This window comes from Myxococcaceae bacterium, from assembly GCA_016000045.1.
Lineage (GTDB): Bacteria > Myxococcota > UBA727 > UBA727 > JABDBI01 > AER2-1.
Genome location: JAECQY010000007.1, coordinates 1 through 88553 on the forward strand (window position 1 = coordinate 1; position 88553 = coordinate 88553).

Annotated in this window: 82 protein-coding genes; 27 read left to right on the top strand and 55 right to left on the bottom strand. The window is 46.1% G+C overall.

The window, feature by feature from the left end; genetic code table 11:
• Positions 1-63 precede the first annotated feature (63 nt).
• From I8H75_04660 to I8H75_04675, 4 genes are all read left to right on the top strand, one after another.
• Positions 64-357, top strand: coding sequence for a transposase (locus I8H75_04660; protein ID MBH2006615.1), 294 nt, complete (start codon positions 64-66; stop codon positions 355-357).
• Positions 358-410: 53 nt separating this feature from the next.
• A complete protein-coding gene (locus I8H75_04665) occupies positions 411-647 on the top strand; it encodes a hypothetical protein (GenBank protein ID MBH2006616.1) in 237 nt (78 codons plus the stop codon).
• A 130-nt stretch (positions 648-777) separates the two neighbouring features.
• Complete coding sequence (gene glyQ / locus I8H75_04670; protein ID MBH2006617.1) at positions 778-1683, top strand: glycine--tRNA ligase subunit alpha; 906 nt, start codon at positions 778-780, stop codon at positions 1681-1683.
• Positions 1680-3602, top strand: a complete 1923-nt coding sequence (locus tag I8H75_04675) for a glycine--tRNA ligase subunit beta (GenBank protein ID MBH2006618.1) — start codon at positions 1680-1682, stop codon at positions 3600-3602. Before glyQ ends, I8H75_04675 begins: the two co-directional genes overlap by 4 nt.
• Here the strand turns inward: I8H75_04675 and I8H75_04680 are convergent.
• Positions 3586-4209 carry a hypothetical protein gene (locus I8H75_04680; GenBank protein ID MBH2006619.1) on the bottom strand — a complete coding sequence of 208 codons (624 nt, stop codon included), beginning with the start codon at positions 4207-4209 and terminating at the stop codon, positions 3586-3588. The genes I8H75_04675 and I8H75_04680 overlap by 17 nt on opposite strands.
• A 213-nt stretch (positions 4210-4422) precedes the next feature.
• Here I8H75_04680 and I8H75_04685 point away from each other — a divergent pair, with 213 nt between their 5' ends.
• Positions 4423-4620 (top strand): hypothetical protein, encoded by a 198-nt coding sequence (locus I8H75_04685; protein ID MBH2006620.1) that lies wholly within the window; start codon positions 4423-4425, stop codon positions 4618-4620.
• Positions 4621-4680: 60 nt separating this feature from the next.
• On the opposite strand, the gene I8H75_04690 is transcribed toward I8H75_04685, so the two are convergent.
• The 10 genes from I8H75_04690 to I8H75_04735 all read right to left on the bottom strand — a co-directional run bounded on the left by I8H75_04690 (position 4681) and on the right by I8H75_04735 (position 11733).
• Positions 4681-5169 (bottom strand): hypothetical protein, encoded by a 489-nt coding sequence (locus I8H75_04690; GenBank protein ID MBH2006621.1) that lies wholly within the window; start codon positions 5167-5169, stop codon positions 4681-4683.
• Complete coding sequence (locus I8H75_04695; protein ID MBH2006622.1) at positions 5144-5740, bottom strand: hypothetical protein; 597 nt, start codon at positions 5738-5740, stop codon at positions 5144-5146. Before I8H75_04695 ends, I8H75_04690 begins: the two co-directional genes overlap by 26 nt.
• Positions 5716-6720: a CDP-alcohol phosphatidyltransferase family protein gene (locus tag I8H75_04700; GenBank protein MBH2006623.1), complete on the bottom strand. Its 1005-nt coding sequence runs from the start codon at positions 6718-6720 to the stop codon at positions 5716-5718. The genes I8H75_04695 and I8H75_04700 overlap by 25 nt, the downstream gene beginning before the upstream one ends.
• Positions 6717-7457: an rRNA pseudouridine synthase gene (locus tag I8H75_04705; protein ID MBH2006624.1), complete on the bottom strand. Its 741-nt coding sequence runs from the start codon at positions 7455-7457 to the stop codon at positions 6717-6719. The genes I8H75_04700 and I8H75_04705 overlap by 4 nt, the downstream gene beginning before the upstream one ends.
• A 43-nt stretch (positions 7458-7500) precedes the next feature.
• Entirely contained in the window at positions 7501-8196 is a 696-nt protein-coding gene (gene scpB, locus I8H75_04710; protein ID MBH2006625.1) for an SMC-Scp complex subunit ScpB, read from the bottom strand.
• A complete protein-coding gene (locus I8H75_04715) occupies positions 8189-9049 on the bottom strand; it encodes a segregation/condensation protein A (GenBank protein ID MBH2006626.1) in 861 nt (286 codons plus the stop codon). Before I8H75_04715 ends, scpB begins: the two co-directional genes overlap by 8 nt.
• Positions 9034-9660 carry a site-2 protease family protein gene (locus tag I8H75_04720; protein ID MBH2006627.1) on the bottom strand — a complete coding sequence of 209 codons (627 nt, stop codon included), beginning with the start codon at positions 9658-9660 and terminating at the stop codon, positions 9034-9036. Before I8H75_04720 ends, I8H75_04715 begins: the two co-directional genes overlap by 16 nt.
• 31 nt (positions 9661-9691) lie before the next feature.
• A complete protein-coding gene (locus I8H75_04725) occupies positions 9692-10534 on the bottom strand; it encodes a tyrosine recombinase (protein MBH2006628.1) in 843 nt (280 codons plus the stop codon).
• 285 nt (positions 10535-10819) lie between these two features.
• Positions 10820-11095 carry a rhodanese-like domain-containing protein gene (locus I8H75_04730; protein MBH2006629.1) on the bottom strand — a complete coding sequence of 92 codons (276 nt, stop codon included), beginning with the start codon at positions 11093-11095 and terminating at the stop codon, positions 10820-10822.
• A 35-nt stretch (positions 11096-11130) separates the two neighbouring features.
• Positions 11131-11733 carry a sigma-70 family RNA polymerase sigma factor gene (locus I8H75_04735; protein ID MBH2006630.1) on the bottom strand — a complete coding sequence of 201 codons (603 nt, stop codon included), beginning with the start codon at positions 11731-11733 and terminating at the stop codon, positions 11131-11133.
• A 13-nt stretch (positions 11734-11746) separates the two neighbouring features.
• Here I8H75_04735 and hemW point away from each other — a divergent pair, with 13 nt between their 5' ends.
• The 4 genes from hemW (at position 11747) to I8H75_04755 (ending at position 17761) form a co-directional block, all read left to right on the top strand.
• On the top strand, positions 11747-12886 hold the full coding sequence (gene hemW / locus I8H75_04740) for a radical SAM family heme chaperone HemW (GenBank protein ID MBH2006631.1): 1140 nt from the start codon (positions 11747-11749) through the stop codon (positions 12884-12886).
• A 68-nt stretch (positions 12887-12954) separates the two neighbouring features.
• Positions 12955-15339: a DNA topoisomerase (ATP-hydrolyzing) subunit B gene (gyrB, locus tag I8H75_04745; GenBank protein ID MBH2006632.1), complete on the top strand. Its 2385-nt coding sequence runs from the start codon at positions 12955-12957 to the stop codon at positions 15337-15339.
• Between the two features lie 92 nt (positions 15340-15431).
• Positions 15432-15827, top strand: a complete 396-nt coding sequence (locus I8H75_04750; protein ID MBH2006633.1) for a hypothetical protein — start codon at positions 15432-15434, stop codon at positions 15825-15827.
• Positions 15824-17761: a UvrD-helicase domain-containing protein gene (locus tag I8H75_04755; protein MBH2006634.1), complete on the top strand. Its 1938-nt coding sequence runs from the start codon at positions 15824-15826 to the stop codon at positions 17759-17761. Before I8H75_04750 ends, I8H75_04755 begins: the two co-directional genes overlap by 4 nt.
• 44 nt (positions 17762-17805) lie before the next feature.
• On the opposite strand, the gene I8H75_04760 is transcribed toward I8H75_04755, so the two are convergent.
• Entirely contained in the window at positions 17806-18327 is a 522-nt protein-coding gene (locus I8H75_04760) for a hypothetical protein (GenBank protein MBH2006635.1), read from the bottom strand.
• Positions 18328-18460: 133 nt separating this feature from the next.
• Between I8H75_04760 and I8H75_04765 the strand changes: the two genes are divergently transcribed.
• Complete coding sequence (locus I8H75_04765; GenBank protein ID MBH2006636.1) at positions 18461-18736, top strand: hypothetical protein; 276 nt, start codon at positions 18461-18463, stop codon at positions 18734-18736.
• On the opposite strand, the gene alaS is transcribed toward I8H75_04765, so the two are convergent.
• Positions 18730-21294 (bottom strand): alanine--tRNA ligase, encoded by a 2565-nt coding sequence (alaS, locus tag I8H75_04770; GenBank protein MBH2006637.1) that lies wholly within the window; start codon positions 21292-21294, stop codon positions 18730-18732. The two genes, I8H75_04765 and alaS, sit on opposite strands and share 7 nt — an antisense overlap.
• A gap of 192 nt (positions 21295-21486) precedes the next feature.
• On the opposite strand from alaS, the gene I8H75_04775 reads away from it, so the two are divergent.
• The 4 genes from I8H75_04775 to I8H75_04790 are packed head-to-tail and all read left to right on the top strand — an operon-like array spanning position 21487 to position 24974.
• Positions 21487-22626, top strand: a complete 1140-nt coding sequence (locus I8H75_04775; GenBank protein MBH2006638.1) for an ATP-binding protein — start codon at positions 21487-21489, stop codon at positions 22624-22626.
• A gap of 58 nt (positions 22627-22684) precedes the next feature.
• A complete protein-coding gene (locus I8H75_04780) occupies positions 22685-23254 on the top strand; it encodes a hypothetical protein (GenBank protein MBH2006639.1) in 570 nt (189 codons plus the stop codon).
• Complete coding sequence (locus I8H75_04785) at positions 23229-24650, top strand: hypothetical protein (GenBank protein ID MBH2006640.1); 1422 nt, start codon at positions 23229-23231, stop codon at positions 24648-24650. Before I8H75_04780 ends, I8H75_04785 begins: the two co-directional genes overlap by 26 nt.
• 15 nt (positions 24651-24665) lie before the next feature.
• Complete coding sequence (locus tag I8H75_04790; protein ID MBH2006641.1) at positions 24666-24974, top strand: 4Fe-4S binding protein; 309 nt, start codon at positions 24666-24668, stop codon at positions 24972-24974.
• 95 nt (positions 24975-25069) lie between these two features.
• On the opposite strand, the gene I8H75_04795 is transcribed toward I8H75_04790, so the two are convergent.
• From I8H75_04795 to I8H75_04825, 7 genes are all read right to left on the bottom strand, one after another.
• Positions 25070-26257 (bottom strand): DUF1566 domain-containing protein, encoded by a 1188-nt coding sequence (locus tag I8H75_04795; GenBank protein ID MBH2006642.1) that lies wholly within the window; start codon positions 26255-26257, stop codon positions 25070-25072.
• Between the two features lie 209 nt (positions 26258-26466).
• Entirely contained in the window at positions 26467-26865 is a 399-nt protein-coding gene (locus I8H75_04800) for a hypothetical protein (GenBank protein ID MBH2006643.1), read from the bottom strand.
• Positions 26866-27152: 287 nt separating this feature from the next.
• Entirely contained in the window at positions 27153-27935 is a 783-nt protein-coding gene (locus I8H75_04805; GenBank protein MBH2006644.1) for a DUF721 domain-containing protein, read from the bottom strand.
• Entirely contained in the window at positions 27925-29148 is a 1224-nt protein-coding gene (locus I8H75_04810; GenBank protein ID MBH2006645.1) for a TolC family protein, read from the bottom strand. The genes I8H75_04805 and I8H75_04810 overlap by 11 nt, the downstream gene beginning before the upstream one ends.
• Positions 29093-29629: a 4'-phosphopantetheinyl transferase superfamily protein gene (locus I8H75_04815; protein MBH2006646.1), complete on the bottom strand. Its 537-nt coding sequence runs from the start codon at positions 29627-29629 to the stop codon at positions 29093-29095. Before I8H75_04815 ends, I8H75_04810 begins: the two co-directional genes overlap by 56 nt.
• A 66-nt stretch (positions 29630-29695) precedes the next feature.
• Positions 29696-30025 (bottom strand): type II toxin-antitoxin system PemK/MazF family toxin, encoded by a 330-nt coding sequence (locus I8H75_04820; GenBank protein ID MBH2006647.1) that lies wholly within the window; start codon positions 30023-30025, stop codon positions 29696-29698.
• Positions 30022-30261 carry a hypothetical protein gene (locus tag I8H75_04825; GenBank protein MBH2006648.1) on the bottom strand — a complete coding sequence of 80 codons (240 nt, stop codon included), beginning with the start codon at positions 30259-30261 and terminating at the stop codon, positions 30022-30024. The genes I8H75_04820 and I8H75_04825 overlap by 4 nt, the downstream gene beginning before the upstream one ends.
• Positions 30262-30447: 186 nt before the next feature.
• Between I8H75_04825 and I8H75_04830 the strand changes: the two genes are divergently transcribed.
• Both I8H75_04830 and I8H75_04835 read left to right on the top strand, forming a co-directional pair.
• The gene (locus I8H75_04830; protein MBH2006649.1) at positions 30448-31788 is read left to right on the top strand and encodes an HD domain-containing protein; all 1341 of its coding nucleotides are present in this window, start codon (positions 30448-30450) and stop codon (positions 31786-31788) included.
• Positions 31752-32552: an inositol monophosphatase gene (locus I8H75_04835; GenBank protein ID MBH2006650.1), complete on the top strand. Its 801-nt coding sequence runs from the start codon at positions 31752-31754 to the stop codon at positions 32550-32552. Before I8H75_04830 ends, I8H75_04835 begins: the two co-directional genes overlap by 37 nt.
• Positions 32553-32591: 39 nt before the next feature.
• Here I8H75_04835 and I8H75_04840 read toward each other — a convergent pair whose 3' ends face one another.
• The 8 genes from I8H75_04840 to I8H75_04875 form a co-directional block, all read right to left on the bottom strand.
• Positions 32592-33035, bottom strand: a complete 444-nt coding sequence (locus tag I8H75_04840) for a DUF1566 domain-containing protein (protein MBH2006651.1) — start codon at positions 33033-33035, stop codon at positions 32592-32594.
• Positions 33036-33407: 372 nt separating this feature from the next.
• Entirely contained in the window at positions 33408-34013 is a 606-nt protein-coding gene (locus tag I8H75_04845; GenBank protein MBH2006652.1) for a DUF1566 domain-containing protein, read from the bottom strand.
• 104 nt (positions 34014-34117) lie between these two features.
• Positions 34118-34726, bottom strand: coding sequence for a DUF1566 domain-containing protein (locus I8H75_04850; protein ID MBH2006653.1), 609 nt, complete (start codon positions 34724-34726; stop codon positions 34118-34120).
• A 104-nt stretch (positions 34727-34830) separates the two neighbouring features.
• Positions 34831-35373: a DUF1566 domain-containing protein gene (locus I8H75_04855; GenBank protein ID MBH2006654.1), complete on the bottom strand. Its 543-nt coding sequence runs from the start codon at positions 35371-35373 to the stop codon at positions 34831-34833.
• Between the two features lie 203 nt (positions 35374-35576).
• On the bottom strand, positions 35577-36587 hold the full coding sequence (locus I8H75_04860) for a PQQ-like beta-propeller repeat protein (protein ID MBH2006655.1): 1011 nt from the start codon (positions 36585-36587) through the stop codon (positions 35577-35579).
• A 258-nt stretch (positions 36588-36845) separates the two neighbouring features.
• The gene (locus tag I8H75_04865; protein ID MBH2006656.1) at positions 36846-37118 is read right to left on the bottom strand and encodes a hypothetical protein; all 273 of its coding nucleotides are present in this window, start codon (positions 37116-37118) and stop codon (positions 36846-36848) included.
• Between the two features lie 397 nt (positions 37119-37515).
• A complete protein-coding gene (locus I8H75_04870) occupies positions 37516-37908 on the bottom strand; it encodes a hypothetical protein (GenBank protein MBH2006657.1) in 393 nt (130 codons plus the stop codon).
• A 267-nt stretch (positions 37909-38175) separates the two neighbouring features.
• Positions 38176-38724, bottom strand: a complete 549-nt coding sequence (locus tag I8H75_04875; protein MBH2006658.1) for a DUF1566 domain-containing protein — start codon at positions 38722-38724, stop codon at positions 38176-38178.
• 468 nt (positions 38725-39192) lie between these two features.
• Between I8H75_04875 and I8H75_04880 the strand changes: the two genes are divergently transcribed.
• A complete protein-coding gene (locus I8H75_04880; GenBank protein MBH2006659.1) occupies positions 39193-43365 on the top strand; it encodes a hypothetical protein in 4173 nt (1390 codons plus the stop codon).
• A gap of 414 nt (positions 43366-43779) precedes the next feature.
• On the opposite strand, the gene I8H75_04885 is transcribed toward I8H75_04880, so the two are convergent.
• From I8H75_04885 to I8H75_04925, 9 genes are all read right to left on the bottom strand, one after another.
• Positions 43780-44001 carry a hypothetical protein gene (locus I8H75_04885; GenBank protein ID MBH2006660.1) on the bottom strand — a complete coding sequence of 74 codons (222 nt, stop codon included), beginning with the start codon at positions 43999-44001 and terminating at the stop codon, positions 43780-43782.
• A gap of 703 nt (positions 44002-44704) precedes the next feature.
• A complete protein-coding gene (locus tag I8H75_04890; protein ID MBH2006661.1) occupies positions 44705-45256 on the bottom strand; it encodes a hypothetical protein in 552 nt (183 codons plus the stop codon).
• Positions 45257-45635: 379 nt separating this feature from the next.
• Complete coding sequence (locus I8H75_04895) at positions 45636-46790, bottom strand: DUF1566 domain-containing protein (GenBank protein ID MBH2006662.1); 1155 nt, start codon at positions 46788-46790, stop codon at positions 45636-45638.
• Positions 46791-46818: 28 nt separating this feature from the next.
• The gene (locus tag I8H75_04900; GenBank protein MBH2006663.1) at positions 46819-47661 is read right to left on the bottom strand and encodes a DUF1566 domain-containing protein; all 843 of its coding nucleotides are present in this window, start codon (positions 47659-47661) and stop codon (positions 46819-46821) included.
• Between the two features lie 283 nt (positions 47662-47944).
• A complete protein-coding gene (locus tag I8H75_04905; protein MBH2006664.1) occupies positions 47945-55570 on the bottom strand; it encodes a DUF1566 domain-containing protein in 7626 nt (2541 codons plus the stop codon).
• Between the two features lie 15 nt (positions 55571-55585).
• On the bottom strand, positions 55586-56488 hold the full coding sequence (locus I8H75_04910; GenBank protein MBH2006665.1) for a DUF1566 domain-containing protein: 903 nt from the start codon (positions 56486-56488) through the stop codon (positions 55586-55588).
• A 273-nt stretch (positions 56489-56761) separates the two neighbouring features.
• Positions 56762-57634 (bottom strand): serine/threonine protein kinase, encoded by an 873-nt coding sequence (locus I8H75_04915; protein ID MBH2006666.1) that lies wholly within the window; start codon positions 57632-57634, stop codon positions 56762-56764.
• Between the two features lie 19 nt (positions 57635-57653).
• Complete coding sequence (locus tag I8H75_04920) at positions 57654-58505, bottom strand: tyrosine recombinase XerC (protein MBH2006667.1); 852 nt, start codon at positions 58503-58505, stop codon at positions 57654-57656.
• Complete coding sequence (locus I8H75_04925) at positions 58502-59554, bottom strand: class I SAM-dependent RNA methyltransferase (protein ID MBH2006668.1); 1053 nt, start codon at positions 59552-59554, stop codon at positions 58502-58504. The genes I8H75_04920 and I8H75_04925 overlap by 4 nt, the downstream gene beginning before the upstream one ends.
• 108 nt (positions 59555-59662) lie before the next feature.
• Here I8H75_04925 and I8H75_04930 point away from each other — a divergent pair, with 108 nt between their 5' ends.
• From I8H75_04930 to I8H75_04955, 6 genes are read left to right on the top strand one after another with little or no spacing between them, the layout of a single operon-like run.
• Positions 59663-60775: an N-acetylmuramoyl-L-alanine amidase gene (locus I8H75_04930; protein ID MBH2006669.1), complete on the top strand. Its 1113-nt coding sequence runs from the start codon at positions 59663-59665 to the stop codon at positions 60773-60775.
• The gene (gene murI / locus I8H75_04935) at positions 60756-61541 is read left to right on the top strand and encodes a glutamate racemase (protein ID MBH2006670.1); all 786 of its coding nucleotides are present in this window, start codon (positions 60756-60758) and stop codon (positions 61539-61541) included. Before I8H75_04930 ends, murI begins: the two co-directional genes overlap by 20 nt.
• A gap of 12 nt (positions 61542-61553) precedes the next feature.
• Positions 61554-61832: a hypothetical protein gene (locus I8H75_04940; GenBank protein MBH2006671.1), complete on the top strand. Its 279-nt coding sequence runs from the start codon at positions 61554-61556 to the stop codon at positions 61830-61832.
• 43 nt (positions 61833-61875) lie between these two features.
• Entirely contained in the window at positions 61876-63144 is a 1269-nt protein-coding gene (locus tag I8H75_04945; GenBank protein ID MBH2006672.1) for a hypothetical protein, read from the top strand.
• Positions 63135-63953, top strand: coding sequence for a hypothetical protein (locus tag I8H75_04950; GenBank protein MBH2006673.1), 819 nt, complete (start codon positions 63135-63137; stop codon positions 63951-63953). Before I8H75_04945 ends, I8H75_04950 begins: the two co-directional genes overlap by 10 nt.
• A gap of 54 nt (positions 63954-64007) precedes the next feature.
• On the top strand, positions 64008-65066 hold the full coding sequence (locus tag I8H75_04955; protein ID MBH2006674.1) for an AI-2E family transporter: 1059 nt from the start codon (positions 64008-64010) through the stop codon (positions 65064-65066).
• Positions 65067-65083: 17 nt separating this feature from the next.
• Here the strand turns inward: I8H75_04955 and I8H75_04960 are convergent, their stop codons facing one another.
• Positions 65084-65878 carry a Fic family protein gene (locus tag I8H75_04960; GenBank protein MBH2006675.1) on the bottom strand — a complete coding sequence of 265 codons (795 nt, stop codon included), beginning with the start codon at positions 65876-65878 and terminating at the stop codon, positions 65084-65086.
• Between the two features lie 354 nt (positions 65879-66232).
• Between I8H75_04960 and I8H75_04965 the strand changes: the two genes are divergently transcribed.
• Complete coding sequence (locus I8H75_04965; protein ID MBH2006676.1) at positions 66233-66412, top strand: hypothetical protein; 180 nt, start codon at positions 66233-66235, stop codon at positions 66410-66412.
• A 9-nt stretch (positions 66413-66421) separates the two neighbouring features.
• On the opposite strand, the gene I8H75_04970 is transcribed toward I8H75_04965, so the two are convergent.
• The 7 genes from I8H75_04970 to I8H75_05000 form a co-directional block, all read right to left on the bottom strand.
• The gene (locus tag I8H75_04970; GenBank protein ID MBH2006677.1) at positions 66422-66661 is read right to left on the bottom strand and encodes a hypothetical protein; all 240 of its coding nucleotides are present in this window, start codon (positions 66659-66661) and stop codon (positions 66422-66424) included.
• Positions 66662-66886: 225 nt separating this feature from the next.
• A complete protein-coding gene (locus I8H75_04975) occupies positions 66887-67279 on the bottom strand; it encodes a hypothetical protein (protein ID MBH2006678.1) in 393 nt (130 codons plus the stop codon).
• Between the two features lie 87 nt (positions 67280-67366).
• Positions 67367-70114, bottom strand: a complete 2748-nt coding sequence (locus tag I8H75_04980; protein MBH2006679.1) for a hypothetical protein — start codon at positions 70112-70114, stop codon at positions 67367-67369.
• 247 nt (positions 70115-70361) lie between these two features.
• A complete protein-coding gene (locus tag I8H75_04985; GenBank protein MBH2006680.1) occupies positions 70362-70559 on the bottom strand; it encodes a transposase in 198 nt (65 codons plus the stop codon).
• Positions 70560-70575: 16 nt separating this feature from the next.
• On the bottom strand, positions 70576-71205 hold the full coding sequence (locus tag I8H75_04990; GenBank protein MBH2006681.1) for a DDE-type integrase/transposase/recombinase: 630 nt from the start codon (positions 71203-71205) through the stop codon (positions 70576-70578).
• 445 nt (positions 71206-71650) lie between these two features.
• The gene (locus tag I8H75_04995; protein MBH2006682.1) at positions 71651-74821 is read right to left on the bottom strand and encodes an ankyrin repeat domain-containing protein; all 3171 of its coding nucleotides are present in this window, start codon (positions 74819-74821) and stop codon (positions 71651-71653) included.
• Positions 74822-75320: 499 nt separating this feature from the next.
• A complete protein-coding gene (locus I8H75_05000) occupies positions 75321-76358 on the bottom strand; it encodes a hypothetical protein (GenBank protein ID MBH2006683.1) in 1038 nt (345 codons plus the stop codon).
• Positions 76359-76699: 341 nt separating this feature from the next.
• Here I8H75_05000 and I8H75_05005 point away from each other — a divergent pair, with 341 nt between their 5' ends.
• Positions 76700-77137: an interferon alpha-inducible IFI6/IFI27 family protein gene (locus tag I8H75_05005; GenBank protein ID MBH2006684.1), complete on the top strand. Its 438-nt coding sequence runs from the start codon at positions 76700-76702 to the stop codon at positions 77135-77137.
• Between the two features lie 40 nt (positions 77138-77177).
• On the opposite strand, the gene I8H75_05010 is transcribed toward I8H75_05005, so the two are convergent.
• The gene (locus I8H75_05010) at positions 77178-77489 is read right to left on the bottom strand and encodes a transposase (GenBank protein MBH2006685.1); all 312 of its coding nucleotides are present in this window, start codon (positions 77487-77489) and stop codon (positions 77178-77180) included.
• A 708-nt stretch (positions 77490-78197) separates the two neighbouring features.
• On the opposite strand from I8H75_05010, the gene I8H75_05015 reads away from it, so the two are divergent.
• Positions 78198-79376 (top strand): hypothetical protein, encoded by a 1179-nt coding sequence (locus I8H75_05015; protein ID MBH2006686.1) that lies wholly within the window; start codon positions 78198-78200, stop codon positions 79374-79376.
• Positions 79377-79527: 151 nt separating this feature from the next.
• Here the strand turns inward: I8H75_05015 and I8H75_05020 are convergent, their stop codons facing one another.
• Entirely contained in the window at positions 79528-79821 is a 294-nt protein-coding gene (locus I8H75_05020) for a transposase (GenBank protein MBH2006687.1), read from the bottom strand.
• Between the two features lie 172 nt (positions 79822-79993).
• Entirely contained in the window at positions 79994-80263 is a 270-nt protein-coding gene (locus tag I8H75_05025; protein ID MBH2006688.1) for a helix-turn-helix domain-containing protein, read from the bottom strand.
• A gap of 249 nt (positions 80264-80512) precedes the next feature.
• Between I8H75_05025 and I8H75_05030 the strand changes: the two genes are divergently transcribed.
• Entirely contained in the window at positions 80513-82300 is a 1788-nt protein-coding gene (locus tag I8H75_05030) for a hypothetical protein (protein MBH2006689.1), read from the top strand.
• Positions 82301-82352: 52 nt separating this feature from the next.
• On the opposite strand, the gene I8H75_05035 is transcribed toward I8H75_05030, so the two are convergent.
• The 7 genes from I8H75_05035 to I8H75_05065 all read right to left on the bottom strand — a co-directional run.
• A complete protein-coding gene (locus I8H75_05035; GenBank protein ID MBH2006690.1) occupies positions 82353-84242 on the bottom strand; it encodes a hypothetical protein in 1890 nt (629 codons plus the stop codon).
• Between the two features lie 241 nt (positions 84243-84483).
• The gene (gene acpP, locus I8H75_05040; GenBank protein MBH2006691.1) at positions 84484-84717 is read right to left on the bottom strand and encodes an acyl carrier protein; all 234 of its coding nucleotides are present in this window, start codon (positions 84715-84717) and stop codon (positions 84484-84486) included.
• A 201-nt stretch (positions 84718-84918) separates the two neighbouring features.
• Entirely contained in the window at positions 84919-85203 is a 285-nt protein-coding gene (locus I8H75_05045) for a four helix bundle protein (protein MBH2006692.1), read from the bottom strand.
• 53 nt (positions 85204-85256) lie between these two features.
• Positions 85257-86642 (bottom strand): DUF1566 domain-containing protein, encoded by a 1386-nt coding sequence (locus I8H75_05050; protein ID MBH2006693.1) that lies wholly within the window; start codon positions 86640-86642, stop codon positions 85257-85259.
• Positions 86643-86747: 105 nt separating this feature from the next.
• Complete coding sequence (locus I8H75_05055; GenBank protein ID MBH2006694.1) at positions 86748-86900, bottom strand: hypothetical protein; 153 nt, start codon at positions 86898-86900, stop codon at positions 86748-86750.
• A 26-nt stretch (positions 86901-86926) separates the two neighbouring features.
• Complete coding sequence (locus I8H75_05060; protein ID MBH2006695.1) at positions 86927-88288, bottom strand: DUF1566 domain-containing protein; 1362 nt, start codon at positions 88286-88288, stop codon at positions 86927-86929.
• On the bottom strand, positions 88289-88553 hold a 265-nt coding region (locus I8H75_05065; protein ID MBH2006696.1), incomplete at its 5' end, for a hypothetical protein.

Here is an 88553-nt window from a genome sequence, read left to right on the forward strand (position 1 = left end):
AAGTTGATCGAGGAGAGTCCTTTTCCCATCCGGCAGATCCAGGTGGATGGTGGAAGTGAGTTCATGTCAGAGTTTGAAGAAGAATGCGAGAAGAGAGGGATTCTTCTGGCAGTACTGGCTCCCAAGTCTCCGAAGCTAAACGGTTATTTTGAACGGCTTAATGGCACCTGGCATTCGGATTTCTGTGACCTGTTTGATTTGCCGACTTCCCTTCAGGAACTGCGACCGATGTTGAATGATTTTACGGATAGCTATAACTGGGACCGACCTCATGATGGGATTGGTTTACAAACACCCCAGCATTTTCTAGAAGGCTTAGGTATCCAAGTGAGCCCTTTCCAGTCTCAAATGTCTTGAACCCGGACAATCGATTGACTGTAAAATAAAGTCATTAAAATGGAGTCATGCATGTGCTCACTGTTCGCCAAATCTCTGGCTCGCTTTATGATTCTTTAAGCCAACTGGCCAAGAAAAACCGCCGTAGTCTTCAGCAACAGGCTATTTTGCTACTGGAACGTGCTTGCTGGCTACAGCCAGACATGAACTTCACCGATCGAGCTCAGCTGATCCGAGAGCGACCAAAGGGTAGGATTTTGGGCGATACCACCGAGGACATCCACCAAGAGCGCAATGTGATAAACAGCTAGAAAAGCAAACTCGCCAATCGTCTCGCTAAGGCTGCTTAATCACTAATTGATATAAGGCCACAACCTTATCACTCAGCCCTAAAACTCCCGGCCCCTAGAAACAAGCCCTAATTCATGCTAGCGAAAGCCAATGTCAAAAGCTCAGACTTTCCAAGAAGTTATCCTGAGGCTCCAGCAGTTCTGGTCCGAACAAGGTTGCATGATTGCTCAGCCCACCGGGGTAGAAGTCGGAGCCGGAACTCTCAATAAACACACGTTTTTACGCGTACTGGGACCGGAGCCTTGGAACGTGGCTTATGTCGAACCCTCAAGACGGCCCACCGATGGGCGCTATGGTGAAAACCCCAATCGGTTTCAGCATTACTACCAGTTTCAAGTCATCCTCAAACCAGCTCCTCGTAATCCTCAAGAACTCTACCTGAATTCTCTGCGGGCCATTGGGCTCGATCCGATTGAAAACGACATTCGTTTTGTTGAGGACGATTGGGAACATCCGGGCCTTGGAGCCGCCGGGCTTGGCTGGGAAGTTTGGGCACAGGGAATGGAAGTGACCCAGTTTACTTACTTTCAACAATGCGGCGGACTCGAATTGGACGAAGTATCCTGTGAGCTTACCTATGGCCTTGAGCGGCTGGCCATGTGTGTTTTAGAAGTCGATAATGCCTACGACTTGACCTGGGCCACCTTAGCGAATGGGCAAAAAGTGACCTATGCCGATGTGCACCAGCAAGATGAACGCGAATGGTCTCATCATCATTTTCACGAAGTCGATATTGAAATGTGTCAACGACACTTAAACGACTATGAAAAGCAAGCCCAGAGCCTTCTCGATGCCAAGTTAGCCTTGCCCGCTTATGACTACGCTCTCAAGTGCAGTCATTTATTCAACCTCTTAGACGCTCGAGGCGCCATCAAAGCCATCGATCGACCGACATTTATTGGAAGAGTGCGAAATTTGACAAAACGATGCGCGGAGCTTTATCTCGAATCACGACGTGAACAAGGCTTTCCGATGCTGAAAGAGGTTGCTCAATGAAATTGATTTATGAAATTGGATGCGAAGAACTTCCGGCTGCAGCTGTAGATGTTGCGCTCCATTTTTTGCCACAACAGCTCGAAAAAGAGTTGGGTGCTGCTCGTTTAAGTTTTAGCCATCTCCTCGTCCATGCTACTCCTCGCCGACTGGTCGTTGAAATCTCTGATTTAAGTCCAACTCAAAGCGACCTGACACTGGAAATCCTTGGCCCTCGAGTCGAACAAACTTTTCAAGCAACCGGCGAATTAAGCCCGGCCGTTTTAGGCTTCTTAAAAGCCAAAAACCTCGACTCAGCCCAAACCTACTCAAAACAAACAGACAGAGGCTGGGTGCTGGCAGCTCAGTGGGCAGAAAAAGGAAAGCCGGCGATCTCTGTCCTACCCGAGCTTCTTTTGCGGGTGACGCTGCAAATCCCTTTTGCCAAAACCATGCGTTGGGAAAGCAGTAGGACCCGATTTGCTCGACCCATCCGATGGTTGTTATGCCTTTTGGACGACCAGGTCGTTCCTTTCGAAATCGCAGGCGTACACACAAGCAATCGAACTTGCGGACACCGATTCTTAGCGCCCTCGTTCCAGGAAGTGACAACGGATACTTATTCTCAACATCTGGAGCAATCTGGGATCGTATTGAGTAAAGAAGAACGTGAAGCCAGAATCTGGGAACAAGCACAAGCCTTGGCCAAAAGCATCGGTGGCCGCGTTAAACCAGATCCTGAGCTGCTCAGCATCGTAGCGAATCTCGTCGAATCTCCTTGGCCTGTTCTCGGTCAGTTCGAACAGAAATACTTGGATATCCCTCAAGAAATTTTGATTTCTGAGATGCGAGAGCATCAAAAGTACTTTGCTGTTTTAGACGCAAATGAGAAGTTGCTTCCATTCTTTGTGTTGGTGTCCGCTTGTCAACCGAGCCATCCAACAAGACTCGCTGCCGGCAATGCGCGGGTGCTGAAAGCTCGTTTTGAAGATGGGGGTTTTTACTACTTCGAAGACCAAAAGAAAGCCCTTTCGGACTTTTTGCCCACTCCCAGCCTGGAGCTGATGAACTGCTCGCGAAGGCTGGGTGAGCTTTTAGCCTATCCGGACCCCATCGAACTAGAACGTGCGACCCAATTATGCAAAGCAGACCTTCAAACCGGAGTCGTAGGCGAATTTCCTGAACTTCAGGGTGTCATGGGATCGATTTACGCCGCCCAACAAGGTGAATCACCCGCTGTTTGCCAGGGTATTCGAGAGCACTATTGGCCCAAATTCTCAGGCGATGCATTGCCTCAAACTCAATTGGGAGCCATTTTAAGTGTGGCGGATCGGCTGCATACTCTGACCAGTCGCAAAATCCCCAAAGGAAGTGCAGACCCCTACGGACTGCGAAGAGCCGCGATTGGGTTGACTCGGCTCATCGTATTCAATCGATTTGAGCTCGATCTCCAATCCTTGCTGCCTCCAGACGTACTGGAATTTGTCATGAACCGAGCCCGCAGTGTCTTCTTAGAAAATCACTCCACTTTGATAGTCGATGCAACCCAATCGGCTTCGAAATTCAATCTACTCGCCTGGAGTGATCGTATCGACGCATTGAAGCAATTTAATTTTGCTGCGGTTGCAGCTGTGTTTAAACGCGTCAGCAATCTGGTTTCCAAATCAGACGATGCGCGGCATGAAGCCTCTTTAGAGTCTCTGGAATCCGAAGCCGACTTTGCGTTACGCGATGCGATTCTAAGCGTTTCGCTGGACTCAAACTTCCGAACTCTTTTAGAAGAACTGGAAGCCATTAAACCCATTTTGGATCGCTTCTTCGAAGAAACACTGGTCATGTGTGAAGATCGAGCGCTTCGAAATGCACGGCTTAAGCTTTTAATGGAGGTCCAAACACGAGCCAGTTTTGTAGCCGATTTCAGCAGACTTAGCGCATCTTCTTGAAATGCCACAACAGACACCCTAATACCATCAGCCAAGAGATAGCAGCTGGATTTGTTTGCTCACAGCTGCTCAGTTCAGGATGATTCGGGCGAGCGAGGCTTTGTTCTTGGGTATTGGTTGCTGGGCATTTCGTCCATGCAGACGAAACATCGGTATTGCAAAATCCCATGGCGAGACCCGGTGATGCATAAAACCCTGACTTCAGCTCACACGTCTCAATGGCCCAGCGATCTGAGATAAGATTTCGCGAAAATCCCTTTTCGACCGACTTCGAATCCGAAATAGGCGCGCAGACTTTTTCTAAGCAGATCTCTTGAACTCCTTGCGAATGAAACTTCAAATCTTTGAGAATCACGACCGGATAGCCCGAACAAAGATTTTGCCCCAAGTCTGCGCGTTGCGCAATAATCCCATATTCACCAGGCTGGAGCCAGCAGTCCTCTTCAGGGAGACTCCTCTGCCATACCAGCTCGCGCTTTTTACCATCGCGTTTTTGAACCAACAAGCCTCGAAGATTCATGGCTTCGTCGCTATCGTTCCACACTTCAAACCACTGTTGTCCACTGTGGCGTTCTATCCCTCGGATAAATACTTCGGTGATCCTCATCGCAAAGCGCAAGCCCGGTTCCATTTTAATTGCGATTCTTTTAAAGTCCCTATTGCGGACCAATTACTCATCAAGATTTTAAACCCTGCTTGCACAAGAGAATTTTTACAATTTATTCGAAATTTTTCTTGTTTTACGGACTGTGAACTGCTAAAGGGGGGAACGTAGTTGGGATCCATCTCATCTATAACCTTTTTTCAATTGGGGATATTCATGAAACGTAGCTATTTGTTGTTGACCGTTCTTTCCTTGGCTCTTTTTGGTATTTCTGCTTGCAGCAAGTGCAGCAAAAGCGAAGAAGCTGTTCCTGCTGAAGTAGCTCCTGAAGCTGCTCCCGCTGAAGTAGCTCCTGCTGAAGCTGCACCAGCACCTGCTGAGGCTGAAGCCGCTCCTGCTGAACAAGCAAACTAAACGAGAAGCTTTGGTTCCAAGCCTCTTGAAAAGCGTTTGACGCTGACCAAGAGGTTTTTTTTATGGCAATTTTGCGCGCAAGCCTTCCGAAACACTCTCGCGAATGGTTTTCACCGATTCGGATTGGAATTTCTGACCCAGACGCGCTTCTAGAAACTGTTCAAATACGCGCTTGATCGCATCTTCGATCTCATCCAGATTGGACATCCGAATCAAGACATCGGCTTCCAGAGAGTCTTCTTGATTCTTCTCGAGTCCGTTGGTTTTTACGCCCGACAAAGAACCGTCTAAAGCATTTAAAGCCAAGCTATGGACTCGCTCTCCAAGCGTTAAGTCCAGAGAGATCGATTCCACATACGCGCCAGCCCGAACGGCTTGAAGAAATTCCCCGCTTTCTTCCAATTTTGGACTTGCAATCATGACTTTTTGCTCGTCGGAATCAAGCGGCTTTAATACGACTCGACGACCTAGAGTGAGCTGAACCGGTAGGTGATCCAAGTGGAAATACAACCAGGTTAAAAACTCAGGTCCCAAAAATGACAGTTTCACTGAGATTCTCCAATATACCCTTTGAACGAAGCGAGACCTGAGAAGCTTGCGCAATTTCCGGATAAGTCAGCTGTTTGAGTTGAAGGTGAAATGTTTGCTCGAACAACCTTTCAAATCGCTCCAGCACTCCTTGACCCCTTCCAAACAGCCTAAGCTCCGAACGGCTCAGATCCCACAGCACATCGATCACGCGACTCTTGGGAAGAATGCGTTGCCGCAATTCGCTCACCACGATTTCTTCCAGCATCTGGCGATTTTTATCGGGGAACTCCCTGAGTCGCTTTTCCACCAAATCCTTCAGCAACGGTTTGGGGATCGAAAGCTTATCCTCTCGATAACCCAAGACCACCCTCTCTCCAAAGAGAAACTGCTCGCTCAATAAAGGCGCATCGTCCAAGTAAGGGGTGTTCAAGGGGACCCAACCAGATGTTTCCGTATCTCGACCTTCTGGATGCAAGGGAATAAATCGCCGCACCGATAGAACTTTTTCAAAATGTCCCACAATCTGATTGGGCAACGAGCCCAATACCGAAAAGCGAAGATAGGTCATCGACCCGGAAAAAATCGCCATAAAACTCCTCGATAAGCCGTTAAACACATTCCGAGACTCAGCACTGCCAAAACATAAGCCAGCGGTTCCTGAGGGTAGAGCGCCAACGCTAAAGCCACGATGCTGCTTGGCCAAAAAATACGATTTGATAAAACGGTTCCATCGGAAATCGCAATATTGTCAATACCACCCGTAGCCAGTTCGAAGGATACCGCGATCAGCACAGGAATCGTTAAATAGAAATCCACGCTGCCTACCCATACTGCTAAGATGGAATGCGAAAGAACCCAAAACAAGCGAATCCAATCGAATCGGAACATGCCGGTCGAACGAATCAGAGCAAAACTGGTTTTCAGATAATCGATCGCGCTCACCCAAGTAATTGCCACAATCACATAACATAAACCAGCGCAAACTTGATCAGTTAGAAGAAACTGAAGCAACCCGTACCAATACACAAAGCAAAAGCCTACTGGAGCAGCCCAATGAGGAGCATTTCGCTTTAAAAACACGCGATAAACAACCCAAATCGCAAAAAAGAATAGAGCCCAGAACAAGGCAACCACCTGAGCGTAGGCAGTCGGCAAAAAGACAGTCAGAAAGACGTTTCCAAATCCTCCCATCTGAATGATGGTTTTCAGCTTGGCTAAAATAGTCGTTTTTACTTCTGCTTTGCGCAAAGATACACTGCTACGCAGAACCGTTACTAAGAATTCTCGGGATAAAATTGCGACCGGAATCCAAACTGGGACCCAACCTTTGACCGCCAGAGCAAAGGTAACCGCAGCAATCATAATCTTGTCAGCGACCGGATCGAGCAAACTCCCAAGCTTGGTAGGACCCTCGCGCCTGGCCATCATGCCATCGATAAAATCGGTCATCCCAAGAAAAACAAACAAAAAAAAGGCGACCCAATACCAACACGCATCCCCAAACAGCAGCATTGCACACGGAATGGGCAAGGCAGCGATGCGAGCGAGTGTCACTTGGTTGGCAATCATCGCTTGGCTGAAGACCTTAAGGTAGCCAGTTCTTTTTTGGTCAGAGGCCTGAATTCACCGGGAGCGAGACCTGCAATGGAGATGCCTGCAAAGTGCGTTCGGATGAGTTTCTGAGCAGGATGCTCAATTCGCCAAAACATATTCTTGATTTGGTTATTTTTGCCTTGTGTCAGCACCACGCGAAGCCAAGTGTTGACTTTGGCTTTTCTTAACACTTCGATTTCACTGGAGCCCGTCGGGCCGTCGGGTAAATAGATCCCACGTCGGAGTTTATTTAACTGTTCCTCCGAAGGAGTTCCCTTGACCTTCACTTCGTATACTTTCGGCACATGGTATTTGGGGTGAATCAACTGATTGGTCAACTCACCGTCGTTGGTCATCAAAAGTGCACCTTCTGCATCGTAGTCAAGACGCCCGACCGGATAAATCCGACCGGCAGCAGCCCCCAAGACCAAATCAATGACCGTCTTGCGACCCGCCGTATCGCGTGCAGTCGACACAGTTCCAACCGGTTTATACAACAGGAAATAGACTCGTTCGGTAATCTGCTCGGACGCGGTATGGATTCGCTTTCCATCGACGTAAACGCAATCAGCGTCCGGATCGATGATAAACCCTTGTGTTCTAACTTGGGAGTCGTTAACACGAACTTTTCCCTCGTCAATCATTTTCTCGACTTGGCGTCTTGAAGCAACTCCCGCTCGGGCCAGTGCTTTGTGAAGTCTCTCTTTTGACATATTGGGCAAATCTTGCGCTTTTACACGTTCTGAGCAATAGGGTTTAACTACTTTGGATAGACTTTGAGGTCTCCACCAGTACCCCCAAAGCTCGATCCAGCTCTTTTAAGGCTTTCTGGTTCTGCTGTTCGCTTTCTTTTGAAAAAAATTCTTTTTCTAAAAACAGATCTGCCAGAGTTTCCGGTTCAAGTTGTTCTTTCTCTTCATCTCCCACTTTTTCTTGATTAAGATCTTGATACTCTTTGAGCGAAGGAAGTTCATGCAGCGAGTTAAACGCAAAAAACTCTAGAAATTCTTTGGAAGTTCCGTACAGCAGAGGCCTTCCAAGGCCTTGGGATTTGCCCATGATTTTAACCAGTTTGAGCGTCAGTAAGCGCTTCAGCGAGCCGGAACAATCGACGCCTCGAATATCTTCGATCTCTTGTCGAGTGACCGGTTGGCGATACGCCACAATAGAGAGTACCTCCAACTGAGAGGCAGAGAGGCGCTGCGGCTTTTCTTGAAGCAAGGCTCGCACCAAGTCCCCATAAGCTGGAACGGTTCGAAATACATATCCCCCCCCCACTTCCTGCAGCGAAATCCCGGTTTCGCGATGACGCAAGCTCTCAAAAGTTTCTTGGATTTGCTCTTTGGCGAATTCATAGCCTTGGTTTTCAAAAATCGTTACTATCTGAGCCAAAGATAAGGGTTCGGGAGAAGCAAATAAGATAGCTTCTAAAGCATGTTCTAAGTTAAACATTCCATTCACCCAAATCCGACTCGAACTCGACATCCAAAACTTTGAGATGAATGGCTTCTGCTCCTGGCTCTTGCTTGATTTCTACCAGCTTCAATCGAGCCATCTCCAAAATCGCCAGAAAAGTGACAATCACATCCAAGCGCGTTTTGATCTGAAAATAGCGAAGCGCATCTTGAAAAAGAAACTGCAACTTGATTCGACTAAAATCGATCATCTCGCTTAAGCGAGCTCGAAGGCTGATCGATTCAAATGAAACCGTGTGGCCCGTTTTCGGCTGCAATGCCTCTAATATTTTCGCAAAATTCTCAATCAATTCGTATGAGTTCACCGGTGCCAACAATCGCTCTTCCTGCGCCTCTAAACTGGGTTCTTCATACACACGCCCAAATACGCTGTATCCCAAGGTATCGCGTTTCCCCAGTTGCTCCGCGATTCCTTTAAAACGCTGATATTCGAGCAACCTTCGCACCAAGTCTGCCCTTGGATCTACCAACGCTTCTTCCTCTTCCGTTGAGGTCTCCTCATCCGGCAAGAGCATCCTGCTTTTGATTTGCAGCAACGTCGCCGCCATCAATAAGAATTCGCCTGCCAAATCAAGCTCAAGGTTTTCTATTTCCTCCAAATATTTTTGGGTAATCACAGAAATAGAGATATCGAAGATATCCATCGAGTGCTTCTTGATTAAATGCAGCAACAGATCCAGAGGGCCTTCAAAATTCGGCACCGAAACTCGCAATTCATCGGACTCAGGATTGGGAGAATAGTCTTTCGCATCCAAGTTTTTAAAGGGACCACGAGCTTCGATTCGACAACGATCATCTCCCAGTTGAATCGAGGCTAGATTAAGAGCCATGATATTCCCCATAGCACCATTCTCACACCATACCCTACGACAGTTCCCCCGCCAAAAATTAAAGCAATCAATAAAAACCACGATAATTGAGGAGCCAACAGTTCGTATTTGCGAGCGGCTTCGTGAGGCAGAAACGCCAAAAGTACTTTTGCTCCATCGAGCGGAGGGACAGGAATCAAGTTAAAAACAAAAAGCGAAATGTTCAACAAAATGAAGGGCTGAAAGAGACCTGCCCATTCATATCCCCCGTATTTCACCCCCAACAAACAAAGAGAGGCAAAAAGCAGATTCGATAGCGGGCCTGCAAGGGCAACCCAGCATTCCGCAGTCCGTGTCGCCAGCTCTTTGCCAAAAAATCGACGCTTCAAATAATTTGGATTATAGGGTGAGGGCTTGCCAGCTGCGAAAATTGGAACCCCTGCTCCCGTAGAAGCGGAAGCAACAATCAAGATAGCCGGCAAAGCAACCGTCCAAATGGGGTCAATGTGTTTAAAAGGATCCAGCGTAAGCCGCCCGAGTTGCTCTCCTGTTTTGTCACCTAAGAATCGAGCCATGGCTACATGGGAAAATTCGTGAACGGTAATTGCTAAAATTAACGCTCCTAAAGTCATGACTAGATGCAAAATCACATTATCCATATTTTCAAGCCCTTGGGTGATGTTTATCGTATAGCTGATGCAAACGCCTTTGGTCAACATGCATATAAATTTCGGTTGTGGAAAGATCCGCGTGTCCTAATAATGCCTGAACCCCTCTTAAATCGGCACCACGTTCCACGAGATGGGTGGCGAAACTATGACGAAGCTGATGCGGAGAAACCGATTTTTGAATACCGGCTATTCGGGCGTATTTTTTAAGCTTTTTCCAAAATCCTTGTCGAGTTATTCGAAACAAAGGCCCTTGCCTCTCCTGAAAAATGGAAAGCGACTCCAACGCGCGTTCTCCCAAAGGCACCAAGCGTTCTTTGCTTCCTTTTCCTCGGACTTTAAGAAACCCGCGTAACAAATCAATATCTTGCCAATCCAGCCCGATGAGCTCAGAAACACGCAAACCCGTCGCGTAAAGAACGCATACCATCGCGTAATCCCTGGGTTCTTGAATCGCTGCCATCAGCCCATCCACCTCTTCAAGGCTTAAGAATTGGGGGAGTTTTTTGGCCATCTTCGGCAACTCCAAGTCAACCGCTGGGTTTTTGAGAATCACTCCTTCACGCACCCAAAAGCGGAAAAATTGCCGAATCGTCGATAGGTGCCTGCTCTGACTGCGAACCCCAATCAAAGAAAGTAGAAAGGATTCTTGATAATGCAGCAAATCTTTAGGCATGACTTCGCCAGGCCCTAAAGCGTTTTGTTTTTGAAAGAACTCAGCCAAGCGCTTTAAATCTCGTTCGTAGGCTTCCAGAGTATTCAAAGACAAGGCCTTCTCAACCTGTGCAAAATTTAAAAAACCAGTAATCGCTTGCGACCAAGAGAGCAGTTCGGTCATTGATCGGACTCCAAAGTGGGTCAAAATAGTCCATAAGTGCATACCATGCAACCGATCGAAACGGGTGACGAAGCACCCAACCCAGTGCCTGCGGAGATCGTCCACCAGTATTTGTTTGGGTTTCAATGCTTGCGCAGGTCTGGAACAGGTCGAAGAGAAAGCGTATTATCAAGACCTGCAAACAGCGGGTTGTTCCAAGATTCAAGCTTACTTCATTGCTTTTAATAGCAAGCACGTCAGTAGCTAGCATCGCCTTGCTCGCATGTGACGGAGTTTTCGACGAGCTTACTCAGCCGAATCGATTGAGTTACGCCACGGCCCTACATCCAGAACATTGTCAAATCCGTTTTGCATCAAAAGCTTACGTGCCGCTGCGCTGCGCCCTCCGGAAGCGCAACAAACAATGACCGGCTGCGCTTTATCGAGCCTCGACAAGCTTGAGCCCAATTCACTCACGGGAATATTAATCGCCACAGGATTGGCCCCTTGAGCAACTTCTTCTCGTGTTCGGACATCCAAAACCACGCCGCCCTCGGCCAAATATTCTTTGAGAGAATCCATACTTATCGAGCTTTCACATTCTTCCGCTCTCATTGTCAACACCGATGAGCAAGCTGTTCTTTGGCAAGCTTCAGCATCTTTCTCTCCAGCAGTCGACAGGTTTCTCGAGAAATCTTCAGATTCTTGGCGACTTTTTCGAGTGATTTCGGTTCATCGGCCAGCAATCTATGCTCAACAATGGCATTCGCGTAAGGGCTTTGTACTTCTTGAATCACGCGTTCCAAAGCCTCGCGAACCAAGCTCTTTCTTTGCTCTGCCTCTAGATTCACCTCCGGAATCGACATTGCTCGTTCATCTGGATCGTTTAAACCGCGGGCTTGATTGTCACGTTCATCAATCGCCATGAAAGCTTGCATCTTCGCTCGAATCCAAAAGACCGCGTAAGTCGCAAATCGAACTTGTCGATGGGTTTCGAAAGTTTCCGTTGCCCGCATGAGACCCAGTATTCCCTCTTGCAACAAATCATCGTATCGAAAACGTGAACGCAACATTTGCCCAACCATAAAGTGAACAAGCCCCAGGTTCGCCATCACCAGCGCATTGCGAGCTTTGAGATTGCCTCCTCGCTGAAATTGATCGACTAAAATGGATTCTTGCGCTGAGCTAAGCCGATCGGTCTTGATTTTTTTACTGATCATGAAATAATGCCTTGTGAATTTAATATATAACAAAAACGATTATTTCGGTATTTATATACATATTCCATTTTGCAGAAGGCGCTGCATTTATTGCGATTTTTATTTCACGATTCAGCGTCCAAATCCCGAATTTGCTCAAGCCATTCTTCAAGAATACGAGTCGCGCCAAAATGAGCGATCCGAAAGCGCTCAAACGCTGTATTTTGGGGGCGGAACTCCAAGTCTTTTACCTGTTCCGGAACTCAGAACCATGATCGCAGCGCTCGGAAAAGATGCGTCTGAAATCACCCTGGAAGCGAATCCTGAAGACTTGAACGAAGCCTACCTGAACGAGCTCCGTGCAGCTGGCTGTAACCGACTCAGCTTGGGAATTCAAAGTTTTGAAGACCCCATTCTCAAATTTTTGGGCCGCAAACATCGATCGAAACAAGCTTACGAAACGGTTCTGTTGGCCAAGAAAGCAGGTTTTGAGCAAATATCGGTCGATCTCATCGTGGGCATCGAAGGAGAGAATCTGGAATCCGCCCGCTGGCTGCGAGATCAAGAGATTGGGCATCTCAGTGTTTACTTGCTAACCGTTGAGCCTTTTACCCCTCTTGCCCGTTTTATCGACCAAGGGCGTCTCAAAAAAATCGACGAAGATGTTCAGGCCGATGCTTATATTCGGATGCAAGAAAGCCTCTCGATGCTAGGATATCAACAGTACGAGATCTCGAACTACGCGCTGCCAGGACAAGAAAGCCTGCACAATCGAATTTACTGGTCTCAGGGTACCTATCTAGGGCTCGGACCTGGTGCTCATTCCATGCGTCTGCATGCCGATGGTTCCGTAACCCGTCGACGCAATCTTCCTCTGCTCAACCAGTGGCTTCAAAATCCAAGCTCTGCTCCTCATGAAGCAGAACTGCTCACTCCCGTCGAAGCGCTTCAGGAAGCGCTTGCATTTGGTATTCGAGACCTGCGCGGAATCGTTCCAGAAGCGCTTGCACGCCGACACAAAACTCCACTGGCAGCGAATTTCAAAACCTGTGTTCAAGAGCTCATGGACCGACATTGGCTCGCTCAAGAGCACGGCCGAATTTATTTGACTCAGACCGGTGCTCGATTTGCAGATGCAGTGAGTCGTGCATTTTTAACTCAAGCTAGCGAATAACCCAGCTTATTGAAAAGCCCGTAGCAGCTCTTGGCCTTTCTCTGGTTTCATGCTAGGGTTTGCGACTTATGAATACCAGCTATGATGCGTCTTCTATTAAAATCTTAGAAGGTTTGGAAGCGGTTCGAAAAAGACCTGGAATGTACATCGGGGATACGGACGACGGTTCCGGTTTACATCACATGGTTTTCGAAGTGGTGGATAACTCAGTGGATGAATCGCTTGCAGGCCACTGCGATACCGTCACCGTCACGATTCATGAAGATGAGAGCATCAGCGTAGAAGATAACGGCCGAGGTATTCCGGTCGACATGCACGAATCGGGAAAACCGGCTTGCGAAGTCATTATGTGTGTATTGCACGCGGGGGGCAAGTTTGATCAAAATTCATACAAGGTCTCTGGAGGTCTGCACGGAGTCGGCATTAGCGTGGTAAACGCGCTGAGCGAAGAATTGACTCTGCAAATTAAACGCAACGGCAAGCTTCACCAGCAACGCTTCAGCCGAGGAGATCCTGTTTCAGAGCTTGAGATCATTGGCGATGCGGATACAACCGGAACAAAAATCCGTTTTAAACCGGATGGTCAGATTTTTAACAATATTAATTTTCACTTTGATATTTTGGCCGGTCGTCTCAGAGAACAGGCTTTCTTAAATCGAGGGCTCTCTGTCAAAATCATCGATGAACGAAGCGGAAAAGACAAAGATTTTCTATTTAAAGAGGGCATCAAAGAGTTTGTTCAGTATTTAAATAAAAACAACTCAGCCCTTCACAAAGAGCCTGTTTGCATTTCCGGTTCAAAACCAATGGGTGAAGATGTTCGCGGGCCAGAATGCACCGTCGATATTGCCATCCAATGGAACGACTCGTACCAAGAACATGTATTTTGCTTCACCAACAACATCAAGAACGGGGATGGCGGAGCCCATTTGGCCGGATTCCGAGGCGCGCTGACCCGAACTTTGAATAATTACGTCAACCGCGTATTTCAAAAACAAGTGGGAAAAGCGGTCTTATCTGGGGAAGATATGCGTGAGGGTCTAACGGCTGTAGTCGCCGTTAAACTTCCTGATCCGAAGTTTAGCTCTCAGACGAAAGACAAACTGGTATCCTCAGAAGTCAAAAGTGTTGTCGAAAGCTTGGTTTCCGAACAACTCATGGGTTGGTTGGACGAACATCCAACGGAAGCTAAACTCATTTGTCAAAAAGTGATCGAAGCGGCGCGGGCTCGAGAAGCCGCTCGAAAAGCCCGAGAAATCACGCGTCGAAAAGGCGTCTTAGACGGTTTGGGTTTGCCCGGTAAACTCGCGGACTGCCAAGAGAAAGATCCCGCTTTGTGCGAACTGTTTGTTGTGGAAGGGGATTCTGCAGGCGGTTCCGCTAAAAGTGGACGTGATCGCCGTTCACAAGCCATTTTGCCATTGAGAGGCAAAATTTTGAACGTTGAAAAAGCACGCTTTGACAAAATGCTCTCCAGTCAGGAAATCATCACCCTGATCACAGCACTGGGAACCGGCATTGGGCCCGACGAATTCGATGCTTCGAAAGTTCGCTATCATAAAATTGTCTTGATGACCGATGCAGATGTGGACGGAAGCCACATCCGAACTCTGCTTTTGACTTTTTTCTATCGCCAAATGCGTGAATTGGTCGAGCGTGGCTATCTGTATATCGCTCAGCCTCCGCTTTATAAAGTTCAAAAAGGCAAAAAAGAACACTATTTGAAAGACAACGATGCTCTCGAGCGATTTTTAGTCCATCATATGCTGGAGTCCTTAGAGGTACATTCTCAAGAAGGCCTCATCGCTCAAACCGAACTTCAGAAAGGGATTACCGCTCTTTATGCCTATCAGCGCATGCTTGAGCGAATTCGCAAACGACAAGAACCTCGTATCGTCGATGCCCTCGTCCGTGCAGTTAAAATTGAAAGCCTAGAAATCAATCTGGAAGCTCTGTCTCATCACGTTATGCATCACTCACCCGAAATTATGCCCGTACAGACTCATCTGTCCGAGCAAGGGCTCGCGATCACCAGCTTGCACAATGGAGCTCCGATTGAGACGCTCATCAACGATGCCTGGCTCAAAAGCATCGAACTGCGAGAACTGAAACGGCTTGCCATGCAAATTGAGATTTTGGGAAGCGGGCCCTATCGCGTTGTTCGAAACCAAGGTGATTTTGAAGCAAAGTCGATTTTTGAACTGGCCGATTACCTTGACCAAATCGCTCGCAAAGGCCAAACCATCCAGCGCTACAAAGGTCTCGGAGAGATGAACCCGGCACAGCTTTGGGAAACAACCATGGAGCCAACGCATCGAACGCTGCTCCAAGTTAAAATCGAAGATGCCGTGGAAGCAGATGAAGCCTTTTCTGCCTTGATGGGCGATGAGGTAGAACCACGTCGCATTTTCATTGAAAATGCCGCGTTGGATGTGGTCAATCTTGATATTTAGACGAGTCTTTGAGCTAAGCTTCAAACAGCTTCGTTTGATCGTGCCTCAGTCATTGACGAAAGGCTTAATTCCAAGCATACTGCTACTTCCTCATGAAAACACTTCTCAATGTAGGTGGAACCCGAAATGCTCATGGAACACGCATCGCTCGGCGCATCACTTGCGATAAGTGCGGGCAGCAAGATCACATCACAGCCCGACCTTCTCGAACTCACGGCACTTTTTGCCGCGCTTGTGCTCTTGAAGTTTTAAATGCGCTTGAAGTGGGTAAAAAAGCTCCTCGCGACTTAAAAGAGCTCTGCTGCAGCAACTGCCAGCGAAGCTTTACGCTTCCGGTGCATGTAGAAATCAAAAAAGGCACCCTCTGCCCAAGCTGTCTTCGGGGTTTTGAAACCTGGCGGGGCTCTGTGAACATGTCTGCATCGGATCGAGCATCCTTGCATTGTGAAGTTCGAAAATCTGGCGTAATGCTCCGAAAAAGCGCATGAATTTTGAAAAACTTTTAAGCCCAAGCCAATATTTAGCGGCCACGACTCTTGATGCCCCCATTTGCATTCTTGCAGGGGCAGGCACCGGAAAGACTCGAGTGATTACACACCGGATCGCCTATCTGGTCTCTCAAGGAGTTGAGCCCGAATCGATTTTGGGACTCACTTTTACCAACAAAGCCGCGGGTGAAATGCGCGAGCGAGTCGATCATCTTTTGCCCGGCATGGGGCGGCGCGTAGAACTTGGAACTTTTCACAGCTTAGGTGCCAAATGGCTTCGGCAATATGGGCACTTTGTCGAAGTATCTCCAAGTTTTGTGATTTACGATTCCAACGACAGCGAAAAAATTTTGAAAGAGCTGGCCCTGAACGCCATGAATCTCTCAAAGGACTATTTGTCGTTTTACGAAGCACAAATCGACTCTTGGCAAAACGAAGGTCTGCACCCAGAGCAAGTGGATTCCCGCAATGACCAACGCTTGATGCGCGCTCGCGAACTCTACCGCCTTTACAACAAGCGTTTGCAAGCAGCGGGAGCTCTTGATTTTAACTCGATCTTAATCAAAGTCCGCGATCTGACGCAAAAACCGGAAGCCATCGCTGCTCTGCAAAAGCGGTTTCGCCATATTCTAGTCGATGAGTACCAAGATACGAACGCCGTTCAATCTGAAATCGTCTACGCCCTTGGCAAAAGTGCTGATAGCGTGGCAATCGTTGGAGACGACGATCAATCCATCTATGGTTGGCGAGGAGCCAAGCCTTATAACTTGGAAGAGTTTCTGACGCGCATGCCAGGAACTCAGTTGATAAAACTGGAAGAAAACTACCGTTCAACCAGTGCGATTTTGAATGCAGCCAACGCCATTATCTCCAACAATGATCGGCGACTCGGCAAGACCCTGATCTCGAAAGCAGGGGCTGGCCAGCTTGTTCGAGTCATACGAACCACAAGCGACCGCTACGAAGCCGACTTAGTCATTCATCAGATCGAACACAGAGTACGCCAAGGAAGAAACTTGAACGACATTGCCATCTTAATGCGGGCCAATGCACAATCGAGACCCTTCGAAGAAGCCCTTCGCTTTGCACAGCTGCCTTATCGGCTAGTCGGTGGCGTCAAGTTCTACGACCGAAAAGAGATCAAAGACATTTTATCGATTTTAAGAACAGCCGTGAATCCTAAAAGCGACTTAGACCTTGTGCGGGCCTTGCTTGGAACGAAGCAAGGAGTCGGAGCAACGAGCGTTAGCAAAGCACAAAGCCATGCTGCCGTCCTCGAGATTTCGCTTTTTGAAGTATTTCGGTCTTCTGAAAAATTAGCCCACGCAGGCCTGTCTAAAAAAACAGCTGAAAAAATCGTCGCCTTTTCCAAAGCCCTTGAAGAGCTGGGCCAAGCTTCGCTCAATGCAGCGCAAGCCATCCAAAGAGCACTCGATATCAGCGGTCGTGAAGAAAAAATTGAGGAAGAACGCTTAGAAAACTTAGAACAACTTATTTCAGCGGCTCAACAATACGTTGAAGATTGCGAAGTTTACGATCAGGATCCATCGATTTTAGGCTTTTTAGAAAACGCCGCTCTGCTGTCCAGCGTTGACGAGATGAACAATCGAGAACATACGTACGGAGCGGTCACGCTTATGACCCTGCACGCCGCGAAAGGTCTTGAGTTTCATACAGTCTACATGGTTGGCATGGAAGAATACGGGTTTCCCCATGCACGAGCCCTAGAGGATACTGCCAAACCCGATGATTTGGAAGAAGAACGCCGATTGGCCTACGTTGGAATGACTCGAGCCCGAGAAGAACTCATTTTAACCTATGCCACTCGTAGACTGATTCGAGGCCAGATCAAAGGACGTGCTCCGAGTCGATTCCTGCGTGAGCTTCCCAAGGATTGGGTTACTGGAGATTTGCCTTACCAGACCTTTTCCTAAGATTTCATCATTCGACTTATACACGTAACTTACTTAAACGGAGTTCAGAGCTCTTCCAAATGACCGTATGGCTCAGAAATGTGGGCCTTTCGCTCACGATTTACCAAAAGGCTCTCAGGCTCACTGGACTCATCGGATTTTTGTTCGAAGCGACTTAGAATGCATTTTGTTAAAACTGCTGTTTTTTCTCCTAGCTTTTGACAAATTTTTGATTGTTGATTTTGATCACGTCGATCTTGCATGCATTGTTCCACAAGCTGGTTGAGTTCATTCACATTCTCTTGCATGATAGATCGATTAAGAAACAAACAACGCATCAAAATTGCGTGAATGCTATCCAAATAACTTTCTGAATACGTGGATATTTCATTCCCGAGCATGCTTGCATACGATCGTTCAACAAATACACGTAATCCATCACATTGGGCCTTTAGGTCCGCTGGGCGGCGCTTTGAATCCGAAATATAGCAGGCTTGAACTTCAGCATTCGTGAAAGGGCTTTTGAGTTCACGAGACGCGTAAGAAGATAAAACAAGGATAAAAATAAGGAATGCATACTTCTTCATGCTCACTGGATCTCAAAAATATTTTTCAATGTCAACAAGCGACTGTGTCTGTTGAAAACGAACAAAAGAAGGGATTGGGAAATAAAAACAAGGCCACATTGCTTTTTCTTTCAGTCAATTGATCCGAGGTGCCATGTATTTTGTTCTTGAAAATAGCCAACTCAAACAAAGCGAAGAAGAACTCAAAGGGCGCTTTTACCTCAAAGGCCATTACGAGGGACTTCAATTCGTGGCAGAAAGCTCTGTACTCGGCGACATTCCTTTAGCCAGCGAAGGGAAGCCCGGCTGGTTCGAGCTATCTTCCCAACACTTCTATTCCCAACAAACGGCACAACTTCCCGTATCGCCCTACATTATTGGATACATGACCCCAGAAGGCTTTAAACCTTCCAAGAAAAACATCTACTGACCCAAGATGAGCGCTTGAGCGTTTTCTAAGGCCTCAGACAAATTTTCTGGTTGCGTGCCGCCTGCCTGGGCGAAATCCGGTCGTCCTCCACCTTTTCCCCCAATCTTCTCTGCAAGCTTGCCAACCAAGTGGCCCGCGTGATAGCGACCTACCAAATCAGGCGTTATCGCTACCAACAAGCTGCATTTCTGAGCACTGCTTTGAAGTCCTAAAACAACAATCCCGGACTTCATTTGGTTTCGGAGCTCATCTGCAAAATGCTGGAGCTGCTTGACTTCGATATTTTCAAGTTTCTCAGCAATCAACGAGATTCCATGGCAATCTCGTATCTTCGAAACAAGCTGAGCAGCACGTTGAGATGAGTCTCGATCTTGCGCTTGCTCTAGCTTTTTTTTCAACTCTTTGAGTTCTGCTTGCAGAGCAGATAATTTTTCGACCGTTTGCGTCACAGAGCTTCCAAGCATCTTAGCGATTTGGCTCAATGATTCATGCTCGCTCTGCCCCATCGAAACCGCAGCTTGCCCTACAACCGCCTCAATGCGCCGAACACCGGCCGCTAAAGGCCCCTCTGAAATGATTCGGAAAGATCCCATATCTCCGGTTCGAGCCACATGCGTGCCACCACACAACTCAATCGAATGCGAACCCAGCTCCACAACTCGAACCTTTTGAGCATACTTCTCGCCAAAAAGCGCCATCGCCCCTTTTTGTTTTGCCTCCTCCAGAGGCATGATCTCGGATCGAGCCATTTTGTTTTCCAAAATCCAAGCGTTGACCTGTCGCTCAACTTCCAGCAAGTCGGCGGGTGCAATGGCTTCAAAATGCGAAAAATCAAAACGAAGCTTTTCAAAACTCACCCAAGATCCTTTTTGGGTTAAATGGTCTCCGAATTTTTGACGTAGAGCTGCGTGCAATAGATGCGTTGCTGAATGATGGCGTCTGATTTGATCCCGTCGCTCTGTATCCACTCGTGCTTTCAAGAAATCACCCTCAGAGACAGAGCCAGAAAGAACTTGAACACGGTGAATCGACAACCCTGCAATTTTTTTCGTATCGAGGACTCGAATATAAGCGTCTTTGTTTTCGAGCGTGCCGGTATCTCCAATCTGGCCTCCAGACTCCGCGTAGAAGGGTGTTTTTTCCAGCAAAATCTCGTTTCCATGCACCGCCAATACTTGAACGCCGAGTTCAGGCACATCGTCAAATTCACTCATCCCAAATTGATCCGCCCATTGTTTGTAGCGATCATCGATCCCTTTGAGACCCAAATCCCCGGCAGAAGCCGCTTCATGGGCCTTTTTAGCCTTTTCAAACGAGACCCAATCCAGATTAAGCTTTTTTTCTTCGGCTAAAATTTCGGTCAAATCAGCCGGAAATCCATAGGTTTCGTAAAGCTTAAAAACGACCGCTCCATCCAAACTATCTCCCGGCTTCAAGGACTTGATGGCTTGATGAAACAATTCGAGCCCACGCCCTAAGGTTCGACGGAAACTCTCTTCTTCTTGCAAAACAACTTTTTGAATTAAAGCCTTTGCTTGGTTGAGCTCCGGGTAAATGCTTTGATATTGAGCGACCACTTGCGCGCATACTTCCTGAAAGAACGCTTGTTTAAAACCCAATCGGGCTCCGTGCCGAATCGCGCGCCGCATAATTCGCCTCAACACATAGCCTCGCCCATCGTTACTTGGCAAAACTCCATCTGCAATCAAAAAAGTCGTCGCTCGGCTGTGATCCGCAATGACCCGCATGGAAACATCGTCTTCCAAATCGCTCGCTTGGTAGTTTTTTCCCGATTGACGAGCACAAAAATCGACCAAACTTTTGAGAAGATCCGTATCGTAGTTGCTTTGAAGGCCATTCAAAATCGTGGTCACCCGCTCCAGACCCATTCCAGTATCGACGCTAGGCGCAGGCAAAGGCACGAGAGTCCCATCGGCTTTTCGCTCGTATTGCATGAACACAAGATTCCAAAACTCCATCCGCCGATCCCCTTCATCTTCCCCTTCTCCGCGATCGTAATGAATCTCTGTACAAGGGCCGCAAGGACCCGTATCGCCCATGGACCAAAAATTATCCGCAGCACCTTTGCGACTGATCTGGTGGCTTGGAACCCCGATTTGCTTCCAAATTTCTTCGGCTTCTGTATCGGGCGGCAAAGTGCCTTCTCCTCCAAAAACCGTTATAAAGAGCTTTTTCGGATCCATGTGAAGCTCTTGCGTCAAGAACTCCCAAGCGTAAGCACACGCCTCTTTCTTAAAGTAATCACCAAACGAAAAATTGCCCAACATTTCAAAGAACGTATGATGTCGAGCCGTCCGACCGACGTTTTCCAGGTCATTGTGTTTTCCACCGGCTCGAACACACTTTTGGCTGCTGGTAGCGCGGGTATAAAAGCGCTTTTCTTGACCGGTAAACACATCTTTGAATGGTACCATACCGGCGTTGACGAACAATAGGGTCGGGTCGTCCTGCGGCAGCAAGGGACTGCTCGCAATCACCTCATGGCCTTTACGATGGAAAAATTCCAAGAACTTTTGACGAATCAAAGTGCTATGCATGCAGCCTACTTTAACAGGTATCGTTGAGAATGAGTAGAGAGCCTCAGCACGAAAGAAAAGCGACTTCGCTTGACAACCCTGTAATTTCAAAGTTAAACTTTGAAAATGCAGGGTTTAAAAAGAAATGCATTAGAATCAATCTCTTATCTACTTAAAAATTTCCCCTGAGTCGCTTTGTTAGGTCCGCGCCAGGTGGGTAAGACGACCCTCATGGGGCAGTTGCAGCCAGATCAGCCACTTTTTGATTTGGAGCGGCAAAGCGATTTCTCTCGAATTTCCTATGATCCTGAGTTTTTTCTGTACAGCGAAAAAAGCCCGATTAAAATTGACGAGGCTCAGCTCCTCCCGACCCTATTCCCAGCTCTACGAGTCGCCATAGACAAAAATCGAAAGCAAAATGGCCAATACTTGATCTCAGGTTCCAGCTCTCCTGAGCTTCTTTCGAAAATTACGGAGACACTCGCAGGTCGAGTAGCTCTCTTTGAGGTGTGCGGGTTTTCACTGGCAGAGTCATACTCAAAGCCTGTCTCTGAATTTTACCAAGCGATCATTCAGAACAGGCCTGATGACTTACTGGCCCTAAAGCCTCGCTACACCTTTGAAGAACTTTCCGCTCATTGCCTCTCGGGCGGCTATCCGGAAGCCGTGACAAGCTCGGATCTCCGCTTTAAGACTTTGTGGTTCGAAAACTACCTTGAAACCTACGTTAAACGAGATGTTCGAACCCTATTCCCAGGCATTTCTTCGGAAACATTTCAGCGATTTGTTCGAATGTTGGCAACTGCATCGGGGCAACAAATTAATTTTTCTACTTTCGCCCGATCCCTGGAGGTTTCCCAACCGACAGCAAAAAACTACTTTAGAATTGCCGAAGGAACCTTTCTCTGGCGCTACCTTGAAAGTTACCATAGCAGTTCTATGAAACGAGCCCTCAAGACTCCAAAGGGATACTTGCGTGACACCGGACTTCTCTGCCACATGCTTGGAATCTCAAACATCAGCAATTTAAGGGCGCATCCGCATTTTGGTTACGTTTGGGAAATATTTGTCATCGAGCAAATCGTCAAAGAATTCCAAAATCAACTCATCAAAGTAACTCCCAGTTACTATCGCACTCAAGATCAAGCAGAAGTCGATTTGCTACTGGAAGGACCGTTTGGCTTAGTTCCGATTGAAATTAAAGCAGGCATGAAAACCGAGCTCCGCCATCTGCGTTCGCTTCAAAGTTTCGTAGAACAAAATGCTTGTCCATTTGGGCTTGTCGTCAACAATTCCCTGAACCCATCCTATCTATCTCGAAATATCATTCAGATCCCGGCAGGTTGCCTCTAGTGCAAGGAAGCAAGATCCTCCCCGGATGAAAGGAAAGTGCTGACGCGTTACAGCGCATATGGCAACAGCGCGCGACACTCTTTTCGAAGACCTCCAAATACTCTTCCAAACACCTCGTTCCCAAAACGCTGAAAGCTCTATTCTGAATTTACTGAAACGCTTTCGAGTCCAATTTAAGCCAGGTTCTGAACCTTCAACGCACACCGCTCGAAAAAGTCTCCTGGATCAGCTCAAAGCATTGTGGGAGGCAAAGCAAGCAGGCGACCGGCATAGGGCCCTCTCGAAAACATTGGACAGCTTTCGCATGCAGGTCAAAGCTTCCTCGGGGAAAAAAAGCGCTGCCAAATCTTTTGAAGAAATGATATCGAAGAAAAGCAGCAGCAACTTTCGCGTTGGCCAGCCTCTGGCCGGGGGACCTCAGAGGCGTGATCGCATTCGAGGGGAATGCCCAAAGTGTCGAGGCATGGGAGTTGTGTTGGCTCGATCTTATCATGGTGATGAATATCTTTCGTGCATCTACTGCGGGTATCAGACGTATCGAACGGCCATGGGGCCTGAGTTCGATTTGCCTTTGGCAGCGGAACTTCTTAACCGTCGCTTTGATGATCGCCAAGAGCAGCTTGCTTAGCTTCATGCTGATGGCTTCTGCCTGCACTTGTCAGAGCCCTCCCCTGCAACCCACTCTTGTATTCACCACCAACTTCAACGGGTGGGTTGAGCCCTGTGGCTGCACCGCGGACCCTTTGGGAGGCATCGCACGGCTGGCGACTTTGCTCAAACAGTATCCCAAAGCCTGGTGGATTGATGCAGGGAACACACTGAACGATCCAACAGCCCAAGAAGCTTGCCCGGATGCCGAGAAATCCGACCTCCTGCTTAAAACGCTCAAAACACTGGGCTGCCGAGGCACGGTTTTAAAAGTGGGCGAGGCCAAATCCATGTTTGCATCGGCTGGAATACCCATCCTCAGTTCGTCGGGGTTTGCGGTTATAGAACCTCGACCGGGACTCAAAGTAGGCATTGCCAATATCAGCAGAAAGGAACTGGAAGCCAAAAACTCCGAGTGGGCAAAGCTTTCTTTGGTGATTTGGGGACAAGCACCGGGCAGCGAGCTGTACCCTCCCTTTCGCCTTGGCCCAAAAGGTCCTTTTGTTTTTTCGGCAGGCTCTCAGGGACAACACCTAGGGGTTCTTGAAATCGTCAACTGGAAAACCGGGGTGGCTGCTCCACTCGATCTGGATGATTCAAAAAGCCAGCGCGATCAAGAGGTGATGCTACTCAAAAATCGAATCGATTCACTTCAAAAAATGCCACACTCTGAGTTCATCAAAAACCGGATCCAGCTTGCCAAAAGTGAGTTGTCCACCATTCAAAAAAAACCTTTAAAAAGGCCCGAAGGCCCCTTTATACGATTTCAAGCCATCCCAATCCGAAAAGAAATCAAGCCGGATCCCCAAATTGCCAAGAGCTTAAAGGCTTACGAAGACAATCTTCCCAAACGACTAGCAGCTTGCGAATCTGGGATTCAATGCCCAACGCTCAAAACCGGAGAAGCTTCTTACGTCGGAGCCGAAAGCTGCAAAACTTGTCATTCAGCGGCTTATGAATTCTGGAAAAAAGCGGTTGTCGAAGTCACTGGCAAAGATGAACAGGGCCGGATCATCAAAACACTGTCAGGACATTCCGTTGCTTGGAAGACGCTTCAAGATAAGAATAAAGCCCTCGATCGCAACTGCATCGGATGCCACAGCGTGGGTTTCATGAAGCCCGGCGGCTATTGCAAAGCAGAAGAAGTAGACTTTCGAGGAGACGTTCAATGTGAATCTTGCCATGGGCCTGGAAGCTTACACGCTCAAGACGGCGATAAATCGAAAATCCAAAAGTCGGTTCCTGAAAGCCATTGCCGATCTTGTCACCATGTTCCCCATATTCCAAGCGAACAATCGTTTGTGTATCGAGATAAACTCAAGGTGATTTTAGGGCCTGGGCATGGGGAATCGCTCTTGTTGAAGCTTAATAAGTAGGTTACACGCTGCTTTATGACGTTTGTAGTGACCGATAATTGTCAGCGTTGCCGTTTTACCGACTGCGTGTCGGTGTGCCCTGTGGACTGTTTTTATGGAGACGCCGAACAGCTCTACATCAATCCAGACGAATGCATTGACTGCGGAGCCTGTGAGCCTGAATGTCCAGTAAGCGCTATTTACGACGAATCCAATCTTCCGCCCGAAAAACAGTTCTGGTTAGCCATCAACGCTGAGCGGGCTGGGCAATGCGAAAATATCACCCAAAAGCAAGATCCGCTCCCGACAGCTGAGCAACGCAAAAAAGAACTTGGGTTTGAATAGAACAGCGAACTAACCCAGGACAATCCAGAAAATGAATCTTCCCTCTCCTGTTGGGAGAGGGCGTCTAGTTTTTTGCGATCGCCCTGCGAACTGACTCAGCGAACACAACGGACATAGTAAACATTGCTCATATGGTCGCTCTCGACCTGCCCACTATAAAAGTAAAGCAACCATGCGTAGCCGCCAACCAGCGTATTGGACCAATACCACGATTGGTCATCTTCTTCTAAGGCACTACGTTGTTGATACAGCGCTTCTAATTCCCAAATCGTTGGCAACCTCCACCCTTCTGATGAGTGGCTCGCGGCGTAAGCTTCAGCCTCTTCAAAAGTCATTAGTTGCGAACTCCGAGCGCTCCATTCCAGGGCAGGTACGTCCTGAGATGCGCGTGGCCCTGGATAGCTATCTTCTGCTCGACTCAGCGGATCCACTCGCATCGACTGAGTGCGAACGCTATTGAAGGAAAATACATGGAGGGTAAGAGCTTCACGCACCGACCCATCGATCTCGCCTTGCAGATTGAATAGCTGAGCCAGCTGCTGATGCATCTCTAATTGATCCTTTTCCAAATCATCATCATGCGTTTGCTCTAAGAGCCGTTCAAGATGACGGCTCAACACATTGCGAAGTTCCTGATCCGAACCCACTTCAGGGCTCTGCAAAACTTGCCTCAGCACCAAGATCAGATCTTTCGAACTAGGTTTTTTCCTCTTGAAAAAGGGCTCATTCGTCTCCCCAGGAGCCCAAGGATCGGATAAGTCCTGGCCCACATCGCCAGCAAAAGGCTCCGATTGAGGCGATGGGTCGCCCGCACCGGGAATGAAACATATTCCCGGTACCGAATGTTTTTCCCCAGACACAGGCAAAGATAATTCGCCCGGTGCTGCATCTGTCAGGTCTAAGCCCATCTCCAAAGCTCTTTCTTGACGTTTCTCAGGCAAAGTACCGAGCTCAATCAGTCGCAAGAGCTCTTCTTCTGCTGCCTCACAAGCCTTGCCGATTTGGCGCAGTCGGTGAATCTCTCGTCGAAGTTCTTTGATACGGTTATTGCGCTGGCTCATTTGCGCGATGTAGTCGTCGCCGATGCGAGTCAGCGGCACCCAAGCCGAACCCAGCGAGAAGAGCTTTAGCTCTCGAACGCTATCTCGGATCTGCTGACCCATTCGAGCCATCTCGGACCTAGCATCTTGCAACCAAGCAGGACGATGCCCGAACAAATTCCAAGCTAACAAATTGGGAGACAGGGCAAAAACAAAAAAAATAGAAACGAAGATTGGATTCATATTAAACAAGACTTTCCTCTCATTGATGAAGTTATTCGAAAACCTACTCTTCTGGTCGTACACTCTGTTTGGTAGAATTGTGAATATTTGCTTAACAAGCAAGCATGAACCTGTGCTGGGATTCTCCATTCCCCAGCAACAAGGCGGAGCTGTTTCACACCAAAAGCATCCGCGAAGCGGATGAAAAGAGTGAACAGCATCCTGGATTTCTACTGTTGCTCTTTTTGAACAACAATCTGATTTTTTTCAAATTTAACGGAAATAAGCTCGCCTTTTTCAATCTTCAGAGAGTTCAAGGGAAGACGCAAAAATGGCCCCGAGTTATGAACACGCTGAGCTCGATAGATTCTTCGAGAACCCTCTTTCGGAGTGGCTCTTCCGCGATGAGTGGGTAGATTTTGAACCACCCAGCGCTCAAAAGAATCAAGATTGATCTGTTTGTTAACAGCCAAAGCTCTAAGAGCTTTCTTGATTGCAATCGAGCTAGCAGTACCTCCTGCGTAGAGCTTTGAGATTGCAGAGACCCCTTCGCTTAAGTAAACAATCTGTAAATCTTTATATGAGGACTTTTGTCGTCTGGATTTTTGTATTTCTTTGTGTAGATGCATTATGCGTTCCAATAAAGCATACTGACGCTAATCAGACAACTAGAAATACTTTACCGACGTCGTATAAATCGAAATGAGCCCTTTTTCCTGTGTCAGCACAACCTTTGTCGCGATTTTCATTGATATCTTTCGGTGTTTTAACTATTCATTGGGGGTGCTGGATAATAAAGACACCCGATAGAAGCAACGCTTGAACCATTTTTTGAGAGCTGACGCAAAAGCTTCGAGAGATCTGTAAAGTGGATGGATCTGTTTACGATATCGATTTCATTCCCACTGGAAACTTCTTAAGTAATCGAAAAGCGCAGATCGTTGACGTGCTCAAACTCGCGAATTTTCCTTAATCGGGCTAAAATCTCAGGTTTTCGAAACGCCAAATCATGCGCTACGGAAGACGATGATACTTCTGCCAAAATCACCCGATTTCCTCGGTCGAAAAAACCGACTAATTTCATCTTTTGGCTTAATTCCGAGCCCAAAACCGGCCGCCAAAGCTCAGGAACAAAACAGCTTGCTTTGAGCAGAAGTTCCGACAAAGAGCTTTTTAGGATTAAACCGCGAAGATCTTGTTTAGGAAGCCGGGCTCCTGCTTGTTTGGGCAAAGATAGGAGGTCCAGCAATCGATTCTCCGGTTGAGGAGGGATGTAAGTGGTCTCCTGTTCTTTCTGCTTTTGATGCTTCCAGTAGCGCGTTGCCGCGCGCACAGCCCCCACTTCCGAAGGACCACTTTTTAGGCTCTCCGACTTGACGTAGTCTATCAAACGCTGCTTTTCTCGCTGCTTCGTGGGTTTTTTCGGTGCCAGCCGAGCCATGCTGGCCATAGCCAGTTGCGAAAATTTCAAGAGAGACTCGGCATCGCTCGCATACGAAAGATCCTGCGCTACCCGTTCCAGCTCAAACCGAACCCAGGCTCTTTGGTCACGGGTCAATTCCTCTCCAGGCCAACCCGCCCGAGAAAGCTCCGTCACCGCCAATCGAGCGGCTTCCTTCCAGGCTTCTAACAACGTTTCACTTTGTTCAAAATGCCGTTTCAAAATTTTATAGACGGTTCGCGTTGCGTCATCCATCATTCAAGAGTCCCTTCCTCGGATCTCCCAAAACATAGCGGAGAATCAGTTGCGATTGCAACAGCTTGGTCTGTGCTTCTTGCTCATCTTTCTGAGCCTGAAACAAACGCGTTTGCTCATCCAGCAAGTCTAGGCTGGTAGCTTGACCCAATTGATAGCGATTCTGAGCGCTATTTAAGGCCGCTTCATTGATTTCAACCAAGTTTTTTTGCAAAGACAACACCTCTTTCGCGCGCTCGAGCTCTACTTTGGCTCCGGCTATCTGAAGAGCCATCCCTCGCTCCAGAAGCTGCTTTTTTTGCTTTTCTTGGCGCCATTTCGCTCGAGCCGTTTGCGCCAGGCCATACCGAGCATAGCCGTCGAAAAGGGGGAGTGATACATTCAGACTCCACTGCCACTGCATGTCTTGTTTCAAGGGAGCGAGAAAGCCGGTTTGAAACTGTAGGGTCGGCATGAATTGCCAAAGGCTACTCTGACTATTCAGCCATGCTGCCTGGACTGAAATACCAACCGATTTCCAATCCGATCGATGGATTCGGGCCTCTTCTAATAAGTCATCCGTCTTCATGGAGCTAGGTAGCTCCCAGCCTCTCACTGGGCTCAACTCCACTTGCATATTGCAACCCAACAGATCCGCCAAAGCCCCTCTGGAAGTTCGGACCGATGCTTGGTGATTTGCGTAATCCAGCTGCGTCTTGGTAACCAAGAGCTCAGCGCGTTTCAAGTCCAATTTCGAAATCTCTTGAAGGTCGGCTTTTCTTTGTGCTGCGGCATAGTGCTTTTGAGAGATTTCGTGCTGCCGAGCAGACAATTCCAGTCGTTTTTGGTGCATAAAAGCCTGAAGATAGGCTTCGGCAACCGCTAACAACATCGTCTCTTGTTGCCGTTCGTAAGAAGCTTCAGCGACCTTGACAGACTGAAATGCACGAACCGCCGAGAGGCCAGCAGAGACATCGATCAAGGGAATCTGGAGATTTCCTGTCCATTGAATGGTCTCTCCGATCACACTGCCTCCGACCAGATTCGGCAAGAGGCGCTGCAGAGACTGTTTCGCCAACCCTTTTGAGACATGGATCTCCTCGCGGGCGCTTAGGATACGCTCACTCCGAGTGACAGCAAAATCGAAGGCCTGGGAAAGGGTCAAACTCTGAGGTGGTGCTTCAGCTTCGATCGCAAGATTCAAACTCAGCAAGCTCGATAGAAAAATCGAAAACATGATTTGGTTCTAACGATCTCGTTTGAGTTTGGAAAGCCAGATGAGCCACATAACCCTTTGCGCAATGGATCGGAACCACTCGACTCCAAGAGACAGGCTGTTTCAAAGAACCCAGAATCGGCTCCCCGTTCACTTTGCACAATGCTTCTTTAGCGGTCCAGATACGAAAGAATTCGGCTTCATCGCAGCAAATCTTTTCAGGCCCCCAAAAAAATCGCTGAGCAAGCTTCTGAAAGTTTGGCATCGGCCGAAGCCATTCCAAATCGATCCCAACGGGTTGAGAATCATCCACAGCAAACAGGGCCATTCGATAACTATGGCTTAAGGAGAAATGGATCCCTTCGTGCAAAGGTTTGCCCCAGCACCCGTAACGAATATCGAGCGATGACAATGGAATCTTGAGCTCTAGGGCTAAAATCTTTCGCATGGCACGCTGCGCGTCGCTCTTTTCCCGGATTGGAATACGATAAATTCGAACCATCCAAAACTTTGTATCATCTGCCTTGCATTTTTAGAAATAGGCTTTGGAACACTGACAAAGACTTTGCTAGAGGGCAAGCCAGTTTTTTAAAGTTCGCTGAACTAAGTCCAACTCCTTCATTGAGATTTTTCCGACTACCTCTTTAATTTTTGTTCGTGGAATGCTTACAATTTTATCAACCATGACCTGAGATTTATTGTGCAATCCATTGCTTGGATGATGTCCAATCGATACCCTGATCAACGATGCATCATGCACCTCCGAGGTGATAGGACAGAGTGTGATGCTGGGGTGGGTTTCATTGAACAAGTCAGACTGCACAACAACGGCTGGTCTTGGTTTACCATAATCACCTTGAGTCACGCAAATAACAACATCGCCTCTGGAAATTTTCATACCCAACCCTGAGTATCAGCGTTCTCTTCCCAGAAGGTATCCGTTTTGTCCTGGCTTGAAACCAGCAGGCTCTGTCTTTTTGCCTCAGATTCAAGCGATGGATTCTTGAGGCTTTTCATGTAGATACGCAAAGCTTCAACAATAACCCAATTTTTCCCTCGCTGAAGCTGTCGAGACGCGGCTTCAAGCTCTAATCTTAGATCTTCCGACAGGCGTACGCTCGTTGTGGCACTCATAACACACAGTATTGCATCTTTAACCTCAGCAATCAAGTCAGAGTCAATTTCGCATGGGGCGAATCTAAGTCCAATGAAGTTTCTCTAAGGCCCACAGTGAATATCGACGCTCAATTCGGACCATCCAAAACTTTGTATCATCTCTGCCTTGCATTTTTAGAAATAGGCTTTCAAACTATCGATCCTATGATCTCCATCGAATCCATCAGCCAAGCTTTGATCCAAGCAGGAGGAAAACCCGTTTTGGTCGGAGGCTCCGTCCGAGACCGTCTCTTAGGAACACTCAGCAAAGATTTCGACCTAGAAGTTTATCAGCTGTCTATCGATGCTGTTGAACAAGCCTTGAAGCCGCTCGGTGCTCTTCATGCTGTTGGAAAAAGCTTCGGGGTTTTGAAGCTCAGAAACTTTGATATCAGCTTGCCAAGAACCGAGAACAAAACAGGACAGGGTCATAAAGGGTTTATCGTTCAAACCGACTCAGAGCTTTCGTTTGAACAAGCGGCATCGCGTAGAGACTTTAGCATCAATGCGATGGGAATCGATTTAATAACGGGCGAGCTTTTAGATCCATTCGGCGGACAGGCCGATTTAAAGCAAGGAATTTTGCGACACGTCTCGGACGCGTTTGACGAGGATCCTCTCCGGGTTCTCAGAGCCTGTCAGTTTACAGCCCGGTTTAATCTTCAGATTCATGCGGAAACGCTCATCAAGTGCCGAAATCTCAATGCGGAGCTTTCCAGCCTGCCACGAGAACGCATCGGAGAAGAATTCAAAAAACTTTTAAGCGCTGCAAAACCCTCGCTCGGCCTTCAAGCACTTCGGGAGACTGGAGCACTCTGCCTGTTCCCGGAGTTAGCGGCTTTGATCGATTGTCCCCAAGACCCTCAGTGGCACCCAGAAGGAGACGTTTGGATTCACACCCTCATGGTCATCGATGAAGCTTGCAAATTATCCGACTCCTTGACCATTCGCTTAGCCGCTCTGTGCCATGATTTAGGCAAACCCGAAACCACTCGCATGGAAGATGGCCGATGGCGAAGCAAAAATCATGAATCTGCTGGTGCTCTTCCTACCCGCCAATTCTTAACGCGTTTGGCGCTATCGGAAGATCTCATCCGCGAAGTCATTCCACTCGTCCAAGAACACCTGAAACCCTGCCAACTCTATCGAGTCCGAGATCAGGTTTCTTCTGCTGCCATTCGTCGACTCGCTACACGCGTCAACATCGAAAATCTGTGCCTCGTAGCCAAAGCCGATTTCTTAGGACGCACCACGGAAGACGCGAAATTGGGCATCGATCCTTCCAGTGAATGGCTTTTAGAACAAGCTCAAACCCTAGCGGTGCACCAAAAAGGCCCTGAGCCTATTTTATTGGGCCGACACCTGCTCGAAATTGGTTTTCAAGCAGGTCCTACCCTTGGCAGGGTCCTTAAAAAAGCCTACGAAGCTCAGCTGGATGGAGCATTCTCCACCCTTGACGAGGCCCTGACATGGTACAAGAACTCCAAAGAATCTCTGTCCAAGTAGCCCGAGAAGCGGGAGCTCTGATTCGCGAACTTGCTCAAAAGCCACGCTATATCGAGAAGAAGAGTCGTTATGATCTCGTCACCGATGCCGACAGAGCTGCCCATACGCTGATTAAAGAGCGCCTACTGGAACAATGCCCAAACAGTTTTGTTTTGAGCGAAGAAGATCCGGAGACGCACCGAGCAGTCGGAACTTTTGAAAAGCCTGTCGCTTGGATGGTTGATCCCATTGATGGAACCACCAATTACGCACGCAATATCCCCTTATGCGCAGTTTCGATCGCAGCCTACGATCCATTTGCAAACCAGTTACTGGCAGGCTGCGTTTACAACCCCTTTCAAGAGGAGTGTTTCTACGCGTCTCGCGACCAGGGTGCTTTTCTCAATGGGCAGCGAATCTCCGTGAGCTCAATCCAAAGTTTGGAAAATGCTGTCCTCTCAACCGGATACTTTAATCATCCGGAAATCACGTACCCAAGCAGCAATCTTCCCGAGACTTGGCAATTCTTGAAAGAATCGCTGGGACTTCGTCGTACCGGCGCAGCCAGCATCGATTTATGCTGGGTAGCGATGGGACGTTTGGATCTGTACTGGGAAAACGGCCTCAAACCCTGGGACATGGCTGCCGGAATCTTGTTGGTTCAAGAAGCGGGAGGACAGGTCACCAACTATGCGGGCCAATCCATCCATTTGTTTCAAGACAGCTTGCTAGCGAGTAATCGGTTTTTGCATCCAGCGGCAATGAGAATACTCACTCAGGTTTAATATCAATAGATAGCCTTTTTCAATTTCGAACACCCTGGATCAGGCTTCTCGAGAACGCACCAATCTGACACGCAATTCCAGCTCGTGGAAAGAGTGATCAACACGCTCTTCATCGTTTAGTCCAAGTCCGAAATCAATATGCCAAATATGAGTCGATCGACCCTCGACTTCTGTTGACGACCAAAAAGCATTCACCAGTAAATATTCATTATTGAAGTCATCACTCAAATCTCTATTCAACACTTCGGACTGCCGATAAAGTGCTTCTAGCTCCCAAAGTGTTGGCAATCGCCATCCATCGGCAGACCGATCGGCCGCATAAGCTTCGGCTTGTTCGAAAGTCATCGTCTCCGAGTCTCCTCGATTGAGCTCCCACTCAAGCTCTGGAACCTCCAGTTCTTGAAGATCTGTGTTCCAGCCACCCAGATCTGACAATAGATTGATTCGAATGGGTAAAGTTCGAGCTACGTTATTCGGTCTCACAGATCGGGTTGAAGAATTTTCAGAGACATCAGCTCTATCCACCTGGCTAGAGACTAATGACGAAATAGAACCTTCTCGAATCCCATCAGGTCCGCTACCTCTCATACTCATTTGACCAAAAACGGACGATGACATGAAAAACAGGAAAACATATTTTTGAACCACGCACGACTCCTCATCGCTTTTTACCTCGAAACCTACCTTGAAGGCTAGTCCCGATAAAGGCTCTGAATCCAATAAACAATCGACGAGAATGGCTATTCGTTCACACGGCAAAGAGGCATGAATACACCCGCATTACCTGCGAGAGCAGCAGAAGACCAAAGGCTTTCTCAAGGAAATCCGTCAGAAGTAAGACTTTTTCAAGCTCTTTCAACAAGGATCACGAACCAATCTGACGCGTAATTTTGCTCGACGATGGAAATCACTAACGCGTTCCCAGTTATTAGGCCCAAGGGCAAAATCAGGGCTCCAGATAAAATCCGGTGCACCCTCCGTCGCCGTTGACGACCAAAAAACAGCCTCTAACAAACTCTCTTCTAAATCTTCGTTGAAATCTCCGTCTAATACTTCTTGCTGCCTATAAAGCGCCTCCAACTCCCAGATCGTTGGCAATCGCCACCCTTCAGCTGCCCGACCGGCTGCATAAGCTTGAGCTTGTCGAAGAGTCATCATCGGTGAATCGGCTCGATTGAGTTCCCATTCAAGCGCTGGAACAACTGCGGATCTTCGAGGGCCCGTATAATCATCGTCAACGTTTCGAAGCGGATTTACCCTCATCGGCAACGTTCGAGCCACTGAGTTTGAAGCAGCACGCTGAGCAGAAAAATTTCGAGGATAAGTGCCCCTATGCATACGGCTAAAAACTAACGACGAGACAAAACTCTGCCGAATCACGCTAAGTCCCCTACTTCCCATGCTCATTTGACCCAAAGCAAACGGCGACATAAGAAACAAGAAAATACATTTTCGAATCATACACAACTCCTGATCATGAAAACACGAGACCTAATAGCAATCGCCAACAAGTTCTCACACCCCAGCAAGAGCCCCAAAACAGTCGACTCCATCTTCAGGCTCTTTTATCTAGCATCGCGCACCAATCTGACGCGTAATTTCAATCGCTTATAACAACCCTCAATAGGCTCATCATGGTCAGGATCAAGGGCAAAATAAACACTCCAGACATAATCAGATCCATCCATTACCGGTGTTGCTGACCAAAAACTACCCTCTAGCAAATCCTCTTCAGAATTATCATTATTAAAATCCTCATCTAGCACTTCCTGTTGCCTATGAAGTGCCTCCAACTCCCAGATCGTTGGCAATCGCCACCCTTCAGCTACCCGACTGGCTGCATAAGCTTGAGCTTGTCGAAGAGTCATCATCGGTGAATTGGCTCGATTGAGTTCCCATTCAAGCGCTGGAACAACTGCGGATCTTCGAGGGCCTGTATACCCTTCGTTAACGTTTCGAAGCGGATTTACCCTCATTGGCAACGTTCGAGCCACTGAGTTTGAAGCAGCACGCTGAGCAGAAAAATTTCGAGGATAAGTGCCCCTATGCATACGGCTAAAAACTAACGACGAGACAAAACTCTGCCGAATCACGCTAAGTCCCCTACTTCCCATGCTCATTTGACCCAAAGCAAACGGCGACATAAGAAACAAGAAAATACATTTTCGAATCATACACAACTCCTGATCATGAAAACACAAGACCTAATAGCAATCGCCAGCAAATTCTCACACCCCAGCAAGAACCCAAAAACAGTCCACTCCATATTCAGACTCTTTTATCTAGCATCACGCACTAATCTAACGCGTAATTCTAGTTCGTGAAAGCAATTATCCACACGTTCTTCATGATTAGGATCAAGCACAAAATTAACATACCAAGTGTAATCAGAGTGATCATGAACTTCTGTTGCTGACCAAAAAGCACCCGCTAAGCTATCTTCATCGATATCACCCATATCCCCGCCCAGCACTTCTTGCTGTCGATAGAGCGCCTCTAATTCCCAAATTGTTGGCAATCGCCACCCTTCTGCCGCTCGACTGGCAGCATAAGCTTGAGCTTCCTCAAAAGTCATTATCGGCGAATTTCCCCGATTAAGTTCCCATTCAAGCCTTGGAACTTCGAGTTCTCGAGGACCTGTATACCAATCAGTAAGGTCCGGAAATGGATTTACTCGCATAGCTGAAGTCCAAGCGGAGCCCTGAAAAGTCAAATCCTGTACTGGCAGACTGAACATCATACCCACTCGATCGCTCCCCATCATCTGCCCAAAAGCCAACGACGGAATAAAAACAAGAAAAAAAACACTTTTTTGAATCATAGTCTTCGTGCTCCCTTAAATTATCTGAAACAGGCAAAATGCATCCAGTAATCGTTTTACTTCTATAGAATCTCCAGGTCTAGAATCTTTTTCAGTTTGCCTGTTGGGATGATGCTCTTCTAAACGTAAATCAGGTATCATCAAGCCATCTTTAAGTGTGTCATTAGTTTTCAGCAGGCAGTCAACCGCAGGAATCCACCCTATTATACTCCGGCATTAACTGCATATAACACATCATAATAAGTTACATACACCTGCTCATTTCCAACAACCGGGGCAGACTCCACCACACCATGAATGAGGCAAGTCCAAAGCTCTTGACCCGTACTGGCATTCAAGGCATCAAGGCCGCTGTCCGTTGATACATAAACAATACCCTCCATAACCGCGGGCGGCTCATAAAATCGGCTGCTCGTATTAAAACTCCATTTCTTCGTTCCGGTTTCGGCATCCACTGCGAATGTCGTTCCATACTGAGAAGAAACAAACAGGGTACGATTCATCAACCTTGGAGAAGATAACAGCCCATTATTCATTGAATTCCTCCAAACACTCTCTCCAGTTGTAGAGTTAACGGCACAAATCCCTCCTTCGTCAAGCGTAAGATACAAAACTCCCTCGCTCATCAAAGGAGAAGCGCCGTAAAATCCTAAATCAAAAGTCCAAAGTTTTTCATGTGTCTTTCTATCGATAGCATAGAGATATCGGCCCGATGGAAAATAAACAGCCGACTCATCCGCAACAACCGTCACAGAAACCGGTTCATTGGTTTCAAATTTCCACAACTCGACCCCCGTTGAAGCATTGACTGCATACAGAGCATTGCTATTTGAACCAACATAAAGCACATCGTCTTGAAAGACCGGTGATGAGTAAGAAGCATTAATGCTTAAATTCCAGAACATTTTTCCCGTTGCAGCCTCTAAAGCATACAGATAGCCATCGTCCGAAGCAAAGTAGACGGCCTCAGGCAGCGCTGTAGATCTTGAAATAAGAGAGCCATTTGTATCGAATCTCCAAATCTCTGTTCCATTTTGCGCATCCACTGCATGAAGACTTCCGCTCAAAGAGCCAACATACACAACATTGAGACCCGCAGTCATTGCACTCAGGTCTTGAGCCCTCACCTCAAGTTGCCAATTCAGTATGCCTGGATCAGCCCAAAGATGATATGACAATAAAACAATCAACCAATTTAAACTAAAAATTTTCACTCTTTCCTCCTCTGAATAGCTCTGATTAAATAGAAAATAGTTCTATTATCTATCTCGATTACGGACCAATCTGACACGCAGCAATAATTCATGGTAACAGTTATAAACACGCTCTTCGTGATCAGGCCCAAGATCGAAATCAATGTTCCAAAAATAGCCTGGGAGAGCATTGATTTCTGTTGAGGACCAAAAGGTATTCGCTAGTAAATTTTCATTTATCTCATTGTGAGCACTTAAATCTCCATTTAACACTTCTTGCTACTGATAGAGCGCTTCTAACTCCCAAAGTGTTGGCAGTCGCCATCCTTCAGCTGCCTGATTGGCTGCGTAAGCTTGAGCTTCTTGAATACTCATCATCACTGAGCCTCCTCGATTGAGTGCCCATTCAAGCTCTGGAACTTCGAGTTCTCGAGGACCTACATACCAATCACCAAACCCTCGAGCTGGATTAACTCGGATTGGCAAGGTTCGAGCTACATCATGCGAACTAGCAAGCGGAGTTGAAGAATTCGCAGGCCTATAGGTACTCATACGACTAAAAAAAACGATGAAGTAAGACTTTCTCGAATCATACCAATTCCACCAGCCCTCATGCTCATTTGACTAAAAACAGACGATGAAACAAAAAATAAGAAAATATATCTTCGAATCATACACGACTCCTGATTATAAAAATAACAGACCTAAAAACCATCACCCACAGATTCGAACCGCCAGCAAGAGCCATAGAAGAACGGCACAAGCCTGGTTCTTCTTTCGTTGAAAGCAGTCGACACCCCCATTAAGTTCTTTTACCTAGCATTACGGACCAATCTGACACGCAATGACAGCATTTTATTACAACTATCGATGCGTCTTATATCGTCATCTTCACGAAAAAAATCAATGTACCAAGCGTACCGATCATAATGACCACTGGAAACTGCTGTTACAGACCAAAAAATAGAGCCTGTTGATCCTCGTCGAAGTCATCACTCAAATCTCCATTCAATACCTCTGACTGTCGATGAAGTGCTTCTAACTCCCAAATCATTGGCAGTCGCCACCCCTCGGCTGATCGACTGGCCGCATAAACTTGAGCTTCTTGAAAAGTCATCTGCTCTGAGTCTCCTCGATTGAGTGCCCATTCAAGCTCTGGAATCTCAAGTTCTCGAGGACCTGTATACCAACCCCCAAGATGTGATAACGGATTTACTAGCATTGGTAAGGTTCGAGCTATGTTATTCGCATTAGCAGACTGGGTTGAAAAATTTCCGAGCATCTGGACACCTCTATTCATGTGGGTAGAAATTAATGTAGAGGTAAAAATTCCCCGAATCATACCAATTCCACCAGCCCTCACACTCATCTGGCTAAGAATAGGCGACGAAACAAAAAACAAGAAAATATATCTTCGAATCACATACGACTCCACATCGCGTTCGAGCTGAAAACCCAGTCCAAAGACCAGGGTCTTTAAATAAAAACTCCCATCCCTATTTGAACAACCTGTTTGATTGGTCACATCTTTATAGGAGGCTATTTTCCAAGGCGTAAAAGATTTTGATCAAAGAATTAGGAAACCTAAAAAAATACCTTATTTCTAAACTCACCTAACATCACGAACCAATCTAACTCGAAGACGCAATCCAACATAACAATTATCAATGCGGTCTTCACCGTCGCACTCAAGACCAAATTTAATGTACATATAGTAATGTCCAGAACGAATTTCCGTTTCAGACCAAAAAGCACCCGTCATAACATCTTCATACATGTCATCACTCAAATCTCCGGCTAACACTTCCTGTTGTTGATAAAGCGCTTCCAACTCCCAAATTGTCGGTAATCGCCAGCCTTCAGCTGCCCGACTCGCCGCATAAACTTCGGCTTCTTGAAAAGTCATTCCCTCTGAATTCGCTCGGTTAAGCTCCCATTCAAGCTCTGGAACCTCGATTTCTCGAGCCCCCCTATACCAATCACCAAACCCTTGAAAGGGATTAACTCGCATGGCTGAAGTCTGAGAGGACTCTTGAAGACTCAGGTCTTGCACTGGAAGATTAAACACCATACCCACTCCGCCGCTCCCCATCATCTGCCCAAAAACCAAAGATGAGAGGAAAAAGAAAAAAATACCTTTTTTAATCATATGACTCATACTCCTTTAAATTATTTGAAATAAGCAAAATCAATCCAGCACCTGTTTCACTTTCATTGGATAGATTACCAGGTTCAGGATCTTTTTATTTTTCCCATTAAGATGACATCTTGACAGCCTGGCCTTTTCACTTTTTATCAAAGAACCATTTCTCAGATCCGATACATGTCATAAACATCAAGATCGTCAAGAGCTATGCCATTCAGAAAAATTTGAGTGGTTCACTCGGCTGAGAGACAGTTCAAGTGATACACAACCACATAAATACAGAATTCAAAACAACAAAAAAAATTCAGATAACTCATTTTAATTACTTTACACCGTCATCTCAAGGTTCGCGACTGAGTTAAAAAAGAATAATTGCCACGTCGTAAGGCAAGGCAATTTGAAAAAATACATTGCGTCTAAGAATCATCGATCATATGCAGAAGGCGATAACTCATACAATTGAGGCACAGGAGCTTTGTGATGAATTTGCTATCTCGTTCTGTGATTTCGTCTATTTTTTTTATCGGCAATGCTGGTGCATTATTGGCTGAGAGGCATTTTTGGTGCGATACTTTTCAACTAATTGACTCGAGTGGTCATGTTCAACAGGCAGCTTTAACTGAACTGAAGAACCTGTCGGAATACCGTAATCGTCCAATCGTCATTTTAACCAATCGAGGTAAACCTGGAAATGCTAAAAGTACGATGTTTAACTCCATTATGGACTGTTATCCCGCGTTTGAGGCCCGTAACCAAGATGAAGCAACGACAGTAGGTTTATGGATAAATCGAAAACCTATTGACTGTGTGGATCTGGCACAGGCTCACGGCATTGATCCGGATCAATGTGGCTGCACGAAAGCAGACTGCCCAGATATCTACTTTATGGACACAGAAGGAGCAGGTGATTTGACTGCAACTGGATGTAATTTTTTTGCTGCGGCTCAATCTCTCAGTTCTTTGGTTTTGTATCCGGCACGCGAAAAACTAGGGATTGATGATTTCTTCACGATGATGCGTTCTTTAACCAATGTCACTAGAAATGCTCCCGTAAAACCCTATCTCCACGTAAACTACTTTGACGGCTGCTGTAAACGCTCTTTAGGTTTTTGTAATGGCAATCGAGAAGTTTGCTCTCTAACATCTAATGACAATCCACTTAGATCAGAGCAACTCAAGAAGAACAAGACGCTGCATGATATTTTCCAGGTAAAACAGTTCGTTTTTCCATACGCACTTAGAAACTGGGGAATACTTCCGCCAGATGCGAATTTTACTGAGCACGCTGAACCTAAATTTAAGGATTTTTTCACCGCTTACTTGAAAGATGATTTGCTTCCAATACTGTCACAATCCAACGGACTTTGTACTTTGAGTTCACTGGTTAGCTTGCTGGAGATACTGCAAGAATCTGATTCCAATGCTTGCGGAGATTTATTAGGCTGTGAAGAAGCCTTAAAATCAGAACGTTTTCAATATGAACTAGAAAATATTAAATCCAATCTTAGGAAAATACGCTATTCGTTCGAATCTGACCAAAATGCTCTGGAAGAGAAACTAAAAGAAATTGTTTTTTCAGTTCTAGGCGATGTTTGCAATGTGCAGGCATCTACTACAAAATCAGAAAAAAAATTAATGCAATATGCAAAGAATCATATTTCGCAATTAGCAAGAGATCTGTCTGACACCGCTCCTGCGAGGCTTAACAAAAAACAAGGCCCATTTTTAATCAGCGAAGGCGAACAATCGAACCTCGTTGCACTAACAAGTCGATTTCGTGATTTGAAAGTAGACGAAAAGGAGTGGCTTTTCCCTGTTACGCTTGATTTCAACAATGATTTACTTTCACTTCATGGTCAATATGAGCACTTGAATGACTCAAAATATTGTTTCGATAATATTACCAAAATTGAAATTAATGTGCACACAATAAAAATAGACAATTGGATCTGTGAAGGGAAAAATATTAACATTAAATCGGTGAGACTGGAGAAAGGTCCCGGAGTTTCTATTTTGAATGTTTCAGCTCCGGAAACCCAGGCAGATTTGAGTATACTGGCGCCAGCTAAGCTGGGGACAAATGGGATAGATGGCTTTGACGGAAAGCCGGGTGGAAATGTCAGCGTACTGGTTTGGAGCTTAGTGGGTGACGGGGAGCTCCAATTGATTTCTTATGGAGGCCATGGAACGCGTGGACAAGATGGTGGAAGTGGAAAACCTGGCGCTCATGGCAAACCAGGTGCTTCTCCAGGTTGTCCTAATTGCGGTTATTGTAATAATGGGTCGCCAGGTGGCGATGGAGAAAATGGAGATGCTGGCGCATCCGGGGGAAGAGGTGGAAATGGGGGAGCAGGCGGAGCCATAGAAGTCCTGTTACCCGGTCAAGAGTTTTCATTTGTGATCCACGCTCTGAATCAGGGGGGATTTTTTGCGATGGGCGGAGCCGGAGGCGATGGGGGTAACGGGGGTGATGAGGGCTTGGGCGGTGTAGGTTGCTGCACAAAAGAGAGATGCGGATTTCATCGATGGGAATGGGAGTGCAGGTGTAAAGAAAAAGGTAAACCCGTGGCTCAATCTGGAAGCAAGGGTAAGAAAGGCGAAACAGGACCCGCTGGGCAAGATGGTGTAACGGGTCAAGCTGGCAGCAGCATTGTGCTGGAAAATCCAGCCACTGAGAAGCTTGCTGCGATGTGCCCGTCGACAGATGTGTTATTGGAAGCAATCCAGAATACACGCCTTGCTCTGATGCTTGATTTCATAGCTTTTGACCCTCAAAAAAATCAGACCGAAAACTCTGAAAAATGGATTACTGCATTACAAGAAATAGAACAAATATCGGATAAGTGCTGCCAGATCAGGCCTTCTTCTTTGTATTGTGATTTAAACCAATATGCTTCTGCCTCTCTTGCACCGCTCTTTCTGGGTTCCGGTGTATCTTACTTTCAACGCTTAACCGATCTACCCATTTCTTCATTGTCTCCGCAAATATTAGCGGAAGCTTTTCGAGAAACTCAGAGCTCTTTGCAAGAATGGCATAAACAAATTTTGGATTGGGATACGAAAAGCACACGCGGTGAAGCTAAGAGATTAGGTAGCATTCAAAAACAGTTGCAAAAAGAAAGGTTACATCAAAAAACAAGTATCTCATCGCTGGTGAACAGCCATCGCGACATCTGGGAACGCAACGAGAAGAATCACAAAATCTTACCCAAACTTCAAAGCACCTTCGAATCTTCCTTTCAACAATTTTCTAATGAAGTTCAAACTATTCAAGAGGAAAGGTCTCGTCAAAAAAGACCGTCATTCTGGTCGAAAGCTGTTCGTTTCATCTCTCATGCGACTAGCCTCCTGGATGTTGGAGGCCTGTTTCAGAAGCTAGCACTGAATGAACTTCCAAAATTATTCGATCAGAAAAAACTGAATCAATTTGTCGATGAATTAAATCCTAAAAGTCTACTAAACTCTTTGAAAAACCAAAACTTTAGTACCTTAGCCTCCAATATAAGGAAAGCTAAAAATCGGATTACTGCGCATCAAGAAAGAGGAAAAGATCTGCTGAATAAGGTTAGAGATGGCTGGAGGAATATCTCTTCCGTTCTTGATTCTGAAACGAATCTCCCAACAAGTGTAGCGTGGCAACCAGAATTTTCTGTTTCTGTAACTGATTTAGCCGATAAAATAGGGGAAATCTTAAATCAAAGTGGGGTTTCTCATAGTTCGCTGTTATCGGCGGATTCTGTTCGTAAAGCTGCCCGTGAATTGCTGGATACCGTCAAAGCACTGTGCGAAGATGAAGTTCAACTTGTCTCCATTTTGGGTACAGTGCTTAAGATGATGAACGATGCTGCGGGATTGGATGCTCAAATCATCAGTATTGATGCTCAGCTAAAAGACAGTTCTGCTCTTGCCAACAGAGTGGCTTATAATAAGCAGTTAGTGCAGCGCGCGGCGCATTTTGGAGCAGAAAGAGCACTATTTACTCTCTATCGCTACAAGAGATCATTGGAATATATTTATTTAACTAATTTCGACATAATTCCATACCTAGGATTGCAGACGAACCTTTTTGATAGCGTATCGAATGCTATTAATAAAATAGCCTCAGACATTGAAAATGACAAGCTTGCGCGCAAGGATGACTGGGGGCGAGAAAAAGTTCATGCTAATAAAATACATCCTCTTTCAAAAATACAAATTCAAACATTAGCGAACAATCAACCTATCAAGCTTGAAATCGACGAGCATGATGTTGAACCCGGGCATCTCAACGTTGGCGTTACTGCAATTCAGATTACGATTAAAATAAAAAGAGAAATGAATGAACAACTCATGCAAGCGATCGTGTACGATGTTCGCCACGATGGCAAGTGTCGGTTTCTAGGAAAAGAACAAGCTATACATGAATTTACTCGAGTACCCATGGAATGGAATGGCCGAGCAGCAAAACTGGTTGACCTTAACGGCCCTATTCCTTCCGATCTGCTGGTTGATCCAAGTTTAGGAGCGAATAAGGATTATATTCCCTATAGCTATTTGGGAGATTGGAGTCTTTTAGTCCGTTTTAACCAATCAGATTATTTTAATGCTATGACTTCTGAACAGATTTCAGAACTTGTTGAGATGTGGGTATCGTTCACTCTATCCATGCATTAATGAAGCTGGGATATGGCACTGCCCCCCCTAAATTTCGCGTTCCTGCAAAACTCTATCCTTCACTTCAAGGAGTTTTTGCAAATTAAAGCCTTCAGTGCCATTCAAATCTTGTTGGATGATTGCGGCTTGTTTGGGCAAAGATAGGAGGTTCAAAAATCGATTCTCCGGTTCCGGAGACACACCGAGCAGTCGGAACTTTTGAAAACCCTGGGAGATCCCTGTCGAAATCTTGTTGGTTCAAGAAGCCAAAAGATGGGTCACCAAAACTATACGAGGTAACCCATCTATTTGTTTCAAGACAGTTTCCTAGCGAGTAATCGATTTCTGCATTCAGAGGCCACGTAACAATAGCTCCCGGAAACAGTTGCAAATCGTATTCTAAAAAATTCACTTTTCTCTCGAAGAAAGTGTCGTTTAAAGGCGCACTTGATCCAGGAAGCGATAACGCTGGGTGACTCCTGGATGGCAGCGAACTACCTCCGTGAGCAAAGAGGGCTTGATCCAGTCGTAAAGCAGGCATAGATTCCCAGGCTTTGCGGTAATGATAAATTTCAAATCCAATTCTTGAAGCAGTTCCAGATGCTTGCCGGTCGCGTACAGACCATCTTCCGTCACCACTGCTTTAAATGCAAGCATTCTCGTCTAAAATCTCTCAAAAGGTGCTCTGCCGCTCGTTGTTCACAATCGTTTTTGGTCAAGATCTCAAACTTCTGAACTGCCTCCGGAGCCAAGGGAATGACTTGCTTTTGATGAGGATGGACCAAAACACCACACAATACGTGGTGATATCGATCTTTTGACCACTTTCGAGCTGCTTGACACAGCAATTATCGCAGAAAACTTTGGAGAAGGTATGATGTCCGCTGCCAGCCACGCAGAGAAGATAGTGCTGGTTCCAGAAGAGGTAAGATTACACTATCTTGCCCCGCTGGGCAAAAGCGAAGAGGATTTTGAAGATGCCTCGTTGGGAGAGAACTCATCTAAGCGTTCGCGTAGGGTAGTGTCACAAGGGGGATTTTGGACTCGATACAAGGCTTTTAAAAATTGGAAACTGAGTCAAGAAATAGAGGTAGCAAGCTTGAATGAGTGCCGAGGGCGATAGCTGCTTTCGGCCTGAACTAGAAAGCGATTTCATTCCTTGGGTGGATCGCGTTTTGATTTTCTTGGCAACAAGCTCCAAAGTTTACGAAAGTAATTTAGAAACCCATTCATTACAGTGCGTCTAAACACCAGAATTTATTTCGCCGGGAATCCCTAAGACCCCAGCAAGAGGCCGAGAGGAACAGGACAAGCCTGACCCTTCTCCGCCAAAAACATTCGACCCGATCTTCAGGCTCTTTTATCTGGCATTACGCACCAACCTGACACGTAATTCTAGTTCGTGGAAACAATTGTCCACGCGTTCTTCATGATTAGGCTCGAGCAGAAAATCAAGATTCCAAATATACTCAGATTCATCATCCGCTGCTGTTAGCGACCAAAAATTATTGTCCAACAGGCTTTCTTCGAAGCCACCATTCAAATCGCCGTTTAACACTTCTTGCTGTCGATAGAGTGCCTCTAATTCCCAAATTGTCGGCAACCGCCACCCTTCTGCCGATTGACTAGCTGCATAGGCTTGAGCTTCTGAAAAAGCCATCCTCGGTGCATTTCCTCGATCAAGCTGCCATTCAAGTCTTGGAACTTCAAGTTCTCGAGGACCTGTATACCAATCACCAATCTCCTGAAATGGGTTGACCCGCATAGCCGAAGTCCAAGTGGACCTTTGAAGGGTCAAATCTCCCATTGGCACACCCAATAACACACCCATCCCACTGCTCCCCATCATCTGCCCGAAAGCTAACGACGAAATAAAAACAAGAAAAACACCTTTTTGAATCATATTCCTCATACTCCTTTAAGTTATTTGAAACAGGTAAAATGCACCCAGCATCCATTTTATTTTCATCCGATCTCCAGATTCAAAATCTTTTTTAGTCTGCCTGTTAAGATGACATTCTCGTCGACTGGTCTTTTCACCCTCTCACTTTTTGTTAAAGAACCATTTCTCAGATTCCATACATGCCAGAAACATCAAGATCGTCAAGAGCTATTCAGAAAAATTTGACTGGCTCATCCGCTTTGGGCAAAGCCCGCTCACTCTGCATCGAACGTACGAGCCTCCCGCTCATCCTCTAAGCGGCGCAAGCCATGCGTCTAACAACAGAGCACCCCGGCTAGAAGCCGGGATGCGTAAAAAGCCTGAAAAACACAATCGGCAATAATTTCTGCTAATTTACGCAGCGAACCAATAACATACTTCCAGAAACGTATCCAATGATAGAACCATATTGAAAATCAACAGCCCAAAATCCACTACCTGCAATCGTCGAAGACCAATACAAACCCGATTCTTCCGCATTGAAAACAGCAGGATCCATCATCAATCCCCCGGAAGAAACATCGTAATCCAGCAAAGTCGATAACTCCTTCACTGTCGGCAAACGCCAAGCAACACTTACACCCCCCAGATCTAAGTTCTGGCAGTAAAGCTTCGCATTTGAGTACACAAAAGTTTGTTTGGAAGCGTGTTGCTGCCAGTTTAACCCCGTCACGATATCGCTGACAACACCCGAACTAATGCTATATCGATTTGCGAGAGGTGTTGGATAAAGAGATCGTACGCAGCGAACTTGATCTGGTGTACTCACAGAGTCGAAATTGATCATTCCACTTAGCCCAAACTGCACCATCCATGAATAAGAATATTGACCCATATCGGCCGTCGAAGACCAAACATCCGAAGCACTCACATTTTGAAACACTCGGGTATTGACGGGTATAGGCCCATGCACCGTATAATCAAGTAATGTTTGCAATTCGCCTATGTTAGGCAAACGCCAGCCCGTCAAACCGCCTGTTTTGCAAGCAGAGCAATAACTGAATGCCGTGGACCAATTCATGCCTTGGGTACTTTCAAGCTCTTCCCACTGCATCGATGTTAAAGAATCCGTCACTACGCCATCCCACACAGCATAACGAGCTGGCTGGTCGGTACTATCTTCATAAGTACCTCCCGTTCGGCTCCAAGCCGCAAATAGACCATTGGAAGAACGCGGCGCGGGCGATGGAATTTCTGTTGTCGTGGGAACAGCCGTGGATGCCTGAGTAACCGCACTCGGCAAGAACAAGATTCCACTGCTAGCTACTTCAAAATTAATTGAATCGTAAAGGGTACAATTTCCATCTAACAAGATCGCTGAAGCACATTGGCTATTTTGGCTACAAAGCTCACAACAAAGAGTTTCTGAAGCATTCGGAAAAGACGGCGAAAGCTTACCCGTAGAGACAGACATATTTTGCAACTTAGAACAAATCACGCTGTCATCGGCATAAACTAGAAAAGGAAAGAAAACTAAACTTAAACGAACAAAAAAACGATTCATAAAATCTCCTATGCTAAATTTTTACTCACTAATCTAACTGTACTGTGGCACAATAAGCCATTGCAGGACCTAGCAGCGGCACTGTCTGAAAAAGACCTGTCGAGCCATCTATTGCCCAGAGATAACCGTTTTCACCTGCAACAGGGGTTGAAGATCCAAGATAAAGCATAGAAGGAAGGCTGAAAACAGCCTCGTCTATCAAAGGGGAATTACTCTGATTAAAAAGAGAAAAAAGTGCTTTGATTGTCGGTGTCCACACCTGAGAAAGGTCAACGGCTTGATCACAGAACCAAATAGCACTCGACTCTGTCATCCAACCGATACCTGTTGCCTGATCCTTTACAAAGTTCTTATCAGCATACTGAAATTTCGTATAGCGATCTAGCGGAGCAGTTCTTTGGGGACCACGAACACAACGAACATTCATATCTGGGGGATACTGCGAAGATATTGATCGCGTTTGCTGCTGAACGACCAACACCAAATCAGTAGGCTGAAGACTGGAGGAAGAAGTAACGAGCACGCTTTCGTTGCTTGGAAGTGAAGTAAAATAATCCTCGTTAATACCAGGTGCATTGACATAATCGAGCAAAGACTGAATCTCGTGGACCGTTGGTACTCGCCAGTCTGAATAGCCATTTTTAAACAAACTCACGCAATTCTTATTAGCCAAATTTATAGTGGATACATTTAAAAATCCAGATTCCCACATTAAATTTGTATAAATATCAATGACCGTATTATCGTTCCCCATTTGATAACGGTCTGTTTGGTTAGTCGTGTCACCATAGGCTGCAATTAGCCAAGGCCTAAAAGGCTCCGACCATGCGGCCACAGAACTCAAAAAAACAACAAAAATAAAACATCTCATATTTACCAACTCCTTTATGGCTTAAAAACCAATCCAACACGCAACAAACCTAGATTCACGTGATGATCAAAAATTATTATTCAACAATCTTTTTCCGAAGGAACACACGAAGCCTTGTCCTTCAAACTTGAGAAAATTAACATACCAAATTAACATTCTGACTCCATTGGAAAGGTTCAAGCAGATCTTCGAAAACTCAAACGCCATCCTGACACACTAAATATCAAACAAATCGACCGATCATTATCATCATCCAAAATAAAGATAAACAAAACGAACTTCTCTATGAAAAATCAGAAATACCAAGCGCATCTAGAATTACTTGCTTCACTTTTGCTGGATCTCCAGAGCCGGAAGCAGCTCCCATTTTTCTATTAAAATGATATTCTTCCAAACGTAAATTAGGTAGGTACTTCATAACTCGGTTAACCTCGTCCTTTGTAAACATGCGCTTTGCCTTAAGCATCATAGTCCCCACTGAGTGAGCGGACTCTCCATGAGCAATATCAAATATCGAATGAGGCTTAGATCCAGTTGATTTTGTACCGTATGGTGCAGACTTTTCTCCTGTTTCATCAAAGTATTTCACCATTAAATTATCATTTATTTGTGCTTGAGGAATTTTTTCATGGAACATAACAACATCATCTCTCAGTCTTTTTACTGGCCAATAAACTGCCCTGCGATTGAAACTATACACTTTCTTGCCAGTCAATGGATCGATTCCACAATATTTTTTAAACTGAGGCTCAACGTCGTCTACAAACGAAGACGCTTCCACTTTTAATTTATGATCTGAAACAAAGTAATTCCCAAATGTATCTCCTAAATTGAAGACCCGATAAGGGCCTTCTTGAAGCAAGGTGATATTTAATACTTGAACAAAACCATCTTCTACGGTTAAGCGATCATCAATCGTAACATCTTCTGCAGAAACCCAGCCTTTTCTTGTATGCAATTTATGATTTGATGTGACGTGCAAAAAATCCTTCGGACCGATACCAAACCTTATTTCTAAAAGCTCCGAAACCGTTCGATTGGTCACCAATTTAACCAAAGCTCGAACACGTTTTCCATTCTCATCTTCCGCAAAAATAACATTGCCCTGAAACAGTTTTTCAATAGATAAGAACCCACTAGGCGCCCAAACAGGTGTGCCTTCCAGAAAACTGAAGAAGCAAGACTCCTCTGACGTTTCCGATGTTTCGCCCTCAACTCCGCCTAATTCGGCGGAATCTCCTGCGACCTCACCAACTTCTGACAAAGACCTCAATCTGGAAAAAATTACCGATAGTCCAGCTCCAGCTCCTTCGATAAGTGCACTCAAAGCTGCACCTTCTGCAGCAGAAATGAGTAGGTCTTTGGCGCTCCCTCCACCCATCATCGAATAGGCAGCATTCTCAAATGCGCCTGCCAACATTGCTCCTGGAACACCACCAACTTCTTCCCCCATTATAGTACCAGCTTCCGCAACAGCAGCTCCAGCAACCATCCCTTCATAGGTTTTCGCGGATTTCCAATCCCAGTGAGCAGGGTTATAATTGTGGTTGACCGCTTGACCCCCAAAATAAGCACCCATACTGATTACTGGGTCTAGAAGCATTGTAGGTACAATAACCACACTTAATACAGCAAAAATATCCCAAAAAGAAAATTCACCATTCGGATCAATGTAGCTCTCTGGGTTATTTGCTCCATACATATAAGGACTAAAATATTGCCTCAAAGGATCAGGCGTGATAAATTGAGCAACTTTTGGATCATAATGACGCCTTCCAAAGTTATAATATTTAATTTCGTTATCTAATTCATGAGAACCAAATTTATATCTTAATATATCTGGACCCTTAGACAGAGTAGTGTTGAGCACACCATAAGGACTATAGTGCAAAGAAAGCACTGTATTACCATCACTATCTGTTACAGCTACAACGCTTGAACGATGATCGTAATGATAATAATAAGTTCCAGAAACAGGATATCCGGAACCTTGTGGGCCTGCAGAAAATGCCTCAGAACTATTCAGCTGAATAAGGCCGTTCTTTCCTTCGTCAAGAACTGTTACCGCAGCCATTCTACCCAATGGGCCAAAAACATAACGAGTATGCTGCTTGCTTCCATCAGCAAAGTTCACGACTTCGTATTCATCAGAAATATATTCTGTTCGATTTCCCTGGGAATCAATTTTTTGGATTCGCGCCTTAAAAGCATCATACTGAAACTGATTAACGACTTCTCCATCATTCGTTATTTTTTTGAGCTGATTATACCCATTATAAATGTAACTCCACAGACCATCTGAATCTGTTTTATTTTTCATATTTCCATTTTTATAGAAATTCCACGCGACATTTGGGTTTGTAGAGAGCTGTGGTTGATGGCTATCAGAGCGATAACTCAAAATTTGATTGTTTTTCTTTCGTAAACTACCCGTGATAGTATAATCGTAGATTTCTGGATTTGCCACACTCTGAGCCGCAGTCAAATAGCCCAGTGAATTAAATGTAAACGTTGTATTTAATTTCGGATCGAGAGGATCATCAATCTCTTGGATTTCATGCTGAGAGTCCCATTGAAAATTTCTTTGCTTTAAAAACTCTTCTGGGTTGGCAAAAGAAAAATCTCTGATCTGCCCTACACCTTTATCTGGCGCAAAGTAAGAGTAATCACTACGAACACTATTGGCATAAGTGATATTGAGCAGATCACCTAAGGCACTATAGTCATCATAGGTAAACATTGTCTTATTATCAGTCGCCGAAGCCGTACTTTTAAGAAAGCCGTTGAGATAGTACTGATGAAAAAAAGACTCCCCATCCGGAAAAGTACTTTTTAAAAGTTCCCCAAGAGGCCCATAAAGATAATCAAATTGATACATTATGTCCGATTGATTTACGAGTTTTTGATGAACAAATCCTAAATGATTATACTGTATGTCCGTCCGACTATGCGCAGTAAACGCTGAGGTTAACCTGCCAAAACCATAATTATTTTTCGGATCATCATACACATAAAAAGCTGTTTCTGTTTCACCAAATAAATCCTTAAAAGTCGAAGTTAATAATCGACCCAAGGCGTCGTAACGATAAGAGAAAACCTGTCCTTCTGAATCGGTCTTATTATCTAACTCACCATAACTATTGTAGTTAAAAACCGTTTTCCCAGTATCCGGTTCCAGACGAACAATCATACGTCCGATAGAATCATAGGTATAATTGGTTTTCAAGCCACTCGGATCGGTAAAACCAAGGGTTCGCTGAAGACGATCGTAGACATATTGAGAAGAAGAACCATCTGCGAATCTTTTAAAAACAGTACTACCTCGTGAATTAAGATCAATCGTCGCATTGCGTGCTAATCTGGTTTCATAGGCAGAAATCGACTGAACTCGACGAGGCACTGCGTCGTAAATATAATGACTCTTAGTGCCATCAGGCCCAAGAATATCTAGAATCCTGTTATGAAAATCATAACTGTACGAAGTCCAAAAAGTTGATGAATCCGTATTATAACGAGGAATAGATTGATTTTGTAACTGGCCCTTTGTGTTAAATATTTTTTCTGTTAGAATTGATTGATCTTTCGTCAAGCCTGGACTTGTACTCAAGTAAACTCGACCGAATCCATCCAGGTAAGCTTTACTGCAAGGCCACAGCGTGACGTTGTCCGCATCCCATGCATTTCGAGTACAAGCGACTTGATAGATCGAATGATTATCATCACGAACGACATCTGAAGCAAAAACAAGCTTTAGATCTCTCTCAGGGTTCAGAACAAGGGTTCCATTTTGCCGGCCAAATTCATCGCGATTATAAACTTTCGTAATATTATTAGCATCTGTCACAGAAACAGGACTTCCCCAAAAAGGTTCTACGACAAAAGTCAAAGCCAAGCGATTTCCCCAAGCATTCTGGGGTAACTCTATTTTACTAGTGAAACCAAAAGCATCATATTGCGCTCGCACTGATCGAGGATTTGAAGCACTGCATGGAGCATCGGCTAACGAGCATAAAACAATGGCGCCCCCAAAGTCGTTATAGATATAGTGGCTGCCAATCCAAGTATTTAACGAAGTGTCCCAATGAATGTTTTCGCTCGGAGTCATTTCAGGAGCTCCATCAATACCATTGTAGTAATTAACACGGCCCCATATCAAATCCGTCGAAGCATTCCAAATAGTAAATGGATCGGATACATTCGTCGAGCAAATCTTATTTTCGGACAAAAATCCTATCAGATTACTAGATTCATTATTTATATAAGATCTGTATGTGTAGGTATCGACTCCTGATTCAGTTGGATCACCAAAATCCGCCATGTAGATTGGATTCCCATAGGCATCGTGAGCAAAACTTTTTTTGAGACTATAACTATAAACACCTGCATCCGTGTATTGCTCAGAGAGAGATTCCTTTAACAATATTTGGTTAACACCCGAAAAACCAGGCGTTGGCAGAGACTCGTACGCATGACGAGCTATCTTTAAAGGAGTACCACTGGGCGAGAGAAAAGCCTCTTTCACCAAAGTGCCCGTTAATGGAGCACTGAGGTTAAACTCTCGTCGATTAGAGGATCCGTCACTCTCATCAATGAGCACAAAAGTCGAATAACCCAACCAAGAGCGTTGATGCAAATCGTATTGAGCCCCTTCATATTGATAACGAGTTTTATAAACGTGACCATGGCCATCGTTTTTAGCAACCGAAGCCACAACTTTCGTGCTACCTTGAACGTCTACCTGCGGATAAACTGCTGTATGCCTCTTTGTATAAACGGATGGATCGGTCAAAGATGCGTACTCAATCGAAAAAGTACCTCCCAATCGATTCGTGATCTTGGATATTAAGGAGGGTTGTTGAGGACCAGCTAGAAAAAATCGAAAATCTACTTGATCCCGATCGTCGGTACTAATCGCGATATAATCGACCTTTCCATCCCCATTCAAATCCTTCAAAATTCCTTGAGCTTTGACAGTTTCTGCACCAGTATCCGACACTGACAAACTAAAAAGAGAATACGGAAAAGACCAATTGCTTCCTCGATAACCAACACTCGTACCCATGTAGATTTGATTATTAGACTGCCCTGAGCTCTGATCATAAGAGGCATGACTAAAATCAGCGCACCGATCTGCATCGAGGTTTTGCAACAGTCCTTGAGTCGTAATGTCCCCGCTTGCATCTTCCGAGAATACGAAAGCACCATACGGTAAAGACCAATCGGCTTGCTGAAAACCAGAACCCGTCCCGAGGTAGACAGCACTATCAACCGTGCCGTCACGATGACGAAACGCGGGCGTGAAATCAATAATTCCATCGCCGTTCAGATCAAGCAAAGCTCCACGAGTACTGACAAAACCATTATCATCTTCATAAAATACATAATAGGGCAAAACCCAGTCCGCCTGTTCAAAACCAAAACCTGTTCCAAGATAGATGGCATTGTCAATTCTGCCGTCTCTGTGGCGAAAAGCAGGTGTAAAATCGACAATTCCGTCCCCATTCAAGTCTTGCAAGACTCCTCGAGTAGTGACAACTCCTTCCGTATTTTCGTGAAATACATAAGCACCATAAGGTAATGACCAATTGGCCGGTTTAAATCCCGATCCGGTACCCAAGTAAACGTCACTATGAATAGATCCACCGGCATCTCTAAATCCGGGCGTAAAATCGGAAATTCCATCACCATCGAGATCCTGCAAAATTCCTCTTGTGGTAACATTACCCTGTCTATCTTCTGAAAACAGATAAGCACCATAAGGCAAAGACCAATTGGCTTGCAAGAAACCTGTTCCGGTGCCCAAGTAGATGTTGCTATCAATGGTTCCATCAGAATGCCTAAACGCATGAGTAAAATCGGCAACTCCATCGGCGTTTAAGTCCTGAAGAGTCCCATGAATGCTGACTTTTGAATTTCCATCATGGGAATAAACATAAGCGCCATAAGGCAAAGACCAATTGGCTTGATGAAAACCAGAGAGGGAACCCAACCAGACACGATTGTCTATGACACCTCCCTCCTCAGCATGTCGATACGCGGGTGAAAAATCAGGAATCCCATCCCCGTTCAGGTCCTTTAAGACGGCCTGTAAGCACGTACCGGAATTACACTCAAAAAAGAGCTCTCCCCCTAAAGCGTTTAAACTTCCGCCAGGTATCCATGTCCCGTTTGGCGTTTGCCACTCAATCTTCGTGGACGGAAAACAAGAACCCTGAGCACTGCATTGTTGGATGCCCACTAGTTGACTACGACCATTCCAATCTGAGATATCATAGGAAAGGCGATAATCTAGGACTGTCGAATTATCTACTTTTGTAAGTATGTGAGATAAACGCTTCGAGATAGTTGCAAGGCTCCCTCCGACATAGCTTTGCAACATATCGGGCCGATTCTCGTATTGAAAAACAACATGACGTCTAGAAGGCATTCCTGCGACATGGCCCCCGTAAGAAACATTCTGAAGATAGTGCTCTCCTTTCGGAACATTATTTTCGTAGTTCCAAAGCATATAATTACCAAATTGATCTTGGATCTTATTCACACTCCAAGCAAAAACAGTCCCAGAGCCATTGGAAGCTAAATAGGCAGAATCCGTTGAATGACCGTACTCCAAAAAAGTACCATCCTTTCTTTGAACGGTAAAATAGCAGGGGCCCGTGCCACACAAGCCATGAGAGACTATTTTCGACCAACCTTCTGCCACTGCGTGGTAGACGGCACCATCCGCACCATAAGATGTTCCATCAGCAACTTGAAGACGCACACCATCCAAACAAAATCGATCCGCAGCCGTCAGGCGGATGGCTGTAAACGATCCATCCATTTTCAAATTTTGTGGACATCGAGTAATCCCCGAAATTCCTTGAACAGACCAGCCAAGGCCCAAATAATCGTTTCTTGATTGAGAACTGTAATAAAGACTCAGAGAAGGCTGAATATTTTGAACGCCGGGTGGCACTTGCAACGGAATCGTGTAATGAGCACTTCCATCGCTTCCTACCGAAAAAGAACCCTCTGCAGAAACCGATAATGCTTCTTTCTGAGGTTTATCGCCTGACTTTACGCATCGAACACAAGCATTCTCGGTTGCGTTGGGCAACAAATTACCGTGTTTAAAAGAAACCGTCCAAAAATCCGTCGGCTTGGAAAAATAACGCGTTGAACTTGCCCAACCCAGATCACAGCTCTCTGTTTTAGGAAATGCGCTTGAATTAACATAAAAAGTAGAATTGGGCTCAACAAGACTGAACAACTCTTTCACTGTTGGAAGTCGCCAAGAAGAATCCCCTAAATTCAAAGAACGGCACAAATCATCCGGTGAGTTCAGATCGTCTGAAATCGCATAACCTCTTTGCCAAACAATCTCGGTCTCTTCATCTTTAACTTGTTTATTGGTTTTCTGAAGATAGTGATTGTCTTTGTTTTCATACCTATCTTGAACATAATCCGACGGACCTTTGACGCAACGAACAAATTGGCTTTTCGCTTCCAGCGAACTCTCTCCCGTGTCTGCCATCACCCAATAAAAACGAGGATACAAGGCGCTCGCATCTGAAGACCAAAATCGAGTCCCGGCAGCATCTTCAAAAACTCCCTTCGCAGGGCTTCCGACAACATAATCTAAGAGCGTGTGAAGCTCCGTCATCTTGGGCAAACGCCAAGGATGCCCTAAGAGCTTTTGGCAATAGCGATCGGCATCTTTCCATGCGCGAGTTTGATTTCCGCTCGACCTGGTCCAAGCCAAATTGGTAAACCTATCGAAAGCAGATAACCCATCCGAAGAAAGGACGTAACGATCGGATTGGTTCGTTGCATCACCGTAGGTTTGTGGCGACCAGACCGCTTGAACAGGCAGAGACAGAAAGGCAAAATAAGAAAAAATACAAAGAATACGATGTACAACTTGCATAAAAACTCCGACCGATTAACGCCGTACGCAACGAGCAAAAAGAGGAAATTCGAGAGGTGTGACTCCGGTTTCTCCGATAAAAAACCGTTGATACCAAAGCCCAACACCTTTGGAGTCTCGGCTGGAAGACCATAGTGACAATAGAGAAGGGCCAGGGAATACGGTTTTATTAAGACTTGGATCAAAAAGCTTATTATTGACCAAAGTACCCAGTTCTTTGATCGTTGGAAGCTTCCAAGAAGCACGCCCGAGTTTCAATGTTTCGCAATAACCCGACGCCGCACTTTGATTCGCTAAACTGAGGATTCCACGCTGCCAGATTAACCCCGTTCCCCGATCTTTCACTTGCTCGCTCGAAGGCGTTAGAGGAGAGCCTTTCTCATTGACGTATCGATCGGCCGTGGATGGGTACGAGCCCCGTACACAGCGCAAATAGCCACTGGAGTTTCCCTCGCGCATTTGCGTGCTACCTCCTCGAAAATCGACTCCCCAAGCATAATTCGGCGAAGCAGCGTTGTCTGAAGACGCCCAAAAAAAATCGGCTGGTGTGAACGGAAACGCAATGGAATTGATCATTGGGCCCAAAAACACCGTATAGTCCACAAGAGACTGCAACTCCAAAACGCTCGGCACACGCCAGTCGGTGTACCCTCCCTGGCTTAGCCGATCGCAATAACGCTGCGCGCTACCGGGCGAAGCCTCTTGAGACCAAGAAATCGGAGTGCTTGAACCTTGATTTTGCCAATGCAAGCGAGTAAAATCATCCAAAATAACCAGACCTTTGTAGATTCCAGATATTCGATAACGACCCCACTGCATCGTTGAATCTTGATAAGCTTTACGTGACCAGACTTTCTGTCCATGTTCTAAGTCGCTATCAACCTCAACAAGAGCAGATCCTGTATGAACTGAGGCCACCACAGGAATAGAGAGACCTAGCAAGATTGCAACGACGAAAAAAGATTTAAGCCGAACATGAGTCACACGCCACCTTCCTTTATTCAAGAATCACTGCGCATTGCGTACTCCTCTCACTTTTTAATTGCAAGACTTTATTTTTCACGAGGTTATTTTAAAACAATTTTGATCCATCCTTCAAAACCAGCTCAGCACAAGATCAGTACTCAACAGCCCGATTTAACTGCAATCTCAGCCTCTTTCCGAGGTTACAAATAATCGTTCCGTGCCCTGCTAAATCGAACTCAGAAGAAAATAATAAATCCCGATCGTCGCCAATATTAAAGCACCCATCACACAACGCCCAAAAGTCGATTGCACAAGGTTCTCACTGCGCTCTTTTTGCGAAAGCCCTCGCTCATGCGCATAGAGAGCCAGCGGTTTCTGCATTTCTTCAATCGAAGCGTAGCGTCGATTTGGATTCATCCTGGTGGCACGCGCGATAACAACTCCCAGCGGCTCGTTCGAAAAACAAGCTGCTTCATAATTGAGTTGATGAGCCAAAATATGGCTTGGTGAATCGCCTGAATAGAGTTTCTGACCCGTCAACATGTACGCGAGTAGAGCCCCGAAGCTGTAAATATCGGAACGAACCGTTGCTATTTCTCCCCGAATGATCTCCGGTGCCACATAGCCTGGCGTTCCTTGAAAAAAGCCTTCTTCGGATTTTAGGGCTCCAAAATCGATTATTTTTGGTTCTCCCTTCACCATGAGAATGTTGGCAGGCTTCAAATCCAAGTGCAAAACACCTAAAGAATGAACCGCTTGAAGAGCATCGGCTAACTTGGATACGATCGGCCAAGCTTCTTCGAAGCTTAAACCCTGCCCAGATGGTACCAACTCGTTGAGTGGCTTGCCATCTAAATACTCTTGAACATAATAAACGTTCGCTTCCTCATCCACTCCACAGTCCAGAAATTGAACCACATGGGAGTGATGGAGTGCTTGTAATTGAGCTCCAGTATGCAAAAGCGAGTCTCGATTCATCGGGCCCAGATGGCAAAATAGCTTCAGAACAACTTGTTTCCCGAACTTCTTGTCTTTGGCTAGAAAAACCCCTGTTTTGCACACCTGACCGGTGAATCCATCTATCTCATATCGATCCATTGACCGATATTATCATACATCATTTTAATTTTGCATGCGGGTGCGATTTGTCGTATACTTTCATGAGATAATCGAGATTTACTTCCGTATAGCGCTGAGTGGTCGAAATCGAAGCATGCCCCAACATTTCCTGAATGGCTCTTAAATCAGCTCCATTTTCCAATAAATGCGTAGCAAACGCATGGCGTAACCGGTGCGGAAATACATTTCCTGAAATACCCAATGATTTTCCGTAACCCGCCAAGAGTCGCCGAACCACTCGAACGTTCATCCGTCTACCTTGCTGACCCATAAACAAAGGCGTCTTGCCAGCCAAACCTGCCATGACCAGCCCAAGAGAATCCCGACACCTCTCGTGAAAAGGAACCAGTCTTTCTTTTCGACCTTTTCCCATCACACGGACTATTTTGGAAGCCAAATCAACATCTTCCACGTTTAGAGAAACCAGCTCCGATACCCGCAGTCCACTTGCATAAAACAGCTCCAGAATCGCTCGATCGCGCGTTTGAGCGGGCGGGTTGTCGCATAAAGCAAAGGCCTCTTCTACTGACACACTCTTGGGCAAAGATTGAGGCAGTTTGGGATATTCAAGTAAATCCGCTGGGGAGTTCAGCAAATATCCTTGTTTCACACACCATTTTAGAAAGGAGCGAACCGCACTCAGCTTTCGCGCCACCGAAGCGGTTTGATGATCTCGACGAAGTCCGGCCAAGAAGCTGCGAACGTGATGGTGGTTTAGGCTGGGAAGGTCGATTTCAGGCAGGCTCTCGGCCAGTTGCAGCAGGTCGTTCCGGTAGGCGATCCAGGTATGCGGAGAAACATTTTTCGTGTGTTTGAGATACCGTAGAAATTCTTCGATGCGATCTTTCATCCGTGTTCTTCGTCGATCTTAGCATTTTGCTTGCTGTGTGAAGGCAAAGTATTCGCACTTAGCTGAACCACTGTTTCCACATGAGTCGTTTGAGGGAAAAGATCATAAGGCTGGCAAGAATCAATCCGATAACCCGCATCCAGTAAATCTTTCAAGTCTCGAGCCAAGGTTGGAGGCATGCAGGAAGTATAGAACAGGTATTTGGGGCGGTGCTGCGCCAATAAGCGAACGACCTCTTGCGTCAACCCGGTCCGCGGCGGATTCACCAACACAACTTCGGGTTTCGATTCCCTTAAACAGTCCTCTAAGACCTCCTGAACATCCGCACAGATCCAACGAACCAACGATTGCCTATCTTGGCGTTTGGCGATTTCAATCGCTTTGGAGTTGAGTTCGAGGGCAGTCACTGCATGCCCAGATTGCGCCAATTTTTGGGTTAAAATTCCGATCCCACAATACAAATCAAGCACTCGAGAAAGCTTAAGCTGATTCACTCGCTCCAAAATATCCGCATAGAGTCGACTGCTTTGCTCCGGGTGCGCCTGGATAAAAACATCCTGTTCGACTTCAGAAGCTTTTCCAGAATCAATCGCGCAGGAACGAATCGGAACAAAAGTCCTACCATCCACTCCAATCAGGCCTTTTTCTTTGCCTCGATAATGCCAGCGCATTCGGTTTCGATAATTCCAGATTCGATCGGTTCCAATAATAGGCTTGACTTGGCACTCGATCTGAGCGATTCGCTGAAGCGCGTCTTCCACAAAGCGCTGCTTGATTCGCAACTGCTCCGAATAAGCAGCATGCTGCAATTGGCAGCCTCCGCAGCGCTCGTAATACGCGCACGGAGGGTCAACCCGAGCAAAACTCGGCACCAATACTTCGCGTAATCGAGCGAAAGCGTGAGATTTTTTTGAACGAACGATTTCGTAAGAAACAGACTCGCCTGGCAACACAAAGGGAACAAAGACGACTTTACCGGACTCTCGAACCACACCATTACCCCCGAAGGCAACGGTGTCGACAATTCCATGATTTTCTGAAGGGTTCACACACAAACCCGGAGATTTGGGCTATTTTTAAACATCTTCATTGTCTAACAAACGCTGCGGATTAGGCAAGGACTTGCGATTCTTTGAAATTTTGAACATGCTAGAGGGATGTTTGCATTTTTATTGACCTTGGCCATGGTGAGCCAAATTGAGAGCGTGACTCTGCATGGCTCTTTGATTGAGGTAGAAGCAAACCATTCCGTTCAGGTTCAAAAAACCGTGCGGAGCAAAGATAAGACCCATAAAAAGCGCCTCATATTCGATCTAAAACCAGCCAAGCTCGGCCCGCAAGTCCCGCGCACCCTGATTTCGAAACAAAAACAAGTTGCTCAACTTCGAATCGCTCAACACAACCGAGATACCGTTCGAATTGTCAGCGAAGTCAGCGGAAATCCCAAACTAAGCCTCAAAGTCAAAGTTTCTCGGCCTGCCTCTAAGGCCAAGCGATCTTTGAGTCTTCCCCAAGAACTATCCGCTCCTGAACCTGCTTCTAGTCAACCGGAAAGCACCCCGTTCAAAGCCTTAACGATTGTAATCGATCCCGGTCACGGAGGCGATGATCCAGGAGCCATTGGGCGAAAGGGCCTGCGTGAAAAGGACATTACCTTGGCGGTTTCCAAACGACTTAAGCTCTTATTAGAACGCGATTTACCAGGAACTCAAGTGTACCTCACTCGCGAAACCGACAAAACGCTGAGCCTTCCCGAGCGAACGCAGTTTGCGAACAGCAAAAAAGCCGATCTATTCTTGTCGGTCCATGTCAATGCTTCTCTGAATCGAAGCACGCAAGGAGTCGAAACCTACTATCTGAATACCACACACGATCGCTATGCTTTGCGTTTGGCAGCCCGCGAAAACGCCATGACCGAATCCGAAACATCCAATCTGGAATACATCTTGGCCGACTTAGCCATGAAGTCGAGTGTGAGCGATAGCGTCAAGCTTGGAAATCTGGTGCAGAATAGCCTGTGCACCAACTTAATCAGCCGTTGGAACGACACCAAAAACTTGGGCCTCAAATCAGCCCTTTTCTACGTTCTCATGGGAGCTAAAATGCCTGCTATTTTGATAGAAACGGCATTCATATCCAATAGCACAGACGAAAAAAGGCTGAAGCAAGACCCTTACCAACACGCGTTGGCGGAAGGAATCGTCAAAGGCATTCAACGTTTCACCGAAGAAAGAGTCGCACAGATTGAGTATGCAAAACGATCCTCGTAGCATTGGTGTTTTTGATTCGGGCCTGGGCGGACTAACTGTTTTAAGCGCCATTCGAAGAAAATTTCCGAACGAATCGCTGTTTTATTTGGGCGATACAGCCAGGCTGCCCTATGGAACCAAAAGTCCTGAGACTGTCCTCAAATATGCCTTGGCCTGCGCGAAGGCTTTGATGAAACAGGCTGAGCTGAAGCTTTTGGTCATCGCCTGCAATACAGCGACTGCCCACGCCTTCTCGGCTCTTCAAGACGAATTAGAAATCCCGGTCGTCGGAGTCATCGAATCGGGAGTTTCTGAAACGCTTTCGCACGTGCATCTTGATTCGATCGCCATCTTGGCCACCGCTGGAACCATTCGTTCAAAAGCTTACGAACGTGAACTCAAGAAGCAAAATTTCGAAGGCAGAATCTACCCATTGGCTTGTCCCCTTTTTGTATCGCTGGCAGAAGAAGGCTTAACCGAGGGACCCATTGCTCAGGCCATCTCCAAACACTATCTGCGCCAGCTGCCGTACCTCCCCGATGCCGTCATTTTAGGTTGCACCCACTACCCTTTACTCTTACCCACGCTCAAGGCGTCCTTGCCCCACAAGACGATCTGGATCGACAGCGGTCACGCAACAGCCCATCATCTGAAGTTTAGCCCTTGTCTCCATCAAAGGGGCGAGGCTCGTTATTTCGTGACCGATGCGCCTGAGCGTTTTCAGAAAGTCGCTTCTCAATTTTTAGGACAATCGATCCCAATTCCGGATTTGATTTCGGTCGATTAAACGTATTCAAAAATGCATAGCACACTACACAACATCATTGAAACGGCATTTGAAATCGGAGTGATTATCAATTCACTTTTATTCATACCTCAAATACTCCACTTATTTCGTCAAAAAAATTCTCATGGGATCTCTCTGGCAACATTTGGCGGATTTACCCTCTTGAACGGATTAACGATTTGTCACGCCGTGATTCGAAATGATGAAATTTTGCTACTGGGGTCCATTCTCAGCCTGACCTCTTGCACCATCGTTTCCATTTTGATCATTTTCTATCGAACTAAGAACTAACGACAACTAGAAACATTTCAGCGGTTCCCTCGATACTCGCTCCATGAACCGTTTTCTCGTGCTTCTTTGGCTGAGTACCTCTGCAGTCTCAGGAACGTATACTTACCACCCTTCGAACGCTCTTTTCTTAGGAGCCGGTTTTGATCCTCGTTTTCCAGACCAAGCCTTTGCGAATTGCATTGAGTTTCAAGAACGCGTTCACGTAGATGGCAATAGTGCCATTAAAACGGAATATTCGTTAAGTCTCGTGAAAAGCAAACAAGAGCTTTTTGACCGACTCAACATCTCTTCAAGCCTTTCCGCTCGAAGCCTGTTCTTTCATCTGAGTGCTGGAGCAAGCTATTTCTCTCAGCACCGACTTCACAGCGACTCCATCACCTGGATGATCTTAGGAAAATCGGAATACGGACGCTATGTGATTCAAAATCCTCAATTAAATCCATTGGCCAAGCACTTGATTGAGCAGCGCGAATTTGAGCAATTTGCGCGACAATGTGGAACCGAATTTATCCGTCAAGAACGTCGAGCCGTGATGGTCGCAGCTATTTTTTCGGTCGAAAACGTCAATCAAGAAGATAGGCGCCGACTCGAGATGCATTTCGAAGCCTCCACATCGGCTCTATTTTTTGATGCAAGCTTGAAAACGCGTTACGAGCGCTTTGTTTCCGAAGCTTCTCGACTAAACCGAGTCAATCTTTCTTTTTACGCCATTGGAGGTTCCGGAATTACCGAGCTTGCTAATTTGGCCATTCATGCCGATGACTTGGAAAACGTTCAAAGAACACTCGAACGATACATGAAAACGCTTGACGAATCCAAAGCCGTTCCCGTTGAGTACGTCTCTGCTTCGATGGCTTCCTTTGGCTGGCTCGGCGGCACTCCTGCCCTGCTGCACCAAAGAGAGCGCGTGCTGGCCCAGCTCTATCATCAGCACGAAGAAGCGAATAGCATTCGAACACGCCTGGCACAGATACTGACCCCAAAAGGCGATGGTCCTTCCAAGGTGCTCTCAACGCTCGAGCATCAGACCTACACAAACCGATATCATGAATACGGGCAGTATCTCAAAGCAATTCTAAAAGCCGCCGATCTCTGTCACGCTTCTTTGGATCAGTGCGAGCCCTTAAGCTGCCATCTCAGCAAAATCGTATGGCCCATGAACCACCTCTCTCTTTGCGACAAACTTCGACAAAAAGCGCTTCATGGAAATCAAATTGATGAAGAAGAGCTTGAAGAACTAGAACGTATGAAACTTGCCCCCATTCTTGATCCAAGCACTCAAAAAATTGGAGCCTATAAGCTATGCCGATAAAATGTTCCTCCCTCCTGTTGGCGACCCTCCTCTCTCTGACTCAAGCCTTCGCCGATGTGTCGTACATGGCTGTCTTGGAACGATGCACAGAGCAAAATTTGGATCCCCAAGACGCGATCACCAGAAACGCATGGGCTCAGAAATGTTTTCCTCAGCACCAAGAATTCTTTCAATTCTTTGCCCCCAAACGTCCCACTCGCTACGCGCTGGTTTACAGCCCAGCACAGAACTCTTGGCAGGGCCCGCTGAAACCCGAAAGCGCTTGTGGCGATTGGGAACTCAAAACGTTCTGCATTGCCGCCTGTTATACTCCCGATCAACGCCTTCTCTTTGGCCAGGGGTATCTCCCTATTGAAGAGGCCCTGAAAAAAAATATCACGCATATTCAAGTCCTTAGGAAGGGTTCTGATTGGCACTCACCTCAATTTGACTTAGTCCCAATCCAATCGTTTAGCCGATCCTGGAAAGAAGCTTGGGAATCCATCCGAATCCTCACAATGATGTCAGGCGGAATCTTAAAAGTGACCCAAAATCACCCGATTGTGACTCATTTAGGCCAGATCAAAGAAGCCTCGCTCCTTTCCAAGCACGACCGTCTTCTGAAGTTGGATGGCACGGAGGACCCCATTGAATCCATCGAAGACAAAGAGTACTTTGGCCGGGTTTACAACGTAGAGCCAGCCAGCTCCGAACCCAACGAAAACATCTTGGTTGCCCAAGGGTATTTAGTGGGATCGGCCGGTTATCAATACCACCCTGAGTTGCATAAACTGGTAGAGTGTTTCAACACGAGCTCACATCGAAGATAAATTTCAGTACGGGATTGAAATTCAGCTCATAAAACGTCAGAGGGTAATCGGAGAATGGATTGCTTTAAGAAAAATCGAACGACCGTCCTACTTGCCGGAATTTGGGCGTCTATTGTTTTGGTGCTATGGGCTCTCAGCGAGGTCTTGCTTCCCTTTCTTGTGGCAGTCTTACTCGCTTACGTGTTGGATCCGCTCGTGAGTCGAATCCGACTACCGCGCTGGAGTGCCGTGTTCATTATTTATTCGGTGCTTGGAATCGGAATTTATCTGTTTTCAACGCTGTTTATACCGGAGCTCTACCAAGAATTTTTGAGACTTGCCAAAACGACCAACGAGACCCTTCACTCGCTGCGAGAAACCGACCTCCATCAACTGGCCGCTCAGATCGATTATTATTTAAGATACTACCAGATCCCGATCAACGACATCAACTTATTGGAAGTACTTCACCAAACGCTGACCGATTTATCCGAATTCATTCGCGCACAATCCAGCAACATCGTCATTGAACTTCAACAACTGATTCGAGGCATCCTGCACTTTGTATTTAACTGCACACTTGTGCTGATGATTACAGCCTTTATTCTCGTGGATACCGGACGAATTCGACGTTTTGTGGATCGTCTCGTTCAGCCAGAACATCACGCGACACTGAGTGCATTTTTAGCGCGAGTGGATGTTGGATTATCCGGGGTCGTACGAGGTCAGCTCATTATTTGCCTCGTCAACGCCCTGCTCACCTTGGCAGGTTTACTGCTGCTAAAAGTCAAATTCTCGCTCATTCTAGCAACATTGGCTGGCATTTTTTCTTTGGTTCCGATTTTTGGAAGCATTATCAGCACCATCCCGATCGCCTTGGTTGCTTTTTTAACCTCTCCTTTGGCCGCGGTGCTTGCGGTAGGATGGATCGCTTTGATCCATCTTTTGGAAGCCAATCTTTTGAATCCTAAAATTATGGGCAGTTCCGCTCAAATTCACCCTGTTCTCATTGTCTTAGCTCTGGTCTCCGGCGAACATTTCTATGGAATCGTAGGGGCTTTATTGGCCGTCCCGATCACCAGCATCTTGATTACGCTATTTCAATACCTGCTCGTGAAAGCGCATGCCGAATGAAGCGGATATCGGCTTCGCTATTGGACCGATTCTACAAGCTTAAACTGAGAATCCAATCCCGATTCCATGTTGTCTAGAATAAATTCACGAAGAGACTCTTTTCCGTCTCGCAGTGCTTCATAGTAGCGCTGTCTCTCGCTGCTGTGAATAATCACCGAATCGTATCCACCTTGCTTCAAAAAGCCATTCATAAAAATTCGACCAATTTTTCCGGAACCTTCCGAAAACGGAAATATTTGCATGAATTCAAAGTGGAACATCGCTGCCTGATTAATCGGATGCTGAGCCCTAAATTCAGAGTCTTTTGTTTGAGAGCACAACGCACGAAGCCTGGACTTGATCTGAGTCGGCGCAAGAAGATCGTGAAAATAGGTTCCATGAAGGGGAATGATTTTTCGAAATTGGCCCAGATTCTTCCGACCTACTTTCTCGTACAGCTCATGATGCATGCGTATGACCTCTTCATACTCAATCGTATTCGATTGATACACCTGGTTCTCAGATCGCGTGTTGCCCTTAGAGTGACAGAATGCATGAAAAAGTTTTTGATGATTTTGGATCTCCTGCATCACTCGACTCCGAAACACCATCGGGCGAAATTGAGCGGTGAATGCTTGCTGAATATCTTCATGGCTCAACACCTGCCCATCGAGAGCAGAATCGTGAAAAACGTAAGCTCTTGTACACAGATCTTGAAATTTATCGGCATACTCAGAAGGCTTTTTTTTCAGCAAATGCTTCAGTTTTTGGACTCTCTCCTCAACCGTGTAAAATCGTTCGCGAACGTCGAAATCATCAAATTCGAAAAACATTTTTTCAATTTAATCGACTTAAGCTCGATCGCGCATCTGACGATTGACCGATACGGGTTGTGAGCCAATTTCGTTTGTGGGAGGATCTCAAAAACGACAGCAGAAGTCTTTGGCTATCATTCTCAGATTGACGATTTGCGTTTTTTCGCGAGAGCATTTTTAGAAAATAATAGTTCACTTTTTTAATTTTTAGATGAAAACTTAGTGAATATAATTAATATTATTGGAGATTAATTTTATAAAAATAGACTCATTGGATCATATAGAGTTTGGAATAGAAAACCTGAGTTCATCAAAGAACTCAAAATCAAACCAGAGCTACGGTTTTCAAGGGAAGAGTGGAACACTTTAAAATTGGTTGCAGAAGGGTATAGTGCGAATGAAATTGCAAAACGAGTATTCAGAGCCAAACGAACCATAGAACATCGAATTGAGAAAATTAAGTCGCAGCTAAACTGTTGCTCCAAAAGCGAGCTTATTCGTTTCGTACAAAAGTTCGAAATACACGAAGAGTACCTCCAATCAAGCTTCTAAAATTGGACGTCATGGACTTAAGCTCACTCGCGAGGACGTGGCAGTTCTTGCCAGGGCGCGATTGGGGAAAGAGAGACGAATGTGCTGGGTTTGGGGGTGATAATCTCGAATGGTCAAATACCCAGTTTGAAAAAGCAGAGTCGGCAATTGAAGGTGTTCGACTTCAAAGGACCCGAGCTCATTCAAAGTCAGGCTTGGTTTTCTAAGTCCAAGATTGGATAGTTTTTTTCTTGTTGGTTTTATCAACATAGAGATAGTGTCCGGGTTCAAGGCACTTGGATACCTAAGCCTTCTAGAAAATGTTGGGGTGTTTGTAGACCAATCCCATCATTCGAGAGACTTGAGAGCCAGCTCTTGCATCCCTTGCCATTTCTCCACGTTCGCGGGAATGGCTGCGGAGCCAAGGGAATGACTTGCTTTTGATGAGGATGGACCAAAACACCACACAATACTTCGAGCTGCTTGACACAGCAATTATCCCAGAAAACTTTGGAAGCGGTAAGATTCCAATATCTTGCCCCGCTGGGCAAAAGCGAAGAGGGTTTTGAAGATGCCTCGCAGGCTTTTGGGAGAGAGCTCATCTAAGCGTTCGCGTAGGGTGGTGCCACAAGGGGGATCTTGGACTCGATACAAGGTCTTGAGGTTCGAGCGAGTGATTTTTCGGCATTGTTCATCGTATTGGAGCAGAGAGGGAAACTTGAGGTGAAATACAGCCAGACCTACCAGGATGCAATCTAACAAAGAAGGTTTTTCAGTGGCTTGGTGCTTTTTAGGGGTTGGAAACTGAGTGGAGAAATAGAGATAGCAAGCTTGAATGAGTGCCGAGGGCGATAGTTGCTTTCGGCCTGGACTAGAAAGCGGTTTCATTCCTTGGGCGGATCACGTTTTGATTTTCTTGGTAATAAGCTCCAAAGTTTACGAAAGTAATTGAGAAGCTCATTTATTACAGCGCGTCTAAAAGCCATAATTTATTTTGGCGGGAATCGCTGCTATGGTAGAACTGATTCTCACTTGAGGCGCTTGAACAATCTCTAATAAATTAAAATGATTCAATGAACCTCCTGCAACCGCATGCGTATGGAGTAGATTTACATTGTTGCGAGGTGTTTCAGGTGTATGTTCAAAAACTCTTTGTACTTGATTATTGGCTCGCAGAATAAAAACACGAACCTGAACATCAAAAATATATGCCATGGCAGCCATCATTCCTGTACGATTCAATCCATAACCCAAAAAGGCTCCTCGCCCTCCTTGCGCAATAGTCCCATAGGTTTGCCGTATATATACCAGCAACTCTTCTGGAGATGGCTCATAGGCTTGAATGGCTGTTACTAAAGTTGGATCAACCGCTGCCAAGTTTTCTCTGACTTCTGCTGTTAAGGCATGTATCACATTTTGGAAATGTCGGTGTGCAGGGTTCCTAAGAACCCGTAGAACTTCCTGAACAGCCACATTACGGTCTACCCCCATGGCCGTGAATCCGCAATTACCATCACCCAAAACTGGTAATTCTTTGAAATACTCGGCTGTTTCCCCTTGCGGTGCGTAAACTAAATCTCTTTGAGGCAATCGTTCAGATTCTGCCTGTTTCAAAGCTTCCCGAATTAACCGAATGTCCAGCATTCCTTTTCTAAGAACTTCAAGAAAGACATTTCTTGTATCTTTACTAAAAATTTGATCAAAAAAATCAGCATTAGTTAAGTGGTTTCGATAAGACTGAACAACTGCTTGAGCAGCCTGCAGACCCCTCTCTAGTGCCATGCGAGAGTCTACATTTGGTAGTATCTTAGGATCAATTCTAGAAGGAGATGGTACTGAGTTAAACAAACCAGCCAGGTTACCATTTAGCGTTCCAACGCAACCGGCTCCTGTAAAAGCATGACCTTGGTTGATATTAAGACACCTGCTGAGCTGATAAGAACCTAGATGAAATTGAGACACCTCTGCAAATCTGGAGCTCAAATCGTGTTCCGCAAATACACCGCTACGTTGTCTAGAGCTGGCGCTAAACTCAATAGGATTTCTGTTTTGTTCTGAATTGCCTTTAAAATAAGCTGCCCTTCGCGGCACTTCCGTAACCAACGGATGCTCTTGATCTGTAAAAATCCAGAAACGATCAGCAGTGCGATTTTTAACTTGTTTCAATAATGCAGGTGATTCACGGTTTTGTACTTCTGGGCAATCATCATCTTCAAAACTCTCTGGCAATACAGCACTTCCTCTTGGAACGAGAACACAAGTGTTTGGCTCTGGATAGTATACACATGTAACCGCATAGGCGTTAATCGCTGAACGTACCTCCCTATCAAGATGGCTACCAATAACCAACGGCCTAATAATAGACACAATATTTGGATGTAATTCTGCTGAATCTCCAAACACATAACCAGTCGACATAACCTGAGGAGGATTTATGTGGTTTCTGTAGTATAATCGAGTGTAACCACTGTAAATCCTATTGAACGATAACGTATCTTTATCGATCAGGCTAATGTAAACATCTTGTGCACCACGTCCACGAGCTTCTGTGATAAGCTCTCGTGTATTTTGGTGTTGTGATAGTTGTTGCCGTAACCATCTGTAAGGCACTATTTGACCCTTCTCATTTCGGTTCAAAAAATCTTTGGCACTTTGAGGATTTCGTCTCTTTAGTTGACAATAAAAACTTCGAACTGACTTATCATCAACCATCACGTTTATCAAACGTTCAGAGGACCATCGATCATTTTCCCATCTTCCAGGAATCCATTTGCCTTCGTACAACTGTCCTTCGATTTGCACTTGCCAGAATTCACGATGCTCTACTCGCGTAATATGTATATCTCCAGATATCACGGGAAGCATATTTTCCTGAATTGCTCGTGCGGGTTCAATTAAACTCTCGTTGCCCCACCTTCCCTTTAATAAACGTGGCTCAGTATCACCTCTAGCAAGACCAAAACGCTGGGTGAAAGTCCTCTCATAGAGCCTATAGCCAGTCCAGGGATCATCAGTTAATCCCAATTGCTGCCATTGCCCATCAAGACATTCGTATCGTATGAGTTTCGATTCAATCCATCTATCTTCAACCCATTGCCCATTGATCCATTGGAATTGCTTTTCTTGTTCTCGATAAATATCTTGCTTGTGGTACCATTGGCCTCGTCTCCAGAGAACGCCTGTTTTTTTGACGGAAAGTCGAGACTCTGTTTCTGGTCGATGTAGTATTCTCCTAAAAAAGTTGTTTTTTCTTTCACTAAGAGAAAAAGGTCTATTGATAAGCAGACTCACTCCTAAAGTGCTTAATTCTTGGGAGGCTGTTGATTCAAATCCTGTGTTCTGGAGGTTTCTCAAGAACAGTGAAACACTAGAAGGTCCTTGAACAACAGGCATCTCAAGATTTGGATTAGTGTTAAGCGATGAAGGTTGACTGCTATTACTTTGAACAAAATAAAAAGGTGGGTTATCAAAATTCTCTTGGCTAAATCTAGGATCTTCTGTAGGCATCACAGGTGAATCTGGTTCATCAGAATCTGACGATGCATAATAAATCGTGTTAATAACAAAATGCGGTCTTGCAGGACGCGGGGGCCTGGCTTCAGCCTCTTCTGCAGGGGATGGATGCGAAGAGTTTTTATCGCCTCCAGCATGAAGCAGAAGAGAAGTAGATAATGGTAACAGCAGCACAGCAATACAAAATAATCTTATGAAAGAATAAAACATATATTTCTCACTTTCTACTTCTAATCTATCTTTCCGAAAGCCCCGTTTCTCACAGCTGGCCCCATGGTAACGATGGCTTTAAACTCAACCGGACTGAGATAGCTTGAGTACAAGTGCTTCGGATTATGCCTCTTCAATAAAATGAGAAACACTTTTAAAACGTCCTCGAGCGTCTCATATTCTGTTAGATGTTTAGTCCGAAATTGTGATAGTTCGGTTGAACCACAAACGATTGTAGCAGATTTTCTCATGATTTTAAAATAAATTCGTAAGGAGTTAGCCCTTTTAGAGTTTTAAGGCGCTTTGCAAAATTACAGGGATTGAGAAAATCCCTGAGGTGCTGACTAAGCTGCTGATGTGTCTGATAGGGATACTTTTTCACTGTCGCTTCTTTAATAGTCCGGTTCATCCGTTCTACCTGGCCATGGGTCCATGGGTGGTTCACTTGCGTCAGACGATGCTCAATGCCTTCTTGCTGGCAGATCCGAAAAAATAGGCGTCAACGCCCATTGCTGATCTCGGCGGTTCGTGAATGGAATACCATTGTCTGTTAAAAGGGTGTGGATTTTATAGGGAACAACCTGAACAAGGCGTTTAAGAAACTCGGCAGCTTCTATTTTTCCATACTTTTCTAAGAGTTCAGCGTAGGCGAACTCCGAGGTTCTATCAACCGCTACGAACATATAAAGTTTACCTTCTTCTGTATGCACTTCGGTAATATCGATATGAAAATAGCCAATGGGATAATTTTTGAATTTCTCTTTCTTGTTTGGCTGCTCGACAGTGCTGGGCAGTCGACTAATCCCATGACGCTGCAAACATCGATGAAGAGACGAACGAGTCAGTTCTGGGATTGCGGATTGCAGAGCATCAAGGCAGTCATCCAAAGGCAATAGCGTGTGTTTACGGAACGCTACAATGGCAGCTTCTTGTTCTGGACGCAAAACTGTGGATAGACGCTTTTTAGGACCCATCGAAACATCTTCTACAAAATCCCGCTTCTTCCATTTGGCAACCGTCTTAACGTTCAGAGAGTATCGGCTTGCAAGCTCTGCTAGGCCCGTTTGACTATTTTGTATCTCTCGACGCACCGCCTTTGTCGTTCAGGCACATCCATGAAGTATTTGTCCCATATTGTCTCCCAAGTTGCTTTTGGTACATCACAGACACCATTACAATCTGGGACTAAACATCTAAGAAGTCTCTGATCTTGAGAGGCCCCCAAGATGGAAACCTGGCCTTACTATTCAACAGAGGCTGTACCATGGGAGCTCAGTCCGATTCGGATAAGTGTGCCGAGCTTGGGCTGCGGACTCTCTCCGAAGCGTTCGATGAGTTTGTAACCCGTCTTCCGGCTTATCTGATAGCGTTCACATCGTGCTGCAAAGCAAAACTCATCTGCGAACCAATCGTCAATAAATCTGATTCTCTCTTGATATACTTCGGTTTGATTCCAAGTCATGGGATCCATAGCGATTCTCCTTTTTGAGAGTGTCACCTATCTGCCCGGTCAGCACCCCATGAGCACATACATTTTTACCAAGCACAGGGCATACTAGAAGACACAGATGTCAAGATGGGCGCTCTAAATAACTCGTAGTGATTTCCTGTATAGGTTAGATCAACTTGACCTTGAGTGGCGTTTTGATTGATCACATGCCCTCGAACTTCTCCTTCATTATAAACCACAATTCGTACATCTCGCAATCTGGCTAAAATTCCAAGCTCAATTGGGCCTCCCCACATTTGCCCAACTTGCTCCATGGCATTGATATAGGTTGGAACTTGTTGTTCTGCAAAATCCAATATTCTCCTTTCTATATCTTCAATCCCGAAGCCTGTTCGTAAAGCATTTTGTCGGTATTGCCACAAGTTCTGCATTTGAGTACGTAGATTCTGGGGATAGCCATCTAGCTCATTATCTCTAATATTTTGGGCCAATTGATCTGCTATCTCTGTAAAATATAAATGCAAATTGTTTCTTAACTCTCTAACAACCATTTGTCTGGCACCCAGCGCATTCAATGTCTCTGGGGCGATATGGAGTCCCATGAGAACAGCATTAAACATACAATCTCCGTCTGCAGGTACGCCTAACCGCCGAGAAACACTCACATGTCTATCCAACAAATCATAACGAATTGCGCGAAACCAGTTTAACCTTTCCACAATCGAACCCAACAATGAGCTAGAGACAGATGAAGCACCAATTACATTAGCAAGTGGAACCATATGCCCTTTACTTTCCAGATCTCGTTTACGCTGAGTTAAACTCGTATCAACTTCTGCCAACATGGATATTAATTCATTAAATACTTGAGTGGCTGATTCTCGTCGATGAATTTCATGCATCACATCAACATGCTCAAGAATATTGCGAATATGCACATTTTGAATCACACCTGAATTCACAGAATAGATGATAAAATCGATCAGCTCAGCATCTAATCCTACTTTATAATCTAACTTTTCAAGATATTGTCTCAGGCACGTTTCTAGATGCCTAGAATCTTCATTAACGGCATTCAAATAGCGTGGGTTTGTATTTACGATATTCAAAACTCGCTGTCGTTGTCTGGAATCCGGAAACAAGAAAGTCACAAGGCGATCCCATGAATCCATTGCTAACCGAAGATAGGTGGCTTGTTGTTCGTCATTTCTTAGATGTCCTTCTGTGGGTCCCACATCTAGCCATCGACTCAATGTTTCAAAACTTCTATAGTGAGAGCCACTTAAGTAGGTCTGAACAAAGTCTATCGAATCGTCTCGGTTGAGATTTGCGCAGACAGTGTCGAGTTCTGAGACATGCAAGGTTTCATCGGTCTCTCGCAAAGCATTTCGACCATTAATGCGGTGAAGCATTTCCCGATACTTTTGTTGAACAGAACGCAGCTCTTGCTCAATAACATCGATATCTGACTCTATTTGCTTGACTACTGCATCCTTCTTATCTTGAGGCATCGTTGGGTGCGACACAACGTTGCCCAGCTTTTGTTTCTTTGAAGCAAGCGTCTGCTTTTGCTTATCAGAAAGGCAGGTCTCCAAAGACTGTTGGCGAGCTTGAACCAGCAATCGAGCAAGTTTGTGGGTGTCTTCAGGAAGCCACGAAAGACGTCGGCCAACATTCAATGATAACTCCAAATACGACCGATGCTGCTGTACAATTCGGTCTAATAGTGTACTGGGCTCTCCGATATCTATGAGGCCAGATAAAATATTCTTTAAGCTCATCCCAAGTTCAACAATATCTTGCCGGAGTTCTTGCAAACTCAATCCACCGATATTTCCCTGGCGAATCAAGTGATTCATGCGCGCTCGTACTTCAGGCCTCTTTTGAGGACCTTCTTTAAGAAGATTTCGTAGTTTTTGAAGACTTTCCCATGACATCTCTGGAATTTTAGCCTTAATTCGACGTCCTAGATTCGCACCAATCATTTCATATTTTGCAGTATCTCCTACTTTTTTAACAATTGTGAAGAGTCTACGTCTTTCATCTAGATCTTCAATATTTAACCGAGCAGCCACTCTTGTCAGATCCACTATCTTACCTAAAGAGAACAAGTCATAGGCATGTCTAATAAAAGCATGTAGGTTAAGCATGGACTCCGGTATCCGAGGGTCTCTTAGCGGGACGGAGATATCTCCCCATTGATCGTACTCAGAAAGCATCTGAAAAAATCGCTTGCGCAACGCCAATAAATCTCCTTGCTTATTCCATCTCGGAACTCCTTGAACAAGAAGCTGTTCTGTTACTGCATAATGATTTCTAAAGTTAAATGCAGCACCATTACGGCTTAAGGTGGTGGTTCCTATTGGAAATACATATCTTGAGATCGAATCATCAGAAAAGATTGCTGCTAAAAACTCCAACTCCGGCCAAAGCAAAGTCGCCCGATATTTTTCTTTTGTCTGCTTTGACAATCCGTAACAAAGACGACTCACAAGTGTCAGCGCATTTCGAACGATATCAATGGCATCATAATCTATATCACCACGCTTTAATTCCCTTATTCTGTCAAGAATTCTAATTGCAGAACGAACCGCAATTCGATCTGCAGCCTTCTTATCAGGTGTTCCCTCTACGTCTTCACCTTGCCGAAGCCTTTTAACATATTGCTTTCCCCAACGATTTTCTTGCTTTTCTTGCTCATACTGAGCAATTTGTTGTGATTCCTGTAATCTACTCAAACGAGCTTCGCGTTCATGACCATTTGCCTGATAAGTTTCTGAAAGCAAAATTGAATCTGGCAGTGAATTATGAGCCAAGAGATCTAATAGAGTCAGCGGCAAATCCAATTCACTCGCTAAAGCATAGTGTCGTGCTGTTAATTTGTTTGTTAGATTTGGTAACGCAACATTAGCGCCTTTCTGAATAAGCGATCGAATGATTTGTTCTGCAGCGATGGCGTTCGTGCCCAGCGAGGCTGCCATGAGCGCAGTTCTCCCATACCCATCAGTCCCGTCCAGGTTAATCGTAGGAATACCGATCAACGCCTGAACCAATCGAGTCATACCAGCTGCCGCAGCAAGGTGTAAAGGTGTTTCGAGTTGGTTAATATCAAGAATAGCTAAGTTCGGGTTCTGAGCAAGAAGCATGCAAGCGGCTTGTTCTTGACCTTGACGAATAAGCTCAAGAAGAGATTGTCCAGAGAGCCTGTTAACAAAAAGTAGACAGAGCAGTAAAAATAAAACTGAACGACGACGCATAGTATACTCCAAATGTTCGTTAAGAATACTAAATCAAAATACTGGAATTGACAAGGATTTGTCCGGGTTCAACAGCCATTCCCGCCAACTTAAAAAAATGGCAGGGGATGCAAGAGCAATCCCTTATTTTTGAGAAAAATGCCTCATTTTGACTGATTCAAGCTACGAGAGAATCAACCGCCCCTAGATCCCCAAAAAGGAGATTAACAGTCAGAACAGATTGTGCACACCCTCAGCTGCTGTTGTACCGATGATCCGATAGGATTTTCAAATACAAAACCTTCAAAACTCTCCAGTATAAAAAACTTAAAAACAGCCCGCACCTCTTCCCATAAAACGGGATAGCTCTTCGCAGACGCTTTCGCTCGTTGAAAGCTTTGATCCGATAGCTCTGAAAGCTGATCAATCAGAAACGCCAGCAGCATCAATAAGCCCAGATTGCTGCACAGATTCGGATGCCCGTGCCAGTCATTATGTCCCATCTCATAGCCTTGGTTCTTCAGCGTGTTAAACGTTTCGTTTTCAATCCGCCAACGCGCTCGGCCCCTCGCATCACCGTTTCGAGGGTCGATTCCGATAAAGGAAGATCCGTGATCCAAGCAAAATGCTGCTTTTTGCCTTGGGCGTTGATTTCATCGTATTCCAAAAAATTCACTTTTCTCTCGAAGAAAGTGTCGTTCAAAGGCACTTGATTCAGGAAGCGATAACGTTGGGTAACTCCCGCATGGCAACGAACTACCCCTGTGAGCAAGGAGGACTCGATCCAGTCGTAAAGCAGGCGTAGATTCCCAGGCTTGGCGATAATGATAAATTTCAAATCCAATTCTTGAAGCAGTTCCAGATGCTTGCCGGCCGCATACAGACCATCTTCCGTCACCACTGCCTTTAAGTTCGGATGTTCTCGTCTAAAATCTCTCAAAAGTCGTTCTGCCGCTCGTTGTTCGCAATCGTTTTTGGCCAAGATCTCAGACTTCTGAACTGCCTCCGGAGCCAAGGGAATGACTTGCTTTTGATGAGGATGGACCAAAACGCCACACAATACGGGGTGATAATAGATCTTTTGACCACTTTCGAGCTGCTTGACACAGCAGTTATCGCAGAAAACTTTGGAGGAAGTATGATGTCCGCTGCCGTCCACGGAGAGAAGATAGTGCTGGTTCCAGAAGAGGTAAGATTCCAATATCTTGCCCCGCTGGGCAAAAGCGAAGAGGATTTTAAAGATGCCTCGCAGGCTTTTCGGAGAGAGTTCATCTAAGCGTTCGCGTAGGGTGGTGTCACAAGGGGGATTTTGGACTCGATACAAGGTCTTAAGGTTCGAACCGGTGATTTTTCGGCATTGTTGATCGTATTGGAGCAGAGACGAAAACTTGAGGTGAAATACGGCCAAACCTGCCAGGATGCAATCTAACAAAGAGGGTTTTCCGGTGGCTTGGTGTTTTTTAGGAATCGGAAACTGAGTCGAGAAATAGGGATAGCAAGCTTGAATGAGTGCCGAGAGCGATAGTTCCTCTCGGCCTGAACTAGAAAGCGATTTCATTCCTTGGATGGATCACGTTTTGATTTTCTTGGTAATAAGCTCCAAAGTTTACGAAAATAATTGAGAACCCCATTCATGACAACGCGTCTAAACGCCAATTTATTTTGGCGGGAACTGTTGGTATTTGACAAACCTTTTTCTGCGTTAGAAATGATTCAACGTATCTAAAGTAACCTTGGATTTTCTTTTCAGCGATGGATAGCACCGCTTGAAACAGAACCGAAGCATCAAGAATGTATTTGGGTTAGTTTTTTCGCTTCTTGACTTAACAAAGGCTTGAATCTGGATAAGTGGTGACAAATCACGACGGTTCAACTAATTCGAAAATAGGAGAACTTGTTATGTCAAATAAATTATTGAGCTGTCGTCGAGTATTTACTTTCTTCTTACTGGGTTCTGTTCTATCGATTCCGGTTTTTGCGAATGATTCTGAAGCAGAAAAACTGTCTGAAACCAACTACATACTCTCTAGGAAATGCGCTTTAGCCATGGGTGCCGCTGGAATAGCGACAGGGGCATTCACTGTCGTTGCCTTGCCTGCTGCCCTGTCTTTTGTAGGTTTTACGGCGGCCGGCATTGCAGGAGGCTCATTGGCAGCCGTATGGCAGGCTACGATGGGAGGCGTAGTATCCAGCGGCGGTATCTTCGCGCTCCTTCAATCCATTTCCGCTGCAGGTTTAAGTTTGTCCGGAACCGCTGTTGTAACGGGTTCGACAGGAGTTGCAGTAGCCGCGTTCTGTGAGCTGGTTGATTCGTATTACGCAACATCAAAGTTGTAAATTGGCTCAAGCAAAACTCAAAGACCTATTCACACGCATTTTAACGTGGGCCGATAAACACGGGGAGAACTTCGGCCAGAAACGCCCAAGAGTCGTGGAGCCGACTTGCCATGCTCGACAGAAGCTTTCTATCATCAACATTGCCTTGGGTCAGTCTGAATGCCAAGATTTCTCCGCAGTCATTGATAATCAAATGCAGCTTAAAGCCAAAGAACCAGCCCATGGTTGATTTGCTTCTTTTGCCAAGTTCGCCAAAAACTCGGTTCCGATGAATGCGTTTGTTGTGACAAACTCTCAGTGTCGTTGAATCCACCAAAGCTATCCCTTTTGTTTTGCCACACATTTTAAGCATCAAAAGAGTAATGCGAACAAAGCCCTTGGCATGAGATAGACGAAACGGGAATAAGAAATCAAGTTTGGAAATTCTGAACGCAAATGTCGACAGACATAATCCAAGTAGTAGGTCTTAAAATTTCAATATCCTGAGCTCTGAAACAAAATAAGGATTGTCATTATCTCGCTGAGGGATAGTTTTCCTAGACGTCGACGGATTTTCACTTCACTTCTCACCCCCAGTTGTTTCTCAAAATCTTTTGAAAGGACCTTGCAAAAATCGTCAACAATGCAAAATAGTTCTGTCATCCTGTTTTCTCCTGCGTTGAATGAGAAAAACAGGATGATCTTTAAAAACTCGAATGTGAAGAAAAAATCTCTTATTTTTAGCCTGCTGCAAATCTCTTAAACGAAACTCAGGTTACGTATGTGACCGTTCTGTATTGTTCAAAAGGTCCACTTTCAAATCCGAGATCCATATTCAAAGATAGTAGTTGTAATTTCAATTTTGGAAGAGTAATCCAGATCCTGAGTCTTGAAATTTAATCCATAGGAGCTCGAAATGAATAAGTCCTTTCTTGTTTTTTCTCACGTCTTTCTTGTCTGCTTCGTTTCACAAGCTGAGCTAGCCGTTGGGCGTTCAATTGGTTTTCAGGCTGCCTTTAGCAGTGTCCGGAGTCTAGTTACGTCGCAAATAAGTGGTTCTGGATCGGGTCAGGGCTTGTTTATGTTCCCGTTTCTGTCAAACATCGCTTCGGTTGTCCAAGAAGGAGTCTTGAAAACAGAAGAGATAAGCGAAGAGGCGAAGCGGAGGCAAGATGAGCACAAAAGTTTCTTGAAGCGTGAAAAAACGTTCGAACAACTTATCAAAGAACGCGATGAGCGCATCCAAGAACTAAAGCAGCAGATTGATGAAGCGCGGAATTCTATAAAACGAATTGGCGAGGGTGAGTCTGTTGAGGACATGCAAGTCGAGTTGAGTCAATTACAGGGTTGCTTGAGAGCGAGTCTGTTTGAAGCAGGTACATCTGATGGATTCCATTTTCAGACGGATTCTGCGCCGGGCTGCCTTGAGCAATCGCACGATGCAAATGCTTTTCAGTTACCCGTTTTAGTGGTGCTTCCAAAGGATGGTGATTCTCAAAGTAAAGGTCATTGCGTATTAGTAACAGAGGAAGAACTCAGTCAATGGGCGCCGATAGAGACTCCTGTTGCCGGGCGGGCATATAAGACGGTTAGTCGGATTGGAGGAGCGAATTCGATGCATTGCGGGATATATATTGGAAACTCGGAATGGATCCATATTAATGGAGGCAAGGTTAGGAGAACAACGGGTATTCGATCTTTTGCTTCGGGTGGTATTTATGAGCATTCGGCAAACTCTGTGACTAGGTTTTCTCCTGAATTGGTGGTCATAAGAGCCGAAAAAGCTTTGGAGTTTCAAGAAACGGGGAGTTATGTTTGGCGTTATCTTCCGACTTTATCCAATTGTGAACATTTCACAATGTTAATCATGACAGGTGAGTTTAGAAGTCTCCAGGTTGAGTCTTGGGACTTGAAGCGAAGGCTTGCAGCTGAGGTTGGAAATGGTCTTTTGGCTGCAGGTTCTGTTGCTTGGCGTACTGCTAATTCCGGGAGAATTTTTGATGCTTCAGTAGCTGATTCTCTTCCAGTTGGGTTGTGCAGAAAACCTGAAGAGACGCAGGGAAAAGCTAAGCCTCAATTGCCACCCGGCACAAAATTGAATCGAGAAGGTAAAATTTGTAAGCTTGGCAGAAGTGGAAAATACTACTGTGGAAAGCAATTCCAACCAAAAGGAAAATGTCGCATTTGCGGACACTGTGAAGATGGTAAGTGTGGCCCTAATACAGGGTGCCAATGTTCCGCCTGTTCCGATGTCAGATAGTTAAATGTCCTCAAGAGAGTCTTACAGTAGATCAGTAGGAAGGTTGCGCTTAAAGATTGTTCTTGTACCACGCTAGGAGCGGCAGCGGTTGGAACGTGCGACACAGGCAACGGAACCTGAGAGGAGCTTTGCAGGCTTTAAGGTAGACAGTTCAGGAGTACCCAAGGACGGGGTACACCTCAAGGACTTGTCCGGGGGCTCGAGACATTTGAGGCTGGAAAGGGCTCACTTGGATACCTGAGCCTTCTGGAAAATGTTGGGGTGTTTGTAAACCAATCCCATCATGAGGTTGGTCCCAATTATAGCTGTCGATAAAATCATTCAACATCGGTCGCAGTTCCTGAAGAGAAGTCAGCAAATCAAACAGGTTATAAAAATCCGAACGCCAAGTGCCATTAAGCCGCTCAACAGAACCGTTTCGTTTCGGAGACTTGGGAGCCAGCACCGCCAGAAGAATTCCTCTCTTTAAGCGAACCGCGTTGGAGCAATTGAGTAAAATGATACGACCAGCCGCGCTCTCGCTCGTTCGAACTCTCTCCTGCTGAAGAATCTAGCGGATCTTTCTTTTATCCCAAGTGGGGTGTTCACGACGAAGCTGTAAGATACGAGTTCTGAACTCATGGGGTACTTTCGTTTTTCGCAAAGAGCAGGGACGTCGGCTCTTCGGGATCAACGATTGAAAATTTGGCCGTCTTTCGAGCCTTCCAACGATAGAGAGTGGCTTTGGAGACTCCAACAATCTGAGCGGCATCTCCACTAGAAAGCCCTTTCGAAAGAGCTCGTTCGAAACGTTCCAAAGCGTTCCATCTTTTCAGAGCTACTAGATCATGAGGGCTTATGCGAAGCTTATTTATCGGATAGGTCCGGTAACCGTGTAGGTACTTCATCTGCGTAAAAAAGGCTCTTTTTGGCTTGTGTTCATAACTTCCAAATAGAGCTTCTTTTTTTATTTCGCCAGTCTCACATGTGTTCGAACCTGATCAATCTGGAGTATTTTGCATCAGCCAGATGATTGAAAAGCATCCACGATTTTGTCAAGCCAAAATCGCCTTCCCCCAATATGAGAGGGCATTAAAAAGCTAGATTGACAATCCAAAATTTTAAAATAAAATCAGAGCACAATTTCTGGATTGAGTGTGTATTTTTTTATTATCCTAATCCTAGCTCCCGCAGCAAACGCTCTGGAGTATCTGACCTGGGGTCCTGTGCAAGACTCCGCTGTCAATGCACTCTACCAAGTCTTACCTTCATACCGTTGCGCCCCTACTCTCACCTCTGAAGAACTGCAAGCAACAGCCAAGGCCGCCAGCGCAATATTGACTCTCTTCGCTCCTCAAATCAAAAATCACCCAAGCTATACCGGCGTTTTCACTTGTAACTGCACCATTCACTTCAATCAGCGCGTCCAGCAAGCCAATTGCAACTGGGCTCCGGCAACCGCGCAGCAACTCAGCGAAGAAGCCGTTGGACTCTCATCCGTTTCCTTGCCTTCAGAGCAAAGCGAGCAAATCCTGTTTACGCACCTACTCCTAGCTCATATCTTCGCCGATTGGACCAAGAATAAAAAGCAGCAGTTTCAAACAGATTTATTCTTACGCCCACAAACCCTTACAACCACGCCTTTTCAAAGCTCGAGCCTGCCTGAGCCCCAAACAGATTCTTTGAAGCCCATCGCTACTGAAACCCCATCTGATTCACCCAAGCCGACTGTCACGCAGACTCTCGCTCCTTCCAAAACCGGCTTTCTTTCACGGACCTTCAGCGCCATTGCCAGCGCTACTCAGACGCTGACATCTTGGACCCAAAGCATTTCCAACAGCCAAGTCTTCAGCTCAAGCTGGACATCCACCCCAAAACAGAGTGCCTCGTATTCTCAAACTCCCGAAGCTTCTGATTCTTTCAGCGCTTCACCCACTCGAGCTGATTCTATCTCCCAAACGGACTCTGTTTCCCACTCTCAGAGCGACTCCTTTCGTGCATCTTTCTCGCACACCAAGCCGCTGAGCACCACGCTCTCTCCTATCGAATCGCTCAGCCCAAGCATTCCAGAACTCATTGTCGTCAATCCAGAATACGCCACTTGGAACGCCAGCACCGGCGTCTACGATGACGCAACGAACCAAACTGGACGCTATTCCCTGCCCTGGCCCGGCATCGTATACGATTCCTTGATCAATCGCTATTTTACGCAATCAGCTGTCGGAACTGACGCCACTTTTGCACAAGCTACTCAGCTCTGCGCAGATTTGCGCCTGGGAGGATTTAGTGATTGGCGTGTTCCTGAAGTCATCGAACTCCAGATGGAGATGGATCTCACTCGAATGCCCATGCTTCACCCGATCTTCAATATTTCTGGATCTCAGTGGGCGAACGGAATTTACATTCGAAGTTCTAACTCAAATTGGAATGTTTATTTTAATGCAAATCAATACGATTCAGCAGGAACAGTCTACTATCTACCAAGCACATGGACCAGTAATACAACCTGCGTACGTGGAAAAATTATCCGAAATACCATAGTTCGCTACCAAGATGCAGCGACGAGGGGAAGCGTTAATCAAAATACAACTGAAGTCTTAGATACTGCCACGAATCTTGTCTGGGCACGAAGTTCAGGTGGAGACAATCTCATCTGGAATACCTCAGCTCCTCCAGGGTCTTTTCAGGCCTACTGCCATAACCTTACTCTGAGAGGAGCTCCTAGCCAAGTGCCAACAACCAAACAGATGTCAACGTTAAGAATGCTAAACAATTGGGCTACAACGATCGATGCAACTGTTTTTTCCAACATAGACAACTCTACCGGATATGGTTACTACGCAACTGCCTTAGACCCCTCTCGGAATGATATCAGAGGATCGTACATCCCTTACGATGGTCAAATCAACGGGGGAGCTTATCACGTTCTTTGTGTTCACCAATAAAAAGTGTCCGGCATGAAGGCCGGACAACACAGGTCTTTGCTATCTTTAAGGCTTAGCTGCTAAAGTTTACAGCTGTTATGCCCGTTACAGCTGCTAGTTTGATTGCGTAGTATTTATTTACCCCACCCGCAAAAAACACATACGTATCACTCCCAATCACCGTATACCCAACCTGGCCTACCGTCAGTACAAACGTGCCGCTTAAAGTATTTCCACTAACCGTCCAACCCGTCAGCGCGGTTGAAACGAAGGTAGGAGCTGCTCCACAGGAAATCACATCTTTACTCACATCGAAACCGTTGATGGTCATGTAAACAACCGAATTAGCAGCGTTCACACCGAACGGGGTCGCACTTAACTTTAATGTATCCACGCCCGCACCAAATGTCACAGCAATATTACTACCGGCTGCAGCACCGCTCAAGCTCGCAGGTGCAATTCCCACGATCGACCCACCGGAACCCACTTGAATCACGGGGCTCGTCGCAGAAGCTACCATCATCAGCTTACCACTAAAGTCACTCGCATCCACATTCGCGGAAGCAGCAAGAGCATTGGTTATGAGCAAATCGGTATCCCCAAGAATTGTCAGCTCACCACCTGCAACATTCGTTAAGGTCGTAATCACATTAGCATAGCCGCTCTCTGGATTGCCTAACGACTTCAGCACTGGACTATTCAGCCCACCCGTGAATGTAAGGCCAGCTAAGGTTTGGTTAGCAACCGCTCCGCTCAACGACAGCTCGACATTCGTCGAGTTCATACCATTCGCCGATCCGATCGAAACCGTTCCGCTATTACCTGCCAAGTTGTTGATGAAGAAATTCGAGCCTGCTACAACGTTTGTAAATGTAGCCCCGAAATTCCCGCTTTCAATGGCAAAGTCCTTCACGTTGGAAACCTTGCTGGCGTCTACCCCAGAACCACTTGCTCCAAAGGCCAGGATTTTTGGGTCGATGGTTTGAACAGTCGCTGCTTGAGCATCCGATAAAGAAGCCGCTTCTTTCATCACCAACTTATGAATTCCAGTGAAATTCGCTGCACTAGCCGAATTCAGCCCAGCAGCTGCAGCAATCAGATCGACCCTCCCGTTCCCGGTCACTCCAAAAGTACTTCTCAAAGCGCCCACATTGCTGAGATCAAGCTTCACAGAACCAGTACCACTGGCGTTCACGCTCGTCAGAGCCCCAGGCGCAGAAGGTGTCACATTGAGGTTCGAATTGACGTCCTGGGTCACTACTTTTAAGTTTTCAAGAGTCCCTGAAATCAAGGAGACAATTTTATTGCTGCCTCGCACATCCAGTTCCAAATCCGTTAATTTAGCGCCCGAGAATGTCACTGAAGTCGTATCGATGTAACTGTCTAGCATCAGTTTTTGGCTGGTTGCCGTCGCATCGTTGGTATAGGCAATCGTCAGAGCTCCTGCGATGGCTCCACCGTTGGTGGATACGCTGCTCAGCGTACCGGGATTCGTCACGGCCGTGTCGAAGAATTTCCCACCAACGCCCGAAACTTGTTTGATAACGTTATTCACCATCGACGAAGGCAAGGTCAGAGTGTTTGCATTGAGAGCTCGTGCATCAAAGAACTCAAGCATCTTATTGGACCCATCCAGCCCCCCTAAATTTAAGTTGGCACTGGTCAACGGAGTCACAATCTGAATCTTGGCGAAATTTTTGATCCCAGAAAGATCTTCGCTGTTGTAAGAACCCGAAATGCGCAAAGTATCGATACCACGTCCATCCAAAGCAAGATTTTTCAGGTCGGAAAAAGCATAGCGTAGAGTGGCTGCCACCTTCACACTCGGTGTGTCGCTACCGCCGTTGTCCGTCGCACTCTGTTGAGAAGTGGACCCGCTGTTGTCATCACTGCAAGAGATTGCCCCTATCAAGAGGGCACTTAAAGCCACCGATGTCAGCGACCTCTTCTTCAAATTCCTCATATGTAGCCTCCGTTGAAGGGGAAATCCCTTCCAAGTACTAAAAACTCTAACTCAAAGTGAATTCGAGATTCAAGCAACAGAACGGATTTCTTCTACGGCTCTCGGAGAAAAGTTAAATATTGCTTTAATTTCAAGCGGTTGCTCGATCTTTGCAGACCCTTTTAGATCAAAAACTCGATCTATCGAAACCTGAGGGCTGCCGTTTTAGTCCCGCCCATTGGAGACTTTAAGCCGATGCCGACTATTGGTGAGCTTTGATGTATTCGATCGCATCTTTGACGGTCGTCATTTTTTCAGCCTCTTCGTCTGGAATCTCGGTTTCAAACTCTTCTTCCAGAGCCATAATCAGTTCAACAATATCCAACGAATCTGCTCCTAAATCTTCAATGAAACGAGCCTCTGGTTTCACTTCATCCTCCGATATACCCAGCTGATCGGCAATAATCGCTTTAATACGTCCTTCGATATCCATGATTTTGCACTCTCCTTGCACCTCACCCGACGTAACACGAGTATGCCCATCCGTCGAGTTGCTTCGTGGCTCGTCAGGGCAATCGCAAAGTCAAATGTTTCGGGATGGATCTTCCCTCTTCTGTTGAAAGAGACTTCATGAACTGCGTTCACCACAATGAATGAAAATAGGCGTTCAGCTTGGATGACTGTTTGGATAGACAGGCTAGCCAACCTGAGCTGAGGCCGCTGGGTGACTTCGAGAAAGAGCTATTATAGAAGGTTTCATCCATTCGTTGCATGACTCGCCACGGGTTATTTTTAGATTCCTGGCTTTCTTACGATTCGCTTGAATAATAAGCTGCGCAATCTCAAGCGACTCCTCTCGCAAGCGAGCGCCAATTCCATATTTATGATAACGCGGAAACGCACGAACCACGTTGTCCACACGCACCATCAAATCCATCGCAGATCGGTAAATCGGAAGTCGTTCGTAATAGCTTGTCTCCATCCAGGTGCCTTCTGTTTCCTTTTTAAAATGTCAAAGTGTCAAAATGTCAGCGCTCAACTCAAACAGCGAACGTTGTAGGTGTACGCCGTAATGCGGTTGTACACGTAGCCGTAGGCGAAACGGACAGTCCATCCGTCAGTTGGACCACCCGCCACCGGCGACGATGACCAAAAATAAGTCGCTGGCTCGCCAGAAAACGCGGTGCTGTCCATCATGAGCACCCCATTGTTCTGGCTATAATCCACCAGCGTTTGCAATTCCCGGACTGTCGGCAAACGCCACCTTCCGGCTCCAGAGCCTCCCAGGCTTAGGTTATTGCAATAGGTCATAGCGTCCGCTTGAGTGTACGTTGTGGTAGGCGCTACCTTTTGCCAAACCAGCCCGGTCACCTTGTCGGTCACCGTACCCACGCTCGTTCCGCTGCCTATCGTATACCGAGAGCTGAGAGGCGCTGCATAGCAAGAACGCACACAACGAACCGCGCTGCTCGTCGAGTCGGATGGGTAGTAAGAAACAGGTGGATTGAATGAGCTTTGCACATACCAAGAAGAGCCACTATTTCCGATATCCGGCGAGCCTGACCAAAAGTCTGAAGCGGGCGCTCCGGGAAAGGCCGTGGTATCTAAGCAAGGAGCGGTGGAATTCGTGTAATCGATCAAAGTCCCCAACTCCACGATGTTCGGCGCTCTCCAGTCTGTATAAGCCCCGGTATTTCGGCTCGAGCAATAACTCGCAACTGATGCAAAAATCATCGGTGTCGTGCCAGCGACTTGCTCCCACTGCATACTCGTCAGTGCATCACTCACGACTCCGTTTGAAATCGTATACCGACCCGTTTGATTCACCGCATCGCTATAGATACCGGTGCTGTGATTCCAGGCAGCTAAGAGACCGTTCAATAGCTGCACCGTGCCCGAAGAACAAGCAAAGGGAGGGCTCGCGTTTGCTTCTTGGCTCGAGGTAATGGTATGGCTCATGCTTGCTTCTTGGCTCGAAGCAAGACTCGCTGTCAACGTCGATTTCGGCAGAATACGATAATGCGCTTGAAGCATTTGAGCCTGCGACCACCCTACCACCATACGCGTTTGCAAAAGGTGGTAATGCCTCAGGGCCAGCTGATCTGCGATCGCCAGTTCCGCAAAGGATCCACAATCGCTGCTCAAGGCCGATGCCGGCTCAAAACCTGGCCAGCAGTCCACGCGCTCGACTTCTACATCGAAAAACACCGAACAATTAAGCTCAAAGGGCATGCGGTACCCGGAACTCGATTTGACTTGATCCGCAGTCCGATTCAGAACCGCTCGAACGGCTGCTTGACTCTGATTATCCGTCGAAAGATTTTGGAAATACGCATGGAAATGGTCCCCAAAATCCGTGCTAATCGAAAACTGAGCCAAGACGCTGAAAGAAAAACAAAGCATCCAAGCGAATTTCAACATTCTATCCTCATTCGAACGCCTGAGCAGCTTATGCAAGAGGTTTCCGAGCCTCTATCTAATACGCCAACTGGCGACTTTTCACAAAGCTTGTGCACATCGGATACTCTAAAGCCACCCAACGTTTTGATGTCGAGCCACACATTCATTTTGCCCAAAGTGGGCTCGAAAGGCAATCGCATCCACGCGCTTACGCTTATGCCTACCACAGGCTAAGGCCGCGCGATGAACACTCTCCCAACTGAGCCACGCTTTTTTCATCCCTGATGTTCTCCCATCTAAAGCGCTCAACTCACACAGCGAACGATGCCGTAGCCCGCCGTACCGGAGTAGGTCATGTAGCCGACGCCGAAAGAGACACCCCAACCACCAGTAGGAATACCCGCCACCGGTGACGATGACCAGAACCAATTCGCTGGCTCGCCCGAAAACGCGGTGCTGTCCATCATGAGCGCCCTACTGTTCTGGCTGTAATCTACCAGCGTTTGCAATTCCCGGACTGTCGGCAAACGCCACCTTCCGGCTCCAGAACCCCCCAGGCTTAGGTTATTACAATAGGTCATAGCCCCCGATTGACTATAAGACCCATCACCATTCGGACCACCGCTCGTAGGCGCCACCTTCTGCCAAACCAGCTCGGTCACCTTGTCGATCACCGTACCCGCAGTCGTTCCGCTGCCTATCGTATACCGAGAGCTGGGAGGTGCTGTATAGCTAGAACGCACACAACGAACCGCGCTGCTCGTCGAGTTGGATTGGAAGCTAGACTCAGGTACATTGGATGAGCTTCGCACATACCAAGAATAGCCACTATTTCCAATATCCGGCGAGCCTGACCAGAAGTCTGAAGCGGGCGCTCCGGGAAAGGCCGTCGCATCTAAGCAAGGAGCGGTGGAATTCGTGTAATCGATCAAAGTCCCCAACTCCACGATGTTCGGCGCTCTCCAGTCTGTATAAGCCCCGGTATTTCGGCTCGAGCAATAACATCGCACCGATGTAAAAACCATCGGTGTCGCGCCAGCGACTTGCTCCCACTGCATACTCGTTAGCGCATCGCTCACGACTCCGTTCGAAATCGCATACCGACCCGTTTGCTTCACCGCATCGCTGTAGACACCGGTGCTGTGATTCCAGGCAGCTAAAAGGCCGTTCAGCAGCTGCGCCGCGCTCGAAAAACAAGCATCGGCACCTGCGTCTTCACTTTCAGAAAGACTTGCTGTCAACGTCGATTTCGGCACAATGCGGTAATGCGCTTGAAGCATTTGAGCCTGCGACCACCCTACCACCATACGCGTTTGCAAAAGGTGGTAATGCCTCAGGGCCAGCTGATCTGCAGTGGCCAGTTCCGCAAAGGACCCACAATCACTACTCAAGGCCGATGCCGGCTCAAAACCCGGCCAGCAGTCCACGCGCTCCACTTCTACATCGAAAAACACCGAGCAATTGAGCTCAAAGGGCATGCGATATCCGGTACTCGATTTCACTTGATCCGCAGTCCGATTGAGAACCGCTCGAACGGCTTCTTGACTCTGATTATCCGTCGAAAGATTTTGGAAATACGCATGGAAATGGTCTCCAAAATCTGTGCTAATCGAAAACTGAGCCAAGGCGCTGAAAGAAAAACAAAGTGCCAAACTAAACTGAAACATTTAATACCCTCGATTTTCGCAAATCACCCGAATGAGTTCTTCGAGCCGGTTCAAATCCAGATCTCGAGGCATGGCATTTCTTTTAACGCGTTGTGTCCACCTTTGAGGCAAAACAAGCTTTGCTTTGACACAATGACCTTTCCACAAAGACCAACCCCAAAGCCCCAGATCAACTCCCGCCTTCACAAAACTGATATAACCCAATGCCAGAGGAATCCCCTCTGCGATTCCTTGCAAAGCATCGTTTTCCTCAGCGCTTTCTGAA

Excerpts from the sequence above, each read along its gene's own strand:
- I8H75_04660 (MBH2006615.1), top strand. The coding sequence starts at position 64 with ATGTCAGAGTTTGAAGAAGAATGCGAGAAGAGAGGGATTCTTCTGGCA.
- glyQ (MBH2006617.1), top strand. The coding sequence starts at position 778 with ATGTCAAAAGCTCAGACTTTCCAAGAAGTTATCCTGAGGCTCCAGCAG.
- I8H75_04675 (MBH2006618.1), top strand. The coding sequence starts at position 1,680 with ATGAAATTGATTTATGAAATTGGATGCGAAGAACTTCCGGCTGCAGCT.
- I8H75_04680 (MBH2006619.1), bottom strand. The coding sequence starts at position 4,209 with ATGAGGATCACCGAAGTATTTATCCGAGGGATAGAACGCCACAGTGGA.
- I8H75_04685 (MBH2006620.1), top strand. The coding sequence starts at position 4,423 with ATGAAACGTAGCTATTTGTTGTTGACCGTTCTTTCCTTGGCTCTTTTT.
- I8H75_04695 (MBH2006622.1), bottom strand. The coding sequence starts at position 5,740 with ATGGCGATTTTTTCCGGGTCGATGACCTATCTTCGCTTTTCGGTATTG.
- I8H75_04700 (MBH2006623.1), bottom strand. The coding sequence starts at position 6,720 with ATGATTGCCAACCAAGTGACACTCGCTCGCATCGCTGCCTTGCCCATT.
- I8H75_04705 (MBH2006624.1), bottom strand. The coding sequence starts at position 7,457 with ATGTCAAAAGAGAGACTTCACAAAGCACTGGCCCGAGCGGGAGTTGCT.
- scpB (MBH2006625.1), bottom strand. The coding sequence starts at position 8,196 with ATGTTTAACTTAGAACATGCTTTAGAAGCTATCTTATTTGCTTCTCCC.
- I8H75_04715 (MBH2006626.1), bottom strand. The coding sequence starts at position 9,049 with ATGGCTCTTAATCTAGCCTCGATTCAACTGGGAGATGATCGTTGTCGA.
- I8H75_04720 (MBH2006627.1), bottom strand. The coding sequence starts at position 9,660 with ATGACTTTAGGAGCGTTAATTTTAGCAATTACCGTTCACGAATTTTCC.
- I8H75_04725 (MBH2006628.1), bottom strand. The coding sequence starts at position 10,534 with ATGACCGAACTGCTCTCTTGGTCGCAAGCGATTACTGGTTTTTTAAAT.
- I8H75_04730 (MBH2006629.1), bottom strand. The coding sequence starts at position 11,095 with ATGGATTCTCTCAAAGAATATTTGGCCGAGGGCGGCGTGGTTTTGGAT.
- I8H75_04735 (MBH2006630.1), bottom strand. The coding sequence starts at position 11,733 with ATGATCAGTAAAAAAATCAAGACCGATCGGCTTAGCTCAGCGCAAGAA.
- gyrB (MBH2006632.1), top strand. The coding sequence starts at position 12,955 with ATGAATACCAGCTATGATGCGTCTTCTATTAAAATCTTAGAAGGTTTG.
- I8H75_04750 (MBH2006633.1), top strand. The coding sequence starts at position 15,432 with ATGAAAACACTTCTCAATGTAGGTGGAACCCGAAATGCTCATGGAACA.
- I8H75_04755 (MBH2006634.1), top strand. The coding sequence starts at position 15,824 with ATGAATTTTGAAAAACTTTTAAGCCCAAGCCAATATTTAGCGGCCACG.
- I8H75_04760 (MBH2006635.1), bottom strand. The coding sequence starts at position 18,327 with ATGAAGAAGTATGCATTCCTTATTTTTATCCTTGTTTTATCTTCTTAC.
- I8H75_04765 (MBH2006636.1), top strand. The coding sequence starts at position 18,461 with ATGTATTTTGTTCTTGAAAATAGCCAACTCAAACAAAGCGAAGAAGAA.
- alaS (MBH2006637.1), bottom strand. The coding sequence starts at position 21,294 with ATGCATAGCACTTTGATTCGTCAAAAGTTCTTGGAATTTTTCCATCGT.
- I8H75_04780 (MBH2006639.1), top strand. The coding sequence starts at position 22,685 with ATGGCAACAGCGCGCGACACTCTTTTCGAAGACCTCCAAATACTCTTC.
- I8H75_04785 (MBH2006640.1), top strand. The coding sequence starts at position 23,229 with ATGATCGCCAAGAGCAGCTTGCTTAGCTTCATGCTGATGGCTTCTGCC.
- I8H75_04790 (MBH2006641.1), top strand. The coding sequence starts at position 24,666 with ATGACGTTTGTAGTGACCGATAATTGTCAGCGTTGCCGTTTTACCGAC.
- I8H75_04795 (MBH2006642.1), bottom strand. The coding sequence starts at position 26,257 with ATGAATCCAATCTTCGTTTCTATTTTTTTTGTTTTTGCCCTGTCTCCC.
- I8H75_04800 (MBH2006643.1), bottom strand. The coding sequence starts at position 26,865 with ATGCATCTACACAAAGAAATACAAAAATCCAGACGACAAAAGTCCTCA.
- I8H75_04805 (MBH2006644.1), bottom strand. The coding sequence starts at position 27,935 with ATGATGGATGACGCAACGCGAACCGTCTATAAAATTTTGAAACGGCAT.
- I8H75_04810 (MBH2006645.1), bottom strand. The coding sequence starts at position 29,148 with ATGTTTTCGATTTTTCTATCGAGCTTGCTGAGTTTGAATCTTGCGATC.
- I8H75_04815 (MBH2006646.1), bottom strand. The coding sequence starts at position 29,629 with ATGGTTCGAATTTATCGTATTCCAATCCGGGAAAAGAGCGACGCGCAG.
- I8H75_04820 (MBH2006647.1), bottom strand. The coding sequence starts at position 30,025 with ATGAAAATTTCCAGAGGCGATGTTGTTATTTGCGTGACTCAAGGTGAT.
- I8H75_04825 (MBH2006648.1), bottom strand. The coding sequence starts at position 30,261 with ATGAGTGCCACAACGAGCGTACGCCTGTCGGAAGATCTAAGATTAGAG.
- I8H75_04830 (MBH2006649.1), top strand. The coding sequence starts at position 30,448 with ATGATCTCCATCGAATCCATCAGCCAAGCTTTGATCCAAGCAGGAGGA.
- I8H75_04835 (MBH2006650.1), top strand. The coding sequence starts at position 31,752 with ATGGTACAAGAACTCCAAAGAATCTCTGTCCAAGTAGCCCGAGAAGCG.
- I8H75_04845 (MBH2006652.1), bottom strand. The coding sequence starts at position 34,013 with ATGATTCGAAAATGTATTTTCTTGTTTCTTATGTCGCCGTTTGCTTTG.
- I8H75_04850 (MBH2006653.1), bottom strand. The coding sequence starts at position 34,726 with ATGATTCGAAAATGTATTTTCTTGTTTCTTATGTCGCCGTTTGCTTTG.
- I8H75_04855 (MBH2006654.1), bottom strand. The coding sequence starts at position 35,373 with ATGATTCAAAAAAGTGTTTTTTTTCTTGTTTTTATTCCGTCGTTGGCT.
- I8H75_04865 (MBH2006656.1), bottom strand. The coding sequence starts at position 37,118 with ATGAGTACCTATAGGCCTGCGAATTCTTCAACTCCGCTTGCTAGTTCG.
- I8H75_04870 (MBH2006657.1), bottom strand. The coding sequence starts at position 37,908 with ATGATTCGGGGAATTTTTACCTCTACATTAATTTCTACCCACATGAAT.
- I8H75_04875 (MBH2006658.1), bottom strand. The coding sequence starts at position 38,724 with ATGAGTCATATGATTAAAAAAGGTATTTTTTTCTTTTTCCTCTCATCT.
- I8H75_04880 (MBH2006659.1), top strand. The coding sequence starts at position 39,193 with ATGAATTTGCTATCTCGTTCTGTGATTTCGTCTATTTTTTTTATCGGC.
- I8H75_04885 (MBH2006660.1), bottom strand. The coding sequence starts at position 44,001 with ATGCTTGCATTTAAAGCAGTGGTGACGGAAGATGGTCTGTACGCGACC.
- I8H75_04890 (MBH2006661.1), bottom strand. The coding sequence starts at position 45,256 with ATGAGGAATATGATTCAAAAAGGTGTTTTTCTTGTTTTTATTTCGTCG.
- I8H75_04895 (MBH2006662.1), bottom strand. The coding sequence starts at position 46,790 with ATGAATCGTTTTTTTGTTCGTTTAAGTTTAGTTTTCTTTCCTTTTCTA.
- I8H75_04900 (MBH2006663.1), bottom strand. The coding sequence starts at position 47,661 with ATGAGATGTTTTATTTTTGTTGTTTTTTTGAGTTCTGTGGCCGCATGG.
- I8H75_04905 (MBH2006664.1), bottom strand. The coding sequence starts at position 55,570 with ATGCAAGTTGTACATCGTATTCTTTGTATTTTTTCTTATTTTGCCTTT.
- I8H75_04915 (MBH2006666.1), bottom strand. The coding sequence starts at position 57,634 with ATGGATCGATATGAGATAGATGGATTCACCGGTCAGGTGTGCAAAACA.
- I8H75_04920 (MBH2006667.1), bottom strand. The coding sequence starts at position 58,505 with ATGAAAGATCGCATCGAAGAATTTCTACGGTATCTCAAACACACGAAA.
- I8H75_04930 (MBH2006669.1), top strand. The coding sequence starts at position 59,663 with ATGTTTGCATTTTTATTGACCTTGGCCATGGTGAGCCAAATTGAGAGC.
- murI (MBH2006670.1), top strand. The coding sequence starts at position 60,756 with ATGCAAAACGATCCTCGTAGCATTGGTGTTTTTGATTCGGGCCTGGGC.
- I8H75_04940 (MBH2006671.1), top strand. The coding sequence starts at position 61,554 with ATGCATAGCACACTACACAACATCATTGAAACGGCATTTGAAATCGGA.
- I8H75_04945 (MBH2006672.1), top strand. The coding sequence starts at position 61,876 with ATGAACCGTTTTCTCGTGCTTCTTTGGCTGAGTACCTCTGCAGTCTCA.
- I8H75_04950 (MBH2006673.1), top strand. The coding sequence starts at position 63,135 with ATGCCGATAAAATGTTCCTCCCTCCTGTTGGCGACCCTCCTCTCTCTG.
- I8H75_04955 (MBH2006674.1), top strand. The coding sequence starts at position 64,008 with ATGGATTGCTTTAAGAAAAATCGAACGACCGTCCTACTTGCCGGAATT.
- I8H75_04960 (MBH2006675.1), bottom strand. The coding sequence starts at position 65,878 with ATGTTTTTCGAATTTGATGATTTCGACGTTCGCGAACGATTTTACACG.
- I8H75_04970 (MBH2006677.1), bottom strand. The coding sequence starts at position 66,661 with ATGTTGATAAAACCAACAAGAAAAAAACTATCCAATCTTGGACTTAGA.
- I8H75_04975 (MBH2006678.1), bottom strand. The coding sequence starts at position 67,279 with ATGAAACCGCTTTCTAGTCCAGGCCGAAAGCAACTATCGCCCTCGGCA.
- I8H75_04980 (MBH2006679.1), bottom strand. The coding sequence starts at position 70,114 with ATGTTTTATTCTTTCATAAGATTATTTTGTATTGCTGTGCTGCTGTTA.
- I8H75_04995 (MBH2006682.1), bottom strand. The coding sequence starts at position 74,821 with ATGCGTCGTCGTTCAGTTTTATTTTTACTGCTCTGTCTACTTTTTGTT.
- I8H75_05000 (MBH2006683.1), bottom strand. The coding sequence starts at position 76,358 with ATGAAATCGCTTTCTAGTTCAGGCCGAGAGGAACTATCGCTCTCGGCA.
- I8H75_05005 (MBH2006684.1), top strand. The coding sequence starts at position 76,700 with ATGTCAAATAAATTATTGAGCTGTCGTCGAGTATTTACTTTCTTCTTA.
- I8H75_05010 (MBH2006685.1), bottom strand. The coding sequence starts at position 77,489 with ATGCTTAAAATGTGTGGCAAAACAAAAGGGATAGCTTTGGTGGATTCA.
- I8H75_05015 (MBH2006686.1), top strand. The coding sequence starts at position 78,198 with ATGTTCCCGTTTCTGTCAAACATCGCTTCGGTTGTCCAAGAAGGAGTC.
- I8H75_05025 (MBH2006688.1), bottom strand. The coding sequence starts at position 80,263 with ATGAAGTACCTACACGGTTACCGGACCTATCCGATAAATAAGCTTCGC.
- I8H75_05035 (MBH2006690.1), bottom strand. The coding sequence starts at position 84,242 with ATGAGGAATTTGAAGAAGAGGTCGCTGACATCGGTGGCTTTAAGTGCC.
- I8H75_05045 (MBH2006692.1), bottom strand. The coding sequence starts at position 85,203 with ATGGAGACAAGCTATTACGAACGACTTCCGATTTACCGATCTGCGATG.
- I8H75_05050 (MBH2006693.1), bottom strand. The coding sequence starts at position 86,642 with ATGTTGAAATTCGCTTGGATGCTTTGTTTTTCTTTCAGCGTCTTGGCT.
- I8H75_05055 (MBH2006694.1), bottom strand. The coding sequence starts at position 86,900 with ATGAAAAAAGCGTGGCTCAGTTGGGAGAGTGTTCATCGCGCGGCCTTA.
- I8H75_05060 (MBH2006695.1), bottom strand. The coding sequence starts at position 88,288 with ATGTTTCAGTTTAGTTTGGCACTTTGTTTTTCTTTCAGCGCCTTGGCT.